The sequence below is a fragment of the Arthrobacter sp. SX1312 genome, from assembly GCF_002929295.1.
GTDB lineage: Bacteria > Actinomycetota > Actinomycetes > Actinomycetales > Micrococcaceae > Arthrobacter_D.
Map to the genome: position 1 here is coordinate 568,622 of NZ_PJIM01000003.1, position 112,491 is coordinate 681,112.

Sequence of the window (112,491 nt, forward strand, 5' to 3'; positions counted from 1 at the left end):
AAGCAAGAAGGGGGTGCCCCTTCGCGGAAGGGGGCACCCCGCCCGTCGGGGACCTCGTCGTCCCGCGAGATCCGCAAGCAGGCCGCAGCCACGCCGTGGCTGTTCCTGGCCCCGTATCTCGTCCTGTTCATCGCGTTCGTCCTGGTGCCCATCATCTTCGGTGCCTGGATCAGTCTGCACACCTGGGACTACACGCGGCCGCTCAAGCCGTTCGTGGGTCTCGGGAACTACGCCGAGCTGTTCAGGCCCGGTACCGGACCGTTCAACAACTTCTGGGGGGCGATGCAGGCCACGGGCATCTTCACCCTGTTCAGCGTGCCGCTCCTGCTCGTCATCCCGCTCGCCGTGGCCATCCTCATGGCGAAGAAGTTCCCCGGCCGCAACTTCTTCCGCGCGGTCTATTTCGCGCCGTACGTCCTGGGTGTCGCAGTCATCGGCGTCATGTGGCGCTACCTGCTCGACAACAACATCGGACTGGTCAACTACTACATGGGCCTGCTCGGCCTGCCGAGCGACATCGCCTGGACCACCTCGACCCCGGCCGCATGGGTGGCCCTCGTCGGCGTGACCGTGTGGTGGACCCTCGGGTTCAACGCCGTCATCTACCTCGCCGGCCTGCAGGACATCCCCGCGGAGCTGTATGAGGCGGCCCGGATGGACGGCGCCACTCCCTGGCAGCAGTTCATCAATGTCACCCTCCCCGGCCTCCGCCCGGTGCTGTCGTTCGTGACCCTCGTGACGCTGATCGCGTCCGTGAACATGTTCGGCCAGTCCTACCTCATGACGCAGGGCGGACCGGGCAGGGAGACCCGCACGGCGATCTACCAGATCGCCGACACAGGCCTCCGCAACTTCCAGATGGGCAGCGCGGCCGCCATGAGCTACGTGCTGACCCTCTTCCTCATGGCCCTGAGCCTCGTGGTCTTCTGGCTGTTCCGCGAACGGAAGGATGTCCGATGAGCTCGACCGTCGAGACCCGCACCCCTCGTACCGACGAGCAGTCGGTGAAGCAGGCGCGAAAGCTCCAGCCCCGCACCCTCGCCAAGATCGTCCTCCTCACGCTGGTGGCACTGGTCTTCATCAGCCCGGTGATCTTCATGATCGTCACCTCGTTCAAGACGCGTCCCGACGCGACGTCCATCCCGCCGTCGTGGATCCCCAACCCGTTCTCCCTCGAGGCGTACCGGACGCTCCTCGCGCCAGGGTCCAACACCCCGGTCCTGCGGTGGTTCTTCAACAGCATGGTGGCCGCGATCCTCCACTCGGCGCTCGTCGTCGTGACGGCCTCCCTGGCCGCATATCCGCTGGCCCGGATGAACTTCCGCGGCAAGAAGATCGTCTTCGCGGTCATCGTGGCGACGCTGCTGGTCCCCCCGGTGATCCTCGTGATCCCCAACTACCTGCTCGTCAGCGACCTCGGCTGGTTGAACTCGCTCGTCGCGATCATCGTGCCGACGGCGGCTTCCGCTTTCGGCGTGTTCTTCATGCGGCAGTTCTTCATCTCCCTGCCGGAGGATCTGGAGGAGGCCGCGCGGATCGACGGTGCCAACCGCGTCCAGATGTTCACGCGCATCATCCTGCCGCTCGCGAAGCCTGCCATGGCCACGCTGGCGTTGCTGGCGTTCCTCGGCAACTGGAACGACTTCCTGTGGCCGGTCTACGTGCTGTTCACCCCCGAGGTGCAGACCCTGCCACCTGGCCTGTCCACGCTGCAGTCGGCCAACGCGGTGCGTTACGACCTGCTGATGGCGGGAGCCGTGATCGCGAGCGTTCCGGTGCTCGCGCTGTTCGTCTTCCTCCAGCGCTTCATCATCGAAGGCGTGTCCCGGTCCGGGGTGAAGGGTTGAGGCGTCCGTTCCCCGGCCGCCTGCTCTCCCTCATGGCGGTCGCCGCGCTTGCAGCGGCGACCGCCGGGTGCGCTCCCTCGGAGACGTCGGAGGCCGCACCCGCGCCTGCGCCCGAGGAGCAGAACCCCACGCGGGTGCTGGACGAGGAGTTCGCGGACCCTGACATCCTCCAGGTCGGCGACACCTACTACGCCTACGCGACCGAGGGGAACCGCAAGAACGTACAGGTGGCGACCTCCGAGGATCTCCTCGAGTGGGAGCAGCTCGACGAGGACGCACTGCCGGAGCTCCCCTCCTGGATCATCCCGGGCAAGACCTGGGCGCCGGAGGTGACCGAGGTGGCGGAGGGGCAGTTCGTCCTCTACTTCACCGGCACCAACTTCCAGCCGACGCTGCAGTGCATCGGCGTCGCCACGGCCACCGATCCCGCGGGACCGTTCACGGTCGTCGGGGACTCGATGCTGGTCTGTCCCGAGGACGAGGGCGGGGCCATCGACGCCAGCACCGTCGTGACGGACGACGGCCTGAACCTGGTCTGGAAGAACGACGGCAACTGCTGCGACAAGGACACCTGGATCCAGACGGCGCCGCTCTCGGCGGACGGGCTGGCACTCACCGGTCCGCCGCAGAAGCTCATCAAGCAGGACCTCGCGTGGGAGGGCGACCTCGTCGAGGCACCGACCGTCGTGCAGCGGGACGGCGGGTACGTGCTGCTCTACTCCAGCAACGACTACGGGGGCCGGTCCTACACCGTGGGCCGGGCCTCCGCTCCGGCGCTGGAGGGGCCCTGGGAGAAGTCCCCGGAACCCTTCCTCTCCTCGGACTCCTTCGGCGGCGACCGCTACATCGGGCCGGGCGGCCAGGACCTGGCCACCGCTCCCGACGGCCAGGTGTACCTCCTGTTCCACAGCTGGGACGCCGCAGTGACCTACCGGTCGATGCACGCGGAACCGGTGGAGTGGGGCGGTGCCGAGCTGTCCCTGACGGACGGCTGAACACCGCCCCGCCTGCGGGGTACCCGGCATCACCCGGACGACGGCGCTTCCCCCGAGGCGCCGTCGTCCGTCGTTGCGGCCGGGCCCTCGATCCAGCGGATGCGGATGGGACCCCGTGCGTCCTGGGCCACAGGGTCGCCGTGCTGGGTGACGTGCACGAGCCCCTCCCCCGCCAGGTCGAAGGCGATGCGTCGCGCCGCGGGCATCAGGTCGCGCCACTGATCCCCGCCGATGCTGCGCGCGGCGTCGGACGGGCACAGCGTCTTCCCGCTGCCCCGCTGCGCGGCGATCCGCAGGATCTCGGCCCGCAGATCGGGATCCGTGACCCCGTCAGGCATCGTCCGTCGCGTCCCCCGCCGCGCGGCCGGCGGAGCCGCCGGGCTTCTTCGGGTGCATGCGGTCGAGTTCCTGCAGCGCTGCGGTCCATCGCGCGGTGCGTTGCGCCGCGGACTGCTCCCACCAGGGCGTCCCCCGCTCGCCGAGCCCTTCCTTGGCGAGCTGGACGGTGCGCCGCGCGCGGGGCAGGGCCGCGCCGTCGTCGCCCTTCGCACTGTTGCGCACGCCCGAGCGTCCTCGCCCGAGGTGGGACATCAGGCGCGCCTTCACGTCGTCCGGCAGCGAGGGGTCGGTCTTCCGCCAGCGGCGGCCGCTGTGGAGGAAGAACCGCTCGTCGTCCGTCGTGTTCCGCAGGTCGGTCATGCGGGCCTCAGCTCGAGGATCCGGGAGGGCCGACGAGCAGCAGCACACTGAAGACCACGGAGATCCCGACGACGGCGACCGCCAGCGCGACGAGCGGACTGCGCAGCACCCATGCCTGGAGCCGCTCCACGGGCGTCCGCGGCGCCTCGGCCCCCGGGGCCAGGCGCCAGGTCCCGGCGAGCTGTCCGCGGCTCTCGATCCACCGCTCGTAGGGAATGGTCGCGAACGGGACGACCGCCGAGGCGAGGCCCAGCAGTCCCGTCACCACCGACCAGCGCTGGTTGATCCAGATGAAGACGGTCGTCGCCACGAAGCAGAGGAACACGAAGCCGTGCACGGCTCCCGCCGGCGGGACGACCGCCTCGGTGGTCCGCGTGACGTACTTGAGGAACATGCCCAGCAGCAGGAAGGCCCAGGTCACCGCCTCCGCGACGGCGACGGTGCGGAAAAGCGTGCGGGGGTTCATGGGGCTCCTGGTCGGTCGGCGATCGGTGCCTCCAATTCTCCCAGACCCTCGACAGCTCGCGTGCCCGCTCATGCTGGGTATCCTCTACTGTCGGTGGGTTCGCGCTGCACCCCGACAGGTCCGGGGCCGCACGCCCTGTGACCCCTGCCACGGGATCGTCGGCGGCCCGTGATGGACTGCTGGTCTCCCCGGCACGACGAAAGGACCAGCGGCCCATGTTCCTGCTCGACGCCCACGGCGCCCCGGACGCGACGCCCCCCGACCTCGTGTTCTCGGCGACGGACCTCGTCACCGCGTCGGAGTGCGGGTACCGGCTCCTGCGCATCCTCGACGAGAAGCTGGGACGGGCCCCCCGGGCCCACTTCCCCGTGGACGGGATGCTGCAGCGCGCCGCCGCCCTCGGGGACGTGCACGAGCACCGGGTCCTCGACGAGCTGGTGGCCGAGCACGGGCTGTGGTCGCCGGGCAACGTGTCGGGCGTGTACGACGTCGAACCGGCCGCGTCCCTGGACCGGGCCACCCTGGAGGCCAAGCATGAGGAGTCCCTCCGCGCCCTGCGCTCCGGCGCGGCCGTGGTGTTCCAGGCGGCGTTCTTCGACGGCATGTTCCACGGGCGCTCGGACTTCCTCGTCCGGCAGGACGACGGCGCGTACGCCGTCTGGGACACGAAGCTCGCCCGCCACGCGAAGGTCGGCGCCCTGCTGCAGCTCGCCGCGTACGGCGACCAGCTGCAGGCGGCGGGCATCCCGACGGCGGACGAGGTGACGCTCGTCCTCGGCGACCGCCGCCGCAGCACCCATCGGCTGCCCGATCTCCTGCCGGTGTTCCGCGAGCGACGCACCCGCTTCCTCGAGCTCGTGCACGGCCATCGCAGGCAGGCGGACCCCGTCGGCTGGGGCGCTCCGGGCGTGGCCGCGTGCGGGCGGTGCGACTACTGCGCCGAGCAGGTGCTGGCATCGCGGGACCTCCTCCTGGTGGCGGGGATGACCGGCGAGCGCAGGGCACGCCTGCAGTCCCAGGGCGTCACCACGATCGACGACCTCGCCGCGCTGCCCGACCGCCCGGAGGACGCCGCCCTGACGAGGCTGCAGGAGCAGGCGCGCCTGCAGGTCGGGGCGATCGCCGTGGACGGCGGCGTCACCTACCGCGACGCAGAGGGCACGGAGCGCACGCTGTCCTACCGTGTCCTCCCGCAGCACACGCTGGGGGCCCTGCCGGCGCCGAGTCGCGGCGACATCTTCTTCGACTTCGAGGGCGATCCGCTCTGGCAGGACCCCGAGGACGGCAGCTGGGGCATCGAGTACCTGTTCGGCGTCGTCGAGCAGCCGGACCGCGACGGTGAGCCGCCCTTCCGTCCGTTCTGGGCCCACAGCCGTGCGGAGGAGCGCGCGGCGTTCGTCCGGTTCCTCGAGTACGTCCGGCAGCGCCGCCTGCAGTACCCGGACCTGCACGTCTACCACTACGCGGCCTACGAGAAGAGTGCCCTGCGGAGGCTGTCCCTCGTCCATGTGATCGGCGAGGACGCCGTCGACACCCTGCTCCGCGAGGGCGTCCTCGTGGACCTCTACGAGACCGTGCGCCGCAGCCTCCGTATCTCCGAGCGCTCCTACGGCCTCAAGAAGCTCGAGCCCCTCTACCTGGGCGGTAGCCTGCGTTCCGGGGACGTGACCGACGCCGGAGCCTCGATCGTCGCCTATGCCGCCTACTGTGCCGCCCGCGACGCCGGGGACGGCGCAGCCGCGGCGGAGATCCTCGCCGGCATCACCGATTACAACCGTTACGACTGCCTCTCGACGCTCGGGCTCCGGGACTGGCTGCTCTCGCTCGGGCAGCGGCACGCTCTCCCTGGTGTCGCGGGTCTCCCGTCCGCCGCGCCCGCCCCCGCCCCTGTTCCGGACGCCGAGGACCTCCCCGCCTACGGCCCCGCCCCCGAGGAGGCCAGGCTGCTGGCGTACCTCGCCGACCTGCCGACCGGTACGGGGAGGGGGGCGGACCAGCAGGCCATCGCGCTCGTCGCGGCGGCCGTCGGGTATCACCGCCGGGAGCGGAAGCAGTTCTGGTGGTCCCATTTCGACCGGCTCGCCGCACCCGCCCATGCCTGGGACACCGCACGTGACGTGCTGGTGTTCCGGACCCTCGAGGTGGTGCAGGACTGGGCCAGGCCGACCTCCCGCTCGAACCCCGTGCGGCTGCTGAAGGCGACCGGCACCCTGACGGCGGGGGCCGACGTCAGGGAGGGCTCGACCTACTTCGCGATCTACGACGCGCCCGTCCCGCCCGATGCGGACAGCATCGACGGCGGCGGCACGGGACGCGGCGGCTGGTTCGGCGTCGAGGTGACGGAGCTGTCCGAGGATGCGGACGGCGTCGCGACCGTGGTGTTCAGGGAGAAGCTGCGGCGCGGAGCGCCGGAGCGTCCCGAACTCCCCCTGGCCCTGGCCCCCGACCAGCCGCTGATGACGAGATCGATGCAGGACGCGCTGGCCGCCCTCGCGGACCGGGTGGGCCGGTCGCTTCCGGGAGTGCCCGGGGACCCCGCGCTCGACCTCCTCCGGCGCGTCCCCCCACGCCTCGCGGGCGGCGCCGAACCACCCACGGCACCGCTGCACGGGAACGGTTACGCCGAGGGCATCACCGCCGCCCTGCACCTCCTCGAGGACTCCTATCTCGCCGTGCAGGGTCCGCCCGGTACCGGCAAGACCCACGTCGGCGCCGACGTCGTCTCCCGCCTGGTGCACCTCGGGTGGAAGGTGGGCGTCGTCGCGCAGTCGCACGCCGTCGTCGAGAACCTGCTGTGCCGTGCCATCGAGGCCGGTGTCCCCGCCGACCAGGTCGCCAAACGCACGGAGACACCCGACACACCCTGGACACAACGGTCCGACGACGACGTCGCCCGCCTGATCGGCGGACCGGGTGGCTGCCTGGTCGGAGGTACGGCCTGGACGATGACCGGGAGCAAGGTCCCGGTGCACTCCCTCGACCTGCTGGTGATCGACGAGGCAGGGCAGTTCTCGCTCGCCAACACGATGGCCGTGGCCCGCGCCGCACGCCGGCTCCTCCTGCTCGGTGACCCGCAGCAGCTCCCGCAGGTCACCCAGGGCGTCCACCCGGAGCCGGTCGACGGATCCGCGCTCGGCTGGCTGTCCGCCGGGCACGCGACACTGCCCGGGCGGTTCGGGTACTTCCTCGCGGACACCTGGCGCATGCACCCGGACCTGTGCCGCGCGGTGTCGGCCTTCGCGTACGACGGCCGGCTGACCACGGCTGCAGCAGCGCGCGGGCGGCGCCTGGAGGGTGCTCGACCCGGCATCGAATGCGTCATGGTCGACCATGAGGGCAACGCGACGGCCTCGGCGGAGGAGGCAGCGGAGGTCGTCGAGCAGGTGCGGCGCCACCTCGGCCTGGCCTGGACCCCCGTGCCGGGTACCGTCCCGCGCCCGCTCGCGCAGGAGGACATCCTCGTGGTCGCGCCGTACAACGCCCAGGTGCAGCTCACCCGGCAGGCACTGCGGACGGCCGGGTTCGGGGACGTCCGGGTGGGCACCGTGGACAGGTTCCAGGGTCAGCAGGCCGTCGTCGTGATCGTCACCATGACGGCGTCCTCCGCCGCGGAGGCACCCCGCGGCATCGGGTTCCTGCTCAACCGCAACCGGGTCAACGTCGCGGTCTCGCGGGGGCAGTGGCGCGCCGTCGTCGTCAGGTCCCCGCGGCTGACCGAGCACATGCCCTCCACGCCGGCCGCCCTGGAGGAACTCGGTGCGTTCATCGGCCTCTGCGACGGGGAGGGCTGAGACCTCCCACGCCCCGCCCGGAGGCGGCCTGGTTCATCGGGCGGCACAGCGGCAGCGGCCGGATGCCGGAGTCGGACCCGCCCGGCGGCGCGGCAGATGCGGGTTAACGAAGAAGCAGGCCGGACCGAGGTCCGACCTGCTACTCGCGAAAAGATCTAGTGGAAGATCCGAGCCTTAGAGGGGCTGGATGTTCGACGCCTGAGGACCCTTGGGGCCCTGCTCGGTGTCGAAGCTGACCTTCTGGTTCTCGTCAAGCGAGCGGTAGCCGCTCGCATTGATGGCGGAGAAGTGTGCGAACACGTCTGCGCTTCCGTCGTCGGGAGCAATGAATCCAAAGCCCTTTTCAGCGTTGAACCACTTCACGGTACCTGTTGCCATTTTTGTTTATCCTTCTGAAATTCAGACGCACTCCGACTTTCGGAGCGCCCCAGTCGCGGCGTGCTTGTCCGCTTTTTCAGAGACACGATCCGTCCCGTAAGGGCCAGACCGCGTGAAATACAAATGCGCAACACTACAACCGACACCCACTTAACCAAACCTTGGAGGGTAATGGCAAGCAGGAAGCCAAAGTTCTTTGATCGGCTACCCTTGCGCGGCGACCGGATGCATCGCATCGGCCAGCAGTTCGAAGGAGCGCAGCCACGCGTCGGTGCTCTCCGCCTGGGTCGCGACGATGAGCTCGTCGGCCCCGAACCGCTCGGCGAACTGCTCCAGGTAGTCGCGGACGACGTCGGGCGTGCCGACGGCGCTGTACCGTGCCATCCCGGCCATCTGCTGACCGGCCGGCGACGCGAGGATGGCCTCGGACTCCTCCCGCGTGAAGGTCTGCCCACGGCCCAGGAGCAGGCTCACACGGCGCAGCATGCCCTCGTGGAACTCGTGGTGGGCGTCGTTCGCGCTGTCCGCCGCGATCACGTTCACGCCGGCGATGAAGTGCGGCTCCGAGGACTGCGCGGACGGCGTGAACTCCCGGCGGTAGATGGCAGCGGCGTCCTGCAGCGCCTGGGGGGCGAAGTGCGACGCGAAGGCGAAGGGCAGGCCCAGGGCCGCAGCGAGCCGCGCACCGAACAGCGAGGACCCGAGGATGTAGAGCGGGACATTGGTGCCCTTGCCCGGGGTCGCCTGGACACCGGGCACGCGGCTCTCGCCGCTCAGGTAGCCCTGCAGCTCCTGGACGTCCTGCGGGAAGCTGTCGGCAGCCATGGGGTCGCGGCGCAGGGCGCGCGCCGTGACCTGGTCGCTGCCGGGGGCCCGTCCGAGGCCGAGGTCGATCCGGCCCGGGTGCAGGCTCTCGAGAGTGCCGAACTGCTCGGCGATGGTGAGCGGTGAGTGGTTGGGCAGCATCACACCTCCCGAGCCGAGACGGATGGTGGACGTGTGCGCGGCGACATGGGCGATGAGCACGCTCGTGGCGGAGGACGCGATGCTGCCCATGTTGTGGTGCTCCGCGTACCAGATGCGGCGGTATCCCCACCGCTCGGCGTGCTGCGCGAGCGAGACGCTCGAGGCGAAGGTCTCTGCCGGCGTGGAGCCTTCAGCGACCTGCGCCAGATCCAGGATGGACAGGGGGACGGACATGGGTGCACCTTCCGGTTCTCGACGACCGCGACGGGGTGTGTCGCGGGTCTTCTCAGGGAACGGTTGCCCGGGTGTATCTATTTCCCGCGCGGGCAGGGACAGCGCCACGGAGGAAGCCGCGGAGGCCCGGGGCGCGGCCCGGGCGAGCACGGGAGTCGCTACGCCCCCTCCGCATCGCCGTCCGCCTCGTCGAGGAGGAACCCCCGCAGGAGGGCAGCGGTGCCCTCGAGGTGGGCGGTCATCTCGGCCTGCGCGCGCTCCGGGTTGCCCCCGAGCACCGCCTTCACGATGGCGGCGTGCTGCCGGTTGGAATGGCTGATGTTCGCCGCCAGGAAAGGGATGCGGTCGAGCATGTCGTTGGTCCTGGACCGCGCCTGGGCCACGGCGAGCGCCAACGACGGCGACCCCGCCACCTCGGCGATGGCGAGATGCAGCCGGGCGTCGAGGGGGCGATACCGGGCTGCGTCGGCGTCGTCCACCGCCTGCAGTGCTCCGAGCAGGTCACGGCGCGACTCCTCCGAACACGCCCGCTGGGCGGCGAGGCGGGCTGCGCCGGGCTCGACGACGGCACGGAAGGCGAGGACGTCCTCCACCTCGGAACGGCGCAGGGAGGCGGGGCTGTCGCCGCCGGCCGGCAGCGACGCACTGACGACGGCGCCTCCGTAGCGGCCGCGCTGGACGGTGAGGTAGCCCGCGGTCTGCAGGTCGGCGAGCCCGTCGCGCAGGGTGGAACGGGAGACGCCCAGGTGCTCGGCGAGATCCCGCTCGGGCGGAAGCCGTGACCCGGCGGGGAACACGCCCAGCTTGATGGCATGCAGGAGACGTTCGACCGTCTCCTCGAACGCGTTCCCCCTGCGTGCCGGCTGGATGAGCCGGAAAACAGGATCCGCAGGGTCGCTCATGCTTCCAGCTTACGCACCGGCCGGCGGCCCTCATCCCCGCCGGTCGGCAGCCCTCTTGACGAACCGGATCGGGGGGACGAGCATTAGGGCACTCTTTGGACTGATATCAGTCCAATGCTGTCGGCGTGGATCCGCTCCGTCGAGAAAGGCCTGCCCTACCCGTCCTCCATCCGGCCGTCCAACCAAGGGGTACACGTGGCACACAGGAACATCGATTACACCGCCGTCGACGACCAGTACCACAAGCACCGGAAGCTGAAGAGCGGGGCCGCCGGCTGGGTCCTGCTGGCCGGGCTCGGGGTCGCCTACGTCATCTCGGGGGACTTCTCCGGCTGGAACCTCGGACTCGCGGAAGGCGGGTGGGGCGGCCTGCTCATCGCCTTCATCCTGATGGGCATCATGTACACCTGCATGGTGTTCGGCCTGGCGGAGATGTCGTCGACGCTCCCGACGGCCGGTGCCGGCTACGGGTTCGCCCGCCGCGCCCTCGGTCCGCTCGGAGGCTTCGCCACGGGGATGGCGGTACTCATCGAGTACGCGGTCGCGCCCGCCGCGATCGCCACGTTCATCGGCGGGTACATCGAGGCGCTCGGGCTCTTCGGCATCACCAACTCGTGGCCGGTCTACCTCGTCACCTACGTGGTGTTCATCGGGATCCACCTCTGGGGCGTCGGCGAGGCGCTCAAGCTGATCTTCGGCATCACCGTGGTCGCCGTCGTCGCCCTGGTGGTGACCGTCGTCGGGCTGCTGCCGCATTTCGACACCGCGAACCTGTTCGACATCGTCCCCGACGGGTCGGCCGGATCGTCGGCCTTCCTGCCGTACGGGTTCTCCGGTGTCCTCGCCGCGCTGGTGTTCGGGATCTGGTTCTTCCTGGCCATCGAGGGCGTCCCCCTCGCCGCCGAGGAATCCAGCGACCCGAAACGGGACATGCCGCGCGGCATCATCGTCGCCATGCTGCTGCTCCTGGTCTTCGGCGCGCTCATGCTCTTCCTGGTACCGGGGGCGGCAGGCGCCGAAGCGATGGGCCAGTCGGACTCCCCGCTCCCTGAAGCGCTGCGGGCGGCAGCGGGCGGGGACTCCGCCCTCGCCGACTTCGTCAACTACGCAGGGCTCGCGGGCCTCGTGGCCAGCTTCTTCTCGATCGTCTACGCCTACTCGCGGCAGCTCTTCGCCCTCTCGAGGGCCGGCTACCTCCCCCGCGTCCTCTCCCTCACCTCGAAGCGCCACACCCCGTGGGTGGCTCTTATCGTCCCGGGGACCATCGGTTTCCTGCTCGCCGCCCTGACCGGCAACGGCGGGCTCCTCATCAACATCGCCGTCTTCGGTGCCACCGTGTCCTACGTCCTGCTGAACCTGTCGCACATCCTCCTGAGGTTCAGGGAACCCGGGCTCGAGCGGGGATACCGCACGCCGGGCGGGGTGGTCACGACGGGCATCGCCCTCGTCCTCGCCGTCATCGCCCTGGTGGCCACCTTCTTCGTCGACATCCTCGCTGCCTCCATCACCGCCGCCATCTTCCTCGGTGCCCTCGCCTACTTCTGGTTCTACAGCCGCCACCACCTGGTGGCGAGCGCCCCCGAGGAGGAATTCGCCCTGCTGGAGAAGGAGGAGCAGGACCTGGCCTGACCCGACCCCACCCGCGACGCCACCCCACCCGACAGAAGGAAGCTCATGGACCCGCATCCCCGCAGTGAACGCATGCTCACCGTCGACCAGCTCACCTCGGCCGTCGAGGCAGGTGAAATCGACTCGGTGGTCCTGGCGTTCACCGACATGCAGGGCAGATTGCAGGGCAAGGTGATCCACGGCCGGTTCTTCCTCGACACGGTCCTCGGCCACGGCACGGAGGGATGCAACTACCTGCTGGCAGTCGATACCGACATGAACACCGTGGAAGGCTATGCGATGTCGAGTTGGGACACCGGGTACGGGGACATGGTGTTCGACCTCGACCTCGACACCATCCGGCGCCTCCCCTATCGGGAGGGCACGGTGATGATCCAGTCGGACCTGTCCTTCACCACCGGCGAACCGGTCCGGGTCGCCCCGCGCAGCATCCTCAAGGCGCAGGCCGCGAGGGCCGCGGACCGCGGTATGCGGGCGTTCTCGGGGACGGAGCTCGAGTTCATCATCTACAACGACTCGTTCGAGGACGCCGGCCTCAAGCACTACCGCGATCTCATTCCCGCCAACCAGTACAACGTCGACTACTCGATCCTGGGGTCCCTGCGCGTCGAACCGCTCCTGCGGGACATCCGCAATGCGATGTACCAGGCGGGCATGATCGTCGAGTCGGCCAAGGGCGAATGCAACTTCGGTCAGCACGAGATCGCGTTCAAGTACGACGACGTCGTCGTGACGGCCGACAACCACAGTGTCTACAAACTGTCGGCGAAGGAGATCGCATCCCAGCGGGGCCAGTCGGTGACCTTCATGGCCAAGCCGAACCAGAGGGAGGGCTCCTCCTGCCACATCCACATGTCCCTCCGGAGCGACGACGGCGGACTCGTGTTCTGGGACGAGGCCGGGAACCAGCGCACGCCGCTCTACGACCACTTCATCGCGGGGGTGCTCGCGACCATGCGCGAGTTCACGCTCTTCTACGCGCCCAACATCAACTCCTACAAGCGCTTCTCCAAAGGCTCCTTCGCACCGACGGCGGTCGCCTGGGGGCTGGACAACCGGACCTGCTCGGTCCGCCTCGTGGGCCACGGCTCCTCCGCCCGCCTGGAGAACCGGGTCCCGGGCGCGGATGCGAACCCCTACCTCGCACTCGCGGCGATGCTCGCCGGCGGACTGTACGGCGTCGAGAACGAACTGGAGCTGCCACCACGGATGGACGGCAACGCCTACCTGTCCGACGCCGACCACGTGCCCGCCACGATGCAGGAGGCCCGTGACCTCTTCGCCGGCTCCGCGATCGCGCGGGAGGTCTTCGGCGAGGAGGTGGTGGAGCACTACACCCACTATGCCGACGTCGAGCTGGCGCAGTTCAACGCGGCCGTGACGGACTGGGAAGTGCGGCGCGGGTTTGAACGACACTAGGGCGTCATGGTGACGACCGAGCCCGCACAGGGCACCTACCGCCCCAGGGTCGGCCTCACCACGTACTGGCAGTCCGCGGCCTGGGGTGTCTGGGACGGCACCGCGGCCATCGTGCCGGGCGCCTACGTGCGCGCCGTCGTGGACGCCGGCGGGAGCCCCCTCCTGCTGCCACCCGTGGGCACCGATCCGAGCGTCGTCGGCCTGCTCGACGGTCTGATCGTCATCGGCGGGGTCGACGTGGACCCAGTGCGCTACGGCGCCGCGCCGCATCCGACCACCGTGTCCCAGCCGGAGCGCGACGACCACGACCTCGCCCTGACGCGGGCGGCGCTGGCCGCCGGCACACCCCTCTTCGCCATCTGCCGGGGCGCGCAGGTCCTCAATGTCGCCCTCGGCGGCACGCTGCACCAGCACCTGCCCGAGGTGCGGGAGGACGCAGCGCGGTATCAGCCCGCGCCGGGTGTCTTCGGCAGCGTCGACTTCACCACCGAACCGGGGTCCATCGCCCGGCAGCTGCTGGGGAAGCGGGCGTCGAGCCCGTGCTACCACCACCAGGGCCTGGACAGGATCGCCGACGGGCTGTGCGTGACGGCCCTGGCCGCGGACGGGACGGTGGAGGTCGTCGAAGCGGCCGTCGGGGGCCCTGTCGGCTGGACCCTCGGCGTCCAGTTCCATCCCGAGGAGAACGGGCAGGACAGGCGCCTGTTCGGCGGCTTCGTCGACGCTGCCCGCACCTACGCCTCCCGCCTCGCCCCTGAAAGGACCGCGTCATGAGCTCCACCCACCAGATCCTCGACCCCGCGACCGAGAAGGCCATCGGCACGGTCGCCATGGCGGGACCGGAGGACACGGATGCCGCGATCCTGCGGGCGGCCGGCGCCTTCCCCGCCTGGCGGCAGGTGGCCCCGGCGGACCGTGCGCTGCTGCTCCGGCGGTTCGCCTCCGCCGTGGATGCGGAGATCGAGGCGCTCGCCGCGCTCGAGGTGGCCAACGCCGGCCACACGATCGGGAATGCGCGCTGGGAGGCCGGCAACGTGCGTGACGTCCTGACGTACTACTCGGCGGCCCCCGAACGCCATCTCGGGCAGCAGATCCCCGTCGCGGGCGGCGTGGATGTGACGTTCCACGAACCGCTCGGCGTCGTCGGCATCATCGTGCCGTGGAACTTCCCCATGCCCATCGCAGCGTGGGGTTTCGCCCCGGCGCTCGCCGCCGGCAACACGGTGGTCCTGAAACCGGCCGAACTCACCCCCCTGACGGCGATACGGCTCGGTGAGCTCGCACTGCAGGCCGGGATCCCCGAGGGCGTGTTCACCGTCCTGCCGGGCAAGGGCTCCGTCGTCGGTGCACGCTTCGTCACCCACCCTGCGGTCCGCAAGGTCGTCTTCACCGGTTCCACCAGCGTGGGTAAGCAGATCATGGCGGGCTGCGCGGAACAGGTCAAGCGCGTGACCCTCGAACTCGGCGGGAAGAGCGCCAACGTCATCTTCGCCGACGCAGACCTGGAGAAGGCCGCCGCCGCGGTACCCGACGGGGCCTTCGACAATGCCGGGCAGGACTGCTGCGCCCGGTCCCGGGTGCTCGTCCAGCGGTCCGTGTACGACGACGTCCTGAACATGCTGGGAACCGCGGTGGAATCCGTCAGGGTGGGCGATCCGGGCCTGGAGGACACGCACATGGGTCCGCTGATCTCGGCCGCCCAGCGCGACGCCGTGGCGCGATTCGTCTACGACGCGGACGGGAGGACCGTGGCCGACGTCGCCTTCCAGGGCGCCGCCCCCGACGGACCCGGCTTCTGGTTCCCGCCCACCGTCATCACGCCCTCGGATCCCCGGTCCGCCGCCTTCACGGAGGAGATCTTCGGCCCGGTGGTCTGCGTCGTCCCGTTCGAGGACGAAGCGGATGCCGTCCGGCTCGCCAACGACTCGGCCTACGGACTGTCCGGATCCATCTGGACGCGCGACGTGGGCCGCGCGCTCCGCGTCTCACGGGCCATCGACGCGGGGAACCTCTCCGTGAATTCGCACTCCTCCGTCCGGTATTCCACGCCGTTCGGCGGCTTCAAGCAGTCCGGCCTCGGCCGGGAACTGGGCCCCCAGGCCCTGGACGCGTTCAGCGAGACCAAGAACGTCTTCATAGCCACCGACGCCTGAGTGGCGTCCATCCGACCAGAAGGAGTGCCCATGACAGCCCTGCCCTACAACGGACTCGTGACCAACCGCCTCCAGGGGCGCACCGCGGTCGTCACCGGGGGCGCCTCGGGGATCGGCCTGGCCACGGCCCGGCGCCTCGCCCACGAGGGGGCGCACGTGGTGATCGGGGACATCTGTCCGGACGCGGTCGGGGAGTCGCTGGCGGAGCAGTTCGGCGGCAGCTTCATCCGCGCCGACGTCACCAGCGAGGACGATGTCCGGGCGATGTACGCCTTCGCCCTCGCGACCTACGGTTCGGTCGACATCGCCTTCAACAACGCGGGGATCTCGCCCGACGACGACTCCTCCATCCTCGACACGGGGATCGACGCCTGGCGCCGTGTCCAGGAGGTGAACCTGACGAGCGTGTACTACTGCTGCAAGCACGTCCTGCCCTACATGCAGGCGCAGGGACGCGGGTCGATCATCAACACGGCCTCCTTCGTGGCGGTCCTCGGCGCCGCCACGTCCCAGATCTCCTACTCCGCGTCCAAGGGCGGCGTGCTGTCCATGAGCCGTGAGCTGGGGGTGCAGTTCGCCCGGGAGGGGATCCGGGTGAACGCGCTCTGCCCGGGCCCCGTCAACACCCCCTTACTGCAGGAGCTGTTCGCGAGCGACGCCGAACAGGCCCGGCGCCGGCTCGTCCATATCCCGCTGGGGCGCTTCGCCGAACCCGACGAACTGGCTGCCGCCGTCGCCTTCCTGGCCTCGGACGACTCGTCCTTCATCACGGCCAGCCAGTTCATGGTCGACGGCGGCATCGCCGGCGCCTACGTCACGCCCCTGTGACGGCGCACGGCCCCGAGCCCGCGCCGGATCTGCTTGACTGGGCGCATGCCCAGCGACCCACTTCCGTCCGAAGCCGCGCTCCGCGAGCGCCAGGACCTCCTCGTCCGCGAGCTCGCGGTGGAACAGAACTCCGCCCGCCTGCAGGCGCTCAGCGACGAGCTCGAGGCCATCCAGCGCCGGCTCGAGCAGCTGCGCCACGCCTGATCACCGCATGATCACCGCGTGACCGGCGCCTGATCCGTCTCGGCGCGCCGGCGTCTCGATGGTCAGGACCCCCTCCGCGCCCCCGTCCGTCGACGCGTAGGAGTGCACCGTGTCCCCGTGCCAGGACAGCGCGTCGCCGGCCGTCGCGTCCTGCTCGGCACCGAGCACGCCCACGCGTGCGCTGCCCCGCACCACCCGGAAGTGCTCCACGGTCCCGGGTCCGTGGGCCGGTGACACCCGTGTCCCCGCCGACGCGATGGTGAGCCAGAAGACCTCGGTGGTGCCGCCGTCGTCGTGCGTACGCACCGAGAGCAGCCGGGCCTCCACGACGTCGTCGGAGACGCCCCGCCCCGTCCCGTCCCCCACGAGTCCGGTGAGCGGTACCCCCAGGGGGCCTGCGAGCGCGTAGAGCGTCCCGAGGGTCGGATTGCGGGTCCCCGCCTCCAGTTCGGACAGCGTGCCCTTCCCGATGCCCGCCTGCAGTGCCAGGGCGCTGAGGGAAAGCCCGCGGTCCCGGCGCAGCCGCGTGATCCTGCGGGCGACGGCGGAGTGCAGGGATTCGTCGCGGTCCGGTTTGTCCTCGGGCATCCCTGCATCCTACGCTGGCCGTTCCGTATACAGAACGAATTCCGAGGGCGCTGCGCGCCACCCGACAGGAGTCCCGCGGTGCACACCAGATCCTCCACCCGGCCCGGTCTGCACGAACCCGTCCTCGCCGGCGTCGTCACCGCCCTGGTGGGCTTCACCTCGTCGTTCGCCGTCGTGCTCGCCGGCCTGCGGGCCACCGGCGCGTCACCCGAGCAGGCCGCCTCGGGGCTGCTGGCGCTGACCGCGGTCGTGGGCCTCGGGATCGTCCTGCTGTCGCTGCGGTACCGCATCCCCGTCACGCTCTCGTGGTCCACCCCGGGTGCCGCCCTGCTGGCCGGTGCCAGCATCCCGTCCGGCGGCTGGCCCGCGGCGGTCGGCGCCTTCCTGGTCACCGGCGTCCTCATCGCGCTGACCGCGGCGGTGCCGTGGCTGGGCCGGCTGGTGGCCCGCATCCCGCAGCACCTCGCGCAGGCGATGCTCGCGGGCGTGCTGCTCCCCCTGTGCCTGGCGCCGTTCCAGTCCATCGGCACCATCCCGCTCCTGGTGCTGCCGGTGATCCTCGTCTGGCTCGCCGCCTCGGCCCTCGCCCCCAAGTGGTCGGTCCCCCTCGCGCTCCTCGCGGCCCTGGCCGTGATCGGCGTCCAGCTCGGCCTCGCGGGTACGGCCATCGACGCGTCGTCCCTGGCCCCGTCCCTGGCATTCACCGTCCCGGTCATCGAGCCTGCCGCCGTCCTCGGCATCGCCCTGCCGCTCTACGTGGTCACGATGGCGTCGCAGAACCTCCCGGGCGTCGCCGTGCTCTCGTCCTTCGGCTATGAGGCCCCCTGGCGGCCCGCCCTGGCCGTCACGGGCGCGGGGACCGCCGTCGTCGCGCCCTTCGGCGGCCACGCGGTCAACCTCGCGGCCCTGTCGGCCGCGCTGTCCGCAGGCGAGGGTGCGGGTGAGGACCGCGACCGCCGATGGATCGCGGCCCTCACCGCGGGCCTGTCCTACCTGGTGCTCGCCGCCTGCTCGGGGGCGCTCGTCGTCGTCGTGGGCGCCGCACCCGCCGGGCTCGTGGAGGCGGTGGCCGGGCTCGCCCTGATCGGCACCATGGCGACGGCGGTGACGGCGTCCTTCCGGGACGCGACCGGGCGCATGAGCGGCGCCGTGACGTTCCTCCTCGCGGCGTCCGGCCTGTCCGTCCTCGGGATCGGCGGGGCCTTCTGGGCGCTCGTCGGCGGGCTGGCGGTGCGGACCGCCATCGAACGGAAACGGCCCGCCTGACCGGCGACGGCTAGACGGTGACCGGCGACGGCTAGACGGGCGTATGCGGCGCCTGCGCCTCGTCGCCCTGTTCACGTGCCTTGCGCTGCCGTGCCCGGTCCAGCGCGTTGATGACCGGCGCCGCGGTGATGCCGTGCACCACGATCGACATCACGATCACCAGCGCCCCGATGCGCCACAGCGTGGACTCGTCGGCCGTGAACTCCCCCTTCGACAGCGCGTAGCTGAGGTAGTAGATGGACCCGATGCCGCGCACACCGAAGAAGGCGAGGGTGCTGCGCTCCCGCGGACCGGTCTTCCCGCGGGCCAGGCTGATCCAGCCGCTGACGGGCCGGACGAGGAGGATGAAGGCTGCGGCGACCACCACTTCGAGCGGGCGCAGGCCCTCGAGCAGCCCACGTGCCACGGCACCACCGAGCAGGACGAGCACGACGACCGTCAGCAGGCGCTCGAGCTGCTCGATGTAGCTGTGCAGGACCCCGTGGTAGCCGTGGGTCTGCTCCCCCGCGCGGATGGTGACGGCGCACACGAACACGGCGATGAAGCCGTAGCCCTCCACCGCCTCGGTCACGCCGTACGTCAGGAAGGTGGCCGCGAGCGCGACGAAGCCCTCGGAGTGGTTGGCGAGGCGGACGCTCTTGATGGGTGACCGGAAGAAGATGCGGCCGAGCAGCATGCCGATCCCGACGCCGAACGCGCAGCCGATGATGATGCGCCACAGCACGTCGAGGAGGATCCATTCCGGGAACCAGGCCGACGGAGCGAGCCCCACGGTGCTCAGCAGGATCGCGAGGTAGATGAAGGGGAACGCGAGCCCGTCGTTGAGGCCTGCCTCGGAGGTCAGTCCGAACCGCACCTCGTCCTCGGCGTCCAGGTCCTCCTCGGACTCCGACGGCTCGCCGACCTGCACCTCGGAGGCGAGCACGGGGTCGGTCGGCGCGAGGGCGGCGGCGATCAGCAGGGCCGACGCGACGCCGAGGCCGAGGACCCACATCCCCATGAGGGTCAGTCCGAGGATGCACAGCGGCATCGCGATGCCGAGGAGCCGCCAGGTGGTGGACCACCGGTGCCAGCCGACCTTGCGGTCCAGGGCCAGCCCGGCGCCCATCAGCGAGATGATGACGCAGACCTCGCTGAGGTGGATGGTCACGTCGCTGTACTTCATGGGGTCCGGGTCCGGAAGGTCCTTCGCGAACGTGAAGATGATGATGCCGGCGGCGAGGAAGACCAGGGGCATGGACACGGGGGCGCGCATGAGCAGGCGGGGCAGGAGGGCGGCCGCGAACACGGCAAGCCCCGCCGCCGCGAAGATGATGCTTGGAGCCTCGAACACGTGCGACCTCTTCCGTTTCCCTGCGACCTGGCGCTCAGCCCCCGAGCCAAGAGTAGGGCAGGCCGGGGTGTCGCCGGAGCGCGCCTGCCTCATCACGGTCCCCCGCCGGCAGCGGGTAGACTGTACGGCCGTTCCCGGCCGGTCGCCCACCGGCAGTCGGGCTTTCCCCGAAACGGAGCGCCCGGCGAGGAGTGCGTCACCGCCACGTGAGAGCATGGAATTATGCCCATTTCCACCCACCCCATGGTCGATGTCACAGACATCATCCGGATCGTGGGCGGCGCGGCGTTCCAGCGCGGACAGACCTACGCCAAGGACGGCGCTGTCAGCTCCCTCGCCTGGGATGCCGAGTCGAAGCTGCTGACCGGGAAGGTCCGCGGCACCGCGCCCCATGACTACCGGACCAAGCTGCGCCTCGGGCTCAAGGGCGACGGCCGCTTCCGCCCCCTCGAGAACTTCTGCAGCTGCCCCATCGGTGCGGACTGCAAGCACGTGGCCGCCACGGCCCTGCAGAGCAACACGGAGAACCTGCTGGCGCAGCACGAACGCGACCTCGGCGCCCGGTCCGCTCCGCGCACGTCGGTGCCCGAGGGCTGGCAGGCATCCCTCACGGATCTCCTGGAGGCCGACACCGGCGTCGACGCCCCGCCCGCGCCGCGGACGCCCCTCGGGCTGCAGTTCGAGCTGCGCACCCCCGAGGTCGCCGTGCAGCGGTGGGGCTCCGCCGCCGAGCGCCAGGGCCAGCGCACGCTCAACACACGCCTCGGCGTGCGGCCCGTCAGCCAGAACGGCAAGGGCAAGTGGATCAAGAACAACCTGTCCTGGGGCAGCATCAGCTACCAGACCTACGGGCTGACGCTGGACCCGGACCAGCACCGGTGGTTCTCCCAGTTCCCTGCGCTGCACCGCGGCACCGGCGTCAACTACTTCGGTAACAACGACTCCTGGCTGTACCTCGACGACTTCAGCAACCCGCTGCTCTGGCAACTGCTGGACGAGGCGCAGCGCCTCGGCATCGCGTTCGTGGGGTCGAAGAAGTCCGTCTCGATCGACCTCGCGGCCCGCGCCACCCTGAAGCTCGACGCGACCGAGACGGAGGACGGCTCGCTGCGGCTGAGCCCGGCCCTCGACGTCGACGGCCGGCCCCACCCGTCCGAGACGGCCCACGTCATCAGCACGCACGGCATCTACACCGTCGCCCCCGATGACACGATCACCCTCGCCCCCGCCTCGCGGAGGCTGACGGCGAAAGACATCGAGCTCCTGCAGCGCGGGCGCGCCGTCGTGGTGCCCGAGGAGGAGAAGTCCCTCTTCCTCCAGGACTACTACCCGAAGCTGCGGCAGTCCATCCAGGTGGACAGCAGTGACGGCAGCGTGGAACTGCCCGAGATCCAGCCTCCCGCGCTCGTCCTCACCACCGCCTACGGCGCGGACGGGTCGGTGGCCCTGGACTGGCATTTCGACTACACCCTCGGCGATGCCGTGCAGCGCCGGCCCTTCCGCCGGGGAGGTCCCGGCAGCGACGACGGCTACCGCGAGCCCGACGTCGAGGATGCCCTCGCGGCCTCCGCGCGTCAGGCCCTCGGCCCGGTCCCGATCAGGTCGCTCCGGCTCGAGGACATGCAGGCCGTCGAGTTCGTGGAGGACGTCCTGCCCCGGCTCGCGGAGCTCGACGGCGTGAGCGTCGAGGTGGTCGGCGACAAGCCCGACTACAGGGAACTGACCGAGACACCGACCCTGCGGATCAGCACCGTGGAGACGGACGACCGCGACTGGTTCGACCTCGGCGTGATGGTCACCGTCAGCGGCCGCACCATCCCCTTCGACTCCGTCTTCCGCGCGCTCGCCCAGGGCCAGAAGAAACTGAAGCTCGTCGACAACAGCTACCTCTCGCTCGACCAGCCCGTCTTCGACCAGCTCCGCGAGCTCATCGAGGAAGCCCGGGCGCTGAGCGAATGGGACCCGGACTCCGGGCTGCAGATCAGCCGCTACCAGGCCGGCCTGTGGGCGGACCTCGAGGACCTCGCCGAGGAGACCGAGCAGGCGCAGTCCTGGCGCGACGCCGTGAGCGGACTGCTCGAGCTCGAGGACGTCGCGGCCACCCCGGCCCCGGCGGGCCTGGTCGCCGACATGCGCCCCTACCAGGCGGAGGGCTTCAGTTGGCTGGCGTTCCTGTGGCGGCACCGCCTCGGCGGCGTGCTCGCCGACGACATGGGGCTCGGCAAGACCCTCCAGGCCCTGGCCCTGATGATCCATGCGAAGGAGACGTCGGGGCTTGACGCCCCGTTCATCGTCGTCGCACCGACCTCCGTGGTCCCCAACTGGTCCAACGAGGCACGCCGCTTCGCGCCGGGCCTCAAGGTCGTCGCGATCAGCGACACGCAGGGCGCCTCCGGCATCCCTATCGACGAGCAGGTGGGAGACGCCGACGTCGTCATCACCTCCTACACGCTCTTCCGGCTCGACTTCCCCGCCTACCAGGACCTCGCCTGGTCCGGTCTCGTGCTGGACGAGGCGCAGTTCGTGAAGAACCGCGCGTCGAAGGTGCACCAGGCGGCGAAGGACTTCGATGCACCCTTCAAGCTCGCGATCACCGGCACGCCCATGGAGAACAACCTCATGGAGCTGTGGTCCCTGTTCAACATCGTGGCGCCCGGGCTGTTCCCCTCGGCCCGCAAGTTCACGGAGGACTACCGCACGCCGATCGAGAAGATCGGCGACAACCGTCCGCTCGTGCGGCTCCGGAAGCGCATCCGGCCGCTGATGATGCGCCGCACCAAGGAGGCCGTCGCCTCCGACCTCCCGCCGAAGCAGGAGCAGGTCCTGGAGGTGGAGCTCCACCCCGAGCACCGGCACATCTACGAGACGTACCTGCAGCGCGAGCGGCAGAAGCTCCTCGGGCTGATCGAGGACATGAACCGCAACCGCATGATCGTGTTCCGGTCCCTGACCCTCCTGCGCATGCTCAGCCTCGATGCCTCGCTCGTGGACCCCGCGCACGAGGGCGTCCCGTCCGCGAAGCTCGAGGTCCTGTTCGAGAATCTCGAGGACGTCCTCGCGGAAGGACACCGGGCCCTGGTCTTCAGCCAGTTCACGTCCTACCTCAAGAAGGCCGCCGAGCAGCTGGATGCGCGCGGCATCGAGTACGCCTACCTGGACGGATCCACGCGCAGCCGCGGCGAGGTCATCGACTCCTTCAAGGACGGCAAGGCCCCCGTGTTCCTCATCAGCCTCAAGGCCGGCGGGTTCGGCCTGAACCTGACGGAGGCGGACTACTGCTTCCTGCTGGACCCGTGGTGGAACCCGGCCTCCGAGGCCCAGGCCGTGGACCGCACCCACCGCATCGGGCAGACCAAGAACGTGATGGTCTACCGCATGGTGTCCAAGGGGACCATCGAGGAGAAGGTCATGAAGCTCAAGGAGAAGAAGGCGAAGCTGTTCACGTCCGTCATGGACGACGACGCCATCTTCTCCTCCGCGCTGACCGCGGACGACATCCGGGGCCTGCTCGACGCGTAGGCCCCGGTGCGCTGTCGGATCCGGGATGTCGCCCGGGTCCACCGCCTCAGTGCGCACGTGTGGCGGGTCCACGACGACGCCACCCGCCACACGTGCACAACGGACCCCGGATGCCGGGATCAGGCGTGGCCGTCCCGGTCCCGCAGCGCGGGGTCGAGCAGTTCCGCGAAGGCCCGGGGCCGGTCCGCGATCCACCAGTGCCCGCCCGGGACGCTCGTGACGGTCAGGTCCGACACCCAGTCCTCGAGTCCGTCCACGAGGTGCGGCGACAGGAAGGGATCCTTCAGCAGGACGATCACGTGCACGGGGACGGTGACGGGACGCCGCCGGGGCGGCGTCACCGCGGCGGACAGGTTGGTCCGGTAGAGGGCGAGGCCCCGCACCGGGTCCTGCCCCACGTTGCGCCGGGCCGTCAGCTCGTAGCGCCGCGTCAGCCCGTACTTCCAGAGCGCCTCGGGCAGGACGGGCAGCTGGAAGAATCCGGCGTACGAGCTGCGCAGCACCTGCCCCACGCCCTGCGGCACCAGCCGGGGGTTCCGGAGCCGCCGGCGCAGCCACCGGGAGAAGTGGCGCAGATCGGGACCGGAGATGCTGGTGTAGTCGAGGATCAGCCCCTGCGCACGCTCGTCCTGCAGGGCGGCCCAGCCCTGGATCGAGCCCCAGTCGTGGCCCACCAGGCGCACACCGCCCGGCATGTCCACGGCGTCGAGGACCGCGAAGATGTCGTCCACGAGCTCCGCCACCGTGAACCCCGCGCCCGCGTGGGCACGGGACCGGCCGGCGTTCCGGGTGTCGAACGCGACCAGGTGGTGCGTCGGGGCGAGCTCCCGGAGAACCGGGTGGAAGACCCGGTGATCGTCGGGATAGCCGTGCAGGAAAACGATGGTCGGCGTGGCCGGGTCCGGATCGAGGCCGTACTCGAACACGGCGAGGTCGGCGCCCTCCGCCTCGATCCTCCGGTGTCTCTCGCGCAGTAGGTCCATGAGGTTCACCCTAGGGGCTGCGCAGGTCCGGCGGAGGCACCCCGGCGCGGCGCCCCGTCCGGGCTGATCCTGCCGCCGTCGAGCCAGACGCTCCGGTGCGCGACGGCGTCGGCGAAGGCGGCGTCGTGCGTGGCCATGAGGACGCAGCCGCCGTCCCTGGTATGGCGGGAGAGGACGGCGGCGAGGAGGTGGCGCGCGGGTCCGTCGAGGCCTGCGGTGGGTTCGTCGAGGGCCCAGACGGCCGGACCCGTGGCGATGAGGGAGGCCAGCGCCACCATGCGCCGCTGCACGAAGCCCAGTTCGTACGGGTGCGCGTCCGCCAGTGCGCCGAGCCCTACGGCGTCGAGGGCGATCGCGGCCCGCCGTGCGGCATCGGCCTTCCGCAGCCCCGTGGCGCGCGGGCCGTAGGAGACCTCGCGCAGGACCGTGCGCTCGAAGAGCTGCTGGTCCGTGTCCTGGAACAGGTAGCCCACGGTGGCCGCGAGGGCGCCCGTCGGCTGCCGGTCGATCCGCACGCCGCCCACGGCGACCGAGCCGCTGTCAGCCCGGGACAGCCCGTTCAGGTGGTGCAGCAGGGTCGACTTGCCGGACCCGTTGGGGCCGCGGAGGGCCACCACCTCGCCCGCCTGGACGGACAGATCGACGCCGGCCAGCCCAACCGGCGGCACGGCCGTGCCGGGCTCCCGGGGGTAGCGGAAGCCGAGGCCACGTATCGCGATCGACTCGGGGCCCGCGGGATCGACGGGAAGGCTGGCGTCGTCGTCGCCCCGCCGGAGGGGCTCCCCCTCCGTGCCGATGCCGAAGCGCCGCAGTCCGGCCCGGCGCGCCTCCGGCAGCGGGCCGTCGAACACGGAGTGGCCGTCGGCGAGCGCCAGGACGCGCGCACCCCGCGGGGCGTGGCGCGGCAGCATGGGTGCGCAGACCACCACCCCGGTGCCGGTCCGCCGGAGCGCCTCCAGAGCCTCGGCGACGTCCTGCGTCGCGTCGTCGTCGAGCCCCTGGAACGGCTCGTCGAGGACGAGGACCTCGGGCCGCTGGATCACGGCGGCGGCGATGATGGTGCGCTGCAGCTGCCCGCCGGAGAGCCTGCGGGGATCACGCCCCAGCAGGGGTGTGATCTTCAGGGCCGCCGCGACGTCGTCGACGGCCCGCCGCAGCTCCTGCGCGGGCATGCCGCGGTTGGCGGGGCCGAAGGCGATCTCCTCCGCGACGGTGGAGGACATCATGGACAGCTGCCCCCAGGCGCCCTGGGCCACGTACGCCACCCTCGCGCTCCACCGGGCGGGATCGATCCGCGGGTCGTCCGGCAGCCCGCGGAAGCGCACGGTCTCGGCGCCGAGCGTGATCGCCCCGTTGAAGGCGGAGCCCGCGTCCGCCCCGGTCATGCCCGCGAGCAGCCGGGCCAGGGTCGTCTTGCCGGACCCGGAGGCCCCCGCGACGACCACGTAGTCCCCCGCCGCCACGGTGAGCGCGACGCCGGCGAGCACCGGTGCGCCGTCGTCGTAGGCGAAGCCCGCGCTGTCGAGGGCGATCATGCCGCCGCCGTCAGGAGCCAGGCGGCGGAGAACATCCCGACGACGGCGACCATCGCCCGGCGTGCCGCACGCTGGCGTGCCGTGTCCGAGTCCGGCAGGTAGCTCGTGCGCGGGCCCGGGGACGAGAAGCCGCGGGCCTCGAGCATGCGGGTATGCTCCGAGGCGTCCACCAGCAGCCCGATCACGAGCGGCGTGAGGACGGTCAGCAGGGCCCGTGCCCGGGAGAGCGGTCCCCGCCCCACGATGAGGCCCCGGGCCTGCTGCGCCCGCGTGATGTGGCGCGCGCGCTCGGCCACGTGCGGGATGAGCCCGACGGCCGATCCGACGACGAAGACGAGCTTCCGGTTCCAGCCGCGGTGCGTCATGGTGGCCAGGAGGTCGGCGAGGTCCAGCGTCATCGCGACCGTCAGCAGCGCCGCGGTGAACACGGTCATGCGGAGGCCCATGAGGGCGGCGAAGGCCAGGCCCTCGGCGGTCACGCGGGCGACGCCGAGATCGAGCAGGACGGTGGTGCCCTCGGGGAAGAAGAGCCCGTGGAGCAGCAGGGAGGAGACGAGCAGGGGCCCTGCGATCAGGGTGACCGCCAGGCCGATCTGCCGGGGCCGGCCGGACAGGAGCACGGCAGGAAGCACCACGAGACCCAGCACCGCGAGGGAGAACTCCCAGCGGTTCACCACGAGGACGAGCACCACCAGCAGGACCGCGGCGAGCAGTTCTGTCAGGGGGTTGTAGATCCTGCGGCGGGGCATGGTTCAGGGGACGCCGGTGTCGTTCCCGCGCGCGGGAGTGGTGGATGCGCCGGTGCTGCCGGCGCCGACTCCGGCGCCACTGACGCTCATGGTGCCGGACGCGGTGCCGGTCCGGCTGCCGAGCACCCGGTACGTGCGGGCGAAGGGGAACTGGCGGACGGCGCGCTGGGGCAGGGCGTAGACGATCAGGGCGACGATGACGAACACCACGATCTTGTCGACGGAATCCGACAGCAGGCCCTGCTTCGTCGCCGCCACCAGCAGTTTGTCCCCCATCGAGCGGAACACCGCGATGATCGCGTTGGTCCCGAACGTCCCGGCGGCACCGAACATGAAGACGGCCACCGGCGCCGCGACGAGCCCGCCGACCGCACCGACGACGAGCCCCGCCACGGGTGCGAGGTACACGCGGCGGAACGCGCCGTAGCGTGCGGCCAGGCCCGCGAGCAGCCCGATCAGGGCGGCACCCGCCGCGAAGGGCAGCGCGAAGGGATTGAAGAGACCCCAGATGGCGTTGCTGATCGCGCCTGTCGCGGCGCCCGCTGCGGGGCCGGCCAGGACGGCGACGAGGACGGTGCCGATGGCGTCGAGGTAGATCTGCATGCCCAGGGAGCCGGCGATCTGGCCGATGGCGATGTTCAGGGCGATGCCGAGCGGCATGATGACCAGGGAGCTCGTGGTGAGCATGGGCAGGATCCCGCCGACCAGCAGCGCCCCGCCGCCGAGGAAGCCGAAGAGCGAGACGAGCGACGCCGCGCTGCCCATGCCGCCGGCGATCTCGGCCGGCTGGACGACGACGAGGAACACGTACGTGGCGGCGATGAGCGCAGCCCCGAGGGCGATCAGGAGGCGCCGCGGCCGTTCGGTGGCGGGCTCGGAGGCGAGGATCAGGGGTGAACTCACGATATTCCTTGGGCGCAGTGGAGGGAGGAGGACGCACCTCATGTCACCTCGGCGCCGGCCGCGCAGCTGTGCGTGGCAGCTATCAGTGTACCGGGGGCCGCACCGCCGTGCCGGGCGCGCGGGACCCTGCTTCAGCCGTGCCGGCGTGCGACGTCCGACAGCCTGCGCACCATCAGCCCGAACACCGCGGCGGGGTCGTTGGCCATGACGATCCGCGCGTTGGGCTCCCGCTTCCACATCCCCGCGAAGTCGGCGACCGTCTGCCCGAAGGTCAGCGGGGACCCGGACTCGACGTCGACGGTCGCCAGGCATTCCTCGAAGCCCGCCTCCCCCGTCGCGACCATCGCGGCGAACAGGTCGTGGAGATGCGCGACGTACCCCTGGTCGTACAGGCGGTGGAACTCCATGTAGAAGCGGAGGGCATCGGACACGCAGGCGACGACGGCATTGCCGTTCCTGCTGCGCGTCCCCTCGGGCTCGTCCGGATCGAGGACCTCCGGCCCGGCCCCGGCCGCCCGGGACACGGCGTCGACGTGGACGGGTGTGCACTCGATCCGCTCCGTGGTCTCGAGTGCGCACACGATGGGCAGCTTCCCGACCGGCAGACCCTCGTAGGCCGCGTAGACCTCCTGCGCCGCATGCGGGTCGACGTGCGTGTTCCATTCTGCGACCGGCGTCGTGTTCCCCGGATAGTTGAACGCCCCGCCCATGATGACGAGGCCCTTGAGGAGCATCGGGAGCTGCGGCTCGGCGCGGATCGCGAGTGCGAGATTGGTGAGCGGTCCCGTGACGAGACCGGTGACCTGCCCCGGGTGGTCCCGGACGGCCTCCACCCAGACGTCGACGGCGTGCCGCTCCGAGACGCGGCCTCGAGGTGGGGGCAGCACGGCGTAGCCGATGCCCTGGTCGCCGTGGGTCTCCTCGGTCGTGACGAGCGGGATGTCCAGCGGCACCTCGCTGCCGATCGCGACCTCCACCCCCGTGGAGCCGCACAGCTCGAGCAGGGCGAGGTTGTTGACGGCGACCTGCCGCGCGCCGACGTTGCCCGCGGTGCAGGTGATCGCCTCCAGCGTCACCTCCGGCGTCCCGAGGAGGTACAGGAGCGCGACGGCGTCGTCGATGCCCGTGTCCGCGTCGAGCAGGAGGCGCTGGGGGCTCCGGGCCACCGTCAGTCCGCCGCCGTGGTGCGCAGCAGTTGCAGGCGGATGGCGCGGGCCGTCTCCATGTGCCGGCGGGCGATCGCCCTGGCGTCGTCGCTGCGGCGCTCGGTGATGGCACTGATCAGGGCCTCGTGCTCGAGGAGCACCTCCTGCCAGCGGGTGCCCACCGACAGCGTGGAGCGCGGCGTGTGGATGAGGTGGGTCGAGAGCCGCTGGAGGAGATCCATGAGGATGGGGTTGCGCGCGGCCGCCCACAGCGAGGTGTGGAACTCCAGGTTGTTGGTGACCCTGGTGGTGTCATCGGGATCGACGACGGCGCGGTCGCGTTCCAGCAGCGCCTCGAGGCGCATGATGTCCGCTGCCCCGCGATTGAGGGCGGCCTGCCCGGCGGCTTCCTCCTCGAGCATCACCCGGAGGTCGTAGATCTGGATGACCTCCTGCGGGTCGATCTGCGGGACCTGGAGGCCGCGGGCGGCCCGTTCGAGCAGCCGCTCGTGCTGCAGGCGGCTGAGCGCCTCGCGCACGGGGGTCCGTGACACCCCGAACCGCTCCGAGATGACCACTTCCCGCAGCGCCGTCCCCGGCGGGTGCACCCCGGCGAGAATCTCGCTGCGGAGGACGCGGAAGATCGCATCGCCGTCCACGCGCGCCGACAGTTCCGCGGACTCGGCCATGGCGCCCTCCTCGGAGGTCTCGTGGTTGGGATGGTCAGGGCTGGTGCCCTGCGGACGGCCCGGGCCGGGAGGCAGGCCTCCCGGCCCGGAACCGGAGGTGGGCGCTAGCTCGCGAGCTGGCGCAGCACGTACTGCAGGATGCCGCCGTTGCGGTAGTAGTCGGCTTCACCCGGGGTGTCGATGCGCAGGACGGCGTCGAACTCGATCGGCGATCCGCCGTCGGCCGGGGTGGCGCTGACCTTCACCGTGCGGGGCGTGCGGCCCTCGTTGAGCTCGGTGACACCGCTGACCGCGAAGGTCTCCGTGCCGGTGAGGCCGAGGCTCTCCGCGTTCTGGCCCTCGGGGTACTGCAGGGGCAGGACGCCCATCCCGATGAGGTTCGAGCGGTGGATGCGCTCGTAGCTCTCGGCGACGACGGCCTTCACGCCGAGCAGCGCGGTGCCCTTGGCTGCCCAGTCACGCGAGGACCCCGACCCGTACTCCTTGCCGGCGAGGACCACGAGCGGCGTACCCGCCGCGCGGTAGTTCTCGGCGGCGTCGTACACGGCGGCCTGCGGCGCATCCGGCTGCGAGAAGTCCCGCGTGAACCCGCCCTCGACGCCGTCGAGCAGCTGGTTCTTGATGCGGATGTTCGCGAAGGTGCCGCGGATCATGACCTCGTGGTTGCCGCGACGCGAGCCGTAGGAGTTGAAGTCCTTGCGCTGCACACCCTTCTCCGTGAGGTACCGGCCGGCCGGGGTGTCCGACTTGAAGGATCCCGCAGGCGAGATGTGGTCGGTGGTGACCGAGTCGCCGAGCTTCAGCAGCACCCGGGCGCCGTCGATGTCCTCGACCGGGCTCGCCTCGCGCTGCATGCCGTCGAAGTATGGGGGCTTCCGCACGTAGGTGGACTCGGGATCCCAGGCGAAGGTGTCGCCGTCGGGCGTGGGCAGGGACTTCCAGCGCTCGTCGCCCTCGAAGATCGTCTTGTAGCTCGACGTGAACATCTCCTCGTCGATCGAGGAGTCGATGACCTTCTGGACCTCGACCGGGTTGGGCCAGATGTCCTTCAGGAAGACGTCGTTGCCGGCCTCATCCTGGCCGAGCGGCTCGTTGTCGAAGTCGAAGTCCATGGTGCCGGCGAGTGCGTAGGCGACCACCAGCGGCGGGGACGCCAGGTAGTTCATCTTCACGTCCGGGTTGATGCGGCCTTCGAAGTTGCGGTTGCCGGAGAGGACGGCGGTGACGGCGAGGTCGTTGTCCTGGATGGCCTGCGAGATCTCGTCCTCCAGCGGGCCGGAGTTGCCGATGCAGGTGGCGCAGCCGTAGCCGACCGTGAAGAAGCCGAGCTTCTCCAGGTACGGGATCAGGCCCGACTTCTCGTAGTAGTCGGTGACGACCTTCGACCCGGGGGCCACGGAGGTCTTGACCCACGGCTTGGACACGAGGCCCTTCTCGACGGCGTTGCGCGCCAGGACCGCAGCGGCGAGCATGACCGACGGGTTGGACGTGTTGGTGCAGGACGTGATCGACGCGATGCTGACGGCACCGTGGTCCAGCTCGAACTCGCGGCCGTCCTTCATGGTCACGCCGACCTTCTTCGACGGACGCGTGGAGCCGTTCGACCCGGCACCGACGGTCTCGCGGGGTTCCGCGTTCTCGTCCGTGACCGACGACGTCGTGCCGGGCGTGAAGCTCGGCGAGTCGGAGGCGGGGAAGCTCTCCTGGGAGGACTCGTCCACGGTGCCCCCGGGTGCGAACGTCAGCTCCGGGTCGTTCGAGTAGTTGCGCAGGTCCTCGCGGAACTGGGCCTTGGAGTTGCTGAGCTCCACGCGGTCCTGCGGGCGCTTGGGCCCGGCGATCGAGGGGACGACCGTGGACAGGTCCAGTTCCAGGTACTCGGAGAAGCGGATCTCGCGCGACGGATCGTGCCAGAGGCCCTGCTCCTTGGCGTACGCCTCGACGAGCGCCACGTTCTCCGCCGGGCGGCCCGTGAGGCGCAGGTAGTCGAGCGTGACGTCGTCGATGGGGAACATGGCGGCGGTGGAGCCGAACTCGGGGCTCATGTTGCCGATGGTGGCACGGTTGGCGAGGGGCACGGACGCGACACCCTCCCCGTAGAACTCGACGAACTTGCCGACCACGCCGTGCTTGCGCAGGATCTGCGTGATGGTGAGGACGACGTCCGTGGCGGTGGCGCCGGCCGGGATCTCACCGGTGAGCTTGAAGCCGACGACGCGCGGGATGAGCATGGACACGGGCTGGCCGAGCATGGCGGCCTCCGCCTCGATACCGCCGACGCCCCAGCCCAGCACACCGAGGCCGTTGACCATCGTGGTGTGCGAGTCGGTCCCGACGCACGTGTCGGGGTACGCGCGGAGCACGCCGTCGACCTCGCGGGTCATGACGGTGCGGGCGAGGTACTCGAGGTTCACCTGGTGCACGATGCCCATGCCCGGCGGGACGACCTTGAAGTCGTCGAACGCGGTCTGGCCCCAGCGCAGGAACTGGTACCGCTCCCCGTTGCGCTGGTACTCGATCTCCATGTTGCGCTCGAGGGCGCCGGCGTTGCCGAACACGTCGATCTGGACGGAGTGGTCGATGACCATCTCGGCGGGGGCGAGCGGGTTGACGCGCTTGGGGTCTCCGCCGAGGTCCGCGACAGCCTCACGCATCGTTGCGAGGTCGACGACGCAGGGGACGCCCGTGAAGTCCTGCATGATCACGCGGGCCGGGGTGAACTGGATCTCCGTGCTGGGCTCCGCCGCGGCATCCCACTGCGCGAGCGCGCGGACGTGGTCGGCCGTGATGTTCGCGCCGTCCTCGGTGCGGAGCAGGTTCTCCAGCAGGACCTTGAGGCTGAACGGAAGGTTCTCGGCGCCTTCGACCGCGCTGAGCCGGAAAATTTCGTAGTTGGCGCCTGCGACGTCGAGAACGCCCTTTGCGCCGAATGAGTCCGCGGTCGACATGACGTTGGCTCCCTTCAGAGAGGTTGTGGAATAACCCCATCCTATTCCACGATCGGGGGCACTGTATACAGTCGTACACCGTGTCCCCGACCTCCCGGGGAAAGCCGGTCGGGCCGACTCAGGCCTTGTGGCGGACCGTGCCCGCGCGGTCCGGACCGGACTGCAGCCCGTCCATGAGCGCCGCGTGCTCCTGGGACTCGACGCGGCTGTGGTCCACGACCGGGCCGGTCCCGGCGATCTCGCGGATGAGGTCGATCCCCGCGACCGCCTCATCCTTCGTGGCGTAATACGTGGACACTGCCACGAGCGTTCCATCGGGAGCGGTCAGTTTCACCCGGAAACCGTCGTCGTGAGCGTCCACCAGTTTGAAGTATCCAGCCATCGTCTTACCTCCTTGTAAGGGACAACTTCACCAACCTGTGATCCCCTATCATAAGCATACTGACCGCCCCTGACACGGGGTCGTGGGATGTGACCGATCACCCGTCCGGTCCACCGACCGACGCCCTGCAGGGCATGAGAAGGAGCACCATGACCGAGTCGAGCAGCGCAGGACATCCGGACGGCGGGACCCGGGGCGGGCATCCCTCCGACGGACACCCCGACGGCCGTCCCGCCCCTGATCGGCGCGAGCAGATCCTGGAACCGTCCCCCGGATCGAGGGACCACCATGCCGCGAGCATCCGGGACGAGCAGGGAATCCACGAGGCCGGCGCCGTGCCTGCCGCGTACGACGGGGACGACTCGACGGACGCGACCGACGGCGCCGACCGCCCGCGCCACCCCGAGGACGCCGCCTTCGAGCACGACACCTGGGACGGCGGAGCCGCAGGTCGCTGACGCTGCTCAGCGGCCCCGCGCCGCGAGCCGGGCCACGAGGGACGACGGCGCCACCCGCGCGAGCGCCACGAGGGTCTTGTAGCGGAGACCGGGAACGGAGACGGCCTTGCCTGCCGCGGTGTCACGGAGTGCCTCCCGCACCACGAGACCGGTATCGAGCCACAGGGCGGCGGGGACGGAGGACGTCTCCATCCCCATGCGCTGGTGGAACTCCGTGCGGACGAAGCCCGGGCAGACCGCCGTCACCCGGATCCCCTCCCGCCCGTACGCCGGATTCGCCCAGCGGCTGAAGCTGATCATGGCCGCCTTCGCAGCGCCGTAGGTGCCCCGCGGGGTGAAACCGGCGACACTCGCCACCGTGATGATCGTCCCGGAGCGGCGGGGCCGCATCGACTGGAGGGCTGCATGCGCCAGGGCGAGGGGTACCTCGACGTGGATCCTCAGGTGGCGGATCTCGTCCTCGAGCGCGTTGTCCGCGAACGGCCCGACCAGGCCGTAGCCGGCATTGTTGACGAGCACCGTGACAGGCGCCCGGTGGTCGCCCCCGGCAGTGCGCAGGCGGTCCAGGACGCGGGCCAGCCCGTCGTCCTCGAGGAGATCCGCGGCGATCGTCTCGGCCCCGACGCCCAGCGCACGATACGTCGCCGCCGCCTCCTCCAGGGGACCCGGGGATCGGGCGACCAGCACCAGATCGCACCCTCGGGCGGCGAACTGGCGCGCGAATTCGGCGCCGATCCCCGACGTGGCCCCGGTGATCAACACGGTCTCGGTCATCCCTCCACCCTCCCCCACGGCGTCCGGCGGCACAACACATGGCCCATGGACAGGGCATCCGGCCATGCAACGTCGATGCGACCCCCTGCGGTGTACGTTCGCGTCACCGGGGGCGGACGACGCACACCTGCGCGTTCCGTCCCTCGAGTCCAGCGCCGGCAACACCCGGCGCGACCGATGTGTCACGAGAGGAAGTTCCATGAGCGGTAACAGAGCTGTTGCGTACAAGGGACCAGGAAAAGTGGAGGTCATCGACACCGAGTACCCCACCTTCGAGCTGAAGGACGGGCCGGGGGTGAATCCGGCCAACGTGGGCCGGGCCCTCCACCACGGCGTGATCCTCAAGACCGTCACCACCAACATCTGCGGCTCGGACCAGCACATGGTCCGCGGGCGCACGACGGCGCCGGCAGACCTCGTGCTGGGACACGAGATCACCGGAGAGGTCGTCGAGGTGGGGCGCGACGTCGAATTCATCAAGAAGGGGGACATCTGCTCCGTCCCCTTCAACATCGCCTGCGGGCGGTGCAGGAACTGCAAGGAACGCAAGACCGGCATCTGCCTGAACGTCAATCCCGCCCGTCCCGGCGCCGCCTACGGCTACGTGGACATGGGCGGCTGGGTGGGCGGACAGGCCGAGTACGTCCTCGTGCCCTATGCGGACTGGAACCTGCTGAAGTTCCCGGACCGGGACCAGGCCCTGGCGAAGATCCTCGACCTGACGATGCTGTCGGACATCTTCCCCACCGGCTATCACGGTGCCGTCACGGCCGGCGTCGGCGTCGGATCGACGGTCTACATCGCCGGAGCCGGCCCCGTGGGCCTCGCCGCCGCGGCGTCGGCGCAGCTGCTGGGTGCCGCCGTCGTCATCGTGGGCGACCTCAACGAGGACCGGCTGGCCCAGGCCCGGAGCTTCGGCTGCGAGACCGTCGACGTGTCCAAGGGTGATCCGCGGGATCAGATCGAGCAGCTGCTGGGCGTGCCGGAGGTCGACTGCGGCGTCGACGCCGTCGGCTTCGAGGCCCGTGGCCACGGAAGCGGCGCGTCGACCGAGGCACCGGCCACGGTGCTCAACTCGCTGATGCAGGTGACGGCCGCCGGCGGTGCACTGGGCATCCCGGGCCTGTACGTCACCGGCGACCCCGGAGGCATCGACGAGGCCGCGAAGGTCGGATCGCTGTCGATCAGTCTGGGCACCGGATGGGCGAAGTCGCTGTCCTTCACCACCGGACAGTGTCCGGTGATGAAGTACCACCGCGGCCTGATGATGGCGATCCTGCACGATCGCGTGCAGATCGCCAAGGCCGTGAACGCGAAGTCGATCGGCCTGGACGACGCACCCCGCGGCTACGAGGAGTTCGATGCCGGAGCTGCGACCAAGTACGTCATCGATCCGCACGGGATGGTCGCCGCCTGATCAGGGCGTCGTCCGCCTGAGCGGAACCGGAAGGGGCTCGGACCGTGACGGTCCGGGCCCCTTTGTCGCGCCCTCCGGGCCTCCAGTACGCCTTCTACCGCACCTCCGAATCACCCTCGGCGGGTGAGTGTCCCAGAAGATACCCCACAGGTCCAGCATAAATTCTCAACTTCACAGAAAGTCAATTACGGTTCAGTACCGATTTGGCAACGAAACGAAATTACTCTACGGTAGGGGTAGTTCCCCGTCAGGGGGAAGCGAAAACGCTGCCGCTCGGCGAGCAGCGATGAATGCCCGGCACCGCTCTCCACCGCTCGTTGCTCAACAGGCGGCTGCCGAACCATGACCTCTATACCGTCAAGGTGAGCAACGGCGCGAAGAAGTCCGGGGACGGACCTAGTGCAGGTGGCCTTTCGGAGCATCGTAACGCCATGAACACTACCAAATTCAGCACCACCGCCCGTCGCGGACTCGCAGCAGTAGCAATCGCCGGCCTCGGTCTCGGCGCTTCGGCCGGTGCGGCCAACGCCGACACCTGGGACCAGCTCGCAGAGTGCGAGAGCGGCGGAAACTGGAGCATCAACACGGGCAACGGCTACCTCGGCGGACTGCAGTTCTCCCAGCAGAGCTGGAACGCAGCCGGCGGCTCGGGATCCCCCGCCCAGGCCAGCGTCGCAGAGCAGAAGCGTGTTGCAACGAATCTCCAGCAGATGCAGGGCTGGGGCGCATGGCCCGCCTGCTCGGCGAAGCTCGGCCTCAACGGCGGCTCGTCCACCGGCTATGTCTCCACCCAGCAGGCTCCGGCTCCCGTAGCCGCCCCCGTCCAGGCACCCGTCCAGGTCCAGGTACCCGTCGCAGCACCCGTCCAGGCCCAGGCACCTGTTGCCCCCGTCGCCCAGGCGCCCGTCGCAGCACCCGTCCAGGTCCAGGCACCCGTCGCTGCACCCGTCCAGGCCCCCGCCGTCGCCCCTGTGGCACTGAGCGGCCAGACCTACACCATCCAGTCGGGTGACACCCTCAGCACCATCGCCGCGAAGCTCGGCGTCAACGGCGGCTGGCAGGCACTGTTCGCCGCGAACACCGACACCGTCATCCACGCGGACCTGATCTTCACCGGCCAGGTCCTGCAGCTCCCGGCCTAGTCCAGGAGCTCTCCGGGTCCGGTAGCGCCCAGAGCGTCTGCCGCCCGTCCAGCACGACGCAGCGGAGCCCCCGTCATCTCGACGGGGGCTCCGCTGCGTCGAGGCCCGTGAACGATCAGTTGCAGGACGTGGCGTCGACGTCGATCCTGAGGTTGTGCGGCACCGTGTAGTCGCGTTCCGGGGACGAGAACGCGACAAGGATGGTGTCGGCGCTGCCGTGTGTGACGCCGTCCGCGAGCTCCACCGTGACGATGATGTTGATGTGGGCGTCCGGCAGGAAGCGGTACCCCTCCGCCGGCTCGGGCGGTCCGATCGGCTCGGCAGGCTTCGTCGGGGTGGGGGCGGCCGTGTGCTCCTCGTGCGCATTCGCCTCCGGTGCCGGACGGTGGTGTCCCTCGCGGTTCGCGGTCTGCACCTCCGCCGAGAGGATGTCCAGCCCCTGGGGGTTGCCGAGCGCCATCTCGCCGAACGTGAAGGTCTCGAGGGTCGGGTTGTGCAGCATGACGGTGTAACGCAGGCGGCTGTCCCGGGGCTGGACGCCGCACAGTTGCGCGCCGTCGACGCCCACGTTCAGGGGATCATCGCCGAGGTCGCTGCCCACGGGCTCCGCCCTGCTGCCGTCCGGACCGGGGGCCGGAGTGGCCACCGACCCACGGGTGCTGTCCGCGGTGTTCACCCCGAGCGGGTTCTCCTCGACGGCTCCGCACCCGGCGAGCGCCAGGGACGAGGCGAGCATGACGGCGAGGAGTGCGGCGCCTCGACGGTGCGGCAGTACGGTCAGGTGTTTCACGGTGAGCCCATTCATGTCAGCCGGCCACGAACATCCGGCGCTGGTGCCTGTTCTTCGTTCCGTACCCCGCCGCGGCTTGGTCCGGACGGCGGGGTGGTCGCCCCGCCGTCCGCCCGGACACTCAGGCGAGGGGTGTGCCTCCGGTGACGCCGAGGATCTCTCCGGAGACGTACCGTGCATCGTTCGAGGCGAGGAAGACGTACGCGCCGGCCAGTTCCGCCGGCTGCCCCATCCGTCCCAGTGGTGTGCCCTCGCCGAAGGATTCCAGCTTCTCACTGGTCGTCGTCGCGGGCTGCAGGGGCGTCCAGACGGGGCCGGGCGCGACGGCGTTGACGCGGATCCCGCGCTCCCCGAGCAGCTCGGCGAGGCTGAACGTCAGGTTGTTGAGCGCAGCCTTGGTCGCTGCATAGTCCATGAGGTTCCGGGACGGGTGGTACCCCTGGACGGACGTGGTGTTGATGATCGAGGCGCCGGCCGTCAGATGGGGCAGCGCGGCCTGCGTGAGCCAGATCGTCCCGTAGACGTTGGTCTCGAAGGTGCGCCGGAGCTGATCGGCGTCGACGTCGGGCAGGCCGTTCGGCTGCGCGATGTGATAGCCCGCATTGTTCACGAGGATGTCCAGGCCGCCGAGGCCGTCCACCACCTGTGACACGGCCGACGCGGCGTAGGCCTCGTCGCGGAGGTCGCCCGGCACGGCCAGGGCCTTCCGGCCCTCGGCGCGGATGAGTTCGAGGCAGCTGGCGCCGTCCTCCTCCTCCTCGGGGAGGTACCCGATGGCGACGTCGGCGCCCTCGCGCGCGAAGGCCAGCGCCACGGCCCGGCCGATGCCGGAGTCGCCGCCGGTGATGAAGGCGCGCCGGCCACTGAGGCGCCCGTGCCCGGTATAGCTGTCCTCGCCGTGGTCGGGGCGGGGGTCCATGCGCTCCGTGAACCCTGGGTACTGCTGCAACTCGGTCGAGGGGTCGACGGCGGGGCCCCGGGGATCGTCCTGGTCGAGGGTGCCTGACGGTTCGTTGGACATGATGCTCCTGGTGACGGCGGGAGGGTGGATGCTAAGCCTACTGTCATTGTGTTTGCAGCGTCAGTCCTCTAGTAATGGACATATGACTGCGATCCTGAGGTCCCTCGAAACCGCCGTACCCGACACGATCATGGTGCAGTCCCAGGTCCGTGATGTCTTTGCCGCGCAACCCGGCCTCACGCGGCTCGGCCGGCGGCTGGTCGGAGCGGCCTTCGACTCCTCGGGCATCGAGACGCGCTACACCGCCGTCAGGGAACTCACGCTCGACAGCGCCGCGGAGGACCCCGTGTTCTTCGATCGGAAGGAACTGCGGATCCTGACGCCGAGCACCAAGACCCGCAACGAGGTCTACGCCGAGGAGGGCACGAAGCTCTTCGTCGAGGCTGCCCGCAAGGCGCTGGACGCGGCGCAGGGCATCGAGGCGGCCGACGTCACGCATGTCGTCACCGCGTCCTGCACGGGCTTCTTCGCCCCGGGTCCCGACTACAAGGTGGTGCGCGCGCTGGGCCTCGAACCCTCCGTGCAGCGCTACCATCTCGGGTTCATGGGCTGCTACGCGGCCTTCCCGGCACTGCGCGCAGCCAAGGCCTTCTGCGACGCCGACCCCGACGCCGTCGTCCTCGTCATCGCCGCCGAACTGTGCTCGCTCCACGTGCGGTCCTCCAACAACCCCGACACCATCGTCGGCTCGTCGCTGTTCGCCGATGGTGCCGCGGCCGCGATCGTCTCCGCCCGGGACCTCCCCCTGACCGGGCCCGCCCTGACCCTCGATCACTTCGAGACCGTGCTGACCCCGGTCGGCGAGGAATCCATGGCCTGGAACATCGGCGACGAGGGGTTCGAGATGGTCCTCGGAACGTACGTCCCCCACATCATCGACGAGCACATCATCGGGGCCCTCGAACCCCTGCTCGCCCACGACGCGTCGCTGCAGGGCCTGGACTACGCGGAGATCGAGCACTGGGCCATCCACCCGGGCGGACGCAGCATCCTGGACAAGGTCGAAGCCAAGCTCGGCCTGACCCGGGACCAGCTCGTCCCCGCCCGCGAGACGCTGCGCGACTACGGCAACATGAGCAGCGCGACGGTCATGTTCGTACTGAAGCACATCCTCGACCAGCCGGCCTCCGACGGGAACAACCGGATCTGCTCCATGGCCTTCGGCCCGGGGCTCACGGTCGAGACGGCCCTGCTCACCAGGATCGGCACCGGACCGGCCGCCGGGGCCGCGACGGGGACGGCGACGGCGACGGCCGACGCCGATCCGTCGAGCGGCCCGGACGACGTCGTGCCCGACGATCTGGCGCCCATCCTCACCGACGCGGGCGCATGAGGCCTCGAGGGTTCCTCGCGGAGCGCGATCCGCACGCCATCGAGGAGATGGACCGGCCCGACTGCGACCCCCGCCGGCTCGACCGCACGTACGCCCAGTTCGGGGTGGTCAACGCCGTCGTCTCCGGATGGCGGCGCACCTACACCTCGCTGCTCCGCCCGGTCTTCTCGCGGGACCGGACCAACACGCTGCTCGACATCGGAGCCGGCGGCGGGGACGTCCCGCGCACGCTGGCACGCTGGGCCCGGCTCGACGGCTTCCCGCTCGAGGTGACGGCGATCGACCCCGACGAGCGGGCGCATGCCTTCGCCACGTCGCGTCCGCCCCTGGCCGGCCTGTCCTTCCGCCGGGCGCTGAGCTCGGAGCTCGTGGCCGAGGGTGCCGTGTTCGACGCCGTGGTCTCCAACCACGTGCTCCACCATCTCGACCGCACGGCGTTCGACGGCCTGCTCGACGACACCGAACGCCTGACGCGCACGGTCGCGGTGCACAGCGATATCGCGCGGCACCCGCTCGGCTACGCGCTGTTCTCGGCGGGCACCCTCCCGCTGCCCGGCTCCTACATCCGCCAGGACGGCCTGACCTCGATCCGCCGCAGCTACACGCCGGACGAGTTGCGCGCAGCGACCGACGGACGCGGGCAGTGGACGGTCCGCACGGCCGTGCCGTTCATCAACCTCCTCGTGCTCGACCGCCGCTCGGCGGGAGACGACGGTGCATGACGTGATCGTGGTCGGCGGCGGGCCCGTCGGCCTCTACACCGCCCTGCTGCTGCGGCAGGCCGGGCTCGACGCGGTCGTGCTGGAACGCCGTCAGGAGCGCAGCGGCCATTCGCGGGCCATCGGCATCCACCCGCCGGCCCTGCGTGCCCTCGAAGCCGGCGGCATCGCCGATGACCTGCGCGCGCGCGGGGTGCGGATCCGGGACGGGATCGCCCGGAGCGCAGGCCGGGACGTGGGCACCGTGTCCTTCTCGGCCCTCCCGGGCGAGGAGACGTACGTCCTCGCCGTGCCGCAGGCCGTCACCGAGGAGATCCTGGAGCGCCACCTCGAGGACGGGTTCCCGGGCACGCTGCGCCGCGGCGTCGCCGTCGTCACCACGCACGACGCCGGGGACCACATCCTGGCCGTGACCCGGGAGCAGGGGGTGGACGCCGTCCTGCAGGCGCGGCTGGTCGTCGCGGCGGACGGCGCCAGGAGTTCCATCCGTGACGACGCCGGGATCCGCGCGCCCTCGCGTCGCTATCCGGACTGCTACGTCATGGGCGACTTCCGCGACACCACGGGCGACGGCGACGACGCCGTCCTGTACCTGGAGACGGGCGGGATCGTCGAGTCCTTCCCCCTGCCCGGGGGCATCCGGCGCTGGGTCGTGCGGGTCGGCTGCCCGGTGGAACGCCCCACCGCCGCCGGCCTCACACGGCTCGTCCGTGAGCGGACGGGGGTCGACGTCGACCCGGCGTCGAACTCGATGCTGAGCGCGTTCGAGGTGCGGTCCCGGCTCGCCCGGCGCCTCGTCGCCGGGCGCGTCGTGCTGGTGGGAGACGCCGCCCACGAGGTGTCCCCCATCGGCGGACAGGGCATGAACCTGGGCTGGCTCGACGCCGTAGACCTGGTCCCGATCATTACTGCGTCACTGCGCGACGGGCAGGACGTCGCCGTGCGGCTCGCGCGCTACGAGAGGGACCGCCGGGCGCAGGCGGCCCTGGCCCGCCGGAAGGCCGCCATCAACATGGCGCTCGGGCGCCCCCTGCCCGGCCCGGTCCTGCGCCCGCGCAATGCGCTCCTCGGGGCGCTGATCAGGAACAGAGCCGTCCACGCCGGTGTGGCCCGCGCGTTCACGATGCAGTAGGCGCACCCTCCCATGACGGAACCCCGCAGGGACCACCACCGGAGGCCGAGTGGCGTGGGGCGGGGTCGCTGCGGGGTCCGAGGTGGATCGGTGGGTCTACTTGCGGAGCAGGCCCTTCTTGACGTTCTCGGGACGCTGCATCTCGCCCTGCTTCGCACCCATCACGACGACGATGCCGCTGATGACGGGCAGGAGCCACTGCGTGATCTTGAGCTGGGACTGTGCCTTGGCGAGTTCGTCGCTCGCTCCGGGTCGGGGCTCGGTGGCGCCCGCGCTGCCCTGCTCGGCGAGCTCGCCGACCTTCTTGCCGAGGATGCCCGAGTACAGCGAGAGCACCATGCCGATCACGGTGACCACGGACTTCAGGACGGTGTTGGACCCGACGGAATCCTGGGCGGCGACGCGGCCCTTGTTGCCGAGGATCAGGCCGATGCCTCCGACGGCGTGTGCCGCGAAGGCCGCGGTCTGGACCGGAGCCCACTTCGCCCAGCCGAGCGAGGACAGGCGCGTGCGCTCCTTGGGGTCCTTCGCCTTGCCGGTGGCTCCGTTGAGGCCGACGGCGCCCATCAGGGTTCCACCGAACCAGGCTGCCGCGCCGAGATCGTGAGCGGATCGTGCCAAAAGATTTCCTGCCATGATGTAAAGCTCCTTCGAGGTTGGTTCGACCTACCCCCCTACAACTATCAGCATGCTTAGGATAAAGCCATAGCACGCCCCGGGATCCGGCCAGGGTGTGCAATTTTCCCAGGAACTGCTACGAAGGGCACCCCATGGCGGAGAACCAGCACGACCTCGACGAGATATGGACGCAATGGAAGGATGCGGTGAACATGAGCCCGTCCCAGTTGGAGGCGTGGCTCGACACCGAGGAATCCCGATCGGTGGGCCAGAAGGAGCCGGACGGCGGCGAGTCCGTGGGCCACCGGTCCGGCAGGCGGATCATCGGCATCCTGCGCACCCGGCGGGACGACCTCACGGGCGAGGACGTGGAGCACATGCGGAAGGTCGTGGGCTACGTCCACCGCCATCTCGCGCAGAAGCCCTCCAAGGAGGACATCGAGACCTCGAAGTGGCGGTACTCCCTGATGAACTGGGGCCACGATCCGCTGACGTAGCGGGACGCGGCGAGGGGGCGCTCCCTGCGGAACGCCCCCTCGCCGTGCCCACTACTTCTTCGACAGCGCGCTCTCCTTGTGGGCGGCCTGCTTGCCCGACTTCGCGCTCTCCACGGTGTAGTAGGGCTCGTCCTTCGACGCATTGAACTTCTGGTCGTCGAAGCTGAATTCCTTCTCGTGCTTCTCCACGACCTTTCCCTCGGTCGTGCCCTGCGGCGTGTTCCAGGTGACCTTGTCGCCCTTGCTGAATGCCATGGGGTTCCTCCCTCGATGTACGTGGTCGAGCAGTTCTTCCGACACTCTCACCCCGGGATGGAAAAAGGAAGCCTACTGATCGAGGTGGGTGGGTGCGAAGAGCCGCAGGAGCGTCTCCACGACGACGACGTTGGGGCCGTCGGCCGCGAGGCTCTCGCGCAGCGCCTCGCCGATGCCCTCCGGTGCGACCCTGCGTGCCGGCACCCCGAACGATTCCGCGAGCGCCACGAAGTCCGGCCGGGCGAGCTCGGTCGCCGTGGCCTGGCCGAAGGCGCCCTCCATGTACTCGCGGAGGATCCCGTAGCCGCCGTCGTCCACGATCAGCCAGGTGACGGGCAGGTCGTGCTGCCGCGCGGTGGCGAGCTCGGCGATGGAGTACATGGCGGAACCGTCGCCGGAGACGGCGAGGACCCGTGCGGGCAGGCCGTGCGATTCCAGTCCGACCGATCCACCGATCGCGCCGGGGAAGCCGAAGCCGAGGCCGCCGGCCCCCTGCGCAGAATGGAACCCGCCCTCGCGGGCGTCCCAGCAGCTCCAGGCCCAGTACGCCGAGATGGTCATGTCCCAGAAGGTCTGCATGCCGGCCGGGACGGCGTCGCGGATGTCCTGCATGAAGGCGCGTTCCTTGCCGAGGTCCTGCGCGTCGAGCCGTGCGCCGACCCGCCCGAGGGTCTCCGCGACGAGCGCGGCGGCGTCGTACCCGGGCAGGCGGTCGCGGTCCAGCGGTTCGAGCGCCTCGTCGAGTGCGCTGAGTGCCTGCCCGGCGTCGGCGCGGATGCCGAGCGCCGGCCGGTTGGACTCGAGGACGCGGGGTTCGGCGTCGATCTGGATGATGCGCCCCCGCGGCTCCATCGTGAAGTAGTTGGACGTGACCTCGCCGAGGGACGAGCCGATCACCAGCAGCACGTCGGCGTCCTCGAGGACCTCCGTCACGTAGCGGTCCTCCACCCAGGACTGGAGGGAGAGTTCGTGGTCCCAGGGGAAGGCACCGTTGCCGCCGGGAGAGCAGACCACCGGCGCACCGAGCTTCTCGGCGATCGAGAGCAGCCACTTCTCCGCCCTGCCACGCCGTGCGCCGCCGCCGGCGACGATCGCGGGCCGCTTCGAGTCCTTCAGCCAGGCGACGGCCTCGCGCACCAGCTCGATGCGCGGCGGGTTGTCGAAGGGCTCGGCGAGTGCGTCCTCCACCTGCGGGACCATCACGGGATCCAGCAGCACGTTCTGCGGCACCTCGACCCACACGGGGCCCTGCGGCGAGGACACGGCCTCGGTCCAGGCGTCCTGGATGGCGGAGGGGATGCCGGAGGCGTGCTGGATCAGCCGCTGGCTCTTCGTGACGTTCGCCGCCGAGGCCTTCTGGTCGTCGAGCTGGTGCAGCATGCCCTTGCGCCGCGCGCCCAGGCCCTCGAGGGGGATCTGGCTCGCGACGACCACCATGGGCACGCCGGTGGCGTACGCCTCCTGCAGCCCGGCGAGGGACGTCAGCGCTCCGGGGCCGGTGGACAGGAACAGGACGCCGACGTCGCCGGTCGCCCGGGAGAAGCCGTCGGCGGCGAAGGCGGAGTTGTTCTCCACGCGGGAGGAGACGAAGCGGAGGTCGGAGCGGGACAGCGCGTCGAACAGGCCGAGCGCGTGCTGGCCGGGGATGCCGAACACCGTCGTCGCCCCGAGGGCCGAGAGCGTCTCGACCACCAGGTCACCGCCGTTGCGCTGGCTGGAGACGGGGGCGGGGGGCGCGGACGCGGCGCCGGCGGTGATGTCCATCTACTGGTCCTCAGGGGTCGTGGCGGCGGGAGTGAGGGTGTCGGCCATCAGGGTCACGAGGTCGTAGGCGACGTGCGACGCCGCGACCCCGGTGAGCTCGGCGTGGTCGTAGGCGGGAGCCACCTCGACGACGTCCGCGCCGACCAGGTTCAGCCCGCGCAGGCCGCGGAGGATTTCCAGCAGTTCGCGGCTCGTGATGCCGCCGGCCTCAGGCGTCCCGGTCCCGGGAGCGTGGGCCGGGTCGAGGACGTCGATGTCCACGGAGACGTAGAGCGGGCGGTCACCGATGCGCTGCCGCAGCTTGTCCACCACCTCGTCCACGCCCTGCCGGTAGACGTCCGAGGAGGTCACGATCCCGAAGCCGAAGCGGCGGTCGTCCTCGAGGTCGCGGACGCCGTAGAGGGGCCCGCGCGTGCCGACATGGGAGATGGCCTCGGTGTCGAGGATGCCCTCCTCGACGGCACGCCGGAACGGGGTGCCGTGCGTGTATTCGGCGCCGAAGTAGGTGTCCCACGTGTCCAGGTGGGCGTCGAAGTGCAGCATCGCCACGGGCGATCCCGCGCGCTCGGCCGCGGCGCGCAGGAGGGGCAGCGCGATGGTGTGGTCGCCGCCGAGGGTGACGAGGCGTGCCCCGTCGGCAGTGAGGTCCAGCGCGTTCTGCTGCACCGTCTCGATGGCCTCGTTGATGTTGAACGGGTTCACGGCCATGTCCCCGGCATCGGCCACCTGCACGCGCTCGAACGGCGAGACGTCGAGGGCGGGGTTGTAGGGCCGGAGCAGGCGCGAGGCCTCGCGGATGTGGTTGCCGCCGAACCGGGCGCCGGGGCGGTAGGACACGCCGGAGTCGAAGGGGACGCCGACGACGGCGATGTCCGCGCGGTCCACCTGGTCCAGGCGCGGCAGGCGCGCGAAGGTGGCTGCTCCCGCGTAGCGGGGGATGCGGGAGGAGTCGATGGGCCCTACGTGCCCGCCTCCCGTGACGCGCAGTTCTTCCACAGTGTCCATCCTGTCCGGGCCCACGGAGTTGCCCAATATGCATCAAAGGTTTTGCACAAGGCTATTCCGCGGGGGAAGAGGGGTCAACCGTTGAACGTGAGGGAGGACAGCATGGAGCGAAGCCCCGCGTACTCCTCGGTCCCCAGCCAGGCCGTCGCGTCTGCGGGCTCGGGGAACCGGGTCTGGTCGAACGTGGCGGTGAAGGCCACTTGCCCGTTCGTCCCGATGGAGGCGAGGGTGAACTGCATTGCGTAGATGCCATCGGCCGGCAGCGGGCCCTGGTGGAGTCGCGCGACGTACACCAGGTCCCCCGAGACGGGATCCGGGAAGTAGTCGAACACGTAGCTGATGGGACCGGGACCCCGGTCCACCTGGCCCGACAGGGCAGGCAGCTCCTCGCTGTCGAGGAGCACGTGTCCCGGATGGGGAACCGCTGCTCCGTCGCCCGGGATACCGCCCATGAAGAGCGCCATTTCCGTGCCGGCCGCATCCCGGATCGAGTACGCCGTCCGGCTGAGGTTCGCCCCGTAGTCGGGTGCAGTGTTCGGGGGGACGGGCGTGGCCGTCCACGTGGCGGGCATGACGAAGGAGTACAGGCCGTCCGACGTCGTGAAGGGGGAAGGTTCGGGATCGGGCGCTGACGACGGCGTCGGGGCGGCCGTCGCGGCGGGGGTCGCCGCGGGCGGTACGGACGGGGTGGGGGCCGAGGTTGCTGACGGGGTCGCGGACGGAGTAGCAGATGGAGCGGAGGCGGACGACGATGCCGTTCCTTCGGCACCGACGCTGCCCGCCGACGAGGGCGAGCCGCAACCGGCGAGGCTCAGGGCTGCAGCGAGCGCGATGCAGCTCAGGCTGGTGTTCTTCATGGATGATCCCCCGGTGAGTGTGTGATGGCCTGGGCGCAGTGGCCCCGCTCCGCTGGTCCAGCCTAGGTCCGGCGCCGTTCCTGCCGTGCGCGCCGCGGTCACGCTTCGGCATCGGTTCACCGGCGACGAGAGGTCGCTCCGTGAGGGTGGCCCGGCGTCGGCCCTGTTAAGGATGCATAAAGACCGGCTACCGGCCGGTAGCGGGGTCCTACGGTGATCACGTGAGCTCTTCCGTACGCACCCTTCCGCAGCCCCCGGCCCAGGTCCGGGCCCGGCAGCGCCTCGAGCGCTGGCTGCTCAACGAGTCCAGCCGGCCCGCCTCCCACCAGCCCGAGCAGGAACGCGCCCAGTCGTGGTGGAAGGTGATGTGCCTGACCGGCGTCGACTACTTCTCCACCCTCGGCTACCAGCCCGCGATCGCCGCGGCCGCCGCCGGCGTCCTGTCCCCCCTGGCCACCCTCGTCCTGGTGGCCGTGACCCTCTTCGCCGCGCTGCCGGTGTACAAGCGGGTGGCGTCGGAGAGTCCGCGCGGCGAGGGATCCATCGCGATGCTCGAGAAGCTGCTGCCGAAGTGGCGCGGCAAGGTCTTCGTGCTGGTCCTGCTCGGTTTCGCCGCGACGAGCTTCCTCATCACCATGACGCTCTCGGCCGCCGATGCGAGCGCGCACCTCATCGAGAACCCGTTCGCGCCCGCATGGCTGCAGGGGCAGCAGATCCTCATCACGGTGATGTTCCTCGGCGCGCTGTCGGGCGTCTTCCTGCGTGGGTTCACCGAGGCCATCGGCATCGCCGTCGGCCTCGTCGCCGTCTTCCTCCTGCTCAACCTGTGCGTGATCGTCGTCGCCCTGGCCCAGATCGTGGCGCAGGGCGGGCTCGTGGACTCCTGGTGGTCGGCGCTGACCACGCAGCACGGCAATCCCCTCATGATGCTCGGGCTGGCCGTGCTGATCTTCCCCCGCCTGGCTTTGGGGCTGTCGGGCTTCGAGACCGGCGTCGTCGTGATGCCGCAGATCCAGGGCGGGCCCGCCGACACCGAGCAGGACCCCGCGGGCCGGATCGCCGGCGCGCACAAGCTCCTCACCTCGGCCGCACTCATCATGAGCGGCTTCCTGATCGCCTCGAGCTTCGTGACCACCCTGCTCATCCCCGCCGCGGCCTTCGAGGAGGGCGGCCCCGCCAACGGGCGGGCGCTCGCCTACCTCGCCCACGAGTACCTCGGCGACGGCTTCGGCACGGCGTACGACATCTCCACGATCGGCATCCTGTGGTTCGCCGGGGCGTCCGCCATGACCGGCCTGCTCAACCTCGTGCCCCGATACCTGCCGCGCTACGGGATGGCCCCGGAGTGGGCGAAGGCCGTGCGTCCGCTCGTCCTCGTCATCACCCTCATCGCCATCCTGGTCACCTTCTTCTTCAAGGCCGACGTCGAGGCGCAGGGCGGTGCCTACGCCACCGGCGTCCTCGCCCTCATCACGTCCGCGTCCGTGGCCGTGATGCTGTCCGCGCGACGGAAGCAGCAGCGTGGCAGGACCATCGGGTTCGGCATCGCCGCGGGAGTCTTCGTGCTGACGACGGCGGTCAACATCGTGGAGCGCCCCGAGGGGCTGAAGATCGCCGCCTGCTTCATCCTGGGCATCATCGTCGTCTCGTTCGTCTCCCGCTCGCGGCGGGCGTTCGAGCTGCGCGCCACGGGCATCCGGATGGACGAGGCAGCGCTCTCCTTCGTCAGCGCGCAGGACGACGGCGACATCCTGCTGATCGCCCACGAACCGAAACGGCTCAGCAGTGCGGCCTACCGCCACAAGCTCCAGCACGCATGCAGGGTCTCGCACGTCCCGACCACCTCGCGGCCCCTGTTCATCGAGGTGACCGTGGACGATTCCTCCGACTTCGAGACGGAACTGCGCGTGCGCGGCGTGGTGCGGCACGGGTACCGCATCCTCGAGGTCCACAGCTCCAACGTCCCGAACACCATCGCAGCCGTGATGCTGCATATCCGGGACGTCACCGGGCTCATGCCGCACGTCTACTTCCGGTGGACGGAGGGTGACCCGGTGGCCAACCTCTTCAAGTTCCTGTTCACCGGGGAGGGCGAGATCGCCCCGGTCACCCGCGAGGTGCTGCGCGCCGCGGAGCCGGACGTGACGAGGCGCCCCTGGGTGCACGTGGGCTGAACGGCGCTACTTCCCGAAGACGCTACTTGCCCGAGGCCGCCGGGACGAGCGTCCACAGCACCACGGCCTCCCGGCCGTCCGGATTGAGCCACGTGTGGGGTTCCCGCCCCGGGAAGGTGAGGGTGTCGCCGGCGCCGAGTTCGTAGCGGGCGTTCGGGAAGACCAGCACGAAGCGTCCCTCGACCACGTGCAGGGTCTCCACCTCGCAGTCCACCGCGTAGAGCTCGTCCTCGCCCCGTCCATGGGGTTCGACGACGGCGCGGATCACCTGGAGCCGACGCTCGGAGCGCGCCGTCAGGAGCCGCTCGTTGATGCCCTGCCCGCCCAGGCTGATCCGGGGAGCGTCCACGAGCCGCGTCAGGTGGGTCTCCGGCACCAGGAACAGGTCCCCCACGGAGATCGACAGCACCTGGCACAGCGTCACGAGCGAGGCGACGGATGGCGACGTGAGGTCCCGCTCCACCCTGCTCAGGAACCCCTTCGTCAGCCCCGTGGAGTCGGCGACCTGCTCGATGGTCATGCGCTGGGCCTGCCGTGCGGCACGGATCCGGGATCCGATGGCCACCGGAGCATTCGTGGGCTCGACGGGCAGGGCCTTCATGCGTGTCCTCTCCTCCTGCGCTCGGGGAGGCGATCGGTTCGCGGGTGAACGAGCGCCTTCCACGAGCTTGCCATGGTTGACGCGTGAGCCGCGTCACGAGTAGCTTACTAGGCAACATTAGTTGCCCATAGGGCATCGACGCGGGAATCTCGACCGAAGGGCTCGTCCATGCAAGCACTCAATATAGCCATCGTGGTGGCGTATCTCGCGGCCATGCTGGGCTTCGGGTGGTGGGGCAAGTCCCGCACCCGCAACGCCAGCGACTACCTCGTGGCCGGGCGGCGCCTCGGACCGCTCCTCTACACCGGCACCATGGCGGCCGTCGTCCTGGGCGGCGCCTCCACCGTGGGTGGCGTGGGGCTCGGCTACCAGTACGGCATCTCCGGCATGTGGCTCGTGGTCGCCATCGGCACCGGCGTCCTGCTGCTCAGCCTCCTGTTCGCCCCCACCATCCAGAAGCTGAAGATCTACACCGTCTCCCAGATGCTCACCCTGCGGTACGGCCACCGCGCCACGCGGGTGTCCGGGATCGTCATGCTCGCCTACACCCTCATGCTCTGCGCCACGTCGACGGGCGCCTACGCCACGATCTTCGTGGTGCTCTTCGGCTGGGACCGCGCGCTGTCCATCGCCGTCGGCGGGGCGATCGTCCTGATCTACTCAACGATCGGTGGCATGTGGTCCATCACCCTGGCCGACATGGCTCAGTTCGTGATCAAGACCATCGGCGTCTTCGCCCTCATGCTGCCCTTCTCCCTCGCGGCGGCGGGCGGCTTCGACGGCATCGCCGAACGCGCCGGAGACGAGTTCTTCAGCATCACCGGCATCGGCGCGCAGAGCATCATCACCTACTTCGTGGTCTACACGCTCGGCCTGCTGATCGGGCAGGACATCTGGCAGCGCGTCTTCACCTCCCGGACACCGGAGATCGCCCGATGGGGCGGATCGGCCGCCGGAATCTACTGCATCCTCTACGGCGTCGCCGGCGCCGTGATCGGCATGAGCGCCAGCGTCGTCCTGCCCGCGATCGAGTCGAAGGACGACGTCTATGCGGACATCGCCCTGAACGTCCTGCCGATCGGTATCGGCGGGCTCGTCCTCGCCGCGGCCGTCGCCGCGATGATGTCGACGGCGTCCGGCGCACTGATCGCCGCGGCCACCGTGGCGCGGACGGACGTCGTGCCGTTCGTGGCCGGCTGGATCGGCAAGAGCGACAAGGCCGGCACGGACGGCGGCGAGCGCTCGTCGTCGGACCACGACGTCGCGTCGAGCCGCTGGTGGGTCCTCGGCCTCGGCCTCGTCACCATCGCCCTCGCCGTGATCGTCCAGGACGTCGTGGCCGCCCTGACCATCGCGTACGACATCCTCGTCGGAGGTCTCCTCGTCTCGATCCTCGGGGGCCTCGTCTGGCGGCGCGGCAACGGGATCGGCGCCGGGGCCTCGATGGCGGCGGGCACGCTCGTCACCCTCGGTGTGATGGCCTACCTGGAGGTCACCGCGGAGAACCAGTACGACGGCATCTACGCCAACGAGCCGATCTACTACGGCCTCGCCGTGTCCGCGCTCGTCTATGTCATCGTCTCGCTCGCCACCCGGGCCACGGATCCGGGCGTCATGGACGCCTGGGACCGCCGGGTCGCCGGCGACATCCCCGAGGATGTACCGGTGGACGCACCCCGCTGACGGTGGAACGCGAGAAGGGCTCCCGGCCGCAGCCGGGAGCCCTTCTCGTATCTGTAGGCCCGCAGGCCTCAGCGTGTGACGGGCGACGATCCCCCGTGACGGCCGGAGCGGCCGGAGCGGCCGGAGGCACCGTCAGTGCCGTCGGTGCCTGCCGGGCCGGTCGGGAGGTCATGGTCCTCATTGTCGTCGTCGTCGAGCCCTTCGGTCCTGCGCTCCTGGGTGGTCGGGCGCGTGTCCGCATCGTCGATGGCGACCAGGGCGGCCGCCTTCTTGGCCTCCTGCTCCTCCTTGGGGGTCGAGCTCAGCCCGTGGCCCGTCTCGTCGAGGGCCGTCTGCACCTCGGCCTCCTCGACCTCCTCCAGCGTGATCTCCTCGTCCTTCTCCCCGTTCCAGGCCTTGATGGCCGCCCAGATGACCGCGGCGACCGGGACGGAGAGGATGGCACCGATGATGCCCGCCAGGATGGTGCCGGCGGTCAGGGCGAACAGGATGACGAGGGCGTGCACCTGCAGCGTGCGGCCCATGACCACCGGCTGCAGGAAGTTGCCCTCCAGCTGGTTGACCACGATGACCACGATGATGACGATGAGCGCGACGAACGGTCCGTTGGCCACGAGGGCGATCAGGGCCGCGAGGACGCCGGCCAGGGTGGCACCGACCAGGGGGATGAAGGCGCCGATGAAGACGATGGCCGCCAACGGGAGGGCGAGCGGGACCCCGAGGACCAGCAGCGCACCACCGATGAACACCGAATCGACCAGGGCCACGATCGCCGTGCCGCGCACGTAGCCACCGAGGACGGCCATGCTGCTGTAGCCGACCCGCCGGGCCTTGACGAGCCGCTTGCCCTTGAAGGCCCGCAGCATGAATGCCCAGATCTTCTCGCCGTCCTTGAGGAAGAAGAACAGGATGACCACCATGAGCAGGCCGCCGGCGAAGAAGTTCCCCGCCGCGCTGAGGCCCGAGATGGCCCCGGCGCCCGCGGTGCTGCTGGTCGCGAAGTCGACCACCGAGTCACGCGCCTGCTGGATCTGTGCGTCGTCGATGGGGATGGGGCCGTTCTGCGCGAAGGCGTAGAGCTGGTCGAAGCCCTCCGACGCGCTGGTGGCAAGCTCTCCCGCCTGTCCCACGACGGCGAACACGATGCCCGTGATGAGCCCGCCGAAAAGGAGCAGGAGCAGCAGGAACGACACACCGGTGGCCGCGGATGCGCCCCAGCCCTTCCGCCGCAGCCAGAGGACGAAGGGCCCGATCGCGGCCGCGAGGATGATCGCGAGCAGCATCGGGATCACCACGAGCCGCACCTGGATCAGTGCGTACACGGCCACTACACCCAGGACCAGCAGCAGGAGCACCTGCGCCGCCCGGATGCTGGCGTTGCCGAGGCTGTCACGCCAGGGGCCCTTCGCGGCGGCCGTCTCCGGCCGCGCATCGGTGGACTGGGTCATCGACCGTCACCTTTTCCTTCGGCCCGATGGCCATCATTGATCAGTTGGGAACGCACCTCGCGGCGGAGGACCTTGCCGATCAGCGATCGGGGCAGGTCCTCCACCTGCACGATAGTGCGTGGAACCTTGTAGGCGGCGAGCGCGCCGCGACATGACGCCCTCAGTGCCTCGACGTCGAGGGTGGCGCCCGGCGCGAGCATGACGACGGCGGCCACGTCCTCGCCGCCGCCGTCCCGCGGGAGGCCCACCACGGCGGTGTCGGCCACGCCGGGGTGCGCCCGGAGGACGCCCTCCACCTCGCTGGGCGAGACGTTGAAACCGCCCGTGATGATGAGTTCCTTGATGCGGTCCACGACCGTCAGGAAGCCGTCGTCGTCCATCCGGACGATGTCCCCCGTCCGGAACCAGCCGCCGTCCAGCAGGGCGTCCTCGGTCTCGTCGGGTCGCCGCCAGTAGCCCTGGAACACCTGGGGCCCTTTCAGGAGCAGCTCCCCCGCCTCGCCCGGGGCGCGATCCTTGCGGGGATCCTCCGGGTCGACGATGCGGACGTCGGTGCCCGGGAACGGTACCCCGATCGTGCCGGGCCGCCGCGTGGGGCCGATCGGATTGCCGGCCGCGACGGGGGACGTCTCGGTGAGCCCGTAGCCCTCGATCAGGTAGCCGCCCGTGGCTGCCTCCCAGGTCTCCACCGTGGCCTGCGGGAGGTTCATGGCCCCGGAGATCGCGAACCGGATGCTGCGGAGGTCCACGCCGCGCTCGGCGGCGCCGGCCGCGAGCCGGTCGTAGATGGGGGGCACCGCCGGCAGGAAGGTGGGTGGGCTCTTCCGGACGGCGTCGAGGACCAGCGGCACGTCGAAGCGCGGGAACAGGACGAGCTTCGCGCCGATGCTCATGGAGAAGGTCAGGCACAGCGTCAGCCCGTAGGCGTGGAACATGGGCAGGACGGCATAGACGGTCTCGCGGCCGACGTCGAGGCCCGGCACCCAGGCCCGCCCCTGGGCCGCGTTCGCCAGCAGGTTCCGGTGCGTGAGGATGGCGCCCTTGGGGACACCCGTGGTCCCGCTCGTGTACTGCAGGACCGCCGTGTCCTCCGCCGAGGGCCGCGGGTGCCGGCCCGGCAGGGGCCGGCGGTGCAGCAGGTCCCGCCACGCGACCACGTTGCGGGGGCCGGTGAGTCCCTCCCGCGTGGTGAGTGCAGCCCTCGCTTCGCGCGCGCGTCGCACGGGGAGCTTGAGCGCGAGTCGGCGCGAGGCGGGCATCGCGCCGATGAGGTCCACCGACACCACGGAGGCGACCGGGATGTCGGCCGGCAGCCGCTGCACGCTCGGCACCACCCTGTCCCACACGATCGCGACCTTGGCGCCGTGGTCCTCGAACTGGTGCCGCAGCTCGCGGTCCGTGTACAGCGGGTTGTGCTCGACGACGATCGCGCCGAGGCGGAGCACGGCGTAGAACGCCACGATGTGCTGGGGGCAGTTCGGCAGCACGAGGGCCACGCGGTCCCCCGCCCCGACGCCGAGGGACCGCAGGCCGGCCGCCGCCCGGGCCACCGCCGCGCCCAGCTCCCCGTAGGTCGTCGTGGCGCCGAAGAACTCGAGGGCCGCGCTCGGGCCGTGGGCCGCGACCGACGCGTCGAGGAGGTCGGACAGGGTGCCCTCGGGCACGCCGAAGGATCGGGGCACACCGGGTGCGTAGCTTTCGACCCAGGGGCGGGCTGCCAAATCCATAAGCCTGCTTTCTGTTATCGGTTCGACTGTAGCGTGCGGCCGGGGCCTTCCGGTACTCGAACCTACCGTCGGCACCCGGGGAGCAGACCACGACGGACACCACCCCATCCGGTAGCATTGTCGGTCGAAGGGGAGTAGCTCCGCACCCATGGGGTGCGCGGCCTGTCGACATACTGGTGCCATCGGTACCCGGCAGTCCACCGGTGGAACCGGCGAGCGAGACCTTCGGCCGATATGACGCATCTGTGACCCCGGCCGAAGTTTCCCGCTTCGGATCGGGTGTGCACATGCCCCGAACACCCGGAGCACCTCCTTGAACACCCCCGAGAACACCCCCGAGAACACACTCGGACAGCCCCCGTCCCGCGACGACGTGAAGCGCTGGCGCCAGTACCTCGCGGACGAACGCGCCGAGGCGGCCACCTACCGCGATCTCGCCCGGCGCAGGACCGGCGAGGAACGCGAGATCCTGCTCGGACTCGCGGAGGCCGAGGGCCGCCACGAGGCACACTGGCTCGCGCTCCTCGGCGAGGACGCCGGACGGCCCCTGCGGCCCTCCGTCCGCAACAGGCTCCTGGGGGTACTCGCCCGGCGCTTCGGCTCCGTCTTCGTCCTCGCCCTCGCGCAGAGGGCCGAAGGCCGCTCCCCCTACGCGTCGGACCCCTCGGCCACGAGCGCGATGGCCGCCGACGAGCAGATCCACGAGGAGGTGGTGCGCGGGCTCGCGACCCGCGGCCGCAACCGGCTCTCGGGCAACTTCCGTGCCGCCGTGTTCGGGGTGAACGACGGCCTCGTCAGCAACCTCGCGCTGGTCATGGGCATCGGGGCGACCGGCGTCTCGACGTCGTTCATCCTGTTCAGCGGGCTGGCCGGTTTGCTGGCCGGCGCCCTGTCGATGGGTGCCGGCGAGTACGTGTCCGTCCGGTCCCAGCGCGAACTCCTGTCCGCGACGCGCCCCACGCAGATCACGCTGACCGCGGCCAAGGAACTCGACATCGCCGCGAACGAGCTGGTGCTGGTGTACCGCGCGAGGGGCATGACGCCCGCCGCCGCGGAGCACCGCGCGGCGGAACGCCTGGGCCTGTTCGGCTGCGACTGCGATCCGAGCTTCTCGCTCCAGCCCGAGGAGGACGACGCCGTCGACGAGCACGAGGCGGTCGGCACCGGCCTCGGTGCCGCCGCCTCGAGCTTCTGTTTCTTCGCGTCCGGCGCGATCATCCCCGTCCTGCCGTACCTGCTGGGTCTGAGCGGTGTCCTCGCCGTCGTCGTCGCCTGCATCCTGGTGGGTCTGGCGCTGATGGCGACCGGGGCCGTCGTCGCCCTCCTGTCCGGCGCCTCGCCCCTGCGGCTGGCCCTGCGGCAACTGGGTATCGGACTCGGTGCGGCCGCCGTGACCTACGGGCTCGGCCTGCTGTTCGGCACGTCGGTGGCCTGATCCGGGCGTCCTCCCGGCGCGCGGGCCCCCGAAGCCGGCCGTGGCCCTTACCCCCTCGACGATGCCGGGCCGTGGCGGGGACGCGCCGGACCCGCGGGTGCATGCGCCCTGCGCGAACGCCGTTCCTCCACCGCCGCGGCGGTGCTGCAATGGTCCCTATGGACGAGCAGGAGGCTCTCGACGCATATTCGGCAGCGGTCGTGCGGATCGCCGAGTCCACACTGCCGTCGGTGGCGGCGGTCTCCGTGCGTACCGCCCGCGGCGCGGGTGCGGGCAGCGCGTCCGTCATCTCCACGGAGGGGCACCTGCTGACGAGCGCTCATGTGGTGGCCGGCGCACAGCGCACCGAGGTCGCGTTCGGCGATGGATCCGTCCTGCCCGCGCGCGTCGTGGGCAGGGATCCGCTGTCGGACCTCGCGGTACTCCAGGCGGAGGGGAGCACGCCGCCACCGGTTCCGTGGGGGGATGCGACCCGCCTCCGGGTCGGGCAGCTCGTGGTGGCGCTCGGCAACCCGCTCGGTCTGGCCGGCAGCGTCACCGCGGGCATCGTCTCCGCGCTCGGCCGGTCGCTGCCCACGCTGTCAGGGCGCGTCGTGGACGAGGTCATCCAGACGGACGCGACCCTGAATCCGGGCAACAGCGGAGGTGTGCTGGCCGACAGCGCGGGCCGCATGGTCGGAGTGAACACCGCCGTCGCCGGCATCGGACTCGGCCTTGCCGTGCCGATCAACCCGACCACCCGGGAGATCATCGACGCGCTGATCACCAGGGGACGCGTCCGACGCGCGTGGCTGGGGGTGGTCGGAGCCCAGATCACCCTCACCCCGGAGCTCGCGGCTCGTGTCGGGGCGCCCACCGGGATGCAGGTGGCATCCGTCGTCGCGGGCAGCCCTGCCGCAGGTGCCGGGGCACGTGCGGGTGACGTCGTCGTCTCACTCGACCGCGTCCCCGTCCGCAGCGCGACGGGCATTCAGCGGCTGATGGTCGAGACGGCGATCGGCCGCCGGATGGAGATGACGGTGTGGCGCAACGGCGCCCTGGTGGACATCGTCGTGGAGCCCGAGGAACTGCGCACACCGTGACGGGATCGGGGTGTGCGCCCGGGTCCGGGTCGCCTACGCGGGGTCGTGCTGCTGCAGGACGTAGTCCTCGAGCTTCCCGAGCGTCGCCTCGATGCTCGCCGGATGCCGGCGGGTGAAGCCGGTGAGCCTGAACACGAAGCGCCACCGCACGGCGCGGCCGTCCCACTCCTCGCGCACGAGCGTCCCGCCGTCCCGCGGTTCGAGCGTGTACCGCCAGACGTGGGCGGAGAAATGGCGCCAGGCGATCCGGCGGCCCTCCTCGAACTCGACCACGCGGTTCAGGATCCTGTAGGACGTCCCCATCGTCATGTCCATCCCGAACTTCGCCCCCAGGGACAGCCGGGCCGGCCCGTTGGGCTGCTCGCCGCGGACCGTCCCGGACCCGTCGATGACGCTGTGCAGGGCGGGTGTCGCGAGGACCTCGAAGATGCGGGCGGCGGGCGCCGCGATGAGGCGTTCCCTGGAGATGAGGTAGGCGGAGTCCGTGCCGGGCGTCGTCGTCATCTCCCCATTCTGCCCGCTCCGCCGTCCGCCGGCAGCCAGGACCGGGCGGAGGCGCCGAAGGGCCCCCACGCGGAGGGCCCCTCGGTCTCGGAACGTCCTGCGGTCAGGGCTTCAGGAGCACCTTGATGGCGCGCCGCTCGTCCATGGCCCTGTACGCTTCCGCGGCGTCCTCCAGGGGCATCTCGACGTCGAAGACACGGCCCGGGTTGATGGTCCCGTCGAGGACGTCCTTCAGCAGCTCCGGGATGTAGGTGTGGGCCGGTGCCATCCCGCCGCCCACGGTGATGTTCTTCGCGAAGAGCACGCCGATGGGCAGTTCCGGTCCGCCGGCGGGGACGCCGACGAAGCCCAGGTGACCGCCGGGGCGCGTGCTGCGCAGCGCCTGGTCCATGGACTCCTTCGTACCCACGCACTCGAGGACGGAGTCGGCGAGGACACCCCCGAGGAGCTCGCGCACCTTCTCGACACCCTCGTCGCCGCGCTCGGCGACGATGTCCGTGGCGCCGAACTCGCGGGCGAGCTCCTGCCGGTCGGCGTGGCGGGACATGGCGATGATGCGCTCGGCCCCCAGCCGCTTCGCGGCGAGCACCCCGCACAGTCCCACGGCGCCGTCACCCACGACGACGACGGTGCTGCCCGGGCCGACGTTCGCGGACACGGCGGCGTGGTGGCCGGTGGACATCACATCGGAGAGGGTCAGCAGGCTCGCCGTCAGGGCGGCGTCGGGTTCGGTCACGCCGTCCACCTTCCGCAGGGTGCCGTCGGCCTGCGGGACACGCACGGCTTCGCCCTGCGCGCCCTGCACGAAGTCTCCGTGCTCGTCCGTACTGCCCCAGCCCACGAGGTGGTCGCATGCCACGGTCACGCCGTTGAGGCACTGCGGGCACGCGCCGCAGCTGTCCACGAACGGCGCGATCACGAAGTCACCCACCGCGATGTCGCGGACGTCGTCGCCCACGGACTCCACGACGCCGACGAACTCGTGGCCGATCGCCTTGGGTTCCTTGGTGGGCCGGACGCCCCGGTACGGCCAGAGGTCGGAGCCGCAGACGCAGGCCGCCGTGACCCGCACGACGGCGTCCGTCGGACGGATGATGCTCGGGTAGTCCCGGTCCTCGACCCTGATGTCGCCGGGCCCGTGGATGATGGTCGCACGCATGATGATCTCCTAGCAGCTTGCTTGACGCAATCGATTGTCCCCTTCCGTCACCTTACAAGCCGCGTGCCGGAGGCTCTACCGCCGCCGGCCGTCCACCGTCTCCTTGAACTGGTGCTCCAGTTCCTCCAGGGTCTTCCCGCGGGTCTCGGGGACGTGGCGGCGGGCGAAGACGATCGCGGCGACGCCGAGGACCACGAACACGAAGAAGGTGTTCGAGATCCCGACGGCGTCCATGAGGATCGGGAAGCTGAGGCTGACCGCGAAGTTGACCATCCACAGGACGAAGACCGCCGCACCCATGCCGAGGCCCCGTAGCCGCATCGGGAAGATCTCGGCCAGCATCAGCCAGGTCACCGGGGAGATCGCGCCCTGCTGGAAGGCCAGGAAGGTGACGGTGAGGGCCAGGACCAGGAAGCCCCGGGCCGTACCCTCGGGCACGAGGAGGGAGACGAGGCCGATGGCGAGGAGGGCCGACGTCGTCCCGATCTGCCCGACGAGCAGCATGGGGCGGCGCCCCACCCGGCCGAGCAGCCAGATGCCGACGAAGGTCGCGGCGACCGAGATGACCCCGTTCGCGATGTTCGCGGTGAGCGCCGCCTGCGTGCCGAACCCGGCGACGTCGAGGATCCGCGTCCCGTAGTACATGATCGAGTTCACGCCGGTGATCTGCTGGATGACGGCGAGGCCGAGGCCGACGACGACGATGCGGCGGAGCCAGGGCTCGCGCAGGTCGCCGACGCTCGCGCGGTTCTGCCTACGGTCCTCGATGGCCAGCGCCTTCAGTGCGGCGAACTCGCCCTGCGCGGCGGCCGGCGGGCGAAGGGTCTCGAGGACCCGCAGGGCGGACCCGAACGCGCCCCGGGCCGCTAGCCAGCGGGGGCTCTCCGGGACGAAGTGCAGGCCGATCCAGAGGCCGATGGCGGGGAGCGTCCCCAGGACGAGCATCCACCGCCAGATGCCGTGGCTGTCACCGAAGACGCCGCCCAGGAACGCGCTGCTGCTGAACGCCAGGAGCTGGCCCGTCACGATCATGAGTTCGTTGCGGGTCACCACCTGCCCGCGCCGGGCGGCCGGGGAGAGTTCGGCGAGGAAGATCGGGACGAGTACCGAGGCCCCGCCGACCGCCAGCCCGAGGATGAGCCGTGAGGTGACCATGACCGTGACATCGGGGGCGAGGGCGGAGCCCAGCGTCCCCCCGAGGAAGACGGCCGCGAGCACCATGAGCATCCGGCGGCGTCCGTAGGCGTCGGCGAGCCGGCCTCCGAGGAGGGCGCCGAACGCGGCCCCGAAGACGAGCGAGCTCGCGACGAGGCCTTCGGCGAAGGCGCCGAGACGGAGATCGTCCACCATGAACGGCAGCGCACCGTTGATGACGCCGGTGTCGAACCCGAACAGCAGCCCGCCGAGGGTCGCCACCCACGTGGCGCGCCGGAGGTGTGCGCGCTGCCGACGCCCGTCGGCCGCAGTGGCGGCCGTGCTGTTGCTGGCCAGCTCGCTCATGCCGTCACCTCCTGCTGGTAATCGTCCTCCGGGTCCCGCTCCGGAGTCTCCGGTCCCTCCGACGCAAAAGCCTCCCCCGCTCGGGTGCGGGGGAGGCTCCTGGGATCACGGGGATCAGAGTGTCGCGTAGACCTCGCGGAGGAGCTTGGCGGTCTCGGACGGCGTCTTGCCGACCTTGACGCCGGCGGCCTCGAGGGCTTCCTTCTTGGCCTGCGCGGTCCCGGCCGACCCGGAGACGATCGCGCCGGCGTGGCCCATGGTCTTGCCTTCGGGGGCGGTGAAGCCCGCGACGTAGCCGACGACGGGCTTGGTGACGTTCGCCTTGATGAAGTCGGCGGCACGCTCTTCGGCGTCTCCGCCGATCTCACCGATCATCACGATGGCCTTGGTCTCGGGATCCGCTTCGAAGGCCGCGAGGGCGTCGATGTGCGTGGTCCCGATGACGGGGTCGCCACCGATGCCGATGGCCGTCGAGAAGCCGAGGTCGCGGAGCTCGAACATCATCTGGTAGGTCAGCGTGCCGGACTTCGAGACGAGGCCCACGCCACCCTTGCCCGTGATGTTCGCGGGCGTGATGCCCACGAGGGACTCTCCGGGCGTGATGATGCCCGGGCAGTTGGGGCCGATGATGCGGGTGATCTGCTGACCGTCCGCGTCGACCTTCGACTGGGCGAGCGCCCAGAACTCGGCGGAGTCCTGCACCGGGACACCCTCGGTGATGACCACGACGAGCCCGATGCCGGCCTCGATGGCCTCGACGACTGCATCCTTCGTGAAGGCCGGCGGGACGAAGACGATCGACACGTCGGCGCCGGTCTCCTTCTTCGCCTCCTCGACCGTGCCGTACACCGGGAGGGTGACGTCGCCGTGGGTCACCGTGGTGCCGGCCTTGCGGGCGTTGACGCCACCGACGACCTGCGTCCCGGCCTTCAGCATGAGGGCGGTGTGCTTGGTGCCTTCGCCGCCGGTGATGCCCTGGACGATGACCTTGGAGTCCTTGTTGAGGTAGATAGACATACGGGTGTTCCCTTACTTTCCGTTGGCCAGCGCGGCAGCCTTGTCGGCGCCTTCGTCCATGGTGTCGGCGAGCGTGACCAGCGGGTGGTTGGCATCGGCGAGGATGCGACGGCCCTCCTCGACGTTGTTGCCGTCCAGGCGCACCACGAGGGGCTTGTTGGCCTCGTCGCCGAGCATCTCGAGGGCCTTGACGATGCCGTTCGCGACGGCGTCGCACGAGGTGATGCCGCCGAAGACGTTCACGAAGACGCTCTTGACCTGGGCATCGTTGAGGATGACGTCGAGACCGGCGGCCATGACCTCGGCCGAGGCTCCGCCGCCGATGTCGAGGAAGTTGGCGGGCTGCACGCCGCCGTGGGCCTCGCCGGCGTAGGCGACGACGTCGAGGGTCGACATGACGAGCCCGGCGCCGTTGCCGATGATGCCGACCTCGCCGTCGAGCTTGACGTAGTTAAGGTCGTGTTCCTTGGCCTTCGCCTCGAGCGGATCGGTGGAGTCCGTGTCCTCGAGCGCGGCGTGGTCCGCGTGGCGGAACCCTGCGTTCTCGTCGATCGTGACCTTGCCGTCGAGCGCGAGGATGTCACCGTTGCCGGTCTTCACGAGCGGGTTGACCTCGACGAGCGTGGCGTCCTCCTTCACGAAGACGTCCCACAGCTTGAGGATGGTGTGGACGACGCCGTCGCGCAGCTCGGGGGCGAAGCCCGCGGCGTCCACGATCTCCTCGGCCTTGGCCTGGTCGATGCCGGTCCCGGCGTCGACGGCGATGCGCGCGAGGGCATCGGGGCGCTCGACGGCGAGCTGCTCGATCTCCACGCCGCCCTCCACCGAGCACATGGCCAGGTAGTTCCGGTTGGAGCGGTCGAGCAGCACGGAGAAGTAGTACTCCTCGGCGATGTCCGCGCCCTGGGCGATCATCACCTTGTGGACCGTGTGTCCCTTGATGTCCATCCCGAGGATGTCCGAAGCGTAGGTGAAGGCTTCATCGGGGGTCTTGGCGACCTTGACGCCGCCGGCTTTGCCGCGACCGCCCACCTTGACCTGGGCCTTGACGACCACGACACCGCCGATCTTCTCGGCTGCTGCCTTTGCTTCTTCCGGGGTCTGCGCCACGATGCCGGCAAGCACGGGAACCCCGTGTGCCTCGAAGAGATCGCGCGCCTGATATTCAAACAGGTCCACTTAGCTAGTGTCCTTCTACGTCGAAGTAGGTTTACAAGAGGGAACTTTAGCCTCTCGGGCCCGAGGCCTTCCCCAGACTATCGGTTTAGTGAGGAAGGGCACACTTCTATCTCCTGTAGAAATTTGCGCCGGCACCTCGGGAACTGCTAGCGGATCCCGAGGTGCCGTCGGAGCGGGTCAGGCCACCTTGGTGAGCGGCGCGTAGCGCAGGAGCAGCCGCTTCTCGCCGACGTCGAACCGGACCTTGGCCACGGTCTTGTCGCCCGCTCCCTCGACGGACAGCACCGTGCCGTTGCCGAAACTCGTGTGGTTGACGTGGTCGCCGACCGCGACGGACACGACCTCCTTCTGGGGCTGCACGCGCCCGACGCTCCTGGACGGCGCCGGGGTGCCGCCGGAGAACCCGCCGCCGCTCGCGCCCCAGTAGGACCCGCTGAACCGCGGGCCGCCTGCACTGCCGCCGCCGGAGGTCCAGGCCGGCTTCGCCGCGCCCTCGCGCTTCCAGTGGATGAGCTCCTCGGGGATCTCGCTGACGAACTGGCTCGCCGGGTTGTACTGGCTCTGGCCCCACATGCTGCGCACCTCGGAGCGCGTGATGTACAGCCGCTGCCGGGCGCGGGTCAGGCCCACGTAGGCGAGGCGCCGCTCCTCGGCGAGCTCCTTCGGATCGGTGGCAGAGCGCTGGTGCGGGAAGATGCCCTGCTCCATGCCGGTGAGGAACACCACGGGGAACTCGAGACCCTTGGCGGTGTGCAGTGTCATGAGGGTGACCACGCCCTGGCGTCGGGCCTCCTCCACGGCGCGCTGCACGTCCGCGGCCGAGCCCTCCGGGGCATCGGGGATCTGGTCGGCGTCGGCCACGAGGGCCACCTGCTCGAGGAAATCGCCCAGCGTGCCCTCGGGGTTGTCCCGTTCGAACTCGCGGACGACGGCGACGAGCTCGGCCAGGTTCTCCACCCGGGACTCGTCCTGGGGGTCGTTGCTGGTGCGCAGCTGCTCCAGGTAGCCGGTCTGCTCCAGGACGGCCTCGAGGGCCGCCGAGGCGCCCGAACCGCTCGCGACCTCGGCGAGGTCGTCGATGAGCTTCACGAAACCGGTCACCGCGTTGACGGAGCGCGTCGCCATGCCCGGCGCGTGGTCGGCCCGCCGCAGGGCCTCCATGAAGCTGATCCGCTCGCGTTCGCCCAGGGACGCGACGGCGTATTCGGCGCGGTCGCCGATGCCGCGCTTGGGTTCGTTGAGGATGCGGCGCAGGTTGACGACGTCGTCCTGGTTCACGAGGACGCGCAGGTACGCCAGGGCGTCCTTGATCTCCTTGCGCTCGTAGAAGCGGGTCCCGCCGACCACCTTGTAGGGCAGGCCGACGCGCAGCAGGATCTCCTCGACGGACCGTGACTGGGCGTTGGTGCGGTAGAAGATCGCGACGTCACCGGGCCGGATGCCGTCCTCGTCCTGGAGGCGGTCGATCTCCTCGGCGATGAAGCGGGCCTCCTCGTGCTCGTTCTCGCCCACGTAGCCGACGATCTTCTCGCCGCTGCCCTCGGCCGTCCACAGCCGCTTCTCCGGCCGGTCGGGGTTCCGGGAGATGACCGCGTTCGCGGCGGTGAGGATGTTCTGGGTGGAGCGGTAGTTCTGCTCGAGCAGGATGGTGCGGGCGCTCGGGTAGTCGTTCTCGAACTCGACGATGTTCCGCACGTCGGCGCCGCGGAACGCGTAGATGGACTGGTCGGAATCTCCCACGACGGTCAGCTCCGCCGGGTCCTCGGTGGATTCGCCCGGCACGCCGACGATCTCCCGGACCAGGGCGTACTGGGCGTGGTTGGTGTCCTGGTACTCGTCGACGAGGACGTGGCGGAAGCGCCGCCGGTAGTAGTCGGCCACGCCGGGGAAGGCCCGGAACATGTAGACGGTCTGGGCGATCAGGTCGTCGAAGTCCATGGCGTTGGCCTGGCGCATGCGCTGGGCGTAGCCCGTGTAGACCTCGGCGACGGCCTGCTCGAAGGGATCCGACAGGCCGGCGGTCGAGGCGAACGTCTCCTCGTCGATGAGCTCGTTCTTGAGTGCGCTGATCTTGTGCTGGATGGCCTTGGGCGCGAACTTCTTGGGGTCGAGGTCCAGCCCCTTGGCCACGAGCGTGATGAGGCGCAGCGTGTCCGCGGAGTCGTAGATGGAGAAGTTCGAGTTGAGGCCGACGGAGGCGGCCTCGCGGCGGAGGATCCGCACGCAGGAGGAGTGGAACGTGGAGATCCACATCCGCTTCGCGACGTCGCCGATCAGGCCCTCGATGCGTTCCCGCATCTCGGCGGCCGCCTTGTTCGTGAAGGTGATGGCGAGGACCTGCCCCGGGTGCGAGCGGCCGGTGGCCAGCAGGTAGGCGATCCGGTGGCTGAGCACGCGGGTCTTGCCCGAACCGGCGCCGGCGACGATCAGCAGCGGCGCTCCCCCGTGCTTCACGGCTTCCTCCTGCTGGGGGTTCAGCCCGAGCAGGAGTTCCCGGGCACGGTGCTCGTCCACGCCGGCGCGGGAGGGGACGTGCTCCATGGCCGGGTCGGCCGCCTCGGGGGACGCTGCTGTCGCCGCGTCCCGGGCACGCTTCTTCTCGGCGGGCGTGGGCGGGGAGACGTAGGGATCGAAGAGCATGTCCATGGTGCCTCAAGTCTAGGCCGTGCCCCCGACACCCACGGAGTACCGTCCCGGGCACAGGACTGCCCCCGCCGGAGGACCGGCGGGGGCAGGGTCGTAGGGGTGAGGTACTACTTCTCGGCCTGCAGTTCGTCCGTCTCGATCCCGAGGATCGCCAGCTTGCCGCTCTTGCGATCCGCGAGGTACGCACGCATCTCCCGCTTGATGACGGGGAGCAGGAAGTACACGCCGAGCAGGTTGACGAAACCGCAGACGAACAGCGCCGCGTCGGCGAAGCCGATGACCTGGCTGAAGGTCAGCACGGTCCCGGCGACGGTGAAGAACAGGAAGATGACCTTGTAGATGATCTCCGTGGTCTTGCCGCGCCCGAACAGGTACTGCCATGACTTGAGCCCGTAGTAGGACCACGTGATGAGCGTGGAGTAGGCGAAGAGCGACACCGCGATGGCGAGGACCACGGGGAACCAGGGGAACACGGTGGCGAAGGCGTCCGACGTGAGGATGACGCCGTCCGGCGTCCCTTCGCCCGCCTGCACCTGATCGATTCCGGCCTGGAGGCTCGGTGCGCCCGCGATGATGATCGCCAGCGCCGTCATCGTGCAGATGAGCACCGTGTCGACGAGCGGTTCGAAGAGTGCGACGAAGCCCTCGCTGACCGGGCGGCGGGTCTTCACTGCCGAGTGCGCGATCGCGGCGGAGCCGAGCCCTGCCTCGTTGGAGAACGCTGCACGGGTGAACCCGACGATCATGACGCCGAGGATACCGCCGGCGATTCCCTGGGGATTGAACGCGCCTGCGAAGATCGACGCGATGGCAGCGGGAACCTGTCCGAGGTTGACGAGGATGACGAGGAGGCAGGACACCACGTAGACGAGCCCCATCGCCGGCACGAGCCGGCTGGTGGTGGCTCCGATGGACTTGATGCCGCCGAGGATCACCACGGCGACGAGGCCTGCGAGCACGAGGCCGAAGATGAGCGCGGCTCCGGGGCTGCCGAGGAGTCCGTCGGCGCCGCCCGTGACGTTCTGGACCTGGGCGAAGGTCTGGTTCGCCTGGAACATGTTGCCGCCGGCCACACCGAAGATTAGGATGGCCACCGCGAAGATACCGGTCAGGATCTTCGCCGGGATACTTCCGAACTTGCTGAACGCGATGGGCAGATACCGGAAGGGCCCACCACTGACGCTCCCGTCCTCGTGGACCTCGCGGTACTTGACGCCGAGCGTGCACTCGGCGAATTTCGTCGCCATGCCCAGGAGTCCGGCAAGAACCATCCAGAAGGTCGCACCGGGGCCACCGAGTGCCATGGCCGCGCCGACGCCGGCAATGTTTCCCAGCCCGACCGTCCCCGACAACGCCGACGTCAGCGCCTGGAAGTGCGGCACCTCCCCGGGGTCGTCCTTCGACGAGTATCGGCCGCGGACCACTTCGTACCCGACCTTCAGCCCCCGGAACTGGATGAAGCCGAAGTACACCGTGAAGATCACGCCCGCCGCGATGAGCCACAGCACGACGAACGGGAAGCTCACGTCACCGATGGTGATGGGGAAGAACACGATCGTCGAGAAAACCTCGGTGACGGGTTCGAACACCGCGTTGATGGCGGCGTCGATGCTCGCGAGCCAGCCCACCTCCTCGGTCACAGTGGTCATGGGTAGCGCTGTTGTAAAGGACATCCTTATAGGAAAGCGTTCTTCGCGCGTGAGCGCAATCACAGGCTCGGTCCGGCGGGAAAAAGCCACGGGTTGGCAACGCCCTTCACGTGGTGTTCCGGGGATGATCTGCGGAGGCGGATCGTCGCCCATACTTCAGTCATGGCAAGAACCAGGGCTCAGATCGCACGCAAGCATTCCACCGGCGCCTCTGCCGCGCCCGAGGTGCCACGGGCGGACCGGCAACGCTCCAACGGCAGCCTGGTCCTCATCGCCGCCGCCGTGGCCTCCCTCTTCCTCTTCTGGTACTTCCACCTGCTCACGCTCGGGCAGATGACGCAGCTCTCGGGAGGGCTGGCGATGCCCGACATGATGATCGGCGGCTACGACGCCGGGTACGTGGAACGGCTGCGGGGGTCCATGGACGACGACGCCCGCGGCCAGCTGAGCTACCTCCACCGGACGGCCGGCACCCTGTTCCCGCTGATCTTCGCGTTCGCCTGGCTCCTGCTGGTCCAGCTCAACGTCGGACGCCGCTGGCTGCGCTGGCTGCTGTGGTCCCCCGTGATCCTGTTCGTCGTCGTCGACCTGTGGGAGAACATCGCGATCGACGCGGTGCTCGCGGAGGCGAGTCCCGGCGCCGTGGCGCTGGCCTCGACGCTGACGGTGATGCGATGGGTGCTGCTGGGGCTGAGCCTCGTGGCGGGTGCCGCCTCCGTGTTCCTGCCGCGGACACTCCGCGCGGCGGGCGGCAGGGGCGCAGAACCCGGAACGAAGAGCAGGTAAGCTGGGACCGCCGGATCGGGTACACCAGCCGATCCGCGCCTCTGTAGCTCAGTAGGATAGAGCGTCCCTCTCCTAAAGGGAAGGTCGTCGGTTCGATTCCGGCCAGGGGCACCACAGCGGGACGCACGACGGGGAAGGGCCGTGGAGTCCGTCCGCCCGCCGCGCTCCGAGCAGGGAAGGTGGACGTCATGCTTCGTGGCTGAGGCCCCCACGATCACCGTCACCGCCCTGTGCCTGCTCGACGACGACGGCCGCCTGCTGCTCGTCCGGAAGCGCGGGACCACCCTGTTCATGCAGCCCGGCGGCAAACCGGAACCGGGCGAGACGCCGGAGGAGACCGGCGCACGCGAACTGTCCGAGGAACTGGGCCTGAGCGTCGGGCCCGGGGACCTCCGCCTGTTCGGCACCTGGCAAGGGCCGGCCGCGAACGAGGCGGACACCCGGCTGGTCGCCACCGTCTTCCTCTGCCCCCTGACGGCCGAACCGCTCCCGGCGGCCGAGATCGAGGAGATCTCCTGGCTCGACCTCCGCGACGCGGCCGGACGCCCCGACCTCGCTCCCCTGCTGACCGACTACGTCGTCCCCCGACTCCTCGGGGATCGCGGGCCGCGTCGGCGTCAGGGCGTGTGCTGACCCGGCGCCCCTCCCCGGGACGGCACCTGCTGTCGGAGGAGCGTCAACGGAGTCCTGCCCCGCACACCCCGAGCTCCTGCAGGATGTCCTCGACGAGCTGCTCGGGCGTGCGGCTCGCGTCGAGGACGAGGAAGGTCGGGAAGACGCTCAACTGCCGGTACGCGGCATCGAGACCGGTCAGATGCTCGAGGGTCTCGATGTCCAGGGCACGGCGGGCGATCCGGGCATGCGCGAGGTCCGCGGGGACGTCGAGATAGACGACCAGCCCCGGGGTGGGCAGGACCGCGAGGAGGAAGGGGAGCAGCCTGCCAGCCGGCAGTCCCCGGAGGTGCCGGAGCGCGAGCTGGCAGTACAGGTACCGGTCCATGACGACGACCCCGGAACGGGAACCGGCCCGAGCGTGGGCGAGCAGGACGTTGACGCAGCGGATCGACGTCTCCACAGCATCCAGCACGGCCACCGGCGGGCTGATGTTCCGGCGGCTGCACCAGCCGGTGATGCTGCGTCGGCCGGACCGGTTCATGGTGAAGATCGCAGGGCGGTCGGATGCCCTCAGCCGCTCCGCGAGCAGCAGGCCCGCGGTGCTCTTGCCTGCCCCGTCGATGCCGGCGAGAACGATGATCATCGCTCAGTCTAGGCACCCCCGGGGCGGGCAGATGCGTCGGAGCCAGGGGGATCACCCCCAACGGCTGAGGCAGGCTCCTCGCGGCCCCCACCCGACGCCTAGACGCCGCTCAGGGCCTCGGGTTCCTCGTCCACGGCCACGTTCTTCTGGACGGCGAACTGCGTCCGGTGCAGTTCCTCGTACCGACCGCCGACCGCCAGCAGCTCGTCGTGCGTCCCGCGCTCCACGATCGCCCCGTCCTCCACCACGAGGATCAGGTCCGCACTGCGGATCGTCGAGAGCCGGTGCGCGATGACCATGGCGGTCCGCCCCTCGAGCGCCTCGCTCAGGGCCGCCTGGACGGCGGCCTCCGACGTCGAGTCCAGCGCGGCCGTCGCCTCGTCGAGGATCACGACGCGGGGCTGTGCGAGCAGGAGGCGCGCGATGGTCATGCGCTGGCGCTCACCGCCGGACAGCCGGTATCCGCGCTCGCCCACCATGGTGTCGAGCTGGTCGGGCAGGGAGCGGATCAGCGGCTCCAGCCGGGCCCGGCGCACGGCGTCCCACACCTCGTGTTCCGTGGCCTCCGGGCGCGCGAGGCGGAGGTTCGAGAGGATGGTCTCGTGGAACAGGTGGCCGTCCTGGGTCACCATGCCGAGCGTGTGGCGCATCGAGGCGAAGGTGACGTTCCGGACGTCGGCACCGGCCAGGCGCACCGCGCCGCTGTCGACGTCGTACAGCCGCGCCAGGAGCTGCGCGATGGTCGACTTGCCGGCGCCGGAGGTCCCGACGAGCGCGACGGTCTGGCCGGGTTCGATGCGGAAGGACACGCCGTGCAGCACCTCCTCGCCGCCCCGGGTGTCGAGTGTCGAGACCTCCTCGAGGGAGGCGAGGGAGACCTTGTCGGCCGAGGGGTAGGCGAAGCGGACGTCGTCGAACTCGACGGACACGGGGCCGGCGGGGACGGCGGCAGCGTCGGGCACCTCCTGGATCAGCGGTTCGAGGTCCAGCACCTCGAAGACCCGCTCGAAGCTGACGATCGCGCTCATGATCTCGACGCGCGCGTTCGCGAGGCTCGTCAGCGGCGCGTACAGGCGGGTGAGGAGGAGTGCGAGGGTGACGACCTCGCCCGTGTCGAGCTGGCCCGCGAGCGCGAGGGTTCCGCCGAGTCCGTACACCAGGGCGAGCGCCAGCGCGGAGACGAGCATCAGGGCGGTGAAGAAGACGAACTGCAGCATCGCCGTGCGCACCCCGATGTCCCGGACGCGGGCGGCGCGGACGCGGAACTCCTCGGCCTCCTCGTCGGGCCGGCCGAAGAGCTTGACCAGGGTGGCCCCGGGCGCCGAGAAGCGCTCGGTCATCTGGGTGCTCATGGCCGAGTTGTGGTCCGCGGCCTCGCGGCGGAGCGCGGCGAGGCGGCTGCCCATGCGACGGGCCGGCACCAGGAAGACGGGCAGCATGACGACGGCGAGCACGGTCACGAGCCAGGAGGTGCTGAGCATGACGGCGAGGGTGAGGACCAGCGCCACGAGGTTCGTGACCACACCGGACAGCGTGCCGCTGAACGCCTGCTGCGCGCCGATCACGTCATTGTTGAGGCGGCTGACCAGGGCCCCGGTCCGCGTCCGGGTGAAGAAGGCGATGGGCATCTTCTGCACGTGGTTGAACACGGCGGTGCGCAGGTCCAGGATGACTCCCTCGCCGATGCGCGACGAGTACCAGCGGGTGAGCAGGGACACCCCGGCGTCCACGACGGCGACCAGCGCGATGATGGACGCGAGCCATACGATCGTCCGGACCTCGCCGCCGGCGACGATGACGTCGACCACCTGACCGGCCAGGACCGGCGTCGCGACGGCCAGGAACGCCCCGGCCACGGACAGCAGGATGAAGAGCACCAGCTTCCGGCGGTACGGCACCGCGAAGGTCAGGATCCGGCGCACCGTCTCCCGGGAGAAGCCGTGCCTGTTGTCCCTCGCCGTCGAGATCTTGTACAGCGAGCTCCACGCCGCGCCCTCCATGCTCATGGCCGTTCCTTCCGTGGATGCCGGTTCCGGCTCGGGTTCGCGGGTGTTCTCCGGATCCCGCCGTCATGCTGCGGAACAATTAGTGGATGTCCCGGTGTTGATACCAGTAGTGTTTCGACTCCGGCCGCCATCGGGCGAAGCGGATGCACCTAGGGTTCAAGCCGTTCGGGAGCCCTTCTATTTCCGGCGCCCGCCGCCCCCCCACCTCAAGGAAGCATCCCATGAATCACCGCCTGTCCCTGCTCGGTACCGCTGCTGCCCTCACGCTGGCGCTTGCCGGCTGCTCGTCGTCGACCCCCGCCGGCGAATCCTCGGAGTCCGCCGGGGCGACCTCCCTGCAGGAGATCCAGGACGCGGGGGTCCTGACCGTGGGCACCGAGGGCACGTACAAGCCCTTCAGCTACCACGAGGACGGCAGCGGGGAACTCACCGGCTACGACGTCGAGGTCATCACGGCCGTCGCCGAGAAGATGGGCGTGGAGGCGGAGTTCGAGGAGACGCAGTGGGACGCGATCTTCGCGGGTCTCGAGGCGGGCCGGTTCGACGTCATCGCGAACCAGGTCTCCATCACGGACGAGCGCAAGGAGACCTACGACTTCTCCGTGCCGTACACGGTCAGTTCCGGCGTGATCGTCACGCGCGCCGACAACGACGAGATCTCCTCCTTCGAGGACCTCCAGGGCAAGACGACGGCGCAGTCCCTGACGAGCAACTGGAACGAGCTCGCGACCGAGAGCGGCGCGAACGTCGAGCCCGTCGAGGGCTGGGCGCAGTCCGTGACCCTCCTCGAGCAGGGCCGCGTGGACGCCACTATCAACGACGAGCTGACCTACCTGGACTACCAGAACACCACCGGGAACGAGGGCATCAAGATCGCGGCCACCACCGACGAGTCCTCCCAGAGCGCCGTCGCCGTCCGCAAGGGCAGCCCCGAGCTGGTGGATGCCATCGACACCGCACTCGAGGAGCTGCGCGCCGACGGGACCCTCGCGGAGATCTCCGGGAAGTACTTCGGCTCCGACGTCAGCCAGTGATTCCGGCACCACGGTCTCCGCGGCGGGCCGCACCGGCCCGGGGCGCTGACTGATGGACTGGGAGCTGCTACGCACGTCCTTCTGGCCCTTGCTCTCCGGGGGCCTGACGGGGACCATCCCGCTCTCGCTGGCGTCCTTCGCGATCGGACTCGCCCTCGCCCTCGTCGTCGCGCTCATGCGCATCAGCGGCCAGCCCGTCCTGTCCGGGATCGCCCGCTTCTACGTGTCGGTCATCCGGGGCACCCCGCTGCTGGTGCAGCTGTTCGTGATCTTCTACGGGCTGCCGTCCATCGGCCTGACCATCGATCCGTGGCCGAGCGCGGTCATCGCGTTCTCCCTCAACGTCGCGGGGTATGCCGCCGAGATCCTGCGCGCCGCCATCCTGTCCGTACCCAAGGGCCAGTGGGAGGCGGGCCACACCATCGGGATGTCCCGCACGCTCACCCTGCGGCGGGTCATCCTGCCGCAGGCGGCGCGCGTCTCCGTTCCACCGCTGTCCAACACGTTCATCAGCCTCGTCAAGGACACCTCCCTGGCGTCGCTGATCCTCGTGACGGAGCTCTTCCGCGAGGCGGAGCAGATCGCCGCCTTCTCCCAGCAGTTCATGCTGGTCTACCTCGAGGCCGCCGCGATCTACTGGGTGTTCTGCCTCGTCCTGTCCAGCGGCCAGTCCGTGCTCGAGAAGCGATTGGATCGATATGTTGCCCGCTGATCCCCTACGTCCGCCCGCCGCGGAGGGCCCCCTGCTGCAGGTCACGGACCTGCAGAAGTCCTTCGGGACCAACCGGGTGCTCTCCTCGATCGACCTGCAGATCGACAGCGGGCAGGTCGTGGCCCTCGTGGGCCCGTCCGGATCGGGCAAGACCACCGTGCTGCGCTGCCTGAACGGGCTGGAGACGCCCGACGCCGGCGTGGTCGCCTTCCGCGGAGGTCCGTCGGTTGATTTCGGGGCGAAGGTCCTGAAGAAGGAGGCCCTGTCGCTGCGCGACCGCAGCGCCATGGTCTTCCAGAACTACAACCTGTTCCCGCACATGACCGTGCTGGAGAACATCATCGAGGGCCCCGTGCAGGTGCAGAAACGGCCTCGGAAGGAGGCGGTCGCGGACGCGGAGCGGCTGCTCGCGCGCGTGGGCCTCGCGGAGAAGCGGGACGACCACCCCTTCAACCTGTCCGGCGGGCAGCAGCAGCGTGTCGGGATCGTGCGGGCGCTGGCGCTGCAGCCGGATCTGCTCCTGTTCGACGAGCCGACGTCGGCCCTGGACCCCGAACTGGTCGGCGAGGTGCTCGCCGTCATCAAGGAACTCGCCGAGGAGAAGTGGACCATGGTGATCGTGACCCATGAGCTGGCCTTCGCCCGCGAGGTCGCGGACGAGGTCGTCTTCATGGACGGCGGGGTCGTCGTCGAGCACGGGCATCCCGACCAGGTGCTGCGCCGTCCCCGCGAGGAGCGCACGCGCCGCTTCGTGCAGCGCCTGCTCAACCCCTTCTAGGCGAGCGCCTGGCAGTCGGCTGCCCGAGCGCCGGTTGCCCGGCCGGCTGCCCGGCCGGCTGCCCGGTGGGGCCGGTCAGGCCGCGATGCGCTCCGGGTGCGAGTAGCAGTTCAGCGTGGTGCCGCGGCTGAAGCCCACGAGCGTCAGCCCGGCGTCGTCCGCGAGGTCCGCCGCCAGCGACGACGGCGCGCTCACGGCCGCGAGGACCGGGATGCCCGCGAGCTGCGCCTTCTGCACGAGTTCGAAGGACGCCCGTCCGGAGACCTGCAGGATCATCCCGCGCAGCGGCAGCATGCCCTCGCGCAGGGCCCAGCCCACCACCTTGTCGACGGCGTTGTGCCGTCCCACGTCCTCCCGGAGGCACAGCAGCTCCCCTTCGGCGGAGAAGAGCCCCGCAGCGTGCACACCGCCCGTGCGGTCGAACAGCTTCTGGCTCTCGCGCAGGCGGTCCGGCAGGGAGGCCAGGATCCCGAGGTCCACGGGCGACGCGTCGGTGTGCAGGTCGAACCGCGAGGACTTCCGGACCGCGTCGATGGACGCCGTGCCGCAGATCCCGCACGAGCTCGAGGTGTAGACGTGGCGCTCCATGGCCGTGTCCGGCAGTTCGACACCGGGCCGGAGCTGGGCCTCCACCACGTTGAAGGTCTGCTGCCCGTTGTCGTCCACGCCCGCGCAGTACCGCAGGCTCGGCAGCTGGCCCGGCTCCCAGACCACACCCTCCGAGACGAGGAAGCCCGCCACGAGGTCGAAGTCATCGCCCGGCGTGCGCATCGTCACGGTGAAGGCCCTCCCGTCGAGGCGGATCTCCAGCGGCTCCTCCCCCGCGAGCACGTCCTCGCGACGGCCCGTCTGCGCTCCCACCCGGAACTTGGTGATGCGGCGGCGCTGCGTGACCCGGTTCATTCGGACTCCTTACCTCGGCCCCGGACGAGGTCAGTCGACCCCGGGCACTATCTGGTGTGTCGGCTTCGACACAGAAACGTGGACGCCGTTGGGCTACGTCCGTGGACCCGCGGGTGGTGACCACGGCAGCGACAGGGCCTGCACCGCATCGCCGGCCCCGCAGCCCTCCGCGGGGACCACCATCACGCCGTCGGCTGCGGCGAGCCCACGGAGCATCCCGGAACGCTGGTGCGTACTCGGCACGGCCTGCCCGGACTCCATCCGGTAGGGCACCAGGCGGCTCCTCCCCGGCAGGGGTTCGAAGGCGTCGGCCGTCACCACCGGTGACGGCTCGTCCAGGGACGAACCGCGCAGGCCCGCGAGCAGGGGCCCGGCAACCGTGATCATCGCCATCATCGCGGCCAGCGGGTTGCCGGGGAGCCCCACGAGGAAGCGCCCGTCGGGTAGCCGTGCGAGCAGCGTCGGGTGCCCGGGCCGCATGGCGATGCCGTCGATGATCATCTCCGCCCCGACCTCCATGAGTGCCCGGCGGATGTGGTCGGCCATGGAGCTGCCGGTCCCGCCCGTCGTGATGAGTACGTCGCCGGACGCCCGGGCGAGGGAGAACTCGTCGGTGGGTTCGGCGCTGATGGCCGCCACGACGTCGTCGAGGTCGTCCTTCGCACGGCCCGACACGTCGACGTGCCCGCCCAGCATCGCGACGAAGCCGGGCAGCTGGGGACCGAAGGTGTCACGCACCTGGCCCGCGTGCGGCAGCCCGTGCTCGATCACCTCGTCACCGGTCATCAGCAGCGACACGCGCGGTGCCCGCAGGACGGCGAGCGTGTCATGGCCACAGACCGCCGCGAGGGCGATCTGGGCGGGGTTGAGGACGACGCCGGCGGGGATCGCCAGGGAGCCCTCCTCCGCCTCCTCACCGGCGGGCCTGACATGCTCGCCGGGCGACGGCTCGTCGGGGCGCGCGGACCCGTTGCGGTTCAGCGTGCCCCCGCGGACCGCGCCGTGCTCGGTGCGGAGGATGCCGACGGCGTTCTGGGGCACCACACCGCCCGTGAGGATGAAGGTCGCCTCGCCAGGCGCGAGCGAGACCTCCCCGGAATCGCTGTGCGGGGTCGCCCTGCCCCGCGGGTGGTCCTCCGGTTCGGGGCGGCTCACGAGCGTCCACGGCGGTTCGCCGTTGACCGCCCAGCCGTCCATCGCGGACGACGCATAGTGGGGGATGGACTGCAGGGCGTGTACCGGCTCCGCGAGGGTCTGCCCGAGCGCGTCGGCGAGGGGCACGGTCTGGAACGGCAGGGGGCGCCCGGCACCGTAGGCCAGGGTACGGGCCGTCGCCCAGTCGACATTCGTTGCTGCGCCGCCCTCGATCATGCGGTGCCGCCTTCCGCCGCGGCCTCCGCGCACAGGGCGTCGGCGACCCCCAGGGCCGAGCGCATGGCCACGTCCTCGTCGGCCTGCCCGCTGCCGACGGCGAGACCGGCGGCGTAGCCCACCACGAACGTCGTCAGGGGCGCGGCAGGGCGCACCACGCCGTGGGCCGCCTTGCCGGCCAGGCCGAGGACGGCGTCGATGTCCACATCCGTCCCGTCGATCTCGAAGGCGGCGAGCAGCCGTTCGGTCCATTCGTGCAGCAGCTTCTGGCGATCGTCCATGAGCCCTCCGGGAGGTTCTAGGGGACGTCGACTCCCAGTACCCTCGCATCAGCCCAGGTGTCGACGTCGTGCGTTGTGCCCGGCGGAACCGGGACAGGTCTGGTCCTCACACTAGCAAGGAGGCTGCGCATCGACAGGTTGTCGGCTGTCCCGGTAGCGAGGATCGCGTCCACGGCGGCCGCCAGATCGTCGCTCCGGTAGAGCGCCGCGAGCGGCTGGGCGCGGCCCCCGTCCACGGCCACGAGCGATGCGTCCTCGTCGGCGGCGGCCTCGGCGAGCAGCACGTCGACGAGCTCGGCGACGCGCGGCATGTCACAGGCGACGACGGCGCACCAGGGCGCCCGTCGGCGGCCCGCCCCCGTCCGGAACCCGGCCACGAGGGCGGCTGCGGGTCCGGTGAAGGCCGGCTCCTCACGCACGAACGACGGCGCACCCGGCATCGCGCGCCCGCCGTCGGCCCGGGGGTCGGGCCCCACGACCACCATCTGCCCGGCGTCGGCGAGCGCGGCGCACGTCCGCTCCAGCAGGGTCACTCCCTCCACGACCAGCCCGGCTTTCGGGACACCGCCGAGGCGGGAGGACCGCCCCCCGGCGAGGATCACGGCGTCGAACCGAGGGCGGTCCCCTCCGGTCCTCACGCGGCGGTCTCCGTGAGGAACTCGCTCCACTGCGGCGCGGGCCTCTCCAGTTCGCGGATCTGCCACTGGGCTCCGCGGGGCGGGCGCGGGACGACCCTCAGGGTCCAGCCGAGGCTGGCGAGGGTCTTGTTCCCCTTGGCGTTGTTGCATCTCAGGCAGCAGGCCACGAGGTTCTCCCAGGTGTCGCCGCCGCCCCTCGACCTCGGCATCACGTGGTCGATGGTGGACGCCGCCTTCCCGCAGTAAGCGCACAGGTGGTTGTCACGGCGCAGTACTCCTCGCCTCGTCGCCGCGAAGTCCTGGCGATAGGGGACCTTCACGTATCTGTTGAGCAGGATCACCGAGGGCCTTCCGAAGACGTCCGCAGGACCGACCACCGGGTCGTCGTCCTCTGCCACGACGCTCGCCTTCCCCGTCAGGACAAGGACCAGCGCCCGGCGGAAGGTGACGACCGCCAGCGGTTCATATCCTGCATTCAGAACGAGAGTGCGCATGCGCCTTGCCCCATTGCTGACCTGGTCCCGCAACCGGTTGCTGTCCCGGGCATCGGGAGAAGTGCTTCGGATGGACACTGCAAGGGTAAGCCGCACCCGGCCGTCCGCGGAACGCCGGGCCGGCGATGTGCGGGCTCCTGCTTCTGCTAACTCCGGTGGGAGCCGAACGGCAGGAGGACCGGCACGTGTGCCGGTCCTCCTGCATCCACAGCCGTTCGGGTCAGCCGCCCACGCGGATGTACACGCCGCCGGAGCCGAGCTCGGCCGGAGCGATGACCGTGGTGTTGCCGTTGAATCCGCCGTGGACGGCCTGGCCGCCGCCGATGTACACCGCGATGTGGGCCTTGCCCATGCCGCCGTCGGCGTAGTAGATCAGGTCACCGGGGATGGCCTCGCCGGCACTCACCGTGCGGCCGAGGGACAGGTACCCGGCCGGCCAGCCGTGGAAGTTGATCCCGGCCGCAGCGAGGGAGTTGCTTGCGAGGCGCGTGCAGTCCTGCATGACGCCGAGCTGGCCCTTGGCCGCGGCGGCGATGGTCGCTGCCACACCGGAGGAGGGTGCGGGCGCCGGAGCCGGTGCCGGTGCCGGTGCGGGTGCGGGCGCCGGAGCACCCGCCGCCGCGCGTGTCTCCGCGACGGGCGCGGCCGGCGCTTCGATCGGGGCTGCCACAGCGGGAGCCATGACGGCAGCAGGTGCTGCGACAGCAGGCGCCACGGCCACGGGGGCTTCGACAACCGGCGCCTCAGCGACGGGAGCCTCGACGACGGGAGCCTCGACAGGAGCCTTCTCGACGACGGGGGCCTTCTCGACGACGACCGGCTTGGCCTTCACCTTGACCGGGGTCATGGCGAAGGACACGACGGTCTTGTCCGAGGCGACGACGGGCGCGCGGGAGGAGGTCAGGGCCACGGTGGACGCCCGGACCTCACGCTGGGGCTGGAGGTCCGCCGCGTTGGCAGCGACCCCGCTGGTCAGGACGAGCCCGGAGGCCGCCGCGAAGACAGCCGCCTGTCGGCCTATCCCGCCCGCCTGGGTGGACACGGTCCGTGCGAGGACGGCGAAGGCCGCAGCGTTGCCGGCGTCGTCGCGGTGGCGGGCGGGGGCAGGGCGGAAGGACATGAGTGATGACATGAGGGTGTTCTCCGAGTGTGGGGGGCTAGCGGACGCGGACGAAGCCGGCGCCGGGAAGGTCTGAGAGGTTGTGCAGGCCGGTGTTCATGCCGTTGAGGCCGCCACTGACGACCTGGCCGTTCCCGACGTAGATCGCGACATGGCCGCCCGTGATCACGAGGTCACCGGGAGCGGGCGATCCGACGACGGCGCCGAACTGGAAGAACTGGCCGGGAGCGAGGTCGCCCACGGACTTGCCGACCGAGCGCAGGGCCTTCTCGACCATAGCGGTGCAGTCCTGCGCGACGCCGATCTGCGAGTACGCCGAACCGACCAGGCCGGCGGCGACGCCGGAGGACGGGGCGGGAGCCGGCCTCCGGGCGGCGGGCACCGCAGCGACGGGGGCCGGCGCGCCCACGGCAGCGGGAGCGACGGCAGCGGGGGCTGCGACGACGGGAGCGACGGCAGCCGGGGCAGCGGGGGCCGGTGCGACCACGGCAACGGGGGCGACGGCGGCGGTCGGTGCCACCACGGGAGCAGCCTCGACCGGGGCGACGGCGGCAGCGGGCGGGGCCGGGACAGCGACCGGCGGAACCTCCACGGGAGCCTCCTCGATGGCCGGGGCCTCGACGGGGGCTGCCTCGACGGGCTTCGGGGCGGCCTCCACCTCGACGGCGACGCGGTCGAAGGACACCGTCGCCGTGGCCGGCACGGTGACCGCGGCCGTCACCACACGATCGATGCTCAGGGTCGCGGAGGACTGCACCTCGCGCTCTGCCCCTGCGGTCCCGTGGGCCGGCAGACCGGCGGTGAGGACGAGGCCTGACGCTGCGACGATGACGGCGGCCTGGCGACCGACGGATCCGGCATTGGATGCGACGGCGGCGGACAGACCGGTCAGCGGACTGATGTTCCGGGGCGCGCGGTGGCGGCCCGGCGAAGAGCTGATGGACACGTTGGAGACCTCTCCCAACGCCTGCGAGGTGAGCTGTCGGATTCGGATGGGAGTCACCCGGCCGCTGCGTGAACAGCGACTTAACCCCGAGGATCTCTTCTCAGAGACCCAGAATTGGTTCCCCCGCCTCTGCCATGCGATGGTGCGGACGAACCTCCGGCAATGGCAGAGCTAGGCGATTTGCAGGAGGGTGCTGGATCCAGAGCGAGCCCGGCACATTTCGAACGCTACAACACACCACGAGATATGTCACATTCCGATCACGGAACGGTGTGTTTCTGGTGACGAAGGTCCCGTGAGGCGGTCAGTCCCCGACGGAGACGAAGACGTGCGAGGCGACCTCGGGCGGCAGTTCGAGGGCACCTTCGACACCGGGGACGCGCACGGAGACGTACCCTCCCACCGATTCGAGACTGAGCCGTGCGCCCGGGCGCAGCCCGCCCTCGTCGAGCTGGGTGAGGAGTTCGGGGTCCACCTGGATGGGTTCGGCGAGGCGCGCGAGCGTGACCACGCTGCCGGGCGTGTAGGTGGCCATCGCGGACAGCAGCGTGACCACGCCGTCCGTGAACAGCTCCGATTCCACGCCGCCGATGGCCGCCAGGCCGGGGATCGGGTTGCCGTAGGGAGAGTCCGAGGGCTTGCCGAGGAGCTCGTACAGTCGGCGCTCCACGCGCTCGCTCATGACGTGCTCCCAGCGGCACGCCTCGTCGTGCACGTACGCCCAGTCGAGTCCGATCACGTCGCTCAGGAGGCGCTCCGCGAGACGGTGCTTCCTCATCACGCCGGTGGCGCGGCGCCGGCCGGTCTCGGTGAGCTCGAGGTGCCTGTCACCGGAGACGACCACGAGGCCGTCGCGTTCCATCCGGCCGATGGTCTGGGACACGGTGGGGCCGGAGTGGCGCAGCCGCTCGGCGATGCGCGCACGGAGCGCGACGATGTTCTCTTCCTCGAGCTCAAGGATGGTCCGCAGGTACATCTCGGTGGTGTCGATGAGGTCCGTCATGCGGTTCAGCTCCTTGGTGCGGTGCGGGTGCGCGGCTGGACTGCCTCACGCCGGTGAGGGGTGCGGCCATCGGCCCGGTTCCGCCCCACGCCTCCCAAGGTTAACGCATGGCATCACGGGCCCGGCAATCCTGGGGCCGGCCGTGCCCGGGCTGCCGGAGCGTCCTCCCCGGGGGCGTTAACAAATGGAGGGCCATCGGCCGCTGGGGCAGAATTGAGGTCTGCACCCCCGTCCCAGAGTTGGAGCCCCCTTGAGCGAATCATCCCGCATCCCCGCACACCTCCTCCCCTCGGACGGCCGCTTCGGTGCAGGTCCGTCGAAGGTCCGGAGCGGTCAGGTCGACGCCCTCGTCGCGGCCGGCACCTCCCTCCTGGGGACCTCCCACCGCCAGGCCCCGGTCCGCGACCTCGTGGGGCGCGTCCGCGAAGGGCTCCGCGCCTTCTTCGCCGCCCCCGACGGGTACGAGGTGGTCCTCGGTGTGGGCGGCTCGACGGCCTTCTGGGACGTCGCCACGTTCGGGCTCGTCGACCGGAAGGCCCAGCACCTCTCCTTCGGGGAGTTCGGTTCCAAGTTCGCGTCCGCCACGAACAAGGCACCGTTCCTCGACGCCTCCAGCGTCCTCACGAGTGAGCCGGGCACCCGGCCGGAGGCGACGGCGGAGGCCGGCGTCGATGTCTATGCCTGGCCGCAGAACGAGACCTCCACCGGCGTTGCAGCACCCGTCCGGCGGGTCGAGGGCGCCGACGACGGAGCCCTCGTCGTCGTCGATGCCACCTCCGCAGCGGGCGGGCTCGACGTCGACGTCTCCCAGGCGGACGTCTACTACTTCGCGCCGCAGAAGAACTTCGCCTCGGACGGCGGCCTGTGGCTCGGCCTGTTCTCCCCCGCCGCGCTGGAGCGCGCGGCGGGCATCGCCGCCGGTGACCGCTGGATCCCGGATTTCCTCGACCTGCAGACGGCTATCGACAACTCGCGCCTCAACCAGACCTACAACACGCCGTCGCTCTCGACGCTCGTGACGCTGGAGGCCCAGGTGCAGTGGCTCAATGCGCAGGGTGGCCTGCCCTTCGCGGCGGCCCGGACGGCGGACTCGGCGGGGCGGCTGTACCGCTGGGCGGAAGCCTCCCCCGTGGCGCGCCCCTACGTGACCCGTCCCGAGGACCGCTCGAACGTGATCGTCACGGTGGACTTCGACGAGGCGGTGGACGCGGCCCGGATCGCCGCCATCCTGCGCGCCAACGGGGTCGTCGACGTCGAGCCGTACCGGAAGCTGGGGCGCAACCAGCTCCGCGTGGCCACCTTCGTGGCCATCGAGCCCGACGACGTCTCGGCCCTCATCGGCTGCATCGACCACGTGGTCGAGAACCTCCTGTAGGTCCGTACATCCGGGGATCCGGTCCGCCGCGCCGACCCCCGCAGGCGGGCCTGCTCCGCGGTGCCCCCCCCTACGGCGTGGGGTCGGACGCTCCGGCCTCGTGGTCGATGCGCAGGCGCCTCGGCGCCGAGCGGTCGTAGCGCAGCCGCACGTCGTGGTAACGCCATGCCCAGAAGATTCCCGCCCCGGCGGCGATCAGCCCGGACGCCGCCGCGACACCGAGGCTCCACCGCGGGCCGAACATGTCCGAGACCCACCCCACAACCGGCGCTCCGAGCGGCGTCCCCCCGAGGAAGATGGCGAAGTACAGGGCCATGACGCGCCCGCGCATGGCCGGCTCCGTGGTGGTCTGCACGTAGGCGTTGGCGCTGGTCATGAGCGTGAGTGCGAACAGGCCCACGGGCACGAGCGCCAGCCCGAAGAGCCACAGGGTGGGGGCCAGGGCGGCCAGCGCGCACGCGATCCCGAAGGCCGCCGAGGCGCCGAAGATGAATCGCAGGCGCGGCCTGTCGCGCCGCGCGGAGAGCAGCGCGCCCGCGACGGAGCCCACCGCCATCACCGAGGACAGCACGCCGAAGACCCCTGCGCCCTGGCCGAACTCGGTGCGCGCCATCGCGGCGATGAACACCGCGAAGTTCAGTCCGAAAGTGCCGACGATGAAGATCGCGAGCATCACGATCATGAGGTCCGGCCGGTGCCGCACGTAGCGGAAGCCCGCCCTGATGCGCCCCTTGCCCGGCACCGACCGCGGTTGCGCGTTCAGTTCCGAGCTGCGCATCGCCAGCAGCACGTAGACCATCGCACCGAACGTCAGCGCGTTGATCATGAACACCCAGCCGGGCCCTACGCCCGCGGTCAGCAGTCCCGCGATGGCGGGACCGACGAGGCGTGCCCCGTTGAAGGAGGCGCTGTTGAGCGCCACGGCGTTGGGGAGGTAGTCGTCGCGCACGAGGTCGGACACGAACGCCTGCCGGGCGGGGGCGTCGAAGGCCGAGACGACGCCGAGCGCGAGGGCGAAGGCGTAGACGTGCCAGAGGGCGGCGACGTCCAGGAGGACCATCAGTCCGAGGCCGACGCCCAGCAGCGCCATGGCCACCTGCGTGGTGACGAGGAGCTTCCGCCGGTCGACGGTGTCCGCGATGAGGCCCGCCCACGGGGCGATGACGAGTTGGGGCCCCAGCTGCAGGGCCATGACGATGCCGAGCGCCGACGCGTTCTCCTCGGTCAGGATGTCGTAGACCAGCCAGTCCTGCGCGGTCCGCTGCATCCACGTGCCGATGTTGGAGACCAGCGCCCCGATGAACCAGAGCCTGTAGTTGTGGATACCGAGGGACCGGAAGGTGCTCACGCCCCTCCCCTTCCGCTCCGGCACCACACGTGGATCACTCGGCGTCGGGCCGTCCCGCGGCGGAGGCCTCCGGATCGTCCTCGCCGGCCACCGGGGTCCCGCCCGTATCGGCGGTGACGGCAGTGCCGGCAGTGACAGCCGCATCGGCGGTGCCGGACCCGTCGGCAGCACCTGTTCCGTCGGTCGCCCCGGAGCCTGCAGCAGCATCCGACGGCGACGCCTCGTCCTGCGGCGAGTCCTCGGGACGCACACGCTGGGACCAGGGCAGCCACTCGGGTGCCAGCAGGGCGGCCGGGGAGGGCAGCAGCCCCACCTCGCAGACCGTCACGTCCTTGCTCCGCGCCACGCGGGCCACGCTCGCGTACCACTGCCATCCGCCGTATCCGGGCACGAAGGCCTCGAACCGGTGGGTGACCAGGCGCTCTCCCTCGATCACGGCCGACACATGGCGTCCCACCTGCGCCTCGGGGGCGATCTCCAGCACTCCCTGACGCGCCCGCTCCACGGCGGCTTCGAGTACGGAGTCGGTCTTCGGGATGCGGCGGGTCACCCGGGGCTTGCGCGCGGCCTCGGCGACGGCGGGTACGTCGGTGCCCTCGGCGGTCGCTTCGATGTCGGTCGACGGCGCGCCGTCGACGGCGTCCAGGTTGCTCGGGGTCATGATCGAAGCCTACGCGTCGAGGTCGTCGGCAACCGCGCGCAGGACCGCCGCGACCTTCGCCGCGTGCGCCTTCTCCGGGTAGCGCCCCTTGCGGAGACCGTTGGAGACGCCGTCGAGCAGCTTGATGAGATCCTCCGTGATGACGGCCATGTCGTCGGCGCTCTTCCGGGTTGCCCTGGCCACGGAGGGAGGCTGCTCGAGGATACGCGCGGAGAGGGCCTGGGGGCCGCGACGCCCGTCGGCGACGCCGAACTCCAGCTTCGTGCCCACTTTGACCTCGGTCACGCCCGCCGGCAGGGCCGAGGCGTGCAGGAACACTTCCTTGCCGTCGTCCGTGGCCAGGAATCCGAATCCCTTGTCCGCGTCGAACCACTTCACTTTGCCGATGGGCACGTCGTCTACCTCTTCTTGGCTGTACCGGGCGGTGTCACCGGCGGCCCTGGCCCGGTCCACGCAGGCCGCCTGGCACCCAGGCGGACTGCTGCCGCCGGGAAGTCTGTGTCTCCTAGGGTATAGCGTCGTGAGCGGCCCGCCGCGGTTCTTGTAGTCTGGGACGGCTATGACCCCTGACGAACCGGCCACGAACCCCACCTCCGACCATCCCGGCGACGCAGCGGTGCCGGGCGGTGCACCCGGACGGTCGTCGCGGAGCCGGTTCCTGGTGATGGTCCTCGCGGTGGCCTTCGCCGGCGTCGGCCTGGTGTCCCTGGCAGCCATCCTGATGACGGCCTTCCTGCAGGGCACGGTATGGCCCGGCTTCGTGCTGGCCAGCTACTTCTGCCTCCCGATCGCGTTCCTCCTGATGGTCTCGCTGCTCGTCCGGTCCGTCATCTCCCGCCGGAACTCCTGAGACCACGACCGATCCGAGCGCTGCACGCCGTACGACGGGCGTCGCAAGGCGCGCACCTGACCACGCGCCGTGTCAGCGGCGCCGGGTAATCTTGGGGTGATGTCCGCAATCCGAGCACTGGCCGAGCAGCTGGCCCTCCGGAGCGATGACGACCTGCGCCGCCTCCTCACCGTCCGGCCCGACCTCATCCTTCCCCCGGTGCCGGACTTCGCCGCGCTCGCCGCCCGGGCGTCCTCGCGCACGAGCCTGCAGCGGGCACTGGACAACATCACGCGGCCCCAGCTCCAGGTCCTCGAGGCCCTCGTGGTCCTCACCGAGGACGACGGCGCCGCGGTGCCGTCCGCCCGTCTCGCCGCCGCCCTGTCGCAGGGAAGCACCGACGCCGTCGAGGCGTTCCTCGACGACCTCGCCCGGCGCGCCCTCGTCGTCGGGTCCGCGGCGGAGGGCTTCCTGCCCGTCGGAGCGATGGCCGACGCCGTGGCGCCCTACCCGGCGGGCCTCGGCCGCTCCTTCCGGACCCTCGCCCGCTCCATCCCGCGGTTCGGTCCCGCGCTCGTCCGCGCCGCCGCGGTCCTCGCCCCGGACTCCGGGCACGAGGCGGGAACGTCGGCCGCCGCCGCGCGGGTGCTGGATGGGGTGACTGCGGACCCGGAGGCCTGGGACCGGCTCATGGCCGGTGCCCCCGAAGGCGTGGAGGCCCTGCTCGCCCGCCTCCGTGACACCCCGGTCGGTTCGACGGCGACCGGAGGTGCCGGCGGTGCCCCGCCGGCCGTGCAGTGGCTCCTGGACCGCTGCCTGCTGGCACCGCTGGACGCCCTCCACGTCGAGCTCCCCCGCGGCGTCGGCAGGGCCGTCCGCGGCCACGCCGTCTTCGCGTCCCTCGATCGGGACCCGCCGTCCACCGATGCGCGGACCACCCGGGCGACGCTGCGTGACAACGCGGCATTCGGCGCGATCGCGGAAACCCTGCGACAGGTGGGATCCCTGCTCGCGGTCGTCGCCGGCTCCCCCGTATCCACCCTCCGCTCCGGCGGCGTGGGCGTGCGCGAGCTCCGGCGCGTCCGCGAGGCAGTGCACTGCAGCGACGGCGAGGCCGCCTGGCTGCTCGAACTCGCGGCCGCCGTCGGACTCCTCGTCCTCGATCCGGACGACTCCCGCTGGAAGACCGCCCAGCCCGATGCCTGGGAGACGCTGGACCGGGACGCCCAGTGGCAGCTGCTCGTCGAGGGATGGCTCGCCGTGGACCGCGCCCCGGCGCTCGTCGGATCGAAGCTGCCGGACGGCACGTCCGTCAACGCCCTCGCCGCGGAGGCGTCCCGGCCCGACGCCCCGATGGTGCGCCGGCGGCTCCTGTCCGTCGCCCTCGAACTGTCGGACACCCCCGCGGACGCGCCCGGCACGGTCGGGTCCGGAGCGGCCGGCACCGTCCGCGTCCTGACCGAGCAGGCCGTCGTCGGGCTCGCCACCTGGCACCAGCCGCGCCTGCACCGGCGCTTCTCCCGGCTCGTCCCCGGCATGCTGACGGAGGCTGCCGCGCTCGGGCTGACGGGCGGCGGCGCGCTCTCCGGGCCCGGCAGGCTCGTCGCCGAGGGCCGCTTCGGGGACGCCGCCCTCGGTGTGCGGGACGCCCTGCCGGCTCCTGTCTCCCATGTGGTGCTGCAGGCCGATCTCACCGCCGTCGCCCCCGGGTACCTGCAGCCCGCGGTCGCGCGCGGCCTCCTGCGCATGTCCACCCCCGAGGGTCAGGGACCGGCCACGACCTACCGTTTCTCCGCCGACTCCCTCCGTACCGCGCTCGACGCCGGGGAGGACGCCCCCTCCATCCTCGACTTCCTCCGCACGCACTCAGCCACGGAGATCCCGCAGGCCCTGACGTATCTCGTCGAGGACACCGCGTCCCGGTACGGCGGTCTCCGGGTGGGCCGGGCCGGCAGCTACCTGCGCACGGAGGACGACGCCGTCGCCGCCGCAGTCCTGGCGGACCCGCGCGCCGCGGTGCTCGGCATCGTGCAGATCGCACCGACCGTGCTGGTGTCCCCCGCCTCCGCCCAGGAGCTGACCGGTCTCCTGCGCGACCTCGGTTTCGCCCCGGCGTCGGACCCCGTGACCGCCGTCGGACCCACGCCCGCCGGGCCGGTCGAACCGTCCTCACCCGGCAGGGCGCCGGACCAGCTCCGGTCGCGGCTCAACCCGTGGTCCGTCGCCGAGGAGGAGATCACGGCGCAGCTGGCCGCCCTCCGCACCCCGGGCCCCGCCACCGCCGATCCGGCGGGGGCCGCCGACAGCGAGACGCTGCTCGGGCTGGAGACGCTCCGCGCGGCCATCCGCTCACGCAGCAGGATCCGCCTCGGCACCGCGGACAGCGAGGGGAATCACGTGCGCCAGGTCCTTGTTCCCCTCTCGGTGTCGGGAGGCCGCCTGCGGGTGTTCGATCCCGAGAACCAGGTGGAGAAAGTCGTGTCCGTACACCGCGTCATGGACGTGGAGATCCTCGAAGGGAGCGCCGCCGATGGTTGACGGGCCGCTGATCGTCCAGAGCGACAAGACCATCCTGCTCGAGGTGGACCACGAGCAGGCCACCGAGGCGCGCCACGCGATCGCCGCGTTCGCCGAACTCGAGCGTGCGCCCGAGCACGTGCACAGCTACCGGCTCACGCCCCTCGGGCTGTGGAACGCCCGCGCCGCCGGACTCGACGCCGAGCACGTCCTCGACACCCTCCTGACGTACTCCCGCTTCCCGGTGCCGCATGCCCTCCTGATCGACATCGAGGACACGATGTCCCGCTACGGGCGCCTCCGGCTCGAGAAGGACCCGCAGCACGGCCTCGTGCTGCGCACCACGGACTATCCCGTCCTCGAGGAGGTCCTGCACGCGAAGAAGATCCAGCCCCTCCTCGGGCCCAGGATCGACGGCGAGACCGTCGTCGTGCACTCCTCCCAGCGCGGGCAGCTGAAGCAGCTGCTGCTGAAGCTCGGGTGGCCGGCGGAGGACTTCGCGGGCTATGTGGACGGGACACCGCACCCGATCGTGCTCGACGAGGACGGCTGGACGCTGCGCCCGTACCAGAAGCTCGCGGTCGAGAACTTCTGGTCGGGCGGCTCGGGTGTCGTCGTCCTGCCGTGCGGCGCGGGGAAGACCCTCGTGGGCGCCGCCGCCATGGCCACGAGCCAGACCACCACACTGATCCTCGTCACCAACACGGTGTCCGCGCGGCAGTGGAAGGACGAGCTGCTCAAGCGGACATCCCTGACGGAGGACGAGATCGGGGAGTACTCCGGGGCGGTGAAGCAGGTCCGCCCGGTGACGATCGCGACGTACCAGGTCCTCACGATGAAGCGCGGCGGCCTGTACCCGCACCTCGAGCTGCTCGACGCCAACGACTGGGGCCTGATCGTGTACGACGAGGTGCACCTCCTCCCGGCGCCGATCTTCAAGATGACCGCGGACCTGCAGGCCCGCCGGCGGCTCGGCCTCACCGCGACGCTCGTCCGGGAGGACGGCCGCGAGGGCGAGGTCTTCTCGCTCATCGGGCCGAAGCGCTACGACGCGCCCTGGAAGGACATCGAGGCGCAGGGGTACATCGCCCCCGCGGACTGCGTGGAGGTGCGCGTCGACCTGCCGCGGGACGAGCGGGTCGCCTACGCGATGGCCGACGACGGCGACAAGTACCGCCTGTGCGCGACGTCGGACACCAAGTCCGACGTGGTGGAGAAGCTCGTCGCGGCGCACCGGGGTGAGCAGCTGCTCGTCATCGGCCAGTACATCGACCAGCTCGACGACCTCGCGGCGCGCCTCGACGCCCCCGTGATCAAGGGCGAGACCCCCGTGAAGGAGCGGCAGCGGCTCTTCGACGCCTTCCGGGCCGGGGAGATCACCGTGCTCGTGGTGTCGAAGGTGGCGAACTTCTCCATCGACCTCCCGGAGGCGTCCGTCGCGGTCCAGGTGTCCGGCTCGTTCGGGTCACGCCAGGAGGAGGCCCAGCGCCTCGGACGGCTGCTGCGCCCGAAGGCGGACGGGCGGGCGGCCCGGTTCTACACCGTCGTGGCCCGTGACACCCTCGATCAGGACTTCGCGGCGAAGCGCCAGCGCTTCCTGGCCGAACAGGGCTATGCGTACCGTATCCTCGACGCGGCGGCCATCGGGGACAAGGGACCCAGGGACTGACCAGCAGGCGTACAGGAGCAGTCCAGCCAACTCACAGGCGGAATGCGGATACTGGGAGGGTGAAAAAAACGGTCCCCGAAGCGAAACTCCTGGTCGTCGACGACGAACCCAACATCCGTGAACTCCTCTCGACGTCGTTGCGTTTCGCCGGTTTCGACGTCGTCGCCGCCGCGAACGGCCGGGAAGCCCTTGCCGCCGCCGAGACGCACAATCCCGATCTCGCCGTGCTCGACGTCATGCTCCCCGACATGGACGGCTTCACCGTCACGCGGCGGCTCCGCGCCGCGGGACGCCACTTCCCCGTGGTCTTCCTGACGGCCCGGGACGACACCGACGACAAGGTCACGGGCCTTACGGTCGGCGGGGACGACTACGTGACGAAGCCGTTCAGCCTCGACGAGGTCGTCGCGCGCATCCGCGCCGTCCTGCGCCGCACGCACCCGCTCGAGGACGACGACGCCGTGATCCGCGTCGCCGACCTGGAACTCGACGACGACGCCCACGAGGTCCGGCGCAACGGGGAGACCATCGAGCTCTCCCCCACCGAGTTCAAGCTCCTGCGGTACCTCATGATGAACCCGAACCGCGTCCTGTCCAAGGCCCAGATCCTCGACCACGTCTGGGAGTACGACTTCAACGGCGACGCGTCGATCGTCGAGTCCTACATCTCCTACCTGCGGCGCAAGATCGACAGGAACCCCGACGCCGTCGCCCTGATCCAGACCAAGCGGGGCGTGGGCTATCTGCTGCGCACCGCTGACAAGCGGTAGCACCGGCGACTTGGTCAAGCGTTGGAACGCGGCGTCGCTCCGCTCGCAGCTCGTGGCGATCATCATGCTCCTGATGATCGTCACGGTGGGCATCACGGGCCTCGCCACCGTCTCCCTCCTGCGGGACGGCCTGGTGGACCGCGTCGACCAGGACCTGTGGAACAACGCCAGGACCGTCGCGAACGACATCTACTCCACCGAGCCCCAGGCAGACGGCGCCGTGCTGAGGTACTACGCCGCGCTGCTGGACAGCGACGGCGGCGTGGTGGTGGCCAACCAGTCCGACGACGCCCTCGACGTACCGGACCTCGGGGGCATGACGCAGGAACGCATCATCGACCTCGACGGCGCCGGCTTCGACGTGCCCAGCACCGACGCCGACAGCCAGGGGTGGCGCGTGCGGATCTTCAGGTTCGCGAACACCGACGGGTACCTCGCGATCGCCTCCCGCCTGAACACGGTGAACGAGTCGGTGCAGGAGGCGAAGGAGATCATCTTCACCTCCGGCCTCGTCACGACGGCCCTCGCCTCGCTCATCGCCTTCGTGACGGTGACGCGGCAGTTCGCACCACTCGCCCGGGTGGAGCGGACGGCGGCGGCGATCGCCACCGGCGACCTCTCCCGCCGCGTCGCCGTCGAACGCCCCGCGTCGGAGATCGGGCGGCTCTCCCGGTCCCTCAACGCGATGCTCGCGCACATCGAGCGGGCCTTCGCCGCCCGCACCGCGTCGGAGACCAAGATGCGGCGGTTCGTCGCCGACGCGTCCCACGAGTTGAGGACACCGCTCGTCACCATCCGCGGCTACTCGGAGTTGTACCGGCACGGCGCCCTGCAGAAGGACGAGGACGTCGCGGCCGCGATGGGCCGGATCGAGAGCGAGGCGATCCGCATGGGCCAGCTGGTCGAGGACCTGCTGACGCTCGCGCGGATCGACGAGCAGCGCCGGCCCGACGTGAAGCCCGTGGACCTCACGGTACTCGGACATGACGCCGCCTTCGACGCGCGGGCTACCGCCCCGGATCGCACCATCACCGTCATCGGGCTCGACGGCGGCAGCCCCCGGTCCGCCCCCACCCGCGGGGACGAGGCCCGGCTCCGCCAGGTGGTCGCGAACCTCATGACCAATGCGCTGCGGTACACGCCCGCCGGTTCGCCGATCGAGATCGCGGTCGGCGTCGCTCCCGTCCTGCACGGCCACAGCGATTCCGTCCTCGAGGTGCGCGACCACGGTCCCGGCATCTCGGAGGACGACGCCGCCAAGGTCTTCGAGCGCTTCTACCGCGCGGACACCTCCCGGCACCGCGAGACCGGGGGCACGGGCCTCGGCCTCGCGATCGTCGCCGCGCTGGTGGCCCAGCACGACGGCACGGTCAGGCTCGAGGAGACCCCCGGCGGGGGCGCTACCCTGTCGATCCGGCTTCCGCACGTCCCCCTCGACGGGGACCTCACCGATGAGGGAGCGCCGGAGCAGGACGCCGCGACCGGTGAGGCGGTGACGGACACGCCCCGGGACCCGGGCTCAGACCAGCACCCGGCCGTCCCGGACGGCCTCACCCCGCCCCAGGCCCCGCCGACGAAGCCCGTTGTCCACAAACGCCGCGACGCCCGCTGATCGTCCCGGTGCGTGCCCTAGCGTCGAGCGCGTCAAGGAAGCGCGAGCACAGGAGGACGGAATGGCATTCTTCAACGTGGACACCGACAGCCTGGCGGCCAAGAGCAGCCAGGTACAGGGCACCATCGGGAGGCTGCAGGCGGAGGTGAACTCCATGCAGGCCGGGCTCCGCGAACTGGAGGGGCTCTGGACGGGGCAGGCGGCCACCAATTTCCAGCAACTCATCCTGCAGTGGCGGGCCACGCAGCAGCAGGTCGAGGAGTCGCTGACCGGCATCAATGCAGCCCTGAACGTCGCCACCCAGCAGTACGCCGATGCCGAGCAGAGCAACGCGCGGATGTTCATGAGCTGAGCCGGGCACTGCCGGGGCGCATGCGAAGGGCGGCACCCCCTGTCCGGGAGTGCCGCCCTCCGTGCGTGCTGTGCGCGGGAGCCGCGCAGGCGGTGGGGCTAGAAGCCGCCCATGCCGCCCATGCCGCCCATGTCGTCGCCGCCGCCGGCAGGAGCTGCCTTCTCCGGCTTGTCGGCCACGACGGCCTCGGTGGTGAGGAACAGGCCCGCGATCGACGCTGCGTTCTGCAGGGCCGAGCGGGTGACCTTCACGGGATCGTTCACCCCGGCGGCGAGGAGGTCCTCGTACACGCCGGTGGCAGCGTTCAGGCCGTGGCCTGCAGGCAGGCCCCGGACCTTGTCGACGACGACGCCGGGCTCGAGGCCGGCGTTGAAGGCGATCTGCTTGAGCGGTGCGTCGATGGCGACGCGGACGATGTTCGCGCCCGTCGCCTCGTCGCCCGTGAGCTTGAGGTTGGCGAACGCCTTGGCGCCGGCCTGGATGAGGGCCACGCCACCACCGGCGACGATGCCTTCCTCGACGGCAGCCTTCGCGTTGCGGACGGCGTCCTCGATGCGGTGCTTGCGCTCCTTGAGCTCGACCTCCGTTGCGGCGCCGGCCTTGATGACTGCAACGCCGCCGGCCAGCTTGGCCAGGCGTTCCTGCAGCTTCTCGCGGTCGTAGTCGGAGTCGGAGTTGTCGATCTCGGCGCGGATCTGGGCCACGCGTCCGGCGATGGCGTCGGCGTCGCCGGCACCCTCCACGATGGTGGTCTCGTCCTTGGTCACGACGACCTTGCGGGCGGTACCGAGCAGGTCGAGGGTAGCGGTCTCGAGCTTGAGGCCGACCTCCTCGGCGATGACCTGGCCACCGGTGAGGATGGCGATGTCGGCGAGCTGCGCCTTGCGACGGTCACCGAAGCCCGGAGCCTTGACGGCGACGGACTTGAAAGTGCCGCGGATCTTGTTGACCACGAGGGTCGCAAGGGCTTCGCCTTCGATGTCCTCGGCGATGATGAGCAGGGGCTTGCCCGACTGCATGACCTTCTCGAGGACTGCGACGAGATCCTTCACGTTGCTGATCTTCGAGTTCACGATCAGGACGTAGGGGTCCTCGAGGACCGTCTCCTGGCGCTCTGCGTCGGTGACGAAGTAGCCCGAGATGTAGCCCTTGTCGAAGCGCATGCCCTCGGTGAGTTCGAGCTCCAACCCGAAGGTGTTGGACTCCTCGACCGTGATGACGCCTTCCTTGCCCACCTTGTCCAGGGCTTCGGCGATGAGGGCGCCGATCTCGTCGTCACCGGCGGAGATGGAGGCCGTGGCAGCGATCTCCTCCTTGGTCTCGATCTCCTTGGCGGAGGCGAGCAGTTCCTCGGTGACGGCCTGGACGGCCTTCTCGATGCCGCGCTTGAGGCTCAGGGGGTCGGCGCCGGCTGCGACGTTGCGCAGGCCTTCCTTGACCAGGGCCTGGGCGAGCACGGTGGCGGTGGTGGTTCCGTCGCCTGCGACGTCGTCCGTCTTCTTGGCGACCTCCTTGACGAGCTCGGCGCCGATCTTCTCGAACGGGTCGTCGAGTTCGATCTCCTTGGCGATGGACACGCCGTCGTTCGTGATGGTGGGGGCACCCCACTTCTTCTCGAGCACGACGTTGCGGCCACGAGGGCCGAGGGTCACCTTGACGGCGTCAGCGAGGATGTTGAGGCCCCGCTCGAGGCCGCGGCGGGCCTCTTCATCAAAAGAAATGATCTTGGCCATACGGCTTAGGTCCTTTCGGGACGGTTGCATTTCAGCATGTGAATGCTTGCCTGCGTGTGGTGCCCGCGACGGCCGGATGAAGCCGGAACGATCTCTTTCACGTTCCTGCTCCACCCCCACCACAGAGGTTTGCCTGCTTCACGCGCCACGCACAGTCTTAGCAGTCTGCGCGCGCGAGTGCTAACTCAATAATTAGCACTCCCACCCTATGAGTGCAACCCGCCTGGGCCACCCGGTGGGGGTCGTCACAGCGTCCGGCCGGTGATGTCCTGATGCCGTGGTGCGGACATCCGCAAGGGCACAGGTCGAGCGGACCACGTGTCCGGGGAGGCACAGTGTCGTCGTCAGCAGGCGGTCCGGACCATGAGGAGTCCGCCGCGCAGGAGGGACCGACGCGCCGGCAGGTCGGGCGCCGAACGGCCCCGGCCGCTGTGCCCCGACCCGACGGTGTCGTCGGCGGGCCGGCCTCCGCCGCTGCCCGGCGGACGCTGCCCCGGACGCCCTGCAGGGTCCGCCGGCTACTGGAACTCGGGGCCGAGGACCACCGAGATGGCCGGCGAGATACCGACGCTCTCGACGAGATTCGCGATGTCGAGGTCCGCGGCCACGGCTTCCGCGTCGGTACGCTGCTCCTCGCCGTTGTAGAAGACCACGGAAGCGTCCACGGGGACACCGGCCCAGTTCCCGGGGAGGGCGGACGCCCATCCGGCCGAAGCAAGCCGACCGGCCGCCACGGCCGCCAGGCCCGGCGTCCCCGTGCCGTTGAGGACGTTGACGGTCTGGGCCCGGTCCGCGGCGTCCGCGCCCTCGGAGGCGTCCGCGGACGCGCCGTCGGTCGCGGTCCCGCCCGGCCCGCTCGTGGCTCCGGCAGATGCGGTGCCCGAGGGTTCCGACGTCGCGGAGGCTCCGGGGCTCGACGTCGGCGTCACGCCGGCGTCGGCCGCTCCCGTGAAGCCGAGGCGGGGCAGAAGGAAGAACGACCCCAGGCCGACCAGGAGCGCCAAGACCCCCGCGGCGATCTTGAGAGCGAGGCCGTTGGACCGTGCCGTGATGAGCCGCTCGCGGTGGACTCCCTGGCGCGCGGACGATGCCGGGACGCGGTCGAACTCGTCCCGTGGGTGATCAGTCATGGATGGGGGTGGTCCTTCGCTCGTCGAGAATGGCGGGACGTGCTAGATGTCCGCGCCGAGCCGGCGGGCCGAGCGTGCCTTCTGCCGGGTGGACCGGAGGCGCCTCAGCCTCTTGACGAGCATCGGATCGTGGGCGAGGGCCGCTTCGGTGTCGATGAGGGCGTTGAGCGCCTGGTAGTAGTGCGTGGCGGACAGGCCGAAGAGATCCCGGATGGCCTGCTCCTTGGCGCCGGAGTACTTCCACCATTCGCGTTCGAGGGCGAGCATCCGCTGCTCGCGGTCGCCCAGGGCCAGCCGGTCGTCCGTCCCGGACGTCGCGTCATCCGAATGCCGCTGTGGCTCGGCCATCTCCCCTGTGCCTTCCGTCAGCGGTCATAACTGTCATCCCATGATAATCGGGAATGACAACACTGTCATTCGGACGATATGATCCGGCTGCCCGGGCGAGAATGGGGTCATGACCTCCGCCGAACCCACCCTGTTCGACCTGCCGGACACGCCTGCGGGCGGCCGCGGGACCGATACCGCGGAACCCCGGACCGACGGGCACCCGGCCCCGAACCCCTCGGTCTTCCCCTTCGCCGCCCCGGCCCGGATCGAGGACCTCGTTCCCGCCGACTGGGCGGCCGCGCTCAAGCCGGTGGAGCCCGTCCTCCACCGCCTCGCGGTGTCCCTGGCGGAGGACCTCGACGGCGGACGCCGGGTCCTGCCCGATGCCACCCGGATCCTCCGGGCCTTCACCACGCCGCTGGACGGCGTCCGGGTAGTTCTCGTGGGGCAGGACCCGTACCCCACGGTCGGGCACGCCGTCGGGCTCAGCTTCGCCGTCGATCCGCGGACCCGGCCGATCCCCCGCAGCCTGGCGAACATCTACCGTGAGCTCGCCTCCGACGTGGGCGCGCAGCCGCCCGCATCGGGCGATCTGTCCGGCTGGGCCGAGCAGGGTGTCCTCCTGCTCAACCGTGTGCTGACGGTCCGCGCCGGCGAGGCGGCGTCGCACCGGGGGTTGGGGTGGGAGGAGGTGACCGACGCCGCCATCCGCGCCCTCGTGGCGCGGGGCGGGCCGCTCGTGGCCATCCTCTGGGGCAAGGACGCACTCCGCCTCAAGCCGCTGCTCGGCCCGACGCCGACGGTCGAGTCGGTGCACCCCAGCCCGCTCTCTGCCTCCCGCGGGTTCTTCGGCTCCCGGCCCTTCACCCGCGCCAACGAACTCCTGACCCGGCAGGGCGCCGACCCCATCGACTGGACGCACACGGCGGGCCGGACCGCCTGACGCGGTCCCGCGGGGCGACGGCGTCGCCGCGCGGCATCCCGAGGTGTGCGGCTATCGCCGCCGGTTCCGCTGCCGCTCGTCGGAGCTGAGCTTCCGCGTGAACGGTCGCGCCAGGTTGTCGCCGAGGACCACGCCCGCCGCGATCGCCAGTACGACCGTCAGGGCGTTGAAGAGGCCGAGCGCGCCGTCGGAGACGATCTCCGACTCGATGGTGAGCATGTACATCGAGCGGAAGATGGACAGCCCGGGGTAGAGGAACAGCACCGCGGGAACCGCGACCACGAGCTGGGGGGCACCCAGGCGGAGGGCGACGACGCGCGAGAGTCCACCGATCAGGACGGCGGCGAGGGCCGGCGCCAACCGGTACCCGACGCCCGCCGCGACGGCACTGATCATCAGGAGATACCCGGCGACGGCGACGAGCGACGTGGGGAGCACGAGCTTCACGTCGGTCTGCTCGGCGATGCAGATCATGGCCACGGCGATGAGGACGAGCACCGCGACCAGCGGCCACGGGTACTGGCTGCCGGACGATTCGAACACCTCGAGTTCGGGGATCCCGATCGCTGATCCGGCCACGAGCGCGACGGCGATTCCGGCCACGAGCGCCGCGAAGACGAGGATCGCGGAGAGGTACCTGCCCGCGGCCGTGACCGGGAAGCCGTTGATGGCGTCCTGTGTGGCCGAGACGAGCCGACCCGTCGGCAGGAGCAGCAGGATGCCGCCCACCACCACCAGCGCCGGCGTGATGGGCACCTCGAGCCACCAGAACAGCATCGCGATCAGGGTGACCAGCGCGGCAGAGGTGGCGACGGAGAAGAACTCCGGGACGCGCCACTCCCCCAGCTTGCGGCTGACGAGGTCGACGAGGATGCAACTGATGAAGCCGACCAGCGAGCCGAGCAGGGTCCCGCCGACGAAGGCCACGATGGCGGCGGAGAAGATGCCGAAGGCGGCGGTCACCATCCAGCGGGGGAAGGGTTTGGGCCGGTGGGTGATCTCGTCGAGTCGCTGGGCGGCCTCGGTCCGGGAGACCCCGCCGTCGGCGATGTCCGAGACGAGCCGATGGATGGCCGTGAGGCCTGCGTAGTTGTTCGTCCACGAACGGACCACCCGCAGCACCGTCGTCGGCGTCTGGTCCTTCGCGGAGTAGTTGATGATCACGGACTGGTTGGTGATGTCCACCTCGATGTGGTCGAGGCCGAACGCAGCGGTGACGGCGATGATGCTCGTCTCCACCTCCAGGGCGCCCGCGCCGTACCGGAACATGGTCTCGGCGAGGTTCAGGGCGAAATCGAGGGCCTTGCGGGCCCCGGCGTCGGGGCCCCCGACCTGGATCATCGGGTTCGCGTAGGGGCTGCCGGCGAGCCGCTCCACGATGCTCATCGCCTGGGTGGGCGGAGCTTCGCCCTGCACGAGGCGGCGGAGCACGTTCCGCGCCGCCGCGTTGGACCGGCTCGACGACGGCACGCTCCGCGGTGTCGTCGGAAGCGCGTCCGTGGGGCTCGCGGCGGGCTGCCGCTGGCGGGACGACCGGGGGACCCTCGGTTCCGACGCCGGGCGCTTCGGTGGCGCCCCGGCCCTGGCGCCCTTCCTGGCGGCACCTCCCTTGCCCGCCGCCAGCTGACGCTTCTCGTCGTCGGACGGGTCGAACGGGCGCCGGATCACCGGGAGCGCCTCCGCCACGGGCGACGGATCAGGGGGCAGGAGCCCGTCCGCCGGGGTCGAACCGTCTGTCACAGCGGCCTTTCATGCGTCGATCACAGCGCCCTTTGCGGGCCCTTGCTCAGTAGAACGGCTGATGCGTGCGTCGCCAGTGGATCTGGCGCGCCACACGCTCCGCGATCGTGTTCCACACACGATATTTCCAGCCGCTGACCACGAGGTCGTAACAACCGGCGAAATCCGTCACCGTCTTGGTGAAACTCGTCTTGAACAGCCCGAGGCCGTGGAACGGGTGGTCCTTGTCCTTCAACCGGTCGCCCGGCGGGGTGCCGCAGAAGTCGTACTCGACGATCCCGAACTCGTCCTTGAGGTCGGTGATGGCCCGCCACTGCACGAGATGCGAGTCCCCGTACTGGGTCCTCCCCGGTCGGGACCCGCCGTCCTTGTAGGTGCCCTTGGTGCCGTAGTTGACCACGAAGGCACCGACCGAGGGCTGCCCGTCCTCGTACACGAAGTAGAAGCGGCCCTGCCCTGCGTCGACGAAGTTCTGCCAGAAGCGGCTGTAGTACTCGAACGAGCGCATCCGGGCGGTCGAGCGATCCTCGATGTGCGCCATGAGCGAGTACATGGCCTCGAAGGTCTCCTGCGTCGGCTCCATGCGCCGGACCTCGACGCCCTCCCGGATGGCCCTGCGGATCGCGTTGCGACCGCGTGAGTGGAGGTTCCGCAGCAGCTGGTTCGCGTCCGGGGTGGTGTCCAGCAGCGCCGTGCTGTCGTTGGGCTGCAGGTTGAAGGTCTTGACGAGCCCCGCCGACTGCAGGGCCTCCCGCACCTCCGGACCGTCCACGAGGTCCGGTTCCACCTTGATCGCGAAGACGTTGTGCCCCTCCCTGCGGGCGAGGTCGGCGACGGCGCGCGCCGCAGCGGGCACGTGGGCGGCGTCGGTGACCGCGGGGCCCTTGATCAGGTACCACAGCGCCCCGATGACGGGGACCTTCTTCTCCAGGACGAGATTGTGCGTGGTGTATCCGGGGCCTTCGAGGACCACGAATCGCGGCCGCCAGCCGTGGTGGGACTTCACCTCCGCGAACGCGAAGGAGGAGAGGATGTTGCCCCCGCCCGGGTTCGTCATCACGAGGGAGTCCCAGTCCCGCTGCTCCGTTCCGGTGGCGAAACGAGCGCTGAAGTCGGCCAAGATTCCTCATTCACTGGTGGTGGCAACCGAAGGACGGGCTCAAGTCTAGCGGCTGCGCATCACCCCTCCGCGTCGCGTGACGCATCGGTTGCCTGAGGAACCGGACTTCCTGTACTCGCAGGGTCCGGGTGGTTAGCATCGGCGATATGGACTTCAGATACCTCGGCAACAGCGGCTTCAAGATCTCGGAAATCACCTACGGCAACTGGCTCACCCACGGATCGCAGGTGGAGAACGACGTCGCCACCCGGTGCGTGCGCGCAGCGCTCGACGTCGGCATCACCACCTTCGACACCGCGGACGTGTACGCGAACACCGCGGCGGAGACGGTCCTCGGCGAAGCACTCAAGGGCGAGCGGCGCCAGTCGCTCGAGATCTTCACGAAGGTCTGGGGCCCTACCGGCCCCAAGGGACACAACGACGTCGGGCTGTCCCGCAAGCACATCATGGAATCGATCGACGGATCGCTGCAGCGCCTGCAGACCGACTACGTGGACCTCTACCAGGCACACCGGTACGACCACGAGACGCCCCTCGAGGAGACGATGCAGGCGTTCGCGGACATCGTGCGCCAGGGCAAGGCCCTGTACATCGGCGTCAGTGAGTGGACGGCCCAGCAGATCCGTGACGGCCACGCCCTCGCGAAGGACCTCGGCTTCCAGCTCATCTCCAACCAGCCCCAGTACTCGATGCTGTGGCGTGTCATCGAGGGCGACGTCGTCCCCACCTCGGAGGAGCTCGGGCTGTCGCAGATCGTCTGGTCACCCGTCGCGCAGGGCGTGCTGACCGGCAAGTACACGCCGGGTGCTCAGCCCGAGCAGGGTACGCGCGCCTCGGACGACAAGGGCGGCGCCGACATGATCAAGCGCTGGATGAGCGACGAGGTGCTCACGGGCGTGCAGAAACTCGCACCGATCGCCGACGGCGTGGGCCTGACCATGGCCCAGCTGGCCATCGCCTGGGTGCTGCAGAACAGGAACGTCGCCTCGGCGATCATCGGCGCCTCCCGGCCCGAGCAGGTGGAGTCGAACGCCGCCGCTGCCGGCGTGAAGCTCGAGGACGACGTCCTGAGGGCGATCGACGATGCGATCGGCGACCTGGCCGAGACGGACGTCGCCAAGACCGTCTCCCCCGAGACGCGACCGGTCTGATGGCGGCTGCGACCAGCCCGCTGAACGTCGCGGTCACGGGCTCCAACGGGAAGCTGGGGCGGAGCGTCGTCCGCGGCCTGCGCGAGGCCGGGCACACCGTCCTCGAGCTCGACCAGTACGGCGAGCGCACCCCGACGTTCCTCCGTATCGACCTGAGGGACTACGGGCAGGTCGTCGACGCGCTCCTCGGCGTGGACGACCGCCACTCCGGCCTCGACGCCGTCGTGCATCTCGGAGCCATCCCGGCTCCGGGCCTCCAGGCGGACGCCGCGACGTTCCACAACAACATGGCCGCCACCTACAACGTCTTCCAGGCCTGCCGGCGGGCCGGCATCAAGCGGGTCGTGTACGCGTCCAGCGAGACCGTCCTCGGACTCCCGTTCGACACCCCGCCCCCGTACATCCCGGTGGACGAGGAATACCCGGCGCGGCCCGAGAGCACCTACTCCCTCGTCAAGCACCTCGAGGAGCAGCTGGCGATCGAGCTGACGCGCTGGGATCCGCAGCTGAGCATCACGGCGCTGCGCTTCTCGAACGTCATGGACCCGGAGGACTACGCCGAGTTCCCGTCCTTCGACGCGGACGCGACCGCCCGGAAGTGGAACCTGTGGGGGTACATCGACGGGCGCGACGGCGCCCAGGCGGTGGCGAAGGCCCTCGAGAACGCGGCGCCGGGCTTCGACCGCTTCATCATCGCGGCCGCCGACACCGTCATGAGCCGCGCCAGCGCGGACCTGGCGGCCGAGGTGTTCCCGGGCGTCGCGCTGACGCGCGAGGTGGGCGAGCACGAGACACTCCTCTCCATCGACAGGGCCCGCAGGGTGCTGGGGTACGAGCCCCGGCACAGCTGGCGTGACCACGTCTAGCGCACTCCATCCGGCCAGGTCCGCGACGGTCCGGGCGGCGGCGCGAGCTGTCGCCCGGAGCGGTTCATCAGTAGGCTGATGATCGACGACGCGCAGCACCGACGAAAGGCAGACAAGATGACCGAGAACCTTCCCGATGAGGAACTGACCATCGTGGGCGAAGAGCCCGACGTGCCGAACGACGCGCTCGCTCCGGAGGCCTTCGACCCGGTCCTCGAGGGCCGGCCGGACAGCTACGACGGCGCAGCGGAAGACAACCCGGACCGCTGGCAGGAGGATCCCCTCCTGCAGGACGAGCCCGGGGTGGCCGGGACCGTCGCCGACGAGAACGGCGTCGCCGTGGTCGGCGAGGAAGGCGTCCTCAGCGACCAGACCCTCCGGACGGAGACGGCCGAGGCCCGGTACGAGCACGGCGACGAGCAGTACCCGCCGGAGGAGCCGATGCTGGGCGAGGCCGCGGCCGACGTCGACTTCGGCATGATGGAGGACGACGAGGTCGACGCGAGCGACGATCCCGCCAACCGCGGCGGGTCGCCGCTGAGCGCGATCGACGAGCAGGGCATCGAATAGCGCTCACCGCGCGATGCAGCACGAAGCCCCGGGGGTCCGCCCTCGGGGCTTCGCCGTTCCCGTGAGGCAGCACACATCCGGAATACGCTCCGAGGCGCGCCGGTTGCCGCCACTAGACATCGACCGGAAAGTAGGACCTCGTGAAACTGTTCTCCCCACTCACGCTCGGCACGCTCGAACTCCCCAACCGCGTGGTGATGGCGCCACTCACCCGGGTCCGCTCCGGTGACGCCGGCATCCCGGGCGACCTCGTCGTCGAGCACTACCGGCAGCGTGCCTCCCTCGGCCTGATCGTCAGCGAAGGCACGTACCCCAGCCACGCCGGCCAGGGCTTCCCGGGCCAGCCCGGCCTGGTCGAGGACGAGCAGCTCGCAGGCTGGAAGCGCGTCACCGACGCGGTCCACGCGGACGGCGGGCGCATCGTCGCGCAGGTCATGCACGCAGGCCGGGTGACCCATCCCGACACGAACGGCGGGTACGAGGTCGTGGCTCCCAGTGCCGTCGCGATCGACGGCGTCACGCGCACCAGCACCGGCAAGCAGCCCTACCCGGTGCCGCACGCCCTCACCACCGGGGAACTCCCGGGCATCATCGAGGAGTTCGTCACCGCCTCGCGGAAGGCCATCGACGTCGCCGGGTTCGACGGCGTCGAGCTGCACGGTGCCAACGGCTACCTGCTGCACGAGTTCCTCTCCCCCGAGTCGAACCAGCGCGAGGATGCCTACGGTGGCTCGCCGGAGAAGCGGGCACAGTTCCTGATCGAGCTCGTCACGGCCGTCGTGGCCGAGGTCGGTGCGGAGAAGGTCGGCCTGCGCATCTCCCCGGCGCACAACATCCAGGACGCGCTCGAGACGGAGGCTGCCGACGTCCACGCGACGTACGGCACGCTGGTCGACGCCCTCGCCCCGCTGAAGCTCGCCTACCTGAGCGTCCTCCACGCCGACCCCACGGGGGATCTGGTCCAGGACCTGCGCGCGCGCTTCGGCGGACCGGTCCTGATCAACAGCGGGTTCGGTGTGATCACCAATCGCGACGAAGCCATCGCCATCCTCGAGGACGGGGTGGGTGACGCCGTCGTCGTCGGCCGTCCCGCCATCGCGAACCCCGACCTCGCCCGCCGCTGGCGGGAGAACCTGCCGGAGAACCAGCCGAATCCGGCCACGTTCTACTCGACGGGTGCCGAGGGATACACGGACTACCCGTTCTACGACGGTTCGGCGGACGCCAACTAGACCACGGGGGGCACCGGCCGGCGCCTGCACCAGCGCACCCGTTGGGCGCCCCCGTCACACGACGGGGGCGCCTTTCGCGTGTCGTGGCCGGCCCTCGGGTCGCAGGCGACGATCCAGCCACGCGCGGAGCTCCGACCAGCGGAGGGCCGCCCACCCGAGAAGGAGGGCCACGGCCAGGTGGGTGTGGAGCATGACCATGACCTCCGGGGAGTGGCCCTGCCCGGCCGCCGACCCGACGGGCACGTCGCCGTCATGGTGGACCGCCGGTCCGGGAGCGGACGCCACCGCCCCGTCCGCCAGCCCGCCGAGGAGCCAGTGGAGCACCTGCTGCCCGGCGCCGAGCAGCAGCAGGACCCCCCACGCGGGCATCCGCGCCCGGCCGGCGACGGTCGCCGCCAGGACGGCGAGGGCCGCGAGGACACCCAGGATCGGCAGGCTCGGGAGCGGGCCCCCTGACAGGGCGTGGACGCCCGCCCCGAACCCGACCACCAGGAGGCCCACGGCGGCGGATCCCGCGATCGCCCGCCGGCTATGGACGGACGGCTGGGCGGCGTCCAGTGCTTCCATGCCCTGATCGTAAGCATGCTGATGACCGCGCGTCACGCGGAACCTCATCGGGACCCTGCCGGCCCCGGATCCGTAGACTGACGCCACGGGATTTTCCGTTCCCCCGAACCGAGAGGATGAGCGCATGTCAGAGACTCCAGGCGACGACGACCGTATCCACAGCGAGGCCCCGGCCGAGGGTGACACCGCCGCCGACCCCGCGGACATCCGGGTACACGCGGAAGACCCTGCCGAGGGCGCGGATTCCGAGGACAAGGACAGCGACGGCACCTGATCCGATCCGCATCCCTACGGTGAGTGGCCACTCACGACCTCCGGGCGCATACCGCACGTGTGCGAGCGCCCGCTTCGTGGACGTGCACCCCTGCGTGTCCGGATCCGCTCGGCCCGGACAGCGTCGGCGCACCGGCGTCAGCGGAGTCGACAGAGGTAGCGGACCGGCGTCAACGGACGCCCTCGACGACCTCGCCGAAGGGGACCTCCTGCGACAGTTCGGCCTGCCGGTCCACGGCCTGATCGCTGACGAGGATGCCGTACTTGCCTTCGGCGACGGACTGCTTCATCACCATCAGCACGGTCTCGGCGAAACCTTCGTCCTGGCCTTCGAGGAAGGTGATGTAGGCGGGCGGGAAGTTCTCGGGAACGGTGAGCATGACCTCACGCTACCTCCCGCCACCTGCGCCTGCCGAGCGTTTTCTCATCCCCGCCATCGACGGTCGGGTCCGTTGCGCCCTCCGCCGGGCCGGTCGGCCGACGCGCTTCCCGCAGATCGAAGAGGCACAGCCTCCCGGGTCGATTGCTCAGCGTCGGCGCCGCTGCGCCGCCTGGTGACCGAGCTCCGCGACAGCGGCCGCGGCGATGACGAGCGAGAGTGCCACAACGGCCAGCATCACGTACAGCAGCACGAGGGTGGTCATCGGCGACGACGCGCTGTGCAGGATCCGCAGACCGCCGAACAGCCCGACGGCCCAGAAGACGCCCACGCCGGCGAGCGCGTAGGCCGCACGCCGGTGCCCACGATCGAAACCCATACTCCGGGCACACTGCATGAGGAGGCCCTGCCATTGATCCATAGCTCCACTATGGGGTGGTGGGCGGGGAGTGGCACCAGCGGCCGCTATCGTGTTCCTCACACTGGCGGGCCCGTGGTCCATGGTCTATGGTCCGCATCACGGAGCAGGCTCAGCGCCGGGGCGTGCGGCGGAGCCAGGGCATGATCCGCCAGCCGCCCGTGACTCCCGTCGTGGCCCGGTCCGCCTCGAAGAGATTGCCCGCCGAGGAGGGGATGGATCCCTTCTTCAGTGCCATCGCGGGGTAGGCGGCCGCCATCAGTGCTTCGTAGCCGGCGGGCGCCAGAACCCGCGCCAGGACCGCCGTCGACTGCACGCGTCCCACCTGCGTCAGCCGTCGGGGCTTCCGCGAGACCCGGACGATCGCGCGCGCGACGCGCACCGGGTCGGTGACCGGCGGCAGCGGGCGGACGGGCCGTCCGGTGTAGTTCGCCGCGTGCTGGTGGATCGGGGTGTCGATGGTCGCCGGCAGGACGGCGCAGACGTGGATGCCCGGCTCCCGCCGCAGTTCCATCCGGAGCACCTCGAGGAAGCCGAGAAGCCCGAACTTGCTGGTGACGTACGGGCCGACGAGCGGTGAGGTGACCCGGGAGTAGACCGACGCGACGGACACCAGGACGCCTCGGCCCTGGCGGCGGAACACGCCCAGTGCCGCCCGCGCGCCGTACACCTGGCCCAGCAGGTTGACGCCGATGATCCGGTCGAACACCTCGGAGGGTGTCTGCTCGAACGTGCCGAAGCTGTACAGCGAGGCATTGCCCACCCACACGTCGATGCCCCCGAAGCGGTCGACGGCAGCCTCAGCGAGCCGCTGGACATCGACCTCCGAGGAGACATCGGTGGGTACGGCGAGGGCGGCCGCTCCCCTGTCCCGGCACTCCCGGGCGACGGCCTCCAGGGTGTCGCCGTCCCGCCCGGCGAGGACCAGCTGGGCGCCGTCCTCCGCGAACAGGCACGCCGTCGCCCGGCCGATACCGCTCGAAGCCCCCGTGATCACCACGGTCACCGCTTTCCTCATCCTGTGCCTCCCGCTCGTCCGCCCCGCACATCGGCGCGGCGCCTCCTCCGAGTCTTCGGGGCAGCGACAGTCTTGTCACGCACTTCCTGTGCCGCTACCGAGAAGCAGCAGACACAGGAAGGGAGCCCGTCCGATGGTGGGCTCCCTTCCTGGTGGGCATTGCCGGTCAGCGCCCTGTGCGCGGATCCCCGTCCTGCGGGAGGTCGGGGTCGATGGTGTCGGCTTCCTGATGGTGATGCGTCACCTTCTCACGCAGGCCCTGCGCGTCGATCTGGCGCTCCTGGGCCTGCTGGCGGAGCCTCTCGGCCTCGACCTCGGCCCGCTGGGCTTCGGCCTCGGCCATCGAGGCCTTCGCTTCGCGCTCGCGGGCTTCGAGCTCGGTGGCCTTCGCCTCCTCGCGCATCTCGGCGGCGCGGTGCCGATCCTGTTCCTCTGATGCTGGCGTCGGGCTGCTCCGCGCTTGCGGGCGAGGATCGCCACGAGGGCGACGACGGCCAGGACGACGATGATCCCGACGACGATCCACACCACTTGACTCGTATCCACTGCTCACTCCTTCGATCGTTGATGGCCCGCCGGGCGTTCCTAACCTCCGAAGCCGCCCAGTCCGGGGATCTTGCCCAGCAGGGCCTTCGGGTTGATGCCGAACTTCGCCAGGAGGTCGGAATGCTGCTCCGGATCCACCTGGTCGGGGAGCTGGGACTGTGCCTGCTCGGCGTCGTCGTTCTTGCCCTGGCTCTTCAACAGATCGATGATCTGCGCCTTGTCGATCTTCATTGCTGCCTCCTGATGGGTCGGACACCGATTAGTAAGCGTGCTTAGGGGATCATGGCACAACGCCTCCCACTTGTCACGAGCCCCGGAACACACCGCAAAATGGCTGGATGCCCCTCCACCTGACGATCCTCGCCGACACCCACCTGCCGAAGCGTGCCCGACAGCTGCCCGGCGAGGTGTGGGACGCGATCGAGGCGTCCGACGTCGTCGTCCACGCCGGGGACTGGACCGAGGCGCCGCTCCTGGACGAGCTCCAGGCCCGGGCCCGCCGCCTCATTGCCTGCTACGGGAACAACGACGGCGCGGACCTCCGGGCGCGCCTTCCGCTGGTCGCCCGTGCCGAGCTCGACGGCGTCCGCCTCGCCGTCGTGCACGAGACAGGCCAGAAGCAGGGACGGGAGGCCCGCATGGCCGCGCTCTACCCCGACATCCACGTCCTGGTGTTCGGGCACAGCCATATCCCGTGGGACACGCACACCGCCACCGGCCTGCGCCTGCTCAACCCCGGCTCCCCCACGGACCGCCGCCGCCAGCCGCACTGCACCTTCATGACCGCGACCATCGATGCGGGCCACCTGGATGTCGACCTGCGCAGCCTGCCGCCGCGCTGATCCGGGCGCGATCCGGGAGCCGTTCGATCACCCGGCAGTCCGTGGAGGGCCCCGACTGGTGCCATCGACCACCCTGGGAGCGCCGGATTGGTAGGGTGACCTGCAGAAGTAAGCAGCCTGTCGATATTCTGGGAGCCCCTTGAGCAAGCACCTGTACCCGCTCGCGTCCGTCGGCGCGGCTCTGCTGTGCGGCCTCACCCTCGGGGCGCTGCCCGCAGCGGCCGCCGAGGTATGCCCCACCATCGGCGCCCCAGGCTGCGAGGCCCCGCAGACGCAGGTCCCCGGCAGCCCGAGCACGGTCACCCCCGCCACCGTGCGGACCGGTCCGGCACCCGAGCCGGAGCGGACGGACCCCACCCCCGTCACCCGCAGGGAGACGACGCCCCCTCCACCGGCGACGACGCCCGCAACACCCCCTGCCACACCCCCTGCCACACCCCCTGCCACACCGGCGACGATGCAACCGCCAGCGCCGCCCGTGGTCACGAACCCGCCGCCCACGGATCCGACAACTCCTCCAACCGAGTCCGCAGAGCCGACGACGTCGCCACCGACCGTGACGCCCGAGCCGACGCCGTCACCATCGCCGACCGTGCCAGCCCCCGCACCTGCCCCCGCACCTGCCCCTGCCCCTGCCCCTGCCCCGCAGCCTGTACAGCCGCTGCAACCGGTGGTGCCCGTCGTCCCCTTGCCGCCGGCGCCCCAGGTCCTGCCGGAGCCTGCGATCGTCGAGGAGGTGCCGGCAGAGGAGACGCCGACGCCCAAGCCGTCCAGGAGCCCGGCCACACCGTCCCCTACCCCGTCCGCACCCACCTCCACGCCCGCTCCCTCCACCTCGGCGAGCGCCGACGAGGCCGTGGCGCTCGATCGGACGGACGCGCGGAGGCAGCCGAACATGCCCTTCCTCGCGGTGCTCTCGGTCATCATCATGGGCTGCCTCGTGGGGCTCGTGAAGGTCGTGGGACCACTCGTCGTGCGGCGGTCGCACTAGGCCCGAGGTGCCTGTTCCCTTCCCCGGCGGGCCCCGCTAGGCTGTAGGCCCGAAGGCTCGTGGAGCCGCCAGGGAGTACGAGGAGGTGGAGTCATGAAGAAGGTCCTTGTCGTTGCGCCGTGCGTAGACAACAACCCCATGAATCCCGCCTCCCGGGCATCCGCGCCGTAGTCGCGCCCCGCGGGAGGCCTCCTTCGGAGGAACCACCGTGAACACTCTCCTGCAGTACGGCTTCACCGACCGCATCAACGCTCTCTTCTCCTTCCACTATCCGTCCGGCGTCCATCCGGCCAGGGTCATCCGAGCGGACCGTGCGCGGGTCCTCGTCGGCACACGGCAGGGCACCCTGCACGTCGACAGCCCGGACTCCTTCGTCACCGGGGACTGGGTGGGGCTGGAGGGCGACGGCGACGTCCGCGTCATCACCGGGCACCTGCCCCGCTGGTCCCTGCTCCAGCGCAAACGGGCGCACGATCCGCTGTCCGAGCCGCAGATCCTGGCCGCGAACATCGATCTCCTGGGCGTCGTGGTATCCCTGGACCGGCCGCTCTCGACCAACAGGCTCGAGCGCACCCTCGTCGCCGCCTGGGATTCCGGGGCCGTGCCCCTCGTCATCCTGACCAAGGCCGATCTCAGCTCGCGCTTCGACAGCGTGGTCGCCGAGACGGTCGAACGTGCCCGGGGGGTCGAGGTACTGACGACGTCGGCGGAGGCCGGTGACGGCCTCGAGCACCTGCGCGGACGCATCGGTGCCGGACGGACCCTGGCGCTGGTGGGACCCTCGGGGGCCGGCAAGTCGAGCCTGATCAACGCCCTCATCGGTAACGCCGCACAGGACACCGGCGAGGTCCGTGCCACCGACGGACGCGGGCGGCACACGACGACGGCGCGGGAGCTGGTCCCGCTCGGGGACGGTGCCGTCCTGATGGACACACCGGGGTTGCGCGGCTTCGCACTCTGGGACGCGGAGGACGGGCTGTCCCAGGTTTTCGGCGACGTCGAGGAGCTGTTCGCCGGGTGCAGGTTCCACGATTGCGCCCACGAGAGCGAACCCGGGTGCGCCATGCAGGCAGCCATCGCGTCCGGGGACCTCGAGGAACGCCGCTGGCTGAGCTACCGGAAGATGGACCGCGAGCTCGCGAGCCTCCACCGTCGGCAGAACGTCGCGGAGCAGCGGCGCCAGGGGAAGGCGTTCCGTCGGACTGTCCGGGACGCCGTCCTGGCGAAGGACTACCGGAACCGCTTCCGGGAGGGGTGAGGGGCCGTCCTCGCGCTGCACGCCGTCATGCGGCAGTAGTGCGGGGCGGGAGTGGTGGAGCCCCCTGTCGGATTCGAACCGACGACCCCCGCTTTACAAGAGCGGTGCTCTGGCCAACTGAGCTAAGGAGGCGTACTGATCGTGCCAGCGCGGCGCCGTCGTCGTCCCTGACCTGGGATCCACGGGACAGCACGACGCCGAGCGCTCAATAAGGGTAGCCCAGCGCCGGCACCGCGTGAAATCAGCCACGCCTCCGGCCGCGTGTGACCGGATAGAGTCAGTTGCGAGACCAACTACCTTATGGAGCCCGTTTTGAGCGCTGCACAACCCTCGACCACACCCGGCGTCCAGGCGTCGTTCTCGGCGGACGGCCAGTACGGTGATTTCGACTTCATCGTCGTCTCCAACCGGCTGGCGGTGGACCGCATCGTCGACGAGAACGGCGACAGTTCCTGGCGTCGCTCCCCGGGCGGACTCGTGACCGCACTGGCGCCGGTGATGGCGAAGGCGGACGGCGCCTGGGTGGGCTGGCACGGAGCTCCTGACGAGACGCTCGAGCCCTTCGACGAGTCGAACATGCGCCTCGTGCCCGTGCCGCTCAGCGCCGAGGAGGTGGAGCTGTACTACGAGGGCTTCTCGAACGCCACCCTCTGGCCGCTCTACCACGACGTCATCGCCTCCCCCGAGTTCCACCGCACCTGGTGGGACTCCTACCGGCGGGTCAACGAGCGCTTCGCGCAGGCGGCGGCGTCTGTCGCGGCGGAGGGGGCGACCGTGTGGGTGCAGGACTACCAGCTGCAGCTCGTCCCCAAGATGCTGCGCGAGGCCCGCCCGGACCTGAAGATCGGCTTCTTCAACCACATCCCGTTCCCGCCGCTGGAAATCTATGCGCAGCTGCCGTGGCGCCGTCAGGTCATCGAAGGACTGCTCGGCGCGGATCTCATCGGCTTCCAGCGGCCGAGCGACGCCAGCAACTTCCTGCGGTGTGTGCGCCGCTTCAAGGGCTACACCATCAAGGCACAGCAGGTGCAGGTCCCGGCAGGCGCCGACGGCACACCGGGCTACGTGTCGCGGGCCGAGGCGTTCCCCATCTCCATCGACACCGCGTCGATCACAGAACTGGCGCAGCGGCCGGACGTCATCGAACGCTCGAAGGAGATCCGACGCGAGCTCGGCGACCCGGAGCACGTCCTGCTCGGCGTCGACCGGCTCGACTACACCAAGGGCATCGGCCATCGCCTCAAGGCCTACGGGGAGTTGCTGGAGGACGGCGCCATCACGGTGGAGGGTGCCGCCCTCATCCAGGTCGCCAGCCCCAGCCGCGAGCGCGTGGAACAGTACCGCCTCCTGCGTGAGGACATCGAGGGTGCGGTGGGCCGCATCAACGGGACGCACGACACCATGAAGAACACGGCGATCCGCTACCTGCACCACAGTTACCCGGTCGAGGAGATGGTGGCGCTGTACCTGGCTGCCGACGTCATGCTCGTCACGGCCCTGCGGGACGGCATGAACCTCGTGGCCAAGGAGTACGTCGCCGCCCGCACCGGGAACACGGGCATGCTCGTGCTCAGTGAGTTCGCCGGCGCGGCGGACACCCTCCGTCAGGCGATCCTCGTCAACCCGCACGACATCGACGGGCTGAAGAGTGCCATCGTCACGGCGATCTCGATGCCGAAGACGGAGGCCATGCGGCGCATGCGGCTCATGCGGCGCCAGGTGATCCACAACGACGTCGAGCGCTGGTCGCAGGCCTTCCTCAGCGCCCTCCAGGCGGAAGGCCCCGGCAGTGGCGATTGAGGCGGAGCTCCACGCCGCCCTCCGCCGCCTGGCCGCCACACCGCGCCTGCTCGTGGCCCTCGACTTCGACGGCACGCTCGCCCCGCTCGTGGAACGGGCGGAGGACGCCCGAGCCCTCCCGGCATCGGCCGAGGCCGTCCGGGCGCTGGCTGCCCTTCCCCATACGACGACGGCACTCATCTCCGGCCGGGCCCTCGACAGCCTGCGGGCCGTCGCTGATCCGCCGGCGGACACGATGCTGATCGGCAGTCATGGCGCCGAGACGTGGACCGGGCCGGACCGCGCGCCCCTGGCACTGACCCCGGAGCAGGCCGACCTCCTGGCGCGCGCCGTCGCCGTCGTCGAACAGGTCGTCGCCGACCACGCCGGGACGCGCATCGAGTTCAAGCCCGCCGGCGTCGTGCTCCATACCCGGACGGCGGCGGACGACATCGCCGGTGCCGCCGTGGCAGCAGCCCGGGCAGGGCTCGTCCCGCTGGACGGCGTGAGTGTCACGGACGGCAAGCGCGTCCTCGAGATCTCGGTGGTCGAGGCCGACAAGGGCCAGGGACTGGCCCTGCTGCGGCAGGCGGCGGGCGCAACCGCGGTCTTCTTCGCGGGCGACGACGTCACGGACGAGCATGCGCAGAAGACCCTCGGCGCGGGCGACATCGGTGTCAGGATCGGCCCCGGGGAGACCGCGGCCCCCTTCTCCGTTGACAGTCCCGAGGCCTTCACCGAGGTGCTCGAGGAACTCGCGGCGCTGCGTGCAGCAGGTGCACCCGCGTAGGGAACGTGTCATACTCAGGAGGCGTGACCAACGTCACCGGTACTGCTGGCGGACCACGCGCAACAATTGAATATCTTTCCATTCACTACGGATCGTCGGGCACGTACCTGCCCGTGAAAAGGAATCAACTCCATGGCAACGGTAACGTTTGACCAGGCCACGCGCCTGTACCCGGGCACCGAGAAGCCCGCCGTCGACAAGCTCAACATCGACATCGCCGACGGCGAATTCCTCGTCCTCGTCGGACCCTCCGGTTGCGGAAAGTCCACCTCACTGCGCATGCTCGCGGGCCTGGAGGACGTCAACTCCGGACGCATCCTCATCGGTGACCGCGACGTCACGGACGTCCCGCCGAAGGATCGCGACATCGCGATGGTCTTCCAGAACTACGCCCTCTACCCGCACATGTCGGTGGCCGACAACATGGGCTTCGCGCTCAAGATCGCCGGCGTCTCGAAGGAAGAGCGTGCCGAGCGCGTCCGCGAAGCGGCGAAGCTCCTGGACCTCGAGGACTACCTCGACCGCAAGCCGAAGGCCCTCTCGGGCGGCCAGCGCCAGCGTGTCGCCATGGGTCGCGCGATCGTGCGTAACCCGCAGGTCTTCCTCATGGACGAGCCCCTGTCCAACCTGGATGCGAAGCTGCGTGTGCAGACGCGTACGCAGATCGCCTCGCTGACCCGCCGTCTCGGCGTCACCACCGTGTACGTCACCCACGACCAGGTCGAGGCCATGACCATGGGTGACCGCGTCGCCGTGCTCAAGGACGGCATCCTCCAGCAGGTCGACACCCCGCGCAACCTGTACGAGCGGCCGAAGAACGTCTTCGTCGCCGGTTTCATCGGCTCGCCGGCCATGAACCTCCTGGAACTGCCCGTCGCCGACGGCGGTGTCCTCTTCGGCGGCATCGTCTACCCCGTTCCCGGCAATGTCCTCGAGGCCGCGGCCGGCAACACCGTCACGCTGGGAGTCCGTCCCGAGGACCTCGTCCTCGCGGCCCCGGGTGAGGGACTGCAGGTCGAGGTCGACGTCGTCGAGGAGCTCGGCGCCGACGCCTACATCTACGGCCACACCACACTGGACGGCAAGGACCACGACATGGTGGTCCGTGTCGACGGCCGTCGCCCACCGATGAAGGGCGACAGCGTCTACGTACGCCCCGAGCAGGGCCACGTGCACCTGTTCGACACGACGAACGGGCTCCGTCTGGCCGAGACGGTCTAGGTTCTCGCGGATCACGCACGACGACGGCGGTGGTTTCGCCGGGCATCCTCTGGAGGCCCCGGGGAAACCACCGCCGTCGTTTAACGGCCACTACGCTTGATGCAGGCCCACTTCCCGCCCAGACACGAAGGCAGCACCCATGACGGAGACCTCGAACGCCCAATGGCATGACGAGCCGACGGATTACCACCAGACCGGGAAGCTCCCGCGGGTGCGTCCGGCATCCTCCGAGGTCCCCAATCTGGGCTCCCTCAACATCACGGCGGCGGCCACCGATCCCGAGCTTCTCGACCTGCCCTGGCACATCGCCCTCGAGGAGTGGCCGGCCAGTGCCCTCGCCGCCCTCCCCCGCGGCATCTCGCGGCACATCGTGCGGTTCGCGCACCTCGGTGGGTCCGTGATCGCCGTCAAGGAGACCGGGGAGCACATCGCGCGCCACGAGTACCACATGCTCCGGAAGCTCCAGCGCCTCGACGTCCCCTGCGTCGAGCCCGTCGCCGTCATCTCCGGCCGCGCCACGCCCGAGGGCGAGGAACTCGATCCCGTCCTCGTCACGCGCCACCTCAAGTTCTCACTCCCGTACCGGGCGCTGTTCTCCCAGACCCTCCGCCGCGACACGCTGACCCGCCTCATCGACGCACAGGCGCTGCTCCTCGTCCGCCTGCACCTCATCGGCTTCTACTGGGGGGACGTCTCCCTCTCCAACACCCTGTTCCGACGCGATGCCGGGTCCTTCGCCGCGTACCTCGTCGACGCCGAGACGGGCGAGCTCTATCCCGAGCTGTCCACCGGCCAGCGCGAGTACGACCTCGAGATTGCCCGCGTGAACATCGCCGGCGAGCTGATGGACCTCGCCGAGGGCGGTCTCATCGAGGAGAAGGTGGATCCGCTCGCCACCAGTGAACTCATCATGGACAGCTACCGTCGCCTGTGGAGCGAGCTGACGGAGCAGGAATCCTTCGAACTCGGGGATCGCTGGCGTGTGGGGGCCCGC

Annotated in this window: 106 protein-coding genes, 2 tRNA genes and 1 riboswitch (2 of these 109 only partly in view); of the genes, 49 read left to right on the top strand and 59 right to left on the bottom strand. The window is 70.4% G+C overall.

Features of this window, described 5'->3' with window-relative positions; genetic code table 11:
• The 3 genes in view from CXQ92_RS15785 to CXQ92_RS15795 are tightly spaced (each overlapping or abutting the next) and all read left to right on the top strand, a layout consistent with a single transcriptional unit that may run on beyond the window.
• A protein-coding gene (locus CXQ92_RS15785) for a carbohydrate ABC transporter permease (RefSeq protein WP_104168685.1) crosses the window boundary here: on the top strand, positions 1-960 show its 3' portion. Its footprint begins 12 nt before the window's first position; the window shows 960 of its 972 coding nt (coding positions 13-972); its start codon lies off the left edge, out of view; the stop codon is at positions 958-960.
• Positions 957-1,847 carry a carbohydrate ABC transporter permease gene (locus CXQ92_RS15790; RefSeq protein WP_104168686.1) on the top strand — a complete coding sequence of 297 codons (891 nt, stop codon included), beginning with the start codon at positions 957-959 and terminating at the stop codon, positions 1,845-1,847. The genes CXQ92_RS15785 and CXQ92_RS15790 overlap by 4 nt, the downstream gene beginning before the upstream one ends.
• Entirely contained in the window at positions 1,844-2,842 is a 999-nt protein-coding gene (locus CXQ92_RS15795) for a glycoside hydrolase family 43 protein (protein ID WP_258069995.1), read from the top strand. The genes CXQ92_RS15790 and CXQ92_RS15795 overlap by 4 nt, the downstream gene beginning before the upstream one ends.
• 29 nt (positions 2,843-2,871) lie before the next feature.
• On the opposite strand, the gene CXQ92_RS15800 is transcribed toward CXQ92_RS15795, so the two are convergent.
• From CXQ92_RS15800 to CXQ92_RS15810, 3 genes are read right to left on the bottom strand one after another with little or no spacing between them, the layout of a single operon-like run.
• Positions 2,872-3,180 (bottom strand): DUF3253 domain-containing protein, encoded by a 309-nt coding sequence (locus tag CXQ92_RS15800; protein ID WP_104168688.1) that lies wholly within the window; start codon positions 3,178-3,180, stop codon positions 2,872-2,874.
• Complete coding sequence (locus CXQ92_RS15805; protein ID WP_104168689.1) at positions 3,173-3,541, bottom strand: 2-polyprenylphenol hydroxylase; 369 nt, start codon at positions 3,539-3,541, stop codon at positions 3,173-3,175. The genes CXQ92_RS15800 and CXQ92_RS15805 overlap by 8 nt, the downstream gene beginning before the upstream one ends.
• Positions 3,542-3,548: 7 nt before the next feature.
• Complete coding sequence (locus CXQ92_RS15810) at positions 3,549-4,007, bottom strand: DUF3817 domain-containing protein (protein ID WP_104168690.1); 459 nt, start codon at positions 4,005-4,007, stop codon at positions 3,549-3,551.
• 215 nt (positions 4,008-4,222) lie between these two features.
• On the opposite strand from CXQ92_RS15810, the gene CXQ92_RS15815 reads away from it, so the two are divergent.
• The gene (locus CXQ92_RS15815) at positions 4,223-7,798 is read left to right on the top strand and encodes a TM0106 family RecB-like putative nuclease (protein ID WP_104168691.1); all 3,576 of its coding nucleotides are present in this window, start codon (positions 4,223-4,225) and stop codon (positions 7,796-7,798) included.
• A gap of 174 nt (positions 7,799-7,972) precedes the next feature.
• Here the strand turns inward: CXQ92_RS15815 and CXQ92_RS15820 are convergent, their stop codons facing one another.
• The 3 genes from CXQ92_RS15820 to CXQ92_RS15830 all read right to left on the bottom strand — a co-directional run bounded on the left by CXQ92_RS15820 (position 7,973) and on the right by CXQ92_RS15830 (position 10,278).
• The gene (locus CXQ92_RS15820) at positions 7,973-8,176 is read right to left on the bottom strand and encodes a cold-shock protein (protein WP_026533290.1); all 204 of its coding nucleotides are present in this window, start codon (positions 8,174-8,176) and stop codon (positions 7,973-7,975) included.
• Positions 8,177-8,380: 204 nt separating this feature from the next.
• Complete coding sequence (locus CXQ92_RS15825) at positions 8,381-9,376, bottom strand: LLM class flavin-dependent oxidoreductase (protein WP_104168692.1); 996 nt, start codon at positions 9,374-9,376, stop codon at positions 8,381-8,383.
• A gap of 158 nt (positions 9,377-9,534) precedes the next feature.
• Positions 9,535-10,278: a FadR/GntR family transcriptional regulator gene (locus CXQ92_RS15830; protein WP_104168693.1), complete on the bottom strand. Its 744-nt coding sequence runs from the start codon at positions 10,276-10,278 to the stop codon at positions 9,535-9,537.
• A gap of 195 nt (positions 10,279-10,473) precedes the next feature.
• Between CXQ92_RS15830 and eat the strand changes: the two genes are divergently transcribed.
• The 6 genes from eat to CXQ92_RS18275 are packed head-to-tail and all read left to right on the top strand — an operon-like array spanning position 10,474 to position 16,511.
• Complete coding sequence (eat, locus tag CXQ92_RS15835; RefSeq protein ID WP_258069996.1) at positions 10,474-11,907, top strand: ethanolamine permease; 1,434 nt, start codon at positions 10,474-10,476, stop codon at positions 11,905-11,907.
• A 45-nt stretch (positions 11,908-11,952) separates the two neighbouring features.
• The gene (locus CXQ92_RS15840) at positions 11,953-13,326 is read left to right on the top strand and encodes a glutamine synthetase family protein (protein ID WP_104168695.1); all 1,374 of its coding nucleotides are present in this window, start codon (positions 11,953-11,955) and stop codon (positions 13,324-13,326) included.
• A 6-nt stretch (positions 13,327-13,332) separates the two neighbouring features.
• The gene (locus tag CXQ92_RS15845) at positions 13,333-14,100 is read left to right on the top strand and encodes a gamma-glutamyl-gamma-aminobutyrate hydrolase family protein (RefSeq protein WP_104168696.1); all 768 of its coding nucleotides are present in this window, start codon (positions 13,333-13,335) and stop codon (positions 14,098-14,100) included.
• The gene (locus CXQ92_RS15850) at positions 14,097-15,479 is read left to right on the top strand and encodes an aldehyde dehydrogenase (RefSeq protein ID WP_104168697.1); all 1,383 of its coding nucleotides are present in this window, start codon (positions 14,097-14,099) and stop codon (positions 15,477-15,479) included. The genes CXQ92_RS15845 and CXQ92_RS15850 overlap by 4 nt, the downstream gene beginning before the upstream one ends.
• 57 nt (positions 15,480-15,536) lie before the next feature.
• The gene (locus CXQ92_RS15855) at positions 15,537-16,307 is read left to right on the top strand and encodes a 3-oxoacyl-ACP reductase (protein WP_306738645.1); all 771 of its coding nucleotides are present in this window, start codon (positions 15,537-15,539) and stop codon (positions 16,305-16,307) included.
• 45 nt (positions 16,308-16,352) lie between these two features.
• The gene (locus CXQ92_RS18275) at positions 16,353-16,511 is read left to right on the top strand and encodes a hypothetical protein (RefSeq protein ID WP_181033704.1); all 159 of its coding nucleotides are present in this window, start codon (positions 16,353-16,355) and stop codon (positions 16,509-16,511) included.
• On the opposite strand, the gene CXQ92_RS15860 is transcribed toward CXQ92_RS18275, so the two are convergent.
• Positions 16,512-17,099 carry a helix-turn-helix transcriptional regulator gene (locus tag CXQ92_RS15860; RefSeq protein ID WP_104168699.1) on the bottom strand — a complete coding sequence of 196 codons (588 nt, stop codon included), beginning with the start codon at positions 17,097-17,099 and terminating at the stop codon, positions 16,512-16,514.
• Positions 17,100-17,177: 78 nt separating this feature from the next.
• Between CXQ92_RS15860 and CXQ92_RS15865 the strand changes: the two genes are divergently transcribed.
• Positions 17,178-18,365, top strand: a complete 1,188-nt coding sequence (locus tag CXQ92_RS15865; RefSeq protein ID WP_181033705.1) for a benzoate/H(+) symporter BenE family transporter — start codon at positions 17,178-17,180, stop codon at positions 18,363-18,365.
• A 31-nt stretch (positions 18,366-18,396) separates the two neighbouring features.
• Here CXQ92_RS15865 and CXQ92_RS15870 read toward each other — a convergent pair whose 3' ends face one another.
• Entirely contained in the window at positions 18,397-19,698 is a 1,302-nt protein-coding gene (locus tag CXQ92_RS15870) for a sodium:proton antiporter (protein ID WP_104168700.1), read from the bottom strand.
• Between the two features lie 222 nt (positions 19,699-19,920).
• On the opposite strand from CXQ92_RS15870, the gene CXQ92_RS15875 reads away from it, so the two are divergent.
• On the top strand, positions 19,921-23,217 hold the full coding sequence (locus CXQ92_RS15875) for an SNF2-related protein (RefSeq protein WP_104168701.1): 3,297 nt from the start codon (positions 19,921-19,923) through the stop codon (positions 23,215-23,217).
• A gap of 119 nt (positions 23,218-23,336) precedes the next feature.
• Here CXQ92_RS15875 and CXQ92_RS15880 read toward each other — a convergent pair whose 3' ends face one another.
• From CXQ92_RS15880 to CXQ92_RS15915, 8 genes are all read right to left on the bottom strand, one after another.
• On the bottom strand, positions 23,337-24,200 hold the full coding sequence (locus CXQ92_RS15880) for an alpha/beta fold hydrolase (RefSeq protein WP_104168843.1): 864 nt from the start codon (positions 24,198-24,200) through the stop codon (positions 23,337-23,339).
• Positions 24,201-24,205: 5 nt separating this feature from the next.
• Positions 24,206-25,735 (bottom strand): ABC transporter ATP-binding protein, encoded by a 1,530-nt coding sequence (locus CXQ92_RS15885; RefSeq protein WP_104168702.1) that lies wholly within the window; start codon positions 25,733-25,735, stop codon positions 24,206-24,208.
• Positions 25,732-26,484, bottom strand: a complete 753-nt coding sequence (locus tag CXQ92_RS15890; RefSeq protein ID WP_104168703.1) for an energy-coupling factor transporter transmembrane component T — start codon at positions 26,482-26,484, stop codon at positions 25,732-25,734. The genes CXQ92_RS15885 and CXQ92_RS15890 overlap by 4 nt, the downstream gene beginning before the upstream one ends.
• A gap of 3 nt (positions 26,485-26,487) precedes the next feature.
• Entirely contained in the window at positions 26,488-27,387 is a 900-nt protein-coding gene (locus CXQ92_RS15895; RefSeq protein ID WP_258069997.1) for an ECF transporter S component, read from the bottom strand.
• Positions 27,388-27,518: 131 nt separating this feature from the next.
• Positions 27,519-28,553 carry a nucleoside hydrolase gene (locus CXQ92_RS15900; RefSeq protein WP_104168704.1) on the bottom strand — a complete coding sequence of 345 codons (1,035 nt, stop codon included), beginning with the start codon at positions 28,551-28,553 and terminating at the stop codon, positions 27,519-27,521.
• A gap of 2 nt (positions 28,554-28,555) precedes the next feature.
• Positions 28,556-29,221: a GntR family transcriptional regulator gene (locus tag CXQ92_RS15905; RefSeq protein ID WP_104168705.1), complete on the bottom strand. Its 666-nt coding sequence runs from the start codon at positions 29,219-29,221 to the stop codon at positions 28,556-28,558.
• A gap of 104 nt (positions 29,222-29,325) precedes the next feature.
• Complete coding sequence (locus CXQ92_RS15910; protein ID WP_104168706.1) at positions 29,326-32,169, bottom strand: aconitate hydratase; 2,844 nt, start codon at positions 32,167-32,169, stop codon at positions 29,326-29,328.
• 118 nt (positions 32,170-32,287) lie between these two features.
• The gene (locus CXQ92_RS15915) at positions 32,288-32,551 is read right to left on the bottom strand and encodes a DUF1508 domain-containing protein (protein ID WP_104168707.1); all 264 of its coding nucleotides are present in this window, start codon (positions 32,549-32,551) and stop codon (positions 32,288-32,290) included.
• Positions 32,552-32,700: 149 nt separating this feature from the next.
• Between CXQ92_RS15915 and CXQ92_RS15920 the strand changes: the two genes are divergently transcribed.
• The gene (locus CXQ92_RS15920) at positions 32,701-33,009 is read left to right on the top strand and encodes a hypothetical protein (protein WP_104168708.1); all 309 of its coding nucleotides are present in this window, start codon (positions 32,701-32,703) and stop codon (positions 33,007-33,009) included.
• A gap of 6 nt (positions 33,010-33,015) precedes the next feature.
• Here the strand turns inward: CXQ92_RS15920 and CXQ92_RS15925 are convergent, their stop codons facing one another.
• A complete protein-coding gene (locus CXQ92_RS15925; RefSeq protein ID WP_104168709.1) occupies positions 33,016-33,783 on the bottom strand; it encodes an SDR family oxidoreductase in 768 nt (255 codons plus the stop codon).
• 199 nt (positions 33,784-33,982) lie between these two features.
• On the opposite strand from CXQ92_RS15925, the gene fdhA reads away from it, so the two are divergent.
• Positions 33,983-35,200 (top strand): formaldehyde dehydrogenase, glutathione-independent, encoded by a 1,218-nt coding sequence (fdhA, locus tag CXQ92_RS15930; RefSeq protein WP_104168710.1) that lies wholly within the window; start codon positions 33,983-33,985, stop codon positions 35,198-35,200.
• A gap of 431 nt (positions 35,201-35,631) precedes the next feature.
• Complete coding sequence (locus tag CXQ92_RS15935) at positions 35,632-36,342, top strand: transglycosylase family protein (protein WP_104168711.1); 711 nt, start codon at positions 35,632-35,634, stop codon at positions 36,340-36,342.
• Positions 36,343-36,457: 115 nt separating this feature from the next.
• On the opposite strand, the gene CXQ92_RS15940 is transcribed toward CXQ92_RS15935, so the two are convergent.
• Positions 36,458-37,132 (bottom strand): hypothetical protein, encoded by a 675-nt coding sequence (locus tag CXQ92_RS15940; protein ID WP_104168712.1) that lies wholly within the window; start codon positions 37,130-37,132, stop codon positions 36,458-36,460.
• A 121-nt stretch (positions 37,133-37,253) separates the two neighbouring features.
• Positions 37,254-38,153: an SDR family oxidoreductase gene (locus tag CXQ92_RS15945; RefSeq protein ID WP_104168713.1), complete on the bottom strand. Its 900-nt coding sequence runs from the start codon at positions 38,151-38,153 to the stop codon at positions 37,254-37,256.
• A gap of 82 nt (positions 38,154-38,235) precedes the next feature.
• On the opposite strand from CXQ92_RS15945, the gene CXQ92_RS15950 reads away from it, so the two are divergent.
• The 3 genes from CXQ92_RS15950 to CXQ92_RS15960 are packed head-to-tail and all read left to right on the top strand — an operon-like array spanning position 38,236 to position 41,337.
• Complete coding sequence (locus tag CXQ92_RS15950; protein ID WP_104168714.1) at positions 38,236-39,486, top strand: type III polyketide synthase; 1,251 nt, start codon at positions 38,236-38,238, stop codon at positions 39,484-39,486.
• Positions 39,483-40,208, top strand: coding sequence for a class I SAM-dependent methyltransferase (locus CXQ92_RS15955; protein WP_104168715.1), 726 nt, complete (start codon positions 39,483-39,485; stop codon positions 40,206-40,208). The genes CXQ92_RS15950 and CXQ92_RS15955 overlap by 4 nt, the downstream gene beginning before the upstream one ends.
• Positions 40,201-41,337: an NAD(P)/FAD-dependent oxidoreductase gene (locus tag CXQ92_RS15960; protein ID WP_104168716.1), complete on the top strand. Its 1,137-nt coding sequence runs from the start codon at positions 40,201-40,203 to the stop codon at positions 41,335-41,337. The genes CXQ92_RS15955 and CXQ92_RS15960 overlap by 8 nt, the downstream gene beginning before the upstream one ends.
• Positions 41,338-41,433: 96 nt before the next feature.
• Here the strand turns inward: CXQ92_RS15960 and CXQ92_RS15965 are convergent, their stop codons facing one another.
• Positions 41,434-41,973, bottom strand: a complete 540-nt coding sequence (locus CXQ92_RS15965; RefSeq protein ID WP_104168717.1) for a hypothetical protein — start codon at positions 41,971-41,973, stop codon at positions 41,434-41,436.
• Positions 41,974-42,107: 134 nt separating this feature from the next.
• On the opposite strand from CXQ92_RS15965, the gene CXQ92_RS15970 reads away from it, so the two are divergent.
• Positions 42,108-42,452, top strand: coding sequence for a DUF3140 domain-containing protein (locus CXQ92_RS15970; protein WP_104168718.1), 345 nt, complete (start codon positions 42,108-42,110; stop codon positions 42,450-42,452).
• A gap of 51 nt (positions 42,453-42,503) precedes the next feature.
• Here CXQ92_RS15970 and CXQ92_RS15975 read toward each other — a convergent pair whose 3' ends face one another.
• The 4 genes from CXQ92_RS15975 to CXQ92_RS17910 form a co-directional block, all read right to left on the bottom strand.
• On the bottom strand, positions 42,504-42,707 hold the full coding sequence (locus tag CXQ92_RS15975) for a DUF2945 domain-containing protein (RefSeq protein ID WP_104122628.1): 204 nt from the start codon (positions 42,705-42,707) through the stop codon (positions 42,504-42,506).
• Between the two features lie 72 nt (positions 42,708-42,779).
• Positions 42,780-44,471, bottom strand: coding sequence for a thiamine pyrophosphate-binding protein (locus CXQ92_RS15980; RefSeq protein ID WP_104168719.1), 1,692 nt, complete (start codon positions 44,469-44,471; stop codon positions 42,780-42,782).
• Positions 44,472-45,467 (bottom strand): agmatinase, encoded by a 996-nt coding sequence (gene speB / locus CXQ92_RS15985; RefSeq protein WP_104168720.1) that lies wholly within the window; start codon positions 45,465-45,467, stop codon positions 44,472-44,474.
• 83 nt (positions 45,468-45,550) lie between these two features.
• A complete protein-coding gene (locus tag CXQ92_RS17910; protein WP_146067489.1) occupies positions 45,551-46,333 on the bottom strand; it encodes a hypothetical protein in 783 nt (260 codons plus the stop codon).
• 365 nt (positions 46,334-46,698) lie between these two features.
• Between CXQ92_RS17910 and CXQ92_RS16000 the strand changes: the two genes are divergently transcribed.
• Complete coding sequence (locus CXQ92_RS16000; RefSeq protein WP_104168844.1) at positions 46,699-48,507, top strand: amino acid transporter; 1,809 nt, start codon at positions 46,699-46,701, stop codon at positions 48,505-48,507.
• A 22-nt stretch (positions 48,508-48,529) separates the two neighbouring features.
• Here the strand turns inward: CXQ92_RS16000 and CXQ92_RS16005 are convergent, their stop codons facing one another.
• Positions 48,530-49,108, bottom strand: a complete 579-nt coding sequence (locus tag CXQ92_RS16005; RefSeq protein WP_104168722.1) for a helix-turn-helix domain-containing protein — start codon at positions 49,106-49,108, stop codon at positions 48,530-48,532.
• Positions 49,109-49,276: 168 nt separating this feature from the next.
• Between CXQ92_RS16005 and CXQ92_RS16010 the strand changes: the two genes are divergently transcribed.
• The gene (locus tag CXQ92_RS16010) at positions 49,277-50,791 is read left to right on the top strand and encodes a sodium:solute symporter (RefSeq protein ID WP_104168723.1); all 1,515 of its coding nucleotides are present in this window, start codon (positions 49,277-49,279) and stop codon (positions 50,789-50,791) included.
• 68 nt (positions 50,792-50,859) lie between these two features.
• Here the strand turns inward: CXQ92_RS16010 and CXQ92_RS16015 are convergent, their stop codons facing one another.
• A complete protein-coding gene (locus CXQ92_RS16015) occupies positions 50,860-52,239 on the bottom strand; it encodes an AI-2E family transporter (RefSeq protein ID WP_219815744.1) in 1,380 nt (459 codons plus the stop codon).
• On the bottom strand, positions 52,236-53,966 hold the full coding sequence (locus CXQ92_RS16020; protein WP_104168724.1) for a long-chain-fatty-acid--CoA ligase: 1,731 nt from the start codon (positions 53,964-53,966) through the stop codon (positions 52,236-52,238). The genes CXQ92_RS16015 and CXQ92_RS16020 overlap by 4 nt, the downstream gene beginning before the upstream one ends.
• A gap of 313 nt (positions 53,967-54,279) precedes the next feature.
• Here CXQ92_RS16020 and CXQ92_RS16025 point away from each other — a divergent pair, with 313 nt between their 5' ends.
• Together CXQ92_RS16025 and CXQ92_RS16030 are read left to right on the top strand one after the other, a co-directional pair.
• Complete coding sequence (locus CXQ92_RS16025; protein WP_258069998.1) at positions 54,280-55,401, top strand: VIT1/CCC1 family protein; 1,122 nt, start codon at positions 54,280-54,282, stop codon at positions 55,399-55,401.
• A 149-nt stretch (positions 55,402-55,550) separates the two neighbouring features.
• Positions 55,551-56,483 carry a S1C family serine protease gene (locus CXQ92_RS16030; RefSeq protein ID WP_104168726.1) on the top strand — a complete coding sequence of 311 codons (933 nt, stop codon included), beginning with the start codon at positions 55,551-55,553 and terminating at the stop codon, positions 56,481-56,483.
• A 33-nt stretch (positions 56,484-56,516) separates the two neighbouring features.
• On the opposite strand, the gene CXQ92_RS16035 is transcribed toward CXQ92_RS16030, so the two are convergent.
• The 7 genes from CXQ92_RS16035 to CXQ92_RS16065 all read right to left on the bottom strand — a co-directional run bounded on the left by CXQ92_RS16035 (position 56,517) and on the right by CXQ92_RS16065 (position 66,137).
• Positions 56,517-56,987, bottom strand: coding sequence for an SRPBCC family protein (locus CXQ92_RS16035; RefSeq protein WP_104168727.1), 471 nt, complete (start codon positions 56,985-56,987; stop codon positions 56,517-56,519).
• A gap of 103 nt (positions 56,988-57,090) precedes the next feature.
• Complete coding sequence (locus tag CXQ92_RS16040; protein ID WP_104168728.1) at positions 57,091-58,146, bottom strand: zinc-dependent alcohol dehydrogenase family protein; 1,056 nt, start codon at positions 58,144-58,146, stop codon at positions 57,091-57,093.
• Between the two features lie 75 nt (positions 58,147-58,221).
• Positions 58,222-59,646: a sugar porter family MFS transporter gene (locus tag CXQ92_RS16045; protein WP_104168729.1), complete on the bottom strand. Its 1,425-nt coding sequence runs from the start codon at positions 59,644-59,646 to the stop codon at positions 58,222-58,224.
• Positions 59,647-59,760: 114 nt separating this feature from the next.
• Complete coding sequence (sucD, locus tag CXQ92_RS16050; protein ID WP_104168730.1) at positions 59,761-60,663, bottom strand: succinate--CoA ligase subunit alpha; 903 nt, start codon at positions 60,661-60,663, stop codon at positions 59,761-59,763.
• 12 nt (positions 60,664-60,675) lie between these two features.
• Positions 60,676-61,842 (bottom strand): ADP-forming succinate--CoA ligase subunit beta, encoded by a 1,167-nt coding sequence (gene sucC / locus CXQ92_RS16055; protein WP_104168731.1) that lies wholly within the window; start codon positions 61,840-61,842, stop codon positions 60,676-60,678.
• A 177-nt stretch (positions 61,843-62,019) separates the two neighbouring features.
• Positions 62,020-64,488 carry a DNA helicase PcrA gene (gene pcrA / locus CXQ92_RS16060; RefSeq protein WP_104168732.1) on the bottom strand — a complete coding sequence of 823 codons (2,469 nt, stop codon included), beginning with the start codon at positions 64,486-64,488 and terminating at the stop codon, positions 62,020-62,022.
• Positions 64,489-64,595: 107 nt separating this feature from the next.
• Positions 64,596-66,137, bottom strand: a complete 1,542-nt coding sequence (locus CXQ92_RS16065) for a sodium:alanine symporter family protein (RefSeq protein WP_258069999.1) — start codon at positions 66,135-66,137, stop codon at positions 64,596-64,598.
• Between the two features lie 162 nt (positions 66,138-66,299).
• Between CXQ92_RS16065 and CXQ92_RS16070 the strand changes: the two genes are divergently transcribed.
• From CXQ92_RS16070 to CXQ92_RS16080, 3 genes are all read left to right on the top strand, one after another.
• Positions 66,300-66,923 (top strand): hypothetical protein, encoded by a 624-nt coding sequence (locus CXQ92_RS16070; protein ID WP_104168734.1) that lies wholly within the window; start codon positions 66,300-66,302, stop codon positions 66,921-66,923.
• Positions 66,924-66,960: 37 nt separating this feature from the next.
• Positions 66,961-67,037 (top strand) — tRNA-Arg (locus CXQ92_RS16075).
• A gap of 81 nt (positions 67,038-67,118) precedes the next feature.
• Complete coding sequence (locus tag CXQ92_RS16080) at positions 67,119-67,556, top strand: NUDIX domain-containing protein (protein WP_104168845.1); 438 nt, start codon at positions 67,119-67,121, stop codon at positions 67,554-67,556.
• Between the two features lie 43 nt (positions 67,557-67,599).
• On the opposite strand, the gene CXQ92_RS16085 is transcribed toward CXQ92_RS16080, so the two are convergent.
• Together CXQ92_RS16085 and CXQ92_RS16090 are read right to left on the bottom strand one after the other, a co-directional pair.
• On the bottom strand, positions 67,600-68,181 hold the full coding sequence (locus CXQ92_RS16085; RefSeq protein ID WP_104168735.1) for a dTMP kinase: 582 nt from the start codon (positions 68,179-68,181) through the stop codon (positions 67,600-67,602).
• Positions 68,182-68,279: 98 nt separating this feature from the next.
• Entirely contained in the window at positions 68,280-70,187 is a 1,908-nt protein-coding gene (locus tag CXQ92_RS16090) for an ABC transporter ATP-binding protein (protein WP_104168736.1), read from the bottom strand.
• A 221-nt stretch (positions 70,188-70,408) separates the two neighbouring features.
• On the opposite strand from CXQ92_RS16090, the gene CXQ92_RS16095 reads away from it, so the two are divergent.
• From CXQ92_RS16095 to CXQ92_RS16105, 3 genes are read left to right on the top strand one after another with little or no spacing between them, the layout of a single operon-like run.
• Entirely contained in the window at positions 70,409-71,221 is an 813-nt protein-coding gene (locus tag CXQ92_RS16095; protein WP_104168737.1) for an amino acid ABC transporter substrate-binding protein, read from the top strand.
• 52 nt (positions 71,222-71,273) lie between these two features.
• Positions 71,274-71,933 (top strand): amino acid ABC transporter permease, encoded by a 660-nt coding sequence (locus tag CXQ92_RS16100; RefSeq protein WP_104168738.1) that lies wholly within the window; start codon positions 71,274-71,276, stop codon positions 71,931-71,933.
• Positions 71,920-72,711 (top strand): amino acid ABC transporter ATP-binding protein, encoded by a 792-nt coding sequence (locus CXQ92_RS16105; protein ID WP_104168739.1) that lies wholly within the window; start codon positions 71,920-71,922, stop codon positions 72,709-72,711. The genes CXQ92_RS16100 and CXQ92_RS16105 overlap by 14 nt, the downstream gene beginning before the upstream one ends.
• Before the next feature lie 75 nt (positions 72,712-72,786).
• On the opposite strand, the gene fdhD is transcribed toward CXQ92_RS16105, so the two are convergent.
• The 8 genes from fdhD to CXQ92_RS16145 form a co-directional block, all read right to left on the bottom strand.
• Complete coding sequence (fdhD, locus tag CXQ92_RS16110; protein ID WP_104168740.1) at positions 72,787-73,614, bottom strand: formate dehydrogenase accessory sulfurtransferase FdhD; 828 nt, start codon at positions 73,612-73,614, stop codon at positions 72,787-72,789.
• A 93-nt stretch (positions 73,615-73,707) separates the two neighbouring features.
• Complete coding sequence (locus CXQ92_RS16115; RefSeq protein ID WP_104168741.1) at positions 73,708-74,985, bottom strand: molybdopterin molybdotransferase MoeA; 1,278 nt, start codon at positions 74,983-74,985, stop codon at positions 73,708-73,710.
• Entirely contained in the window at positions 74,982-75,266 is a 285-nt protein-coding gene (locus tag CXQ92_RS16120; protein WP_104168742.1) for a DUF6457 domain-containing protein, read from the bottom strand. Before CXQ92_RS16120 ends, CXQ92_RS16115 begins: the two co-directional genes overlap by 4 nt.
• Before the next feature lie 17 nt (positions 75,267-75,283).
• Positions 75,284-75,904 (bottom strand): molybdenum cofactor guanylyltransferase, encoded by a 621-nt coding sequence (locus CXQ92_RS16125; RefSeq protein WP_104168743.1) that lies wholly within the window; start codon positions 75,902-75,904, stop codon positions 75,284-75,286.
• Entirely contained in the window at positions 75,901-76,398 is a 498-nt protein-coding gene (locus tag CXQ92_RS16130) for an HNH endonuclease (RefSeq protein WP_104168744.1), read from the bottom strand. Before CXQ92_RS16130 ends, CXQ92_RS16125 begins: the two co-directional genes overlap by 4 nt.
• Positions 76,399-76,618: 220 nt before the next feature.
• Entirely contained in the window at positions 76,619-77,530 is a 912-nt protein-coding gene (locus CXQ92_RS16135) for a C40 family peptidase (RefSeq protein WP_258070000.1), read from the bottom strand.
• A gap of 25 nt (positions 77,531-77,555) precedes the next feature.
• On the bottom strand, positions 77,556-78,464 hold the full coding sequence (locus CXQ92_RS16140; RefSeq protein WP_104168746.1) for an NlpC/P60 family protein: 909 nt from the start codon (positions 78,462-78,464) through the stop codon (positions 77,556-77,558).
• Positions 78,465-78,468: 4 nt separating this feature from the next.
• Positions 78,469-78,652: riboswitch (cyclic di-AMP (ydaO/yuaA leader) on the bottom strand.
• A 116-nt stretch (positions 78,653-78,768) separates the two neighbouring features.
• Positions 78,769-79,467, bottom strand: coding sequence for a metal-dependent transcriptional regulator (locus CXQ92_RS16145; protein ID WP_104168747.1), 699 nt, complete (start codon positions 79,465-79,467; stop codon positions 78,769-78,771).
• Between the two features lie 250 nt (positions 79,468-79,717).
• On the opposite strand from CXQ92_RS16145, the gene serC reads away from it, so the two are divergent.
• Positions 79,718-80,842, top strand: coding sequence for a phosphoserine transaminase (gene serC / locus CXQ92_RS16150; protein WP_104168748.1), 1,125 nt, complete (start codon positions 79,718-79,720; stop codon positions 80,840-80,842).
• A gap of 70 nt (positions 80,843-80,912) precedes the next feature.
• Here the strand turns inward: serC and CXQ92_RS16155 are convergent, their stop codons facing one another.
• Genes CXQ92_RS16155 through CXQ92_RS16165 form a run of 3 tightly spaced genes read right to left on the bottom strand, consistent with a single transcriptional unit; the run spans position 80,913 to position 83,244 of the window.
• The gene (locus tag CXQ92_RS16155; protein WP_258070001.1) at positions 80,913-82,190 is read right to left on the bottom strand and encodes an MFS transporter; all 1,278 of its coding nucleotides are present in this window, start codon (positions 82,188-82,190) and stop codon (positions 80,913-80,915) included.
• Between the two features lie 34 nt (positions 82,191-82,224).
• Positions 82,225-82,851 carry a DUF3027 domain-containing protein gene (locus CXQ92_RS16160; RefSeq protein WP_104168750.1) on the bottom strand — a complete coding sequence of 209 codons (627 nt, stop codon included), beginning with the start codon at positions 82,849-82,851 and terminating at the stop codon, positions 82,225-82,227.
• Between the two features lie 9 nt (positions 82,852-82,860).
• A complete protein-coding gene (locus tag CXQ92_RS16165) occupies positions 82,861-83,244 on the bottom strand; it encodes a cold-shock protein (RefSeq protein WP_104168751.1) in 384 nt (127 codons plus the stop codon).
• 166 nt (positions 83,245-83,410) lie between these two features.
• On the opposite strand from CXQ92_RS16165, the gene CXQ92_RS16170 reads away from it, so the two are divergent.
• The 6 genes from CXQ92_RS16170 (at position 83,411) to CXQ92_RS16195 (ending at position 90,600) form a co-directional block, all read left to right on the top strand.
• Positions 83,411-83,701, top strand: a complete 291-nt coding sequence (locus tag CXQ92_RS16170; protein WP_104168752.1) for a hypothetical protein — start codon at positions 83,411-83,413, stop codon at positions 83,699-83,701.
• A 99-nt stretch (positions 83,702-83,800) separates the two neighbouring features.
• Positions 83,801-86,218 (top strand): helicase-associated domain-containing protein, encoded by a 2,418-nt coding sequence (locus CXQ92_RS16175; RefSeq protein ID WP_104168753.1) that lies wholly within the window; start codon positions 83,801-83,803, stop codon positions 86,216-86,218.
• The gene (locus tag CXQ92_RS16180) at positions 86,211-87,866 is read left to right on the top strand and encodes a DNA repair helicase XPB (protein ID WP_104168754.1); all 1,656 of its coding nucleotides are present in this window, start codon (positions 86,211-86,213) and stop codon (positions 87,864-87,866) included. The genes CXQ92_RS16175 and CXQ92_RS16180 overlap by 8 nt, the downstream gene beginning before the upstream one ends.
• 59 nt (positions 87,867-87,925) lie before the next feature.
• Positions 87,926-88,636 carry a response regulator transcription factor gene (locus tag CXQ92_RS16185; RefSeq protein ID WP_104168755.1) on the top strand — a complete coding sequence of 237 codons (711 nt, stop codon included), beginning with the start codon at positions 87,926-87,928 and terminating at the stop codon, positions 88,634-88,636.
• Positions 88,637-88,646: 10 nt separating this feature from the next.
• A complete protein-coding gene (locus CXQ92_RS16190) occupies positions 88,647-90,248 on the top strand; it encodes a cell wall metabolism sensor histidine kinase WalK (RefSeq protein ID WP_306738642.1) in 1,602 nt (533 codons plus the stop codon).
• A gap of 61 nt (positions 90,249-90,309) precedes the next feature.
• Positions 90,310-90,600 carry a WXG100 family type VII secretion target gene (locus CXQ92_RS16195; RefSeq protein WP_104168756.1) on the top strand — a complete coding sequence of 97 codons (291 nt, stop codon included), beginning with the start codon at positions 90,310-90,312 and terminating at the stop codon, positions 90,598-90,600.
• A 98-nt stretch (positions 90,601-90,698) separates the two neighbouring features.
• On the opposite strand, the gene groL is transcribed toward CXQ92_RS16195, so the two are convergent.
• The 3 genes from groL to CXQ92_RS16210 all read right to left on the bottom strand — a co-directional run bounded on the left by groL (position 90,699) and on the right by CXQ92_RS16210 (position 93,811).
• A complete protein-coding gene (gene groL / locus CXQ92_RS16200) occupies positions 90,699-92,333 on the bottom strand; it encodes a chaperonin GroEL (RefSeq protein WP_104168757.1) in 1,635 nt (544 codons plus the stop codon).
• Positions 92,334-92,851: 518 nt separating this feature from the next.
• Complete coding sequence (locus tag CXQ92_RS16205; RefSeq protein WP_104168758.1) at positions 92,852-93,463, bottom strand: LytR C-terminal domain-containing protein; 612 nt, start codon at positions 93,461-93,463, stop codon at positions 92,852-92,854.
• A 42-nt stretch (positions 93,464-93,505) separates the two neighbouring features.
• Positions 93,506-93,811 (bottom strand): DUF3263 domain-containing protein, encoded by a 306-nt coding sequence (locus CXQ92_RS16210; RefSeq protein WP_104168759.1) that lies wholly within the window; start codon positions 93,809-93,811, stop codon positions 93,506-93,508.
• A gap of 109 nt (positions 93,812-93,920) precedes the next feature.
• Here CXQ92_RS16210 and CXQ92_RS16215 point away from each other — a divergent pair, with 109 nt between their 5' ends.
• Complete coding sequence (locus CXQ92_RS16215; protein WP_104168760.1) at positions 93,921-94,736, top strand: uracil-DNA glycosylase; 816 nt, start codon at positions 93,921-93,923, stop codon at positions 94,734-94,736.
• A 51-nt stretch (positions 94,737-94,787) separates the two neighbouring features.
• Here CXQ92_RS16215 and CXQ92_RS16220 read toward each other — a convergent pair whose 3' ends face one another.
• Together CXQ92_RS16220 and CXQ92_RS16225 are read right to left on the bottom strand one after the other, a co-directional pair.
• Positions 94,788-96,476: a threonine/serine exporter ThrE family protein gene (locus tag CXQ92_RS16220; RefSeq protein ID WP_258070002.1), complete on the bottom strand. Its 1,689-nt coding sequence runs from the start codon at positions 96,474-96,476 to the stop codon at positions 94,788-94,790.
• A gap of 46 nt (positions 96,477-96,522) precedes the next feature.
• Positions 96,523-97,596, bottom strand: coding sequence for a peptidoglycan bridge formation glycyltransferase FemA/FemB family protein (locus CXQ92_RS16225; protein WP_104168761.1), 1,074 nt, complete (start codon positions 97,594-97,596; stop codon positions 96,523-96,525).
• A 146-nt stretch (positions 97,597-97,742) separates the two neighbouring features.
• Here CXQ92_RS16225 and CXQ92_RS16230 point away from each other — a divergent pair, with 146 nt between their 5' ends.
• The 4 genes from CXQ92_RS16230 (at position 97,743) to CXQ92_RS16245 (ending at position 101,415) form a co-directional block, all read left to right on the top strand.
• Positions 97,743-98,747 carry an aldo/keto reductase family protein gene (locus CXQ92_RS16230; protein ID WP_104168762.1) on the top strand — a complete coding sequence of 335 codons (1,005 nt, stop codon included), beginning with the start codon at positions 97,743-97,745 and terminating at the stop codon, positions 98,745-98,747.
• A gap of 20 nt (positions 98,748-98,767) precedes the next feature.
• Positions 98,768-99,613 carry an NAD(P)-dependent oxidoreductase gene (locus tag CXQ92_RS16235; RefSeq protein ID WP_104168848.1) on the top strand — a complete coding sequence of 282 codons (846 nt, stop codon included), beginning with the start codon at positions 98,768-98,770 and terminating at the stop codon, positions 99,611-99,613.
• 117 nt (positions 99,614-99,730) lie between these two features.
• A complete protein-coding gene (locus CXQ92_RS16240; protein WP_104168849.1) occupies positions 99,731-100,183 on the top strand; it encodes a hypothetical protein in 453 nt (150 codons plus the stop codon).
• 140 nt (positions 100,184-100,323) lie between these two features.
• The gene (locus CXQ92_RS16245) at positions 100,324-101,415 is read left to right on the top strand and encodes an alkene reductase (protein WP_104168763.1); all 1,092 of its coding nucleotides are present in this window, start codon (positions 100,324-100,326) and stop codon (positions 101,413-101,415) included.
• 54 nt (positions 101,416-101,469) lie between these two features.
• On the opposite strand, the gene CXQ92_RS16250 is transcribed toward CXQ92_RS16245, so the two are convergent.
• Positions 101,470-101,982, bottom strand: a complete 513-nt coding sequence (locus tag CXQ92_RS16250; RefSeq protein ID WP_104168764.1) for a hypothetical protein — start codon at positions 101,980-101,982, stop codon at positions 101,470-101,472.
• Positions 101,983-102,106: 124 nt separating this feature from the next.
• Between CXQ92_RS16250 and CXQ92_RS18280 the strand changes: the two genes are divergently transcribed.
• Entirely contained in the window at positions 102,107-102,256 is a 150-nt protein-coding gene (locus tag CXQ92_RS18280; protein WP_181033708.1) for a hypothetical protein, read from the top strand.
• 169 nt (positions 102,257-102,425) lie between these two features.
• On the opposite strand, the gene CXQ92_RS16255 is transcribed toward CXQ92_RS18280, so the two are convergent.
• From CXQ92_RS16255 to CXQ92_RS16275, 5 genes are all read right to left on the bottom strand, one after another.
• Positions 102,426-102,635: a hypothetical protein gene (locus CXQ92_RS16255; RefSeq protein ID WP_104168765.1), complete on the bottom strand. Its 210-nt coding sequence runs from the start codon at positions 102,633-102,635 to the stop codon at positions 102,426-102,428.
• A gap of 147 nt (positions 102,636-102,782) precedes the next feature.
• On the bottom strand, positions 102,783-103,055 hold the full coding sequence (locus CXQ92_RS16260; protein WP_146067490.1) for a hypothetical protein: 273 nt from the start codon (positions 103,053-103,055) through the stop codon (positions 102,783-102,785).
• Between the two features lie 109 nt (positions 103,056-103,164).
• Complete coding sequence (locus CXQ92_RS16265) at positions 103,165-104,070, bottom strand: SDR family NAD(P)-dependent oxidoreductase (protein WP_104168767.1); 906 nt, start codon at positions 104,068-104,070, stop codon at positions 103,165-103,167.
• Between the two features lie 166 nt (positions 104,071-104,236).
• On the bottom strand, positions 104,237-104,473 hold the full coding sequence (locus CXQ92_RS16270) for a hypothetical protein (protein WP_104168768.1): 237 nt from the start codon (positions 104,471-104,473) through the stop codon (positions 104,237-104,239).
• Positions 104,474-104,655: 182 nt separating this feature from the next.
• Positions 104,656-104,847 carry a hypothetical protein gene (locus CXQ92_RS16275; protein WP_104168769.1) on the bottom strand — a complete coding sequence of 64 codons (192 nt, stop codon included), beginning with the start codon at positions 104,845-104,847 and terminating at the stop codon, positions 104,656-104,658.
• Between the two features lie 107 nt (positions 104,848-104,954).
• Between CXQ92_RS16275 and CXQ92_RS16280 the strand changes: the two genes are divergently transcribed.
• The 3 genes from CXQ92_RS16280 to rsgA all read left to right on the top strand — a co-directional run bounded on the left by CXQ92_RS16280 (position 104,955) and on the right by rsgA (position 107,707).
• A complete protein-coding gene (locus CXQ92_RS16280) occupies positions 104,955-105,458 on the top strand; it encodes a metallophosphoesterase (RefSeq protein ID WP_104168770.1) in 504 nt (167 codons plus the stop codon).
• A gap of 139 nt (positions 105,459-105,597) precedes the next feature.
• Positions 105,598-106,449: a hypothetical protein gene (locus tag CXQ92_RS17915; protein WP_146067491.1), complete on the top strand. Its 852-nt coding sequence runs from the start codon at positions 105,598-105,600 to the stop codon at positions 106,447-106,449.
• 208 nt (positions 106,450-106,657) lie between these two features.
• Positions 106,658-107,707, top strand: a complete 1,050-nt coding sequence (rsgA, locus tag CXQ92_RS16290; protein ID WP_258070003.1) for a ribosome small subunit-dependent GTPase A — start codon at positions 106,658-106,660, stop codon at positions 107,705-107,707.
• 55 nt (positions 107,708-107,762) lie between these two features.
• Here rsgA and CXQ92_RS16295 read toward each other — a convergent pair.
• Positions 107,763-107,839: transfer RNA gene (locus tag CXQ92_RS16295), tRNA-Thr, on the bottom strand.
• Positions 107,840-108,007: 168 nt separating this feature from the next.
• On the opposite strand from CXQ92_RS16295, the gene CXQ92_RS16300 reads away from it, so the two are divergent.
• From CXQ92_RS16300 to CXQ92_RS16315, 4 genes are all read left to right on the top strand, one after another.
• A complete protein-coding gene (locus CXQ92_RS16300) occupies positions 108,008-109,507 on the top strand; it encodes a trehalose-6-phosphate synthase (protein ID WP_104168773.1) in 1,500 nt (499 codons plus the stop codon).
• A complete protein-coding gene (gene otsB, locus CXQ92_RS16305) occupies positions 109,497-110,276 on the top strand; it encodes a trehalose-phosphatase (RefSeq protein WP_104168774.1) in 780 nt (259 codons plus the stop codon). Before CXQ92_RS16300 ends, otsB begins: the two co-directional genes overlap by 11 nt.
• Positions 110,277-110,408: 132 nt before the next feature.
• Positions 110,409-111,497, top strand: a complete 1,089-nt coding sequence (locus CXQ92_RS16310; RefSeq protein WP_104168775.1) for an ABC transporter ATP-binding protein — start codon at positions 110,409-110,411, stop codon at positions 111,495-111,497.
• Between the two features lie 139 nt (positions 111,498-111,636).
• Positions 111,637-112,491 carry the 5' portion of a DUF4032 domain-containing protein gene (locus tag CXQ92_RS16315; protein WP_104168776.1) on the top strand. Its footprint extends 507 nt past the window's final position, so only the first 855 of its 1,362 coding nucleotides appear in the window; its start codon is at positions 111,637-111,639; its stop codon lies off the right edge, out of view.

Excerpts from the sequence above, each read along its gene's own strand:
- CXQ92_RS15970 (WP_104168718.1), top strand. The coding sequence starts at position 42,108 with ATGGCGGAGAACCAGCACGACCTCGACGAGATATGGACGCAATGGAAG.
- CXQ92_RS15875 (WP_104168701.1), top strand. The coding sequence starts at position 19,921 with ATGCCCATTTCCACCCACCCCATGGTCGATGTCACAGACATCATCCGG.
- CXQ92_RS15915 (WP_104168707.1), bottom strand. The coding sequence starts at position 32,551 with ATGGCTGGATACTTCAAACTGGTGGACGCTCACGACGACGGTTTCCGG.
- CXQ92_RS16255 (WP_104168765.1), bottom strand. The coding sequence starts at position 102,635 with ATGCTCACCGTTCCCGAGAACTTCCCGCCCGCCTACATCACCTTCCTC.
- CXQ92_RS15815 (WP_104168691.1), top strand. The coding sequence starts at position 4,223 with ATGTTCCTGCTCGACGCCCACGGCGCCCCGGACGCGACGCCCCCCGAC.
- CXQ92_RS16215 (WP_104168760.1), top strand. The coding sequence starts at position 93,921 with ATGACCTCCGCCGAACCCACCCTGTTCGACCTGCCGGACACGCCTGCG.
- CXQ92_RS18275 (WP_181033704.1), top strand. The coding sequence starts at position 16,353 with ATGCCCAGCGACCCACTTCCGTCCGAAGCCGCGCTCCGCGAGCGCCAG.
- CXQ92_RS15890 (WP_104168703.1), bottom strand. The coding sequence starts at position 26,484 with ATGCCCCGCCGCAGGATCTACAACCCCCTGACAGAACTGCTCGCCGCG.
- CXQ92_RS16040 (WP_104168728.1), bottom strand. The coding sequence starts at position 58,146 with ATGCGTGCGACCATCATCCACGGGCCCGGCGACATCAGGGTCGAGGAC.
- CXQ92_RS16210 (WP_104168759.1), bottom strand. The coding sequence starts at position 93,811 with ATGGCCGAGCCACAGCGGCATTCGGATGACGCGACGTCCGGGACGGAC.
- CXQ92_RS16280 (WP_104168770.1), top strand. The coding sequence starts at position 104,955 with ATGCCCCTCCACCTGACGATCCTCGCCGACACCCACCTGCCGAAGCGT.
- CXQ92_RS15825 (WP_104168692.1), bottom strand. The coding sequence starts at position 9,376 with ATGTCCGTCCCCCTGTCCATCCTGGATCTGGCGCAGGTCGCTGAAGGC.
- CXQ92_RS15935 (WP_104168711.1), top strand. The coding sequence starts at position 35,632 with ATGAACACTACCAAATTCAGCACCACCGCCCGTCGCGGACTCGCAGCA.
- CXQ92_RS16260 (WP_146067490.1), bottom strand. The coding sequence starts at position 103,055 with ATGGATCAATGGCAGGGCCTCCTCATGCAGTGTGCCCGGAGTATGGGT.
- fdhA (WP_104168710.1), top strand. The coding sequence starts at position 33,983 with ATGAGCGGTAACAGAGCTGTTGCGTACAAGGGACCAGGAAAAGTGGAG.
- CXQ92_RS16035 (WP_104168727.1), bottom strand. The coding sequence starts at position 56,987 with ATGACGACGACGCCCGGCACGGACTCCGCCTACCTCATCTCCAGGGAA.
- CXQ92_RS15880 (WP_104168843.1), bottom strand. The coding sequence starts at position 24,200 with ATGGACCTACTGCGCGAGAGACACCGGAGGATCGAGGCGGAGGGCGCC.
- CXQ92_RS16115 (WP_104168741.1), bottom strand. The coding sequence starts at position 74,985 with ATGATCGAGGGCGGCGCAGCAACGAATGTCGACTGGGCGACGGCCCGT.
- CXQ92_RS15805 (WP_104168689.1), bottom strand. The coding sequence starts at position 3,541 with ATGACCGACCTGCGGAACACGACGGACGACGAGCGGTTCTTCCTCCAC.
- CXQ92_RS16030 (WP_104168726.1), top strand. The coding sequence starts at position 55,551 with ATGGTCCCTATGGACGAGCAGGAGGCTCTCGACGCATATTCGGCAGCG.
- CXQ92_RS16310 (WP_104168775.1), top strand. The coding sequence starts at position 110,409 with ATGGCAACGGTAACGTTTGACCAGGCCACGCGCCTGTACCCGGGCACC.
- CXQ92_RS15950 (WP_104168714.1), top strand. The coding sequence starts at position 38,236 with ATGACTGCGATCCTGAGGTCCCTCGAAACCGCCGTACCCGACACGATC.
- CXQ92_RS15980 (WP_104168719.1), bottom strand. The coding sequence starts at position 44,471 with ATGGACATCACCGCCGGCGCCGCGTCCGCGCCCCCCGCCCCCGTCTCC.
- CXQ92_RS16090 (WP_104168736.1), bottom strand. The coding sequence starts at position 70,187 with ATGAGCATGGAGGGCGCGGCGTGGAGCTCGCTGTACAAGATCTCGACG.
- CXQ92_RS15790 (WP_104168686.1), top strand. The coding sequence starts at position 957 with ATGAGCTCGACCGTCGAGACCCGCACCCCTCGTACCGACGAGCAGTCG.
- CXQ92_RS16085 (WP_104168735.1), bottom strand. The coding sequence starts at position 68,181 with ATGATCATCGTTCTCGCCGGCATCGACGGGGCAGGCAAGAGCACCGCG.
- CXQ92_RS15830 (WP_104168693.1), bottom strand. The coding sequence starts at position 10,278 with ATGAGCGACCCTGCGGATCCTGTTTTCCGGCTCATCCAGCCGGCACGC.
- CXQ92_RS15860 (WP_104168699.1), bottom strand. The coding sequence starts at position 17,099 with ATGCCCGAGGACAAACCGGACCGCGACGAATCCCTGCACTCCGCCGTC.
- CXQ92_RS16095 (WP_104168737.1), top strand. The coding sequence starts at position 70,409 with ATGAATCACCGCCTGTCCCTGCTCGGTACCGCTGCTGCCCTCACGCTG.
- CXQ92_RS15955 (WP_104168715.1), top strand. The coding sequence starts at position 39,483 with ATGAGGCCTCGAGGGTTCCTCGCGGAGCGCGATCCGCACGCCATCGAG.
- CXQ92_RS16100 (WP_104168738.1), top strand. The coding sequence starts at position 71,274 with ATGGACTGGGAGCTGCTACGCACGTCCTTCTGGCCCTTGCTCTCCGGG.
- CXQ92_RS15800 (WP_104168688.1), bottom strand. The coding sequence starts at position 3,180 with ATGCCTGACGGGGTCACGGATCCCGATCTGCGGGCCGAGATCCTGCGG.
- CXQ92_RS15905 (WP_104168705.1), bottom strand. The coding sequence starts at position 29,221 with ATGGCCGAGTCCGCGGAACTGTCGGCGCGCGTGGACGGCGATGCGATC.
- CXQ92_RS16170 (WP_104168752.1), top strand. The coding sequence starts at position 83,411 with ATGACCCCTGACGAACCGGCCACGAACCCCACCTCCGACCATCCCGGC.
- CXQ92_RS16015 (WP_219815744.1), bottom strand. The coding sequence starts at position 52,239 with ATGACCCAGTCCACCGATGCGCGGCCGGAGACGGCCGCCGCGAAGGGC.
- CXQ92_RS15810 (WP_104168690.1), bottom strand. The coding sequence starts at position 4,007 with ATGAACCCCCGCACGCTTTTCCGCACCGTCGCCGTCGCGGAGGCGGTG.
- CXQ92_RS15850 (WP_104168697.1), top strand. The coding sequence starts at position 14,097 with ATGAGCTCCACCCACCAGATCCTCGACCCCGCGACCGAGAAGGCCATC.
- CXQ92_RS15925 (WP_104168709.1), bottom strand. The coding sequence starts at position 33,783 with ATGACCGAGACCGTGTTGATCACCGGGGCCACGTCGGGGATCGGCGCC.
- CXQ92_RS16105 (WP_104168739.1), top strand. The coding sequence starts at position 71,920 with ATGTTGCCCGCTGATCCCCTACGTCCGCCCGCCGCGGAGGGCCCCCTG.
- CXQ92_RS15910 (WP_104168706.1), bottom strand. The coding sequence starts at position 32,169 with ATGTCGACCGCGGACTCATTCGGCGCAAAGGGCGTTCTCGACGTCGCA.
- CXQ92_RS15975 (WP_104122628.1), bottom strand. The coding sequence starts at position 42,707 with ATGGCATTCAGCAAGGGCGACAAGGTCACCTGGAACACGCCGCAGGGC.
- CXQ92_RS16010 (WP_104168723.1), top strand. The coding sequence starts at position 49,277 with ATGCAAGCACTCAATATAGCCATCGTGGTGGCGTATCTCGCGGCCATG.
- CXQ92_RS15945 (WP_104168713.1), bottom strand. The coding sequence starts at position 38,153 with ATGTCCAACGAACCGTCAGGCACCCTCGACCAGGACGATCCCCGGGGC.
- CXQ92_RS16180 (WP_104168754.1), top strand. The coding sequence starts at position 86,211 with ATGGTTGACGGGCCGCTGATCGTCCAGAGCGACAAGACCATCCTGCTC.
- sucD (WP_104168730.1), bottom strand. The coding sequence starts at position 60,663 with ATGTCTATCTACCTCAACAAGGACTCCAAGGTCATCGTCCAGGGCATC.
- CXQ92_RS16195 (WP_104168756.1), top strand. The coding sequence starts at position 90,310 with ATGGCATTCTTCAACGTGGACACCGACAGCCTGGCGGCCAAGAGCAGC.
- CXQ92_RS16250 (WP_104168764.1), bottom strand. The coding sequence starts at position 101,982 with ATGGAAGCACTGGACGCCGCCCAGCCGTCCGTCCATAGCCGGCGGGCG.
- CXQ92_RS16135 (WP_258070000.1), bottom strand. The coding sequence starts at position 77,530 with ATGTCATCACTCATGTCCTTCCGCCCTGCCCCCGCCCGCCACCGCGAC.
- CXQ92_RS16045 (WP_104168729.1), bottom strand. The coding sequence starts at position 59,646 with ATGAGCGAGCTGGCCAGCAACAGCACGGCCGCCACTGCGGCCGACGGG.
- fdhD (WP_104168740.1), bottom strand. The coding sequence starts at position 73,614 with ATGAACCGGGTCACGCAGCGCCGCCGCATCACCAAGTTCCGGGTGGGA.
- groL (WP_104168757.1), bottom strand. The coding sequence starts at position 92,333 with ATGGCCAAGATCATTTCTTTTGATGAAGAGGCCCGCCGCGGCCTCGAG.
- CXQ92_RS17910 (WP_146067489.1), bottom strand. The coding sequence starts at position 46,333 with ATGAAGAACACCAGCCTGAGCTGCATCGCGCTCGCTGCAGCCCTGAGC.
- CXQ92_RS15965 (WP_104168717.1), bottom strand. The coding sequence starts at position 41,973 with ATGGCAGGAAATCTTTTGGCACGATCCGCTCACGATCTCGGCGCGGCA.
- CXQ92_RS15840 (WP_104168695.1), top strand. The coding sequence starts at position 11,953 with ATGGACCCGCATCCCCGCAGTGAACGCATGCTCACCGTCGACCAGCTC.
- CXQ92_RS16230 (WP_104168762.1), top strand. The coding sequence starts at position 97,743 with ATGGACTTCAGATACCTCGGCAACAGCGGCTTCAAGATCTCGGAAATC.
- CXQ92_RS16020 (WP_104168724.1), bottom strand. The coding sequence starts at position 53,966 with ATGGATTTGGCAGCCCGCCCCTGGGTCGAAAGCTACGCACCCGGTGTG.
- CXQ92_RS16145 (WP_104168747.1), bottom strand. The coding sequence starts at position 79,467 with ATGACGGACCTCATCGACACCACCGAGATGTACCTGCGGACCATCCTT.
- CXQ92_RS16275 (WP_104168769.1), bottom strand. The coding sequence starts at position 104,847 with ATGAAGATCGACAAGGCGCAGATCATCGATCTGTTGAAGAGCCAGGGC.
- CXQ92_RS18280 (WP_181033708.1), top strand. The coding sequence starts at position 102,107 with ATGTCAGAGACTCCAGGCGACGACGACCGTATCCACAGCGAGGCCCCG.
- CXQ92_RS16265 (WP_104168767.1), bottom strand. The coding sequence starts at position 104,070 with ATGAGGAAAGCGGTGACCGTGGTGATCACGGGGGCTTCGAGCGGTATC.
- CXQ92_RS15820 (WP_026533290.1), bottom strand. The coding sequence starts at position 8,176 with ATGGCAACAGGTACCGTGAAGTGGTTCAACGCTGAAAAGGGCTTTGGA.
- CXQ92_RS15845 (WP_104168696.1), top strand. The coding sequence starts at position 13,333 with ATGGTGACGACCGAGCCCGCACAGGGCACCTACCGCCCCAGGGTCGGC.
- CXQ92_RS16205 (WP_104168758.1), bottom strand. The coding sequence starts at position 93,463 with ATGACTGATCACCCACGGGACGAGTTCGACCGCGTCCCGGCATCGTCC.
- CXQ92_RS16175 (WP_104168753.1), top strand. The coding sequence starts at position 83,801 with ATGTCCGCAATCCGAGCACTGGCCGAGCAGCTGGCCCTCCGGAGCGAT.
- CXQ92_RS15920 (WP_104168708.1), top strand. The coding sequence starts at position 32,701 with ATGACCGAGTCGAGCAGCGCAGGACATCCGGACGGCGGGACCCGGGGC.
- CXQ92_RS16270 (WP_104168768.1), bottom strand. The coding sequence starts at position 104,473 with ATGCGCGAGGAGGCGAAGGCCACCGAGCTCGAAGCCCGCGAGCGCGAA.
- CXQ92_RS16000 (WP_104168844.1), top strand. The coding sequence starts at position 46,699 with ATGTGCCTGACCGGCGTCGACTACTTCTCCACCCTCGGCTACCAGCCC.
- CXQ92_RS16160 (WP_104168750.1), bottom strand. The coding sequence starts at position 82,851 with ATGACCCCGAGCAACCTGGACGCCGTCGACGGCGCGCCGTCGACCGAC.
- CXQ92_RS16065 (WP_258069999.1), bottom strand. The coding sequence starts at position 66,137 with ATGACCACTGTGACCGAGGAGGTGGGCTGGCTCGCGAGCATCGACGCC.
- pcrA (WP_104168732.1), bottom strand. The coding sequence starts at position 64,488 with ATGGACATGCTCTTCGATCCCTACGTCTCCCCGCCCACGCCCGCCGAG.
- CXQ92_RS16240 (WP_104168849.1), top strand. The coding sequence starts at position 99,731 with ATGACCGAGAACCTTCCCGATGAGGAACTGACCATCGTGGGCGAAGAG.
- CXQ92_RS16130 (WP_104168744.1), bottom strand. The coding sequence starts at position 76,398 with ATGCGCACTCTCGTTCTGAATGCAGGATATGAACCGCTGGCGGTCGTC.
- CXQ92_RS16300 (WP_104168773.1), top strand. The coding sequence starts at position 108,008 with ATGGAGCCCGTTTTGAGCGCTGCACAACCCTCGACCACACCCGGCGTC.
- CXQ92_RS15885 (WP_104168702.1), bottom strand. The coding sequence starts at position 25,735 with ATGATCGCCCTCGACAGCGCGGGCTTCGCCTACGACGACGGCGCACCG.
- CXQ92_RS16070 (WP_104168734.1), top strand. The coding sequence starts at position 66,300 with ATGGCAAGAACCAGGGCTCAGATCGCACGCAAGCATTCCACCGGCGCC.
- CXQ92_RS16120 (WP_104168742.1), bottom strand. The coding sequence starts at position 75,266 with ATGGACGATCGCCAGAAGCTGCTGCACGAATGGACCGAACGGCTGCTC.
- CXQ92_RS16005 (WP_104168722.1), bottom strand. The coding sequence starts at position 49,108 with ATGAAGGCCCTGCCCGTCGAGCCCACGAATGCTCCGGTGGCCATCGGA.